94 protein-coding genes, 1 pseudogene and 2 riboswitches (2 of these 97 running past the window's edge) are annotated in these 115343 nt (G+C 71.9%); of the genes and pseudogenes, 34 read left to right on the forward strand and 61 right to left on the reverse strand.

The window, feature by feature from the left end; genetic code table 11:
• The 5 genes from urtD to O7619_RS22275 form a co-directional block, all read right to left on the reverse strand.
• Positions 1-564: the 5' portion of an urea ABC transporter ATP-binding protein UrtD gene (urtD, locus tag O7619_RS22255; protein ID WP_099160317.1), read on the reverse strand. Its footprint begins 213 nt before the window's first position; only the first 564 of its 777 coding nucleotides appear in the window; the start codon lies at positions 562-564; the stop codon falls past the left edge of the window.
• Positions 561-1685 (reverse strand): urea ABC transporter permease subunit UrtC, encoded by a 1125-nt coding sequence (gene urtC / locus O7619_RS22260; protein ID WP_282283210.1) that lies wholly within the window; start codon positions 1683-1685, stop codon positions 561-563. The genes urtD and urtC overlap by 4 nt, the downstream gene beginning before the upstream one ends.
• Positions 1682-2569 (reverse strand): urea ABC transporter permease subunit UrtB, encoded by an 888-nt coding sequence (urtB, locus tag O7619_RS22265; protein ID WP_282283211.1) that lies wholly within the window; start codon positions 2567-2569, stop codon positions 1682-1684. The genes urtC and urtB overlap by 4 nt, the downstream gene beginning before the upstream one ends.
• A gap of 73 nt (positions 2570-2642) precedes the next feature.
• Positions 2643-3887, reverse strand: a complete 1245-nt coding sequence (urtA, locus tag O7619_RS22270; RefSeq protein WP_282283212.1) for an urea ABC transporter substrate-binding protein — start codon at positions 3885-3887, stop codon at positions 2643-2645.
• A gap of 406 nt (positions 3888-4293) precedes the next feature.
• Complete coding sequence (locus O7619_RS22275) at positions 4294-5376, reverse strand: substrate-binding domain-containing protein (protein WP_282283213.1); 1083 nt, start codon at positions 5374-5376, stop codon at positions 4294-4296.
• A 97-nt stretch (positions 5377-5473) separates the two neighbouring features.
• On the opposite strand from O7619_RS22275, the gene O7619_RS22280 reads away from it, so the two are divergent.
• The gene (locus O7619_RS22280) at positions 5474-5938 is read left to right on the forward strand and encodes a MarR family transcriptional regulator (protein WP_282283214.1); all 465 of its coding nucleotides are present in this window, start codon (positions 5474-5476) and stop codon (positions 5936-5938) included.
• Positions 5939-5946: 8 nt separating this feature from the next.
• Here O7619_RS22280 and O7619_RS22285 read toward each other — a convergent pair whose 3' ends face one another.
• The 17 genes from O7619_RS22285 to O7619_RS22365 all read right to left on the reverse strand — a co-directional run bounded on the left by O7619_RS22285 (position 5947) and on the right by O7619_RS22365 (position 22619).
• Entirely contained in the window at positions 5947-6321 is a 375-nt protein-coding gene (locus tag O7619_RS22285) for a cupin domain-containing protein (RefSeq protein WP_282283215.1), read from the reverse strand.
• Between the two features lie 37 nt (positions 6322-6358).
• Complete coding sequence (locus O7619_RS22290) at positions 6359-7159, reverse strand: urease accessory protein UreD (RefSeq protein WP_282283216.1); 801 nt, start codon at positions 7157-7159, stop codon at positions 6359-6361.
• The gene (gene ureG / locus O7619_RS22295; RefSeq protein WP_348774329.1) at positions 7159-7917 is read right to left on the reverse strand and encodes an urease accessory protein UreG; all 759 of its coding nucleotides are present in this window, start codon (positions 7915-7917) and stop codon (positions 7159-7161) included. The genes O7619_RS22290 and ureG overlap by 1 nt, the downstream gene beginning before the upstream one ends.
• Positions 7907-8599: an urease accessory UreF family protein gene (locus tag O7619_RS22300; protein ID WP_282283218.1), complete on the reverse strand. Its 693-nt coding sequence runs from the start codon at positions 8597-8599 to the stop codon at positions 7907-7909. The genes ureG and O7619_RS22300 overlap by 11 nt, the downstream gene beginning before the upstream one ends.
• Complete coding sequence (locus O7619_RS22305) at positions 8599-10302, reverse strand: urease subunit alpha (RefSeq protein WP_282283220.1); 1704 nt, start codon at positions 10300-10302, stop codon at positions 8599-8601. Before O7619_RS22305 ends, O7619_RS22300 begins: the two co-directional genes overlap by 1 nt.
• On the reverse strand, positions 10299-10664 hold the full coding sequence (locus O7619_RS22310; RefSeq protein ID WP_282283222.1) for an urease subunit beta: 366 nt from the start codon (positions 10662-10664) through the stop codon (positions 10299-10301). The genes O7619_RS22305 and O7619_RS22310 overlap by 4 nt, the downstream gene beginning before the upstream one ends.
• Positions 10661-10963 carry an urease subunit gamma gene (locus O7619_RS22315; RefSeq protein ID WP_091573768.1) on the reverse strand — a complete coding sequence of 101 codons (303 nt, stop codon included), beginning with the start codon at positions 10961-10963 and terminating at the stop codon, positions 10661-10663. Before O7619_RS22315 ends, O7619_RS22310 begins: the two co-directional genes overlap by 4 nt.
• Positions 10964-11228: 265 nt before the next feature.
• Positions 11229-12455 carry an MFS transporter gene (locus O7619_RS22320; protein WP_282283223.1) on the reverse strand — a complete coding sequence of 409 codons (1227 nt, stop codon included), beginning with the start codon at positions 12453-12455 and terminating at the stop codon, positions 11229-11231.
• On the reverse strand, positions 12452-14215 hold the full coding sequence (locus O7619_RS22325) for a carbamoyltransferase C-terminal domain-containing protein (protein ID WP_282283224.1): 1764 nt from the start codon (positions 14213-14215) through the stop codon (positions 12452-12454). The genes O7619_RS22320 and O7619_RS22325 overlap by 4 nt, the downstream gene beginning before the upstream one ends.
• A gap of 37 nt (positions 14216-14252) precedes the next feature.
• Positions 14253-15611 (reverse strand): hypothetical protein, encoded by a 1359-nt coding sequence (locus O7619_RS22330; protein WP_282283225.1) that lies wholly within the window; start codon positions 15609-15611, stop codon positions 14253-14255.
• A 3-nt stretch (positions 15612-15614) separates the two neighbouring features.
• Positions 15615-15839 carry a hypothetical protein gene (locus tag O7619_RS22335; protein ID WP_282283226.1) on the reverse strand — a complete coding sequence of 75 codons (225 nt, stop codon included), beginning with the start codon at positions 15837-15839 and terminating at the stop codon, positions 15615-15617.
• 17 nt (positions 15840-15856) lie between these two features.
• Complete coding sequence (locus O7619_RS22340) at positions 15857-16783, reverse strand: ornithine carbamoyltransferase (protein WP_282283227.1); 927 nt, start codon at positions 16781-16783, stop codon at positions 15857-15859.
• The gene (locus tag O7619_RS22345) at positions 16780-17838 is read right to left on the reverse strand and encodes an ornithine cyclodeaminase (RefSeq protein ID WP_282283228.1); all 1059 of its coding nucleotides are present in this window, start codon (positions 17836-17838) and stop codon (positions 16780-16782) included. Before O7619_RS22345 ends, O7619_RS22340 begins: the two co-directional genes overlap by 4 nt.
• A complete protein-coding gene (locus O7619_RS22350; RefSeq protein ID WP_282283229.1) occupies positions 17835-18755 on the reverse strand; it encodes a diiron oxygenase in 921 nt (306 codons plus the stop codon). Before O7619_RS22350 ends, O7619_RS22345 begins: the two co-directional genes overlap by 4 nt.
• Entirely contained in the window at positions 18752-19762 is a 1011-nt protein-coding gene (locus O7619_RS22355) for a pyridoxal-phosphate dependent enzyme (protein ID WP_282283230.1), read from the reverse strand. The genes O7619_RS22350 and O7619_RS22355 overlap by 4 nt, the downstream gene beginning before the upstream one ends.
• A 4-nt stretch (positions 19763-19766) precedes the next feature.
• Complete coding sequence (locus O7619_RS22360) at positions 19767-21170, reverse strand: amino acid permease (RefSeq protein ID WP_282283231.1); 1404 nt, start codon at positions 21168-21170, stop codon at positions 19767-19769.
• A gap of 3 nt (positions 21171-21173) precedes the next feature.
• Entirely contained in the window at positions 21174-22619 is a 1446-nt protein-coding gene (locus O7619_RS22365) for a coproporphyrinogen-III oxidase family protein (protein ID WP_282283232.1), read from the reverse strand.
• A 481-nt stretch (positions 22620-23100) separates the two neighbouring features.
• Here O7619_RS22365 and O7619_RS22370 point away from each other — a divergent pair, with 481 nt between their 5' ends.
• Positions 23101-23592, forward strand: coding sequence for a YbaK/EbsC family protein (locus O7619_RS22370; RefSeq protein ID WP_282283234.1), 492 nt, complete (start codon positions 23101-23103; stop codon positions 23590-23592).
• 2 nt (positions 23593-23594) lie between these two features.
• On the opposite strand, the gene O7619_RS22375 is transcribed toward O7619_RS22370, so the two are convergent.
• Positions 23595-24803 carry an MFS transporter gene (locus O7619_RS22375; RefSeq protein WP_282283236.1) on the reverse strand — a complete coding sequence of 403 codons (1209 nt, stop codon included), beginning with the start codon at positions 24801-24803 and terminating at the stop codon, positions 23595-23597.
• Entirely contained in the window at positions 24800-25654 is an 855-nt protein-coding gene (locus O7619_RS22380) for a GNAT family N-acetyltransferase (protein WP_282283237.1), read from the reverse strand. The genes O7619_RS22375 and O7619_RS22380 overlap by 4 nt, the downstream gene beginning before the upstream one ends.
• 49 nt (positions 25655-25703) lie before the next feature.
• Here O7619_RS22380 and O7619_RS22385 point away from each other — a divergent pair, with 49 nt between their 5' ends.
• The 8 genes from O7619_RS22385 (at position 25704) to O7619_RS22420 (ending at position 35494) form a co-directional block, all read left to right on the forward strand.
• Positions 25704-26033 (forward strand): hypothetical protein, encoded by a 330-nt coding sequence (locus O7619_RS22385; protein WP_282283238.1) that lies wholly within the window; start codon positions 25704-25706, stop codon positions 26031-26033.
• A 228-nt stretch (positions 26034-26261) separates the two neighbouring features.
• Positions 26262-27278, forward strand: coding sequence for a hypothetical protein (locus O7619_RS22390; RefSeq protein ID WP_282283239.1), 1017 nt, complete (start codon positions 26262-26264; stop codon positions 27276-27278).
• The gene (locus O7619_RS22395; RefSeq protein WP_282283240.1) at positions 27275-27883 is read left to right on the forward strand and encodes an aminodeoxychorismate/anthranilate synthase component II; all 609 of its coding nucleotides are present in this window, start codon (positions 27275-27277) and stop codon (positions 27881-27883) included. The genes O7619_RS22390 and O7619_RS22395 overlap by 4 nt, the downstream gene beginning before the upstream one ends.
• Positions 27876-29282: a coproporphyrinogen-III oxidase family protein gene (locus tag O7619_RS22400; protein ID WP_282283241.1), complete on the forward strand. Its 1407-nt coding sequence runs from the start codon at positions 27876-27878 to the stop codon at positions 29280-29282. Before O7619_RS22395 ends, O7619_RS22400 begins: the two co-directional genes overlap by 8 nt.
• Before the next feature lie 7 nt (positions 29283-29289).
• The gene (locus O7619_RS22405; protein ID WP_282283243.1) at positions 29290-30612 is read left to right on the forward strand and encodes a chorismate-binding protein; all 1323 of its coding nucleotides are present in this window, start codon (positions 29290-29292) and stop codon (positions 30610-30612) included.
• A 13-nt stretch (positions 30613-30625) separates the two neighbouring features.
• Complete coding sequence (locus tag O7619_RS22410) at positions 30626-32422, forward strand: carbamoyltransferase C-terminal domain-containing protein (RefSeq protein WP_282283245.1); 1797 nt, start codon at positions 30626-30628, stop codon at positions 32420-32422.
• Positions 32412-34211: an anthranilate synthase family protein gene (locus tag O7619_RS22415; protein ID WP_282283247.1), complete on the forward strand. Its 1800-nt coding sequence runs from the start codon at positions 32412-32414 to the stop codon at positions 34209-34211. The genes O7619_RS22410 and O7619_RS22415 overlap by 11 nt, the downstream gene beginning before the upstream one ends.
• Positions 34208-35494, forward strand: coding sequence for a hypothetical protein (locus O7619_RS22420; RefSeq protein ID WP_282283249.1), 1287 nt, complete (start codon positions 34208-34210; stop codon positions 35492-35494). Before O7619_RS22415 ends, O7619_RS22420 begins: the two co-directional genes overlap by 4 nt.
• On the opposite strand, the gene O7619_RS22425 is transcribed toward O7619_RS22420, so the two are convergent.
• The 4 genes from O7619_RS22425 to O7619_RS22440 are packed head-to-tail and all read right to left on the reverse strand — an operon-like array spanning position 35495 to position 44173.
• Positions 35495-37006 carry an amino acid adenylation domain-containing protein gene (locus O7619_RS22425; protein WP_282283251.1) on the reverse strand — a complete coding sequence of 504 codons (1512 nt, stop codon included), beginning with the start codon at positions 37004-37006 and terminating at the stop codon, positions 35495-35497. It lies immediately after the preceding gene.
• Complete coding sequence (locus O7619_RS22430) at positions 37003-37758, reverse strand: hypothetical protein (protein WP_282283253.1); 756 nt, start codon at positions 37756-37758, stop codon at positions 37003-37005. The genes O7619_RS22425 and O7619_RS22430 overlap by 4 nt, the downstream gene beginning before the upstream one ends.
• Positions 37759-37775: 17 nt before the next feature.
• On the reverse strand, positions 37776-40712 hold the full coding sequence (locus O7619_RS22435) for a beta-ketoacyl synthase N-terminal-like domain-containing protein (RefSeq protein ID WP_282283254.1): 2937 nt from the start codon (positions 40710-40712) through the stop codon (positions 37776-37778).
• Positions 40709-44173 (reverse strand): amino acid adenylation domain-containing protein, encoded by a 3465-nt coding sequence (locus O7619_RS22440; protein ID WP_282283256.1) that lies wholly within the window; start codon positions 44171-44173, stop codon positions 40709-40711. The genes O7619_RS22435 and O7619_RS22440 overlap by 4 nt, the downstream gene beginning before the upstream one ends.
• Before the next feature lie 268 nt (positions 44174-44441).
• Here O7619_RS22440 and O7619_RS22445 point away from each other — a divergent pair, with 268 nt between their 5' ends.
• From O7619_RS22445 to O7619_RS22455, 3 genes are all read left to right on the forward strand, one after another.
• Complete coding sequence (locus tag O7619_RS22445; protein ID WP_282283258.1) at positions 44442-45638, forward strand: MFS transporter; 1197 nt, start codon at positions 44442-44444, stop codon at positions 45636-45638.
• 25 nt (positions 45639-45663) lie between these two features.
• Positions 45664-46722 (forward strand): alpha/beta fold hydrolase, encoded by a 1059-nt coding sequence (locus O7619_RS22450; protein ID WP_282283260.1) that lies wholly within the window; start codon positions 45664-45666, stop codon positions 46720-46722.
• A 483-nt stretch (positions 46723-47205) separates the two neighbouring features.
• The gene (locus O7619_RS22455) at positions 47206-49653 is read left to right on the forward strand and encodes an alpha/beta hydrolase-fold protein (protein WP_282283262.1); all 2448 of its coding nucleotides are present in this window, start codon (positions 47206-47208) and stop codon (positions 49651-49653) included.
• A gap of 49 nt (positions 49654-49702) precedes the next feature.
• Here O7619_RS22455 and O7619_RS22460 read toward each other — a convergent pair whose 3' ends face one another.
• Genes O7619_RS22460 through O7619_RS22480 form a run of 5 tightly spaced genes read right to left on the reverse strand, consistent with a single transcriptional unit; the run spans position 49703 to position 54832 of the window.
• Positions 49703-51247 carry a long-chain fatty acid--CoA ligase gene (locus tag O7619_RS22460; RefSeq protein WP_282283264.1) on the reverse strand — a complete coding sequence of 515 codons (1545 nt, stop codon included), beginning with the start codon at positions 51245-51247 and terminating at the stop codon, positions 49703-49705.
• Entirely contained in the window at positions 51244-51708 is a 465-nt protein-coding gene (locus tag O7619_RS22465) for a MaoC family dehydratase (RefSeq protein ID WP_282283266.1), read from the reverse strand. The genes O7619_RS22460 and O7619_RS22465 overlap by 4 nt, the downstream gene beginning before the upstream one ends.
• Positions 51705-52877 (reverse strand): acyl-CoA dehydrogenase family protein, encoded by a 1173-nt coding sequence (locus O7619_RS22470; RefSeq protein ID WP_282283268.1) that lies wholly within the window; start codon positions 52875-52877, stop codon positions 51705-51707. Before O7619_RS22470 ends, O7619_RS22465 begins: the two co-directional genes overlap by 4 nt.
• 32 nt (positions 52878-52909) lie before the next feature.
• Positions 52910-53668: a 3-oxoacyl-ACP reductase FabG gene (gene fabG, locus O7619_RS22475; protein WP_282283270.1), complete on the reverse strand. Its 759-nt coding sequence runs from the start codon at positions 53666-53668 to the stop codon at positions 52910-52912.
• A 15-nt stretch (positions 53669-53683) separates the two neighbouring features.
• A complete protein-coding gene (locus tag O7619_RS22480) occupies positions 53684-54832 on the reverse strand; it encodes an acyl-CoA dehydrogenase family protein (protein WP_282283271.1) in 1149 nt (382 codons plus the stop codon).
• A 90-nt stretch (positions 54833-54922) separates the two neighbouring features.
• On the opposite strand from O7619_RS22480, the gene O7619_RS22485 reads away from it, so the two are divergent.
• Genes O7619_RS22485 through O7619_RS22495 form a run of 3 tightly spaced genes read left to right on the forward strand, consistent with a single transcriptional unit; the run spans position 54923 to position 58122 of the window.
• Positions 54923-55588 carry a TetR/AcrR family transcriptional regulator gene (locus tag O7619_RS22485; RefSeq protein ID WP_282283272.1) on the forward strand — a complete coding sequence of 222 codons (666 nt, stop codon included), beginning with the start codon at positions 54923-54925 and terminating at the stop codon, positions 55586-55588.
• A 45-nt stretch (positions 55589-55633) separates the two neighbouring features.
• A complete protein-coding gene (locus tag O7619_RS22490) occupies positions 55634-57052 on the forward strand; it encodes an aldehyde dehydrogenase family protein (protein WP_282283273.1) in 1419 nt (472 codons plus the stop codon).
• A complete protein-coding gene (locus tag O7619_RS22495; protein ID WP_282283274.1) occupies positions 57049-58122 on the forward strand; it encodes an alcohol dehydrogenase catalytic domain-containing protein in 1074 nt (357 codons plus the stop codon). Before O7619_RS22490 ends, O7619_RS22495 begins: the two co-directional genes overlap by 4 nt.
• A 17-nt stretch (positions 58123-58139) precedes the next feature.
• On the opposite strand, the gene O7619_RS22500 is transcribed toward O7619_RS22495, so the two are convergent.
• The 3 genes from O7619_RS22500 to O7619_RS22510 all read right to left on the reverse strand — a co-directional run bounded on the left by O7619_RS22500 (position 58140) and on the right by O7619_RS22510 (position 61816).
• Entirely contained in the window at positions 58140-60887 is a 2748-nt protein-coding gene (locus O7619_RS22500; RefSeq protein WP_282283275.1) for a LuxR family transcriptional regulator, read from the reverse strand.
• A gap of 48 nt (positions 60888-60935) precedes the next feature.
• Positions 60936-61547 carry a TetR/AcrR family transcriptional regulator gene (locus O7619_RS22505; protein ID WP_282283276.1) on the reverse strand — a complete coding sequence of 204 codons (612 nt, stop codon included), beginning with the start codon at positions 61545-61547 and terminating at the stop codon, positions 60936-60938.
• Positions 61548-61633: 86 nt separating this feature from the next.
• The gene (locus tag O7619_RS22510) at positions 61634-61816 is read right to left on the reverse strand and encodes an SDR family oxidoreductase (protein ID WP_348774330.1); all 183 of its coding nucleotides are present in this window, start codon (positions 61814-61816) and stop codon (positions 61634-61636) included.
• Between the two features lie 147 nt (positions 61817-61963).
• Between O7619_RS22510 and O7619_RS22515 the strand changes: the two genes are divergently transcribed.
• Positions 61964-63184, forward strand: coding sequence for an acetyl-CoA C-acetyltransferase (locus O7619_RS22515; protein WP_282283277.1), 1221 nt, complete (start codon positions 61964-61966; stop codon positions 63182-63184).
• Between the two features lie 72 nt (positions 63185-63256).
• Here the strand turns inward: O7619_RS22515 and O7619_RS22520 are convergent, their stop codons facing one another.
• The 8 genes from O7619_RS22520 to O7619_RS22555 form a co-directional block, all read right to left on the reverse strand.
• Positions 63257-64546, reverse strand: a complete 1290-nt coding sequence (locus O7619_RS22520; RefSeq protein WP_282283278.1) for an ABC transporter substrate-binding protein — start codon at positions 64544-64546, stop codon at positions 63257-63259.
• A gap of 83 nt (positions 64547-64629) precedes the next feature.
• Positions 64630-65733: a branched-chain amino acid ABC transporter permease gene (locus O7619_RS22525; RefSeq protein WP_282283279.1), complete on the reverse strand. Its 1104-nt coding sequence runs from the start codon at positions 65731-65733 to the stop codon at positions 64630-64632.
• Positions 65730-66608: a branched-chain amino acid ABC transporter permease gene (locus O7619_RS22530; RefSeq protein ID WP_282283280.1), complete on the reverse strand. Its 879-nt coding sequence runs from the start codon at positions 66606-66608 to the stop codon at positions 65730-65732. Before O7619_RS22530 ends, O7619_RS22525 begins: the two co-directional genes overlap by 4 nt.
• A 27-nt stretch (positions 66609-66635) precedes the next feature.
• Complete coding sequence (locus O7619_RS22535) at positions 66636-67409, reverse strand: ABC transporter ATP-binding protein (protein ID WP_282283281.1); 774 nt, start codon at positions 67407-67409, stop codon at positions 66636-66638.
• Positions 67406-68191, reverse strand: coding sequence for an ABC transporter ATP-binding protein (locus tag O7619_RS22540; RefSeq protein WP_282283283.1), 786 nt, complete (start codon positions 68189-68191; stop codon positions 67406-67408). The genes O7619_RS22535 and O7619_RS22540 overlap by 4 nt, the downstream gene beginning before the upstream one ends.
• Before the next feature lie 189 nt (positions 68192-68380).
• Positions 68381-69229 (reverse strand): alpha/beta hydrolase, encoded by an 849-nt coding sequence (locus O7619_RS22545; RefSeq protein ID WP_282288902.1) that lies wholly within the window; start codon positions 69227-69229, stop codon positions 68381-68383.
• A 358-nt stretch (positions 69230-69587) separates the two neighbouring features.
• Positions 69588-69890: a hypothetical protein gene (locus tag O7619_RS22550; protein WP_282283285.1), complete on the reverse strand. Its 303-nt coding sequence runs from the start codon at positions 69888-69890 to the stop codon at positions 69588-69590.
• Between the two features lie 160 nt (positions 69891-70050).
• Positions 70051-70395 (reverse strand): hypothetical protein, encoded by a 345-nt coding sequence (locus O7619_RS22555; RefSeq protein ID WP_282283286.1) that lies wholly within the window; start codon positions 70393-70395, stop codon positions 70051-70053.
• Positions 70396-70775: 380 nt separating this feature from the next.
• Between O7619_RS22555 and O7619_RS22560 the strand changes: the two genes are divergently transcribed.
• On the forward strand, positions 70776-72233 hold the full coding sequence (locus O7619_RS22560; protein WP_282283287.1) for an SDR family oxidoreductase: 1458 nt from the start codon (positions 70776-70778) through the stop codon (positions 72231-72233).
• Between the two features lie 104 nt (positions 72234-72337).
• Here the strand turns inward: O7619_RS22560 and O7619_RS22565 are convergent, their stop codons facing one another.
• Genes O7619_RS22565 through O7619_RS22610 form a run of 10 tightly spaced genes read right to left on the reverse strand, consistent with a single transcriptional unit; the run spans position 72338 to position 83600 of the window.
• Positions 72338-73525, reverse strand: a complete 1188-nt coding sequence (locus tag O7619_RS22565) for an MFS transporter (protein WP_282283288.1) — start codon at positions 73523-73525, stop codon at positions 72338-72340.
• Positions 73522-74352 (reverse strand): phosphosulfolactate synthase, encoded by an 831-nt coding sequence (locus O7619_RS22570; protein ID WP_282283289.1) that lies wholly within the window; start codon positions 74350-74352, stop codon positions 73522-73524. Before O7619_RS22570 ends, O7619_RS22565 begins: the two co-directional genes overlap by 4 nt.
• 17 nt (positions 74353-74369) lie before the next feature.
• Entirely contained in the window at positions 74370-75386 is a 1017-nt protein-coding gene (locus tag O7619_RS22575; protein WP_282283291.1) for an aldo/keto reductase, read from the reverse strand.
• Complete coding sequence (gene tcuA, locus O7619_RS22580) at positions 75383-76873, reverse strand: FAD-dependent tricarballylate dehydrogenase TcuA (protein ID WP_282283292.1); 1491 nt, start codon at positions 76871-76873, stop codon at positions 75383-75385. The genes O7619_RS22575 and tcuA overlap by 4 nt, the downstream gene beginning before the upstream one ends.
• 26 nt (positions 76874-76899) lie before the next feature.
• The gene (locus tag O7619_RS22585; RefSeq protein ID WP_282283294.1) at positions 76900-78075 is read right to left on the reverse strand and encodes an ABC transporter ATP-binding protein; all 1176 of its coding nucleotides are present in this window, start codon (positions 78073-78075) and stop codon (positions 76900-76902) included.
• A 29-nt stretch (positions 78076-78104) separates the two neighbouring features.
• Positions 78105-79886 carry an iron ABC transporter permease gene (locus O7619_RS22590; protein ID WP_282283296.1) on the reverse strand — a complete coding sequence of 594 codons (1782 nt, stop codon included), beginning with the start codon at positions 79884-79886 and terminating at the stop codon, positions 78105-78107.
• Positions 79887-79899: 13 nt separating this feature from the next.
• The gene (locus tag O7619_RS22595) at positions 79900-80925 is read right to left on the reverse strand and encodes an extracellular solute-binding protein (RefSeq protein ID WP_282283297.1); all 1026 of its coding nucleotides are present in this window, start codon (positions 80923-80925) and stop codon (positions 79900-79902) included.
• Positions 80906-81979: a 4-hydroxy-2-oxovalerate aldolase gene (gene dmpG / locus O7619_RS22600; RefSeq protein ID WP_282283298.1), complete on the reverse strand. Its 1074-nt coding sequence runs from the start codon at positions 81977-81979 to the stop codon at positions 80906-80908. The genes O7619_RS22595 and dmpG overlap by 20 nt, the downstream gene beginning before the upstream one ends.
• Positions 81976-82875, reverse strand: coding sequence for an acetaldehyde dehydrogenase (acetylating) (locus O7619_RS22605; RefSeq protein ID WP_282283299.1), 900 nt, complete (start codon positions 82873-82875; stop codon positions 81976-81978). The genes dmpG and O7619_RS22605 overlap by 4 nt, the downstream gene beginning before the upstream one ends.
• Positions 82872-83600, reverse strand: coding sequence for an RraA family protein (locus O7619_RS22610; RefSeq protein WP_282283300.1), 729 nt, complete (start codon positions 83598-83600; stop codon positions 82872-82874). The genes O7619_RS22605 and O7619_RS22610 overlap by 4 nt, the downstream gene beginning before the upstream one ends.
• Positions 83601-83835: 235 nt before the next feature.
• Between O7619_RS22610 and O7619_RS22615 the strand changes: the two genes are divergently transcribed.
• From O7619_RS22615 to O7619_RS22625, 3 genes and pseudogenes are all read left to right on the forward strand, one after another.
• The gene (locus O7619_RS22615; RefSeq protein ID WP_282283301.1) at positions 83836-84597 is read left to right on the forward strand and encodes an IclR family transcriptional regulator; all 762 of its coding nucleotides are present in this window, start codon (positions 83836-83838) and stop codon (positions 84595-84597) included.
• Positions 84598-85202: 605 nt separating this feature from the next.
• Positions 85203-86648, forward strand: coding sequence for an arabinofuranosidase catalytic domain-containing protein (locus O7619_RS22620; RefSeq protein WP_282283303.1), 1446 nt, complete (start codon positions 85203-85205; stop codon positions 86646-86648).
• Positions 86649-86694: 46 nt separating this feature from the next.
• Positions 86695-86854 (forward strand): annotated as a pseudogene (locus O7619_RS22625) (transposase); the annotation flags it as partial.
• Positions 86855-87058: 204 nt separating this feature from the next.
• Here the strand turns inward: O7619_RS22625 and O7619_RS22630 are convergent.
• From O7619_RS22630 to O7619_RS22640, 3 genes are all read right to left on the reverse strand, one after another.
• Positions 87059-87313, reverse strand: a complete 255-nt coding sequence (locus tag O7619_RS22630; RefSeq protein WP_282283305.1) for a hypothetical protein — start codon at positions 87311-87313, stop codon at positions 87059-87061.
• A gap of 482 nt (positions 87314-87795) precedes the next feature.
• Positions 87796-88419, reverse strand: a complete 624-nt coding sequence (locus tag O7619_RS22635) for a LysE family translocator (protein ID WP_282283306.1) — start codon at positions 88417-88419, stop codon at positions 87796-87798.
• Between the two features lie 3 nt (positions 88420-88422).
• Complete coding sequence (locus O7619_RS22640) at positions 88423-88935, reverse strand: acyl-CoA thioesterase (RefSeq protein ID WP_282288903.1); 513 nt, start codon at positions 88933-88935, stop codon at positions 88423-88425.
• A 125-nt stretch (positions 88936-89060) separates the two neighbouring features.
• A riboswitch (cobalamin riboswitch) is annotated at positions 89061-89274 on the reverse strand.
• 128 nt (positions 89275-89402) lie between these two features.
• A riboswitch (cobalamin riboswitch) is annotated at positions 89403-89616 on the forward strand.
• A gap of 114 nt (positions 89617-89730) precedes the next feature.
• Here O7619_RS22640 and metE point away from each other — a divergent pair.
• The 13 genes from metE (at position 89731) to O7619_RS22705 (ending at position 106309) form a co-directional block, all read left to right on the forward strand.
• The gene (gene metE, locus O7619_RS22645; RefSeq protein ID WP_282283308.1) at positions 89731-91968 is read left to right on the forward strand and encodes a 5-methyltetrahydropteroyltriglutamate--homocysteine S-methyltransferase; all 2238 of its coding nucleotides are present in this window, start codon (positions 89731-89733) and stop codon (positions 91966-91968) included.
• Positions 91969-92292: 324 nt separating this feature from the next.
• Entirely contained in the window at positions 92293-92859 is a 567-nt protein-coding gene (locus O7619_RS22650; protein ID WP_282283310.1) for a hypothetical protein, read from the forward strand.
• Between the two features lie 65 nt (positions 92860-92924).
• Positions 92925-93614, forward strand: a complete 690-nt coding sequence (locus O7619_RS22655; protein WP_282283311.1) for a helix-turn-helix domain-containing protein — start codon at positions 92925-92927, stop codon at positions 93612-93614.
• Positions 93615-93675: 61 nt separating this feature from the next.
• Positions 93676-98286 (forward strand): glycosyltransferase, encoded by a 4611-nt coding sequence (locus tag O7619_RS22660; RefSeq protein WP_282283312.1) that lies wholly within the window; start codon positions 93676-93678, stop codon positions 98284-98286.
• A 111-nt stretch (positions 98287-98397) separates the two neighbouring features.
• Positions 98398-98772 (forward strand): peptidase inhibitor family I36 protein, encoded by a 375-nt coding sequence (locus O7619_RS22665; RefSeq protein WP_282283313.1) that lies wholly within the window; start codon positions 98398-98400, stop codon positions 98770-98772.
• Between the two features lie 29 nt (positions 98773-98801).
• Complete coding sequence (locus tag O7619_RS22670; RefSeq protein ID WP_282283314.1) at positions 98802-99644, forward strand: hypothetical protein; 843 nt, start codon at positions 98802-98804, stop codon at positions 99642-99644.
• 393 nt (positions 99645-100037) lie between these two features.
• The gene (locus tag O7619_RS22675) at positions 100038-100226 is read left to right on the forward strand and encodes an ATP-binding cassette domain-containing protein (RefSeq protein WP_282288904.1); all 189 of its coding nucleotides are present in this window, start codon (positions 100038-100040) and stop codon (positions 100224-100226) included.
• Between the two features lie 140 nt (positions 100227-100366).
• Positions 100367-100630, forward strand: coding sequence for an ATP-binding cassette domain-containing protein (locus tag O7619_RS22680; RefSeq protein ID WP_282283315.1), 264 nt, complete (start codon positions 100367-100369; stop codon positions 100628-100630).
• 423 nt (positions 100631-101053) lie between these two features.
• Complete coding sequence (locus O7619_RS22685) at positions 101054-101887, forward strand: methyltransferase domain-containing protein (protein ID WP_282283316.1); 834 nt, start codon at positions 101054-101056, stop codon at positions 101885-101887.
• Positions 101880-103187 carry a cation:proton antiporter gene (locus tag O7619_RS22690; RefSeq protein WP_282283317.1) on the forward strand — a complete coding sequence of 436 codons (1308 nt, stop codon included), beginning with the start codon at positions 101880-101882 and terminating at the stop codon, positions 103185-103187. Before O7619_RS22685 ends, O7619_RS22690 begins: the two co-directional genes overlap by 8 nt.
• A gap of 16 nt (positions 103188-103203) precedes the next feature.
• Positions 103204-104343: an acyl-CoA dehydrogenase family protein gene (locus tag O7619_RS22695; protein WP_282283318.1), complete on the forward strand. Its 1140-nt coding sequence runs from the start codon at positions 103204-103206 to the stop codon at positions 104341-104343.
• Positions 104344-104372: 29 nt separating this feature from the next.
• The gene (locus tag O7619_RS22700; protein WP_282288905.1) at positions 104373-105803 is read left to right on the forward strand and encodes an amino acid adenylation domain-containing protein; all 1431 of its coding nucleotides are present in this window, start codon (positions 104373-104375) and stop codon (positions 105801-105803) included.
• Positions 105800-106309 (forward strand): flavin reductase family protein, encoded by a 510-nt coding sequence (locus O7619_RS22705; protein ID WP_282283319.1) that lies wholly within the window; start codon positions 105800-105802, stop codon positions 106307-106309. Before O7619_RS22700 ends, O7619_RS22705 begins: the two co-directional genes overlap by 4 nt.
• Before the next feature lie 51 nt (positions 106310-106360).
• Here O7619_RS22705 and O7619_RS22710 read toward each other — a convergent pair whose 3' ends face one another.
• The 4 genes in view from O7619_RS22710 to O7619_RS22725 are tightly spaced (at most 54 nt apart) and all read right to left on the reverse strand, a layout consistent with a single transcriptional unit that may run on beyond the window.
• On the reverse strand, positions 106361-107980 hold the full coding sequence (locus tag O7619_RS22710; protein ID WP_282283320.1) for a hypothetical protein: 1620 nt from the start codon (positions 107978-107980) through the stop codon (positions 106361-106363).
• Between the two features lie 32 nt (positions 107981-108012).
• On the reverse strand, positions 108013-109680 hold the full coding sequence (locus O7619_RS22715; RefSeq protein ID WP_282283321.1) for an NAD(P)/FAD-dependent oxidoreductase: 1668 nt from the start codon (positions 109678-109680) through the stop codon (positions 108013-108015).
• Between the two features lie 54 nt (positions 109681-109734).
• Positions 109735-111363 (reverse strand): tryptophan 7-halogenase, encoded by a 1629-nt coding sequence (locus O7619_RS22720; RefSeq protein ID WP_282283322.1) that lies wholly within the window; start codon positions 111361-111363, stop codon positions 109735-109737.
• Positions 111364-111400: 37 nt separating this feature from the next.
• Positions 111401-115343: the 3' portion of a type I polyketide synthase gene (locus O7619_RS22725; protein ID WP_282283323.1), read on the reverse strand. Its footprint extends 1163 nt past the window's final position; only the last 3943 of its 5106 coding nucleotides appear in the window; its start codon lies off the right edge, out of view; the stop codon is at positions 111401-111403.

A 115343-nucleotide genomic window follows, 5' to 3' on the forward strand; every position in this document is an offset into this window, starting at 1 on the left:
CAGGGCGCCGGTGGCGTCGCGCTCCTCGTGGCTCATCCCGGCGACCGGCTCGTCGAGCAGCAGCAGCCGCGCGTCCTGCACCAGCAGCATGCCGATCTCCAACCACTGCTTCTGGCCGTGCGCGAGCGTGCCGGCGAGCTGGTCGGCCCGGCCGGTCAGCCCGATGGTCTCCAGCGCGGCGGCCACCTCGTCGGGGATCCCCCGCCGGCGTCGGGCCAGGGTGGCCCAGCTCCGGCGGGCGCCCGCCGCGATGTCGAGGTTCTGCACGACCGACAGCTCCTCGAAGACCGTCGACGTCTGGAACGTCCGGCCGATGCCGAGCCGGCTGATCCGGTGCACCGGGCGACCCAGCAGCTCCTGGTCGCCGAAGCACACCGAGCCGGTGGCCCGCACCAGACCGGTGATCGCGTCGACCAGGGTGGTCTTGCCGGCGCCGTTCGGCCCGATCAGGAACCGGATGTCACCGGCGGGCACCTCCAGCGAGACGCCGTCGACGGCGGTGAAGCCGTCGAAACTGACCCGCACGTCGCGGACGGACAGCCCGTCCAGTCGATCGTCGCTCATGAAGGGACCTCCGCCCGTTCGGCGCGTCGGCGGGCCAGCGCCCACAGCGAGGCCAGGCCGCCGGGAAGGAACGCCACCACCACCACGAAGAGCAGACCCTGCAGGTACGTCCAGGTGCCCGGGAAACGTTCGGAGAGGGCGGTACGCGCCCAGGCGACCGCCACCGCGCCGAGCACCGGCCCGAGCAGCGTGGCCCGACCGCCCACCGCCACCCCGATGACGAACTCGATCGACGGGACGATGCCGATGAGGGCGGGCGAGATGATGCCCACCGCCGGCACGAACAGCGCGCCGGCGAGGCCCGCCATACCCGCCGCCACCACGTAGGCGACGAGCTTGACCGAGGCCGGGTCGTAGCCGAGGAAACGGACCCGCTCCTCGCTGTCCCGCACCGCCACCAGCAGTTCCCCGTAGCGGCTGTGGATGAGCTGGCGGGTCAGCGCGAGCAGCGCGAGCAGGACGCCGGCGATGATGAAGTAGACCATCCGCTGGTTGACCGGGTCATCCAGGTCGTAACCGAAGAAGCCCTGGATGTCGGTGAGCCCGTTGGTGCCGCCCGTGGTGCCCTGCTGGCCGATCAACAGGATCACCATGGCGGCGGCGAGAGCCTGGCTCAGGATGGCGAAGTACGCGCCCCGCACCCGGCGGCGGAACACGAGCGAGCCGAGCCCGAAGGCGACGGCCATCGGCAGCAGCACCGTGGCCGGCAGCGCGAACCACGGGCTGGCGAACGGCCGCCACCAGACGGGGAGTTCGTCGAGCTGCCCGTACAACTGCATGAAGTCGGGCATCCCACCGGGACCCGCGTCGGCAAGCTTGAGATGCATGGCCATCGCGTAGCCGCCCAGGCCGAAGAAGACGCCCTGGCCGAGGGTGAGCATGCCGCCGCGCCCCCAGGCGATGCCGATGCCGACGGCCACCATGGCGACGCAGAGATACTTGGCGAGCAGGGCCAGCCGGAAGTCCGACAGCGCCAGCGGCGCGACGGCGAACAGCAGCGCCGCGCCGAACGCGAACCCGGCCGCCGCGCGCAGCCGGGACCGACCACCGGAGCGGCTCGGCGGCGCGGTGTCGGCCGGGGCACCGGCGGTGCCCGGTGGCGCGGGTGTCACGGCGGTCATGCGAGGCTCCTGGTCCGCAGGGTGAACAGGCCCTGTGGCCGCCACTGGAGGAACGCGACGATCGCCACGAAGACGATCACCTTGGCGACGCTGAGGGTGGTGAGGTACTCCCCGGTGGCCTGGAGGACCCCGAGGGCGAAGGCGACGATCACGCTGCCCTTGAGTTGACCGATCCCGCCGACCACGACGACCAGGAAGGCGTCGATGATCAGGTTGGTGCCCATGGTCGGGCCGATCGGGCCGAGCAGGGTGAGCGCCACCCCGGCGAGCCCGGCCAGGCCCGAGCCGAGAAAGAAGGTCGTCCGGTCGACCCGGGCGGTGGGGATGCCGGACACCGCGGCGAGGTCGCGGTTCTGCACGACCGCGCGGATCCGCCGCCCCAACGGGGTGAGCCGCAACGCCAGGGTGAGGGCGGCGACGGCGGCCAGGGCCAGGGCCAGGATGAACAGCCGGTTGTTGGCGACCGTCAGCCCGCCGGGCAGGGCCACGTTGCCGGTGAGCAGGTCCGGCGCGCGGGTCTGCACGTTCGGGCTGCCGAAGACGTCCCGGGCGAGCTGTTGCAGCATCAGGGACACGCCCCAGGTGACCAGCAGGGTGTCCAGGGGACGGGCGTAGAGCCGGCGGATCAGCAGGATCTCCAGCAGCACCCCCATGGCGCCGGCGACCACGAACGCCACCGGCAGCGCGACGAGCAGCGACAGGCCGGCGCCGGTGATGCTCTGTTGCAGCACGTACGTGGTGTATGCGCCGGCCATGATGAACTCGCCGTGCGCCATGTTGATGACGTTCATCTGGCCGAAGGTCAGCGCCAGCCCGAGCGCGATGAGCAGCAGCACCGCGCCGATGCTGATGCCGGTGAAGAGTTGACCGAAGAGGACTGTCACGGTGGGTACTCCCGTACTGCTGGTCGGGGCCCGGGCGGGCGCGTCGTCGCGGCGCCCGCCCGGGCCGGCGTCGTCAGCTCAGGCCGCTCGCCCACGGATAGGTCTTGAGGTACGGGTCCGGCGCGACCGGCTTGCCGGAGTTCCACACCTCGGTGATCAGGCCGTCCGCGCCGATCTTGCCGATGCGGGCGGTCTTGGCGATGTGCTGGGTCTTGCCGTCGACCGTGACCAGGCCCTCCGGCGCGTCGAAGGTGATGCCGTCGGAGGCGCCGCGGACCTTCTCGACGTCGAACGCGCCGGCCTTCTCGACCATCGCCTTCCACAGGTAGACGCTGACGTAGGCGGCCTCCATCGGGTCGCTCGTCGGCTTGTCCGCGCCGTACTTCGCCTTGTACGCGGCCACGAACTTGCTGTTCGCCGCGCCGGGCGTGGTCTGGTAGTAGTTCCAGGCGGTGAGCTGACCCTCCAGGTACTGGGTGCCGATGCCCTTGACCTCCTCCTCGGCGATGGACACCGACACCACGGGCATCGCGGCGGCGGTCAGCCCGGCCGACTTGTACTCCTTGAAGAACGCCACATTGCTGTCGCCGTTCAGGGTGTTGAAGACCGCCTTCGCGCCGGACGACTTGACCTTGTTGACGATGGTGCCGAATTCGGTGGACCCGAGCGGCGCGTAATCCTCACCGACCACGGTCATCCCGTTCGCCGCCGCGTACGCCTTGATGATTTTGTTGGCCGTCCGGGGGAAGACGTAGTCGCTGCCGACCAGGTAGACCGATTTCGTTCCCTGGGCCTTGAGGTAGTCGAGCCCGGGCACGATCTGCTGGTTGGTCGTCGCGCCCGTGTAGAAGATGTAGGGCGACTGTTCCAGGCCCTCGTACTGCACCGGGTAGAACAGCAGCGCCTTGTTCTTCTCGAACACCGGCTTGACCGCCTTGCGGCTGGCCGACGTCCAGCAGCCGAAAACGGCGGCCACCCGGTCCTCGGAGATGAGCTTCTCGGCCTTCTCCGCGAAGGTGGGCCAGTCCGAGGCGCCGTCCTCCCCGATCGGCTGGATCTTCTTGCCGAGGACGCCGCCGGCCGCGTTGATCTCCTCGACGGCGAGCATGATGGAGTCGCGGACGGTGACCTCGCTGATCGCCATGGTGCCGGAGAGCGAGTTGAGCAGGCCCACCTTGACGGTGTCGCCGGAGACGTCGGCGGTGACGCCGGCCGCGCCGCCCTCGTCACTGGTCTTGCTGCCGCACGCGGTCATGGCCGCCGCGGCGACGAGGGTCATGGCACCCGCCAGGATGCGGCGGCTCCAAAGAAGTGTCATCCAAATCTCCCTGCGGTGCACTCAAGTAGCGAAAGGACGGTCGGTGCGGTCCGGTGGAGCTGATGTTGGCGGCGCCGAGGTCGACGGGTGGACGTCGCCTGTGGTCACCGCATCGGCTACGGGCACGCAAAGCGTCGACCGGCATGATTGCGCGGACGTTTCCCAGTCCTTAATTGACTGTTTCCCACGCCCATGGAGAGAGCGCATGCCACAACGGCTGGAACCGTCTCGCGTGTGACGGTTCCAGCCGTGACAAATGAGGTGATGAATTGCCACCACAATGGTCGGCGGACAGATTCCGCCGACGGTGGACAGGCATTCGCGGTATCCGCCCCGGGGGGAGATACTTCACGCAGGAAGTATCTTAGGGCCGGGTCGGGTGGCCCTGTCAAGGGTCGCCGGGCGCTCAGAGCTGGGCGAGCACGGTGAAGTCGAGACCGTCGGCCTCGGCGAGGTAGATCCGCTGGCGCACGTGCCGACGACGCAGCCGCAGCCGACCGCGCGGCCCGTGGTACGCCACCGTGTCGGCAGCCGTCTCGATCGCCCGTACGTCGAGGGTGCGGGCCTGCCCGATCAGGGCGGCGAGCAGCATCACGCCCTCGTAGCAGGACTCCCCCAGGCTGCCCAGCGGCGGCGCCTCCACCCCGAACCGGCGGGCGAACTCGCCGTGGAAGTCGAGGTTCTCCTGGGTCACCAGACCGGCGAAGAAGCCCGCCGTGCTGTAGAGCCGCCGCGTCGCGCCCGGCCCGCTCGCCAGCAGCATGTTCTCGTCCATCAGGGTGCTCAGCCGCAGGCACCGCTGGTCCATCCCGGCACGCCCGAACGCCCGGTTGAACCGCACCGCGTCCGCGCCGACGAGCAGCATCACCACCGCGTCGGCCTCGCTGCGCTCGATCCGGCGCAACACGTCGTCGAAGTCGTACGTCTCCAGCGGCAGGAACGCCTGCCCCACCACCCGACCGCCGCCGCGCAGCGCGTACCGCTGGGCCGCCCGCGCGGTCCGCCGGGGCCACACGTAGTCGTTGCCGACCACGAACCAGCGGCGCACGCCCTGCTCCCCCGCGAGCAGCCGCATCGCCGGCCACAACTGGGCATCCGGCGTCTCGCTCGTCAGATAGACCCCCTCGGTACGCTCACCGCCCTCGTACAGGGCGGTGTAGACGTACGGCACGCGGTGCGCGACCCGGGGCGCCAGCGCCTGCCGCACCGAGGAGATGTGCCAACCGGTCACGCCCTGCACGGCGCCCACCGACACCAGCGCCTCCACCTGGGCGGCCACCTCGGCCGGCGGGGCGCCACCGTCGACCGGCACCAGCCGCACCTCGCGGCCCAGCACCCCGCCACCGGCGTTGATCTCCTCGACCGCGAGCTGGGCGCAGAGTTCGCAGGTCGGGCCGAACATTCCCGCCGGCCCGCGCATCGGGTACACGAGCGCGATGCTGACCACGGCCCGATCGACGGTGAGCCACGGCGGTGCCGGCGCGGACATAGGCCCATGATTGCCCGGCCGACGTGGGAAAACCATAGCTCTCCACGGAGCGGGACGAGTCGCTACGATGACAGGGCCCACCGGCCCAGGGAGTTCCATGTCAGAGTTGCCCGGGACGCCAGCCGACCTGCTGCGCTCGCTCACCCGCGCCGAACGGCTGCTCTCCCGCCGGTTGGCCGCCGTGCTGGCCGACGACGACCTGACCACCGAGGCGTGGCGGGTGCTCTGCCTGCTCGCCGACGGTCAGGGCCACCCGATGAGCGAGGTGTCCGCCGAGGCGTCGTTGCCGCCGGGGACCCTCACCAAGCTGGTCGACCAGCTCGTCGACCGCAACCTGGTGTTCCGGCGGATCGACCCGCTGGACCGCCGGCGGATCCGGGCCTACCTGACCGCCCGGGGCCGCCGCGAGCACGCCCGCCTCGACGAGCGGGTCCGGACCAGCCTCGCCGAGGCGGGCGTTCCGGCCGACACCGCGCTGCTCGACCACCTCGCCGACCTGATCGCCCGACTCGACCCGGCGGGTCGCCGCGACCACGCCGAGGCGGCCGTCCTTCACCGCTGACCCCCGCCTCACCCCACCTTGGTGAGCAGCGGCTTGCCCTTCTCGACGACGTACGTGGCCAGCTCGACGGCCACCCCGTCGCCGACGTTGCGGGCCTGTTGGTGGACGCCGTACGGCACAGTCAGGGCGTCACCGACGTGGCACACCACCGGCGGCTGACCTTCGAGGGTGTACTCCAGCGACCCCTGAAGCACGCAGATGATCTCCTCGCCGGGGTGGAAGTGCATGAACGGTGGCGAGTCCGGCTCGAACTCGACCCGACTCTGGATGACCTCACGGCCCTCGATGCTGAGATCGTGCCGCTGGAGGTCGACTCGCCACAGCCCGGGAGCGCCCGGCACGGCTGTCGGACTGATGCCCTCGGGTCGAGCCCTGCCACTCATCACGGCCTCCTGTGGGCCATCCGGCGATCGCACGTCCTCACAGGATAGGACCGTCCCGACCGGCGGGGGCCGAGATGCCGCACAACGGCGTACCGGATCCGGCGCCCACCTCGGCGAGGGCCGCGTCGCCGAGGTGGGCGCGCAGCGTGTGCGCGTCGGGCGCGGTGGCGGTCCACAGTGTCGCCGGGCCACCGGCCAGGGGCAGCCGGGCGAGGGTGCCCTCGACCGTCGCGCGCCCCTGGGGCAGCGACGGGTCCACCACCAGCAGCGACCCGGTGGCCGGCGCGCCGCCCAGCACCGCGGGGCCGGCCCAGCCGGGCGCGCCCGGCCCGACGGCCAGCGACTGGCGCAGCAGCGGCCGGCCGTCGTAGTCGACCCGGGTGTGCACGACCGCGCCGCCCGGCGCCTCGCCGTACCGGCCGCAGATCACCTCGTCGCGCCAGGTCAGCCTCGCCCCGGCGGCCAGCTCGACCCGGGACTCGGCGAGGTGGGCGCAGCCGGCCGCCGCGACCAGTTGCTCCGGCAGCCAGTGCAGCGCCCCCTCGTCGTGCACCACGGCGTGGACCGCCATCCGCGACACCGCGTCCGGCCGGCCGGGCAGGGCGACCGAGGCGGCGACGGTGTGCACCCGCACCGCCGCCCCCGGCCCCACGTCGATCTCCAGCCGCAGGTCGTCGCCGGCGAGCGGACCGGCCGCCCCGCCGACGACGTACACGGTCGCGACCCGGCCGCTGCCGGGCGTCTGTCGCAGCAGCAGCGGCGTCTCACCGCGCAGCTCGGCCAGGACCGTGCCGCCCCGGCCGTCGGCCCGGGCCACCAGCCGGGCGTACGCGCGCATCAGGCCGGGCCGACCCGCGCGGCGCTCGGGTGCCGGTCCGCGTGGTGGGCCAGTTCGTGGCGGATCCAGTCGGCGACCCGCCCCGCCGTCGGGTCGCCGACGATCGACAGGAACACGGTCGGCAGGTCGCCGCGTCGGGCCCGCGCGTCCCGGTCCATGACGGACAGGTCCGCGCCCACCATCGGGGCCAGGTCGGTCTTGTTGATCACGAGGAGGTCGGCGGACGTCACCCCGGGTCCGCCCTTGCGCGGCACCTTGTCCCCGCCGGCCACGTCGACCACGAATATCTGCCGGTCCACCAGGCCCCGGCTGAACGTGGCGGTCAGGTTGTCCCCGCCGCTCTCGACGAGCACCAGGTCCAGCGGGCCGACCGCCTCGGCCAACTCGTCCACGGCGTCGAGGTTGGGCCCGATGTCGTCCCGGATCGCGGTGTGCGGGCAGCAGCCGGTCTCCACGGCGCGGATCCGGCTCGGGTCCAGCACGCCGGCCCGCTTGAGGAAGTCGGCGTCCTCCGTCGTGTAGATGTCGTTGGTGACCACGCCGAGTCGCAGCTCGCCGGCGAACGCCCGGCACAGGGCCGCCACCAGTGCGGTCTTGCCGGACCCGACCGGCCCGCCGATGCCGACGCGCAGCGCCCGGCCGGCTCGGGCCAGCGGCGGATGCGGGTCCACCCCCGGTTCGGGGTGGGTGTGCGGAACGGTCTCGTCGTGCGGGGCAGGATTCCGGTCGGCCTCGGGCGCAACGGTGTCAGGACGCAAAGAGACGCACCTCCCAGGTGGCATGAGCTTCGGCATGGATGTCGGCAAGGGGAGCGGCTGCCGCGGGCAGCCGCTCGGGTGGGTCGTCGGCGGCCCGGGCCGCCTCCGCGGCGGTGCCGTCGCACCGGCCGGCGAGACCGACCAGCAGGGCCTGGACCTGGTACGGGTCGAGGCCGAGCAGGCGTACGCCGGCACTCGCCGCACCGGTCACCGTCCCGTGGGCGGCGACCGTGGCGGTTTCGGCGCGGCTCAGGCCGGCGGCGGCGCAGAGCAGCCCGAGCACCAGTGGCTGGTGCGCGCCGCCGGCAGTGGCGGGCAGATCGTCGAAGGACGCCGCCGGCCAGATGGCCCGGCCCGCGCGCAGCAGGGCCCGGCCCTGGCGACGGGACACCGTGCGCAGCGCCGGTGCCGCCGTCCGGGCGTCCAGCTCCGCGTCGAGCAACGCCAGCGTGGACCCGCGGACGGCGGCGCCGGCCGAGGTCACCGCCCGGTGCGCCGCCGCCGCGAACGCCGCGCCGACCAGCCCGGCGGTGGCCAGCCGACCGGCCAGGAACGCCTCCAACGAGGCCAGGTCGGTGACCCGGCCGGCGGCGACGGCCGCCTCCAGGCCGCCGGAGTGGGCGTGCGCGCCGGCCGGGAAGCGGCCGTCGGCAAGCAGCAGGAGCAGGCTCGACGTCGCCATCAGAACAGGAAGTACCGCTGGGCCATCGGCAGGCGGGGCACCGGGTCCGGCTCCACCACCTCACCGTCGATCCGGACGGTGAACGTGTCCGGGTCCACCTCGATCCGGGGCATCGCGTCGTTCTCCGGCAGGTCGGCCTTGCCCCGCGAGCGCACGTCCGCGACGGGCACCACCCGTCGCCGCACGTCCAGGCGCAGCCCGGCGTCGAGGGCGGCCGGCGCGACGAACGCCAGGCTGGTGGCCGACGCCGCGGCGCCGTACGCCCCGAACATCGGGCGCGGCAGCATCGGCTGCGGCGTCGGGATGGAGGCGTTCGCGTCACCCATCTGGGCGTACGCGATCATGCCGCCCTTGAGCACCAGGTGCGGTCGTACGCCGAAGAACGCCGGATCCCACAGCACCAGGTCGGCCAGCTTGCCCGGCTCGACCGAGCCGATCTCGGCGTCCAGCCCGTTCGCCATCGCCGCGCAGATGGTGTACTTCGCCACGTACCGGCGGGCCCGGTGGTTGTCGGCCGCGCCGTCGCCGGGCAGCGCGCCGACCCGCTCCTTCATGACGTGCGCGCTCTGCCAGGTCCGCAGGATCACCTCGCCCACCCGGCCCATCGCCTGGGCGTCGGAGCCGATGATGGAGATCGCGCCGAGGTCGTGCAGCAGGTCCTCGGCGGCCATGGTGGAGGGTCGGATGCGGCTCTCGGCGAAGGCCAGGTCCTCCGGCACGGACGGGTGGAGATGGTGGCAGACCATCAGCATGTCCAGGTGCTCGGCGAGGGTGTTGGCGGTGTACGGCCGGGTCGGGTTGGTCGACGACGGCAGCACGTTGGGCTCGCCGGCCACCGTGATGATGTCCGGCGCGTGCCCGCCTCCCGCGCCCTCGGTGTGGTACGAGTGGATGGCCCGGCCGGCGATCGCCCGCAGCGTGTCGGCCACGAAACCGGCCTCGTTGAGGGTGTCGGTGTGGATGGACACCTGCACCCCGGAGGCGTCCGCCACCCGCAGGCAGGCGTCGATCGCCGCCGGGGTGGTGCCCCAGTCCTCGTGCAGCTTGAAACCGCCCGCGCCGGCGCGCAACTGCTCCCACAGCGCCTCCGGCGAGACGGTGTTGCCCTTGCCGAGCAGCAGCACGTTGACCGGCAGCGTGTCCAGCGCCTCGTGCATGCGGGCCAGATGCCAGGCGTTCGGGGTGACCGTGGTGGCCCGGGTGCCCTCGGCGGGGCCGGTGCCGCCGCCGACCAGTGTGGTGATGCCGCTGGCGAGCGCCTCGGTGACGATCTGCGGGCAGATGAAGTGCACGTGGGTGTCGACGGCGCCGGCGGTGAGGATCCGGCCGTTGCCGGCGATGACCTCGGTGGCCGGGCCGATGACCAGCTCGGGGTGGACGCCGGGCATGGTGTCCGGGTTGCCGGCCCGGCCCAGCGCGACGATCCGCCCGTCGCGCAGACCCACGTCGGCCTTGACCACGCCCCAGTGGTCGAGCACCACGGCGCCGGTGATGACGGTGTCGAGGGCGCCCTCGGCGCGGGTCGCCCGCGACTGGCCCATCGACTCGCGGATCACCTTCCCACCGCCGAAGACCGCCTCGTCGCCGCCCGCGCAGTGGTCGGTCTCCACCTCGATCAGCAGGCTCGTGTCGGCCAGCCGGATGCGGTCGCCGGTGGTCGGCCCGTACAGGTCGATGTAGCGGTCCCGCCGCACGGCGCTCACCGCGCCGGCCCGTCGCTCGTCGGTGCGGCTGTTCCGGGCGCGGTCGGTGCGGCGTCGTCGAGCGGTCCGGCGCACTCGCCGCGCAGGCCGGGCACGACGCGCGCGCCGCCGAGCGGGACCAGCTCGACGGTGCGGCTCACGCCCGGCTCGAACCGGACCGAGGTGCCCGCCGGAACGGCGAGACGCTGCCCCCAGGCGACGGCCCGGTCGAACATCAGGGCCGGGTTGGCCTCGGCGAAGTGGTAGTGCGAGCCGACCTGCACCGGCCGGTCGGCGGTGTTGACCACGACCAGGGTGGTCACCGGCCGACCCACGTTGATCTCGACCGGGCCGGCTGCCGGCAGGATCTCCCCGGGGATCACGGGATCGGGTGGTGCACCGTCACGAGCTTGGTGCCGTCCGGGAACGTCGCCTCCACCTGCACCTCCCTCAGCAGCTCGGGGATGCCGTCCTGGACGTCCTCGCGGCCGAGCACCGTCCGGCCGGCCGACATGAGGTCGACCACCGACCGTCCGTCACGGGCCCCTTCGAGCAGGAAGGCGGTGATGATCGCGACGGCTTCGGGATAGTTGAGTCGCAGGCCGCGCTCGCGGCGGCGGCGAGCGACGTCGGCCGCGACGTGGACGAGCAGGCGGTCCTGCTCGTGCGGGCTGAGGAACACGGGATTCTCCGGTGGGGATCGGCGTGGCCCGCTCGCCGTCGGCTCCGCGCGGAACCGCGCCGGGCAGCACCACCCGGAGGACGAGCTGGAGTCACACGACCGCCGCGACGACCGCCGACGGGGTGGCCCGGGACTCCACCATCCCGGCCCGCGTGACGGGCGCCCGGCGGTGTCGGTCGGATGCGGACCGCACCGCCCACCGCTTCAGCAGACCGTAGAGGATCGCCACCGGCGGGGGCAACAGCCGGCCCGGGATGAGGGACCCTCAACGGCGAGACCCGTGGCGGGACTGGACCAGATACAGCACGCCGGCCAGCAGGGACAGGACACCGGACAGGACGATGGCGGCCGGGTAGTGCCCGGCCGCCATCAGGGTGCCGTAGGCGAGGGAGGCCACGGCGCTTCCGGTGAAGATGCCCATCCGCTGGACACCGTTGACGAAGGCGCGGGTGCCGTGCGCGGCCCGGCTGTTGGCGAAACTGTCAAGGACCGGCATCTGGGCGTAATGGGCCCCCTGGCGCAGCAGATACCAGAGGACGAAGAGGCTGGCCGTGCCGGCGGTGGCGCTCAGGAACTGCAGGAACAGCGCCGCGATCATGGCAAGTCCGGCCACGCGGAGGGCCCCGCCGCGCTTCATCAGGGGAAACAGGACGAAGATGCCCAGGACGCTGGCCAGGCGGTCCGCGACCAGGAGCCAGCCCAGCGACTCGGTGGCCAGGTGCAGGTAGTTGACCGCCACCAGGTTGATGAAGCGGATGGCGAGGACGCCGGCGCCGCCGACGAGGACGGCCAGCGCGAACAGGCCGGCGAGGTGGGCGGCGTCGGCGCGCAGCGCCGGCAGCACCCGCGGGCGGGGCTCGCCCGGGGCGAGGGCCGGCCGGGCGCCGCGGTTCCACATGGCGATGCGGGAGATCCCGATCAGCAGGGCCAGCACGGCTGAGCACAGCAGGTCGAAGCGGTACCAGCCGGCGCTCTCGTCGCCGAAGCGGGCGAGCAACACGCCGACCACGTTGCCGACCGCGGAAGCGGTGAGGAAGGCGACGAAGCCGGTGCGGAACACCGCGAAGCGCGCCTGCTCGTCGTCGATGGCCGAGGCGAGCACCGCGTTGACGCTCACCAGCATCAGAGCGGAGCAGACGCTGTTGAGTCCGAACAGCACCAGGTGCGCGGAGAGGCTGTCGACGAACGGGATCGCCAGCATCGTGCCGGCGAAGCCGAAGCTGCTGAGCAGCATCATCGGTTCGAGGCCGAGCCGGTCGGTGAACGCGCTCAGCGGCAGCACGATCACCGCCATGACGGTGAAACCGACCGAGAAGACCTGCCCCGCGCCGGCCGGCGAAATGCCCACCTGCCCGAGGAACAGCGCGTAGTACATGTCGAACAGGCTTGTCGCCAGGCCGAAGAAGACCTGGCTGAGCACGAAGCCGGTGCGGACCCGCCGCAGGTGGTGCTCGCGGCGGGTCGCGGAACCGAGGTCCGGAAGCAGAGTCACCGGGCGTTGTCTCCGGTCAGCGGCGTGCGCGCGGGATGGGACGCGCTGAGTTCCCGCCCGGACTTGGTCACCAGGAGCCCGTCGAGGTAGAGGTGGTCGAGTTCGGTGCGGACGAACGTGCAGAGGGCGTGCAGCGGTGTCTCGACGATCGGCTCGCCGGCGTCGTTGTACGACGTGTTCAACACGATCGGCACCCCGGTCAGCTCGTGGAAGGCGGAGATCACCGCGTGGTAGGCCGGGTTGTCGGCCGCCGAGACCGTCTGCAGGCGGGCGGTGCCGTCGACATGGGTGATGCTCGGGACGCTCTCCCGGCGGGCCGCGTTCACCTGCGGGACGAGCAGCATGAACGGGCTCTCGCCGGTGAGGTCGAACCAGCCGCCCGCGTGCTCGACGAGCGCGGACGGAGCGTACGGGCGGAACGGCTCCCGGTGCTTGACCACGGTGTTCAGGTAGTCGCGCATCGCGGGGTGCCGCGGGTCCGCCAGCATGCTGCGGTTACCAAGCGCCCGCGGGCCGATCTCGGAACCGCCGCTGAACCAGCCGACGACCCGGTGCGCGGCGAGCAACTCGGCGACGTCACGGGGGCCGGCCTCCCGCCAGGTCAGCTCGACTCCGGTGTGCTCGCCGACCGTGCGCAGCGCGTCCAGCACCTCGTCCCGCGTGTACGACCGCCCGAAGGACGCCGTCCGCATCACCGCGGGACGCCGGGCGCCGAGCAGCTCGACGCTGCCGTAGAGGGCCGCGCCGATCGCGACACCCGAGTCGCCGGCCGCCGGCGGGATGAAGACCTCGCGGAACGGTGACTCCGCACGCACCCGTTCGTTGGCGACCGAGTTGAGCATGACGCCGCCGGCCATGCAGAGGCGGTCCGACCCGGTCAGCTCGTGCGCCACCCCGGCGAGGTGCAGCATCGCCCGCTCCAGCTCGGCCTGCACGTGGTAGGCGACGTCCTCCGCGAACGGCGACTGCCAGCGCAGCGGATCCGCCGGGTCGTAGTCGGCGCCCTCCTCGGCGAGCAGCCGTTGCCAGATGCCCTCCAGGTCCTTCTGCGAGGAGCGGATGTCGAAACCGTCGAACGTGAGCCAGTCACCCCAGTCGGGACGCGGCCGGCCGTAGGGTGCAAGCCCCATGGTCTTGCCCGCCTCCGGATAGCCGCCGCAGCCGAACACGCCGAAGTCGGGGGTGCCGTACCTGGTGACGAAGCCCAACCTGGTGGTGAAGAAGTCGTAGAACAGGCCGAGGCTCAGGTCGGAGTAGTCGGCCGGGTAGCGGCAGGCGGCCACCGGTTCCAACCGGTCGCCGGTCCCCCGGAACAGCGTGTGCTTCTCGATGGTGCTGTCCGGGAACCGGGCGCCGGCCTGGTCCACGACGAGGACGGCCGCCTCGTCGTACCCGGAGGGGTAGTAGGCGACGGCGGCGTGTGCGCGGTGGTGGCCGGGCAGCGGCAGCGCGCGGACCTTGCTCTTGTCCCTGATGGGCAGCTCACGCAGGATGCGGCGGACGGACCCGTCGCCCAGCGGGCGGTTGCCGACCACCAGGTCCACGTCGTCGATGCCGGCGCCGACCGCGTCGAGGCAGTAGGTCACCGCCTTCATCGGCAGGGTCTTGGTGATGCGCTCGAAGTGTCCCTGCACGAGGAACCCTTCGGAGTGCTTGATGCGGTCCAGGCGCTCCTCTTCGACGGCAACGGCGATCTCGCCGTCACGCACCAGGCAGGCAGAGCGGTCGTGGCTGAGGTTCAGGCCGAGCACGAGAGACATCGGACTCCATTTCCTTCGTCGGAGCGGTACGGGCGGGTCAGGGCGTCCTCCGGGCCCGGTCCATCGCCTCGGCGAGGCCGTCGAGGATCCGGAGCGCGTCGTCGCGCAGCGTCAGCGGGTCGGTGGTCCGCAGGAAGAGCAGGCCGGCGTAGCCGAGCACGCCGGTGTTCGGGTGGTAGCGGGGCATCGGCGTGCCCGGCTCCTGGGACTGGCCGCGCACCAGCTCGACCGTGGTGGCGGGCGACACCAGGGACGACCAGTCGACCCGGTCGGGGTCGAAGGGAGGCAGCACGGGCCAGGGCTTACCCGACGAGTCGGACGCGATGACCGAGAGGGACGCGGCGGCGCAGGTGGCGTCCGAGGGCAGCAGCAGCCGACCCGGCACGTCGGGCGCCTCGCCGAGCGCGGCGGCGTGCTGGAGGGCGATGAGGTCGACGCCGTAGACCTCCAGCAGTTCGCGGGTGACGGCCGCACCACCGGCGCGGGCCGCCGACTCCAGCAGCCGCACCGAGCCGTCGGCCATCAGCTTGAACTCGGTGTGCGTGGCGCAGGTGTCCAGATCGAGCGCGTCGACGGCGCGGCGGGCGACGTCGGCGATGCGCTGTTGCAGCGCCGGCGCCAGCACACACGGCGCCTGGTTGCTCAGCTCCACGTACACCGGGATCGTGGGCAGCCGGGCGGTGATCGCCAACGGGTGGTAGGTGCCACCCGCCACCAGCCCTTCCACGCTGAGGTAGTCGCCGAAGCCGGGCTCGGTGTACCAGCCCTCCGTGCTCGCGTCGATGACCTCCTCGGCCACGAAGCGGGGTCCGTCGGCGCTGCCGTGCTCGGACATGCCCGACTCCCGCGCGGCGTCGACGGCCGCCGCGAGGTCCCGCCACACCGGCTCGGGATCGTCGCCGGGCTGGATCGTGGCCTGCCCGATCGAACCGGCGCCCAGGACCGACTTGACGATCACGGGGCCGTCCAGCTCGGCGCAGGCCGCGGCCAGGTCGTCGAGCGAGTCGACCGGACGGAACGCCGGATTCGGCACCCCCGCCGCCTCCCAGGCGCGCCGCATGAGCAGCTTGTTGCGGGAGGTCGCCGCGCCCGGGCCGGGCCCGGGCAGGCCGAGCCGCAGGCAGGCCGCCGCGGTGGGCACCACGCAGAACTCGGAGAAGGTGAGCACGGCGTCGGCGCGTACGGCTCTGGCGTGTTCGACGATCTCGTCGGCCAGTGGGGCGTCGGGCCGGGCGTGGCGCAGTTGTCGGCACAGGCGGAACAGGAGTTCGCGCTGCCAGGGCAAGGGCTCGCCGACCAGCAGGACGTCGACGACGGCCCGGCTGGTGAGTCTCGGCAGCAGGTATTCCAGCGCGGGACCGCCCTTGCCGTACACCAGCAGGGTCACCGGTTGCATGCGTCATCGCTCCTGTTCGCGGAGGGCCGGCCGGGGTCTGCCGGCCGGGGTCTGCCAGAGGTAGGTACGCAGGGACATGCGCATGGCGCGCAGTTGCCCGTCGATGGCGTCGAGGTCGTCGCGGGTGGGACGCCGCGGCGCCGGCCCGAGCAGGGGCAGCAGTGTCTCCACCGCTTCCAGCAGGCACAGCACCGCGTCCCGCTCGGCCGTGGCCGGCCCGGCGTGCACCGCGACGGTCAGGTGGCTCAGGTGCCCCAGAAGGTCTGCAGGATCGCCGTCGCGCTGTCCAGTTTCATCCGCGCCTGCTGCCACACCAGGCTCCGCGGCGAGTCGAGGACGGCCGCGGAAACCTCCTCCCCTCGGTGCGCCGGCAGATCGTGCAGGAACACCGCTTGCGGCCAGCGACTCAGGAAGTCCTCGTCGATGTGGAAGGGCCGGAAGGTCTGTCGCCACAGCGGGTCCTCCTTGACGGTTCCGGTGGTCTGCCACCGCGTGGTGTAAACGCAGTCGGCGGCGTCCGGGAGCGCGTCCCGTTCGTGGGTCTGTCGCACGCGGGCGCCGGGCACGGCGTCCTTCTCCGCCGCGGCCAGGCTGGCGGCGTCGAGGCCGTAGCCCGGCGGGGTGTAGAGGGTCAGCTCGGCACCCGGGATCCGGGCCAGCGCATACGCCAGCGCGGAGGCGGTGTTGTTGCCCTCACCGACGTAGAGCACCCGGATGCCGTCCAGGGCGCCGAGATGCCGTCGCAACGTGGCCAGGTCGCACACCGCCTGCGTGGGGTGCTCCTCCCGGGCCATCGCGTTGATCAGCGGCAGGTTCCCGGCGTCCCGCATCCGGCCCAGCTCGGCGACGGTGCGGGTGCTGCGGATCACCACCCCGTCGAGCATCAGGCCGAGGATCCGCGCGGTGTCCTCGGCGGATTCGCCGGTGTTCGTCTGCAGGCTCGCCGGCCCGTAGTCGAGCACCTGGGCGCCGAGTCGGAGCGCCGCCACGCCGAACGCGGTGCGGGTCCGGGTCGACGTGCGTTCGAAGAGTGTCGCCACCACCGCGCCGGTCAGGCTCGGCGGCACCGCGCCCGGGTCGTCGGCGACCCGGACGGCGGCCTCGACCAGGCCGGTGAGCTGGGCGGCGGTGAGATCACGCAGGGAGATCAGGCTGCGCCGGGTCCCGGTCATCCGAGGTCCACCGCCGTCCCGAGGCCCGCGGCGGCGGCGTGGCGGCGTACCTCCTCGATCAGGGCGACGTCGAGCACGCCCATGCCGAACGGATTCACCACGGTGTAGGAGCGTGTCGGCACGCGCCGGTGCCGGCCGGTGACCAGGCCGCCGATCGTGCCGTCGATCGCCCGGCCGGTGGCCGACCCGGGGCGGGTCACCCGGCCGTGTGCCATGAGTTCGCCGAGCGGGCGTCTGGGGTTCTCCGCGACCAGGTCGACGTCGTCGACGTAGAGGGCGCCGGCGGCGAGCAGCGCCTCGGCGGTCAGGTCGGCCAGCGACACGTTGACGACCAGGGCGCCGGCGGGAATCCACTCCGGCGGCAGGTAGCCCTCGTCCGCCGTGGTCGTGGCGATGATGACCTGCCCGGCCGCGACGGCCGGGGCCGCCTCGGCGGCGACGCGTACGTCCAGCCCGGGGCGGAGCCGGCGCAGGCGTTCCGCGAGGCCGCGGGCGGCGGCGTCCACGCGGTCGTGGAGCGTGACCCGGGACAGGCACGGCAGGGTCTCGAGGAACAGGGCCGCATGGGTGCCGCCCTGCGCTCCGCAGCCGAGCACGGTCAGGCTCTCCGCGTCCGTGTGCCCGGTGAGGTCGACGGCGACGGCGGAGACGGCGGCGGTGCGGACGGCGCTGATGATCCCGACCTCCACGACGGCCGTGATCCGGGCGGTCTCCGGGTCGAAGCAGAGCCCCACCCCGCCGGCGCGCTCCAGCCCGGCCGCCGGGTTCGAGACGCTGGCGTTGATGATCTTCATCCCGTAGGCGCCCGGCACCGCCCCCGGCATCCCGATGGACCGGGTGTACGCGCCCCGGCCGTTGTCCCAGCGCAGGTATGCCTCGCCGGGCAGCACGCAGCGTCCCGCGTCGTGGTCGGCGAGGGTGCGCCGGACCAGCGCCACCACGTCGAGCGCGTCGAGGCAGCGCAGGACGTCCGCGCGGGACAGCACCGCGACGCTGCCCGGGCCGCGCAGCCCGGGCAGCCCGGCCGTGAACCATCGGCCGACTGAGGTGGTCACAGGAGTCCCTCCTCGTGAAAGGCGTCGAGCCCCTCGGGCAGGTCGAGCACACCGCAGGAGCGGAACAGTTTGACGGATTGGACGGCCTGCTCGCGCGCGCCCCGCCGGACGGAATCCGGGTGGTAGACGTCACTCACCACCTCTTCGACCTGTGCGGGGGTGAGTCCCGCGGCGGCGAGGTTGGCCCGTGCGGGCCGCAGGTCCGGCCGCAGGCTGTGGCCGATCAACCGGGGCAGGCACCGGGCGGTCTCCCGGCGTGCGCCCGGGTCGAGCCCCGCCCACAACTCGCGGAACAGGTGGGCGAAGAAGACGTGGTGCCTACCCTCGTCCCGGGCGTGGTCGCGGACCGTCTCGCGAACGACCCCGACCAGGTCGGGGTCGTTCGGCAGCTCGGCAAGCAGGGTGGTCACCAGCGTCTCGAAGACGACGACCTGCAACAGTTGCGGCAGCGTCCCGCGGTGCGGCATCGCGCCGGACGCGATGCCGTCGAGGCGGTTCAGGAACGGGGTGAAGTCGTACGGCAGCGCCGCGACCCGGCTCGCCGCCTCCAACTGCCGCACCACGTCGAACGAGTAGAGCGCGTGGTACGCCTCGTCACAGTAGATCTTGTAGGCGTCGAACCGGACGTCCCGGCGCAACGGCACGTCCACCCGGCCGTTCGCGAGCATCTCCGTGGCCCGGTTGACGACCCTCGTCTCGAAGTGGGCCGTGAACGCGAAGTAGTGGTAGGTGTGCCGGGCGACAAGTGCCGCCCGGGCCCCGTCGTCCAAGCCGTCCAGCAGTCGGTGGCCGAGGTAGGGGATCAGCCGGGCCGGGAAGAGCACCTTTCCGCCGCCCAGCTCGTCGGTGAGCACCCGGCGCGGATCAACGCGCACGCCCGCGCGGTCGAACCAGTCCCGCATCGGTTCCGCGTTCACGCGCTGCTCCATTCCACCGGACCGCAGACGGCGGCCGGCGGGTCCGCGCGGAGCCCCTGCGCCGACCGCCAGGCCGGCGAGTAGACCGTGTCCAGGTAGTTGCCGGCGCCGTCGGCGCAGACGCAGACGACGTCGGTCAGCCGGTCCCGCTCGATCAGCCGCAGGGCCGCCGCCACCAGCGCGCCCGAGCTGGCGCCCACCCCGATGCCGGTCTGCTCCAACAGCCAGACGCAGGCGGCGACCGCGTCGGCGGGACGGACCCGCTCGATCGGCCCGTCGCCCGCCGAGACGAAACCGGAGTGCTTGCTGGAGCCGATGCCGGACAGCAGCCGCGGACCCTCGGTGTGCCCGACCGCGTACGAGCCCGGCACGTCGACACCGACGACCGTCCACTTCGTCGCGCGGGCGGCGTAGCTGCGCATGCCGGCCAGGGTGCCGCCGGTGGAGACGGCGACCAGGACGACGGTGTCGGCGGGCACCTGCCGGGCCAGTTCCGGCGCGGTCCCGCCCTCGTGGGCAGCCGGGTTGGCGGGATTCTCGTACTGGTTGGTCCAGCGCAGGGCGGGCCGCTCGGCGAGCATCCGTTTGACCGACTCGAGCCGGCTGAGCAGGTAACCACCCCGGCCGTCCTTGTCGGTGGCCACCACCACCGAGGCGCCGAGGCGGCGCAGTTGGCGGACCGCGTAGGCCGGGGTGCGCGGGTCGACGACCGCGGTGAACGGCACGTTCGCGGCCGACGACAGCGCGGCCAGGGCCACGCCGAGATTGCCCGACGTGGACTCGACGATGCCGTTGAGCGGGTCGAGCTGGTCGGCGACGGAGTCGAACAGGGCGACGGCGGTGCGGTCCTTGATCGAACCGCACGGGTTGAACGACTCGAGTTTGAGCCGCAGCATCCCCGCGCGGCCCCCGGCCGTCACCGGCACGGAGGCCACGGGGGTGTCGCCCACCAGCAGCGGGACCAGCGCGGTGCGCGGTGTCGGGGTGGCGAGTCCGGGACCGGTCATTCGGTCACCGCGCCCCGACCGGCTCGGCGGCGTCCGGCTCCGGCACCCCGGCCGACCGGCGGTGCCGGGCGTGGACCGCGTACGCCACCAGGACCGCCAGCAGCAGCGGCGCCCCGCTGAGCACCGGCACGCTGAAGGCGTCGCTGACCGCCATGGTCACCAGCACCGCGGCCAGGACGACGATGGCCAGCACCACCGCCCCGGCCAGCACACGGTCCGCCGGGCGTTCCGCACGCCGGTAGGCGAGGTAGGTGGCCAGGATGAGGATCCAGGTCAGCACCGCACCGGACAGTGAGAGCCCGACCAGCGCGAGGAAGGCCCGCTCCGGAACGACCGCCGCGAGCAGGGCGGCCAGCAGCAGCCCGGCGCCGGAGACCAGCAGCGCGGGAAGCGGAACGCCGCGCCTGTTGACCCGGCCGAACACCCGCGGGGCCTGGCCGCTGCCGGCCAGGCCGTACAGCGTGCGGCTGGCGACGTAGACGTTCGTGTTCATCGCGGACAGCGCGGCGGTCAGCACCACGAGGTTCATGACGTGCACCGCGGCCGGGAGACCGGCGATGTCGAACAGCCGGACGAACGGGCTGGCGTCGACCGAACCGCCCGCCGCCGCCTCGGTCCACGGCACGATCGAGACGACGACCGCGGTGCCGAGGACGTAGAACAGCAGCAGCCGCAGCACCACGCCGCGGGTGGCGGAGACGACGTCCCGGCCGGCCGTGCGCGCCTCGCCCGCGGCCACGGCGAGCGCCTCGGTGCCCATGTAGCTGAAGGTCACCAGCACCATGCCGAGCCAGATGCCGCTCACGCCGTGCGGCGCGAAGCCGCCGTGGTCGGTCCAGGCCGACAACCCGGTCGCCGGCCGACCGCCGAGGCCGACGAAGACGGCGACGGCGCCCAGGCCGACGAAGACGACGATCGCGATCACCTTGATCATCGCGAACCAGTACTCGAACTCGCCGAACACCCCGACGGTGAACGAGTTGACCACCAGCACCAGCGTCGCGAACAGCACCGCGGGCACCCACAGGGGCAGCCCCGGCCACCACAGCTTCAGGTAGATGCCGACCGCGAGCGCCTCACCGCCGATGTTGACGACCTGGGCGATCCAGTACCACCAGCGCTGGGTGAAGGCGGGACCACGGCCCAGGTACCGCTCGGCCAGCCCACCGAACCCGCCCACCTCCGGATGCGCGGCGATCATGCGGGCGAGCGCGTAGGCGAGGGTCACGGCGACGGCGCCGCCGATGACGTAGGCGATGGTGACCGCCGGGCCGGCGGTCGAGATCGCCTGTCCGGATCCGAGAAAGAGGCCGGTGCCGATCGCGCCGCCGAGGCCGAGCATTCTCAACTGGCGTCCGGAGAGGTCCCGGCGCAGCGACGCGCCACCGGGTCGGGATGGGGTGTCCATGCTCTAGCGCTCGACCGTCAGCGGCAGTGGGCGGCGGCCGGCGGTGGACACTCCGGCGCCGACGGGATCGCGTTCCAGCGGTGAGAAGTCGTACCGGTCGAGCGGGTCCCGCTTGAGGTCGACGATCCGGGAGTTGGCGTCCTGGACCCGGGCCAGGACCTGCGGGCTCACCATCCGCAGGGCGATGCTGTCGGCCACCGGTACGCCGTTGTCGGTCAGCCGGATGGCGTCGTCGTCGATCCGGATCAGGCCGTGCTCCCGGTAGGGCGCCAGCTCCGCGGCGAAGTGCTCGGCGGGGTCGACGCCGTAGCGGCGGCGGAAGTCCTCCCGCCCGACGCCGCGCGAGCGCAGGTTGAACATGACCGCGCGGCGCATCCGCTCGTCGGCCGACAGGTGCACGCCGTGCCAGACCGAGGGTTGGCCCGCCTCCACCCGCCGCATGTAGCCGTCCATGGTGCAGTCGTTGTAGTACTGCGTGTTCCCGACGTAGCCGAATCCGGAGACGCCGAACGGCAGCAGGTTGGTGTCCTCGATGGAGTCGTACTTGTTCTCCTGCTGGCGCGAGTGGGTGGACGCCTTCGAGTAGTAGAAGAGGGGGCCCCGCCGGAAGCCGAGCCTGCGGGTCAGCGCCTCGGTCATGAAGTGCATGAGCAGCCGACGCCGCAGGTCGGGGAAGATCCCGGGCTCGTTGCGGTAGTGCGCCGAGATCGGATCGGCCTGCTTGAACATCAGCGGGAAGATGTTGAACTTCTCGACGCCGTACTCGATCAGGCTGGTCAGCGTCGTGTACCAGTTCTCCTCGGTCTGGTACGGCAGACCGAAGATCAGGTCGACCGAGTGGTTGTCCAGGCCCCGCTCGTGCAGCAGGTCGAGCAGCCGGTAGACGTGGGACGACTCGTGGCCGCGGTTGAGCTTGCGCAGCACCCGGTCGTCCATGGACTGCACTCCGAAGACCCACCGGTTCACCCCGGAGTCGCGCAGCGCGTCGAGCCGGTCGGTGTAGTCGGGGGCGTCGATGACCGACGGGTGCAGCTCGAAGGTGACCTCGGCGGTGTCCGGCAGGTCGATGTGCCGCCGGAGCTGGGCGAAGAGTGCCGTGATCTGCGGGGCGGACAGGTAGGACGGGGTGCCGCCGCCGAAGTACACGGTTTCCGCGGTGACCGGGTGCGGGAGCATGCCGGTCACGAGCGCGATCTCGCGGTGCAGCGCGGCGAGGTAGCGGGTCACCCGCGGGGAGTCCGGCCGGATCTCCTTGGCGAAGTGGCAGAACGTGCAGCGCTGTTCGCAGAACGGCAGGTGCAGGTAGACATTCGCGTTCCGGGTCAGGCCGGCGAAGGTCTCGGCCGGCGTGATCTCGGCCATCGCCTTCAGGGGCGGGTACGTCCCGACCAGGTAGTAGTTCTCCACCGGCTGCAGAATGCCGATCTCGGCGAGCTCGGTGATCGGCATCGCGTCCAGGCTCTTCTGGGCCTCGGCGAGAATTTCCCCAAAGGGCGGAAAGGATTGAGCCATGAGTCAGCCTCCAGTGGTCCCGGGGCGGGCGAACGGCAGGTGTCGCGGCTGCGGGCGTGCGGATGCCACCACCGCGGTGTGGTGGCCGCGCGCACGGAGCAGCAGGAACAGGACCTGGCCACGACGTGGCGCAGGGTGATGTCAGCAGGTCAACGGATAGATCAGGTCCGCCGATGGGCGTGGCTCATGCGCGATTAACTCCCCGTGTCAGCGCTGCGTCGAGTTACCGCGAGGGTTCAGCGGATCACTCTTTGTGGCCGGAAGACAGTTAACTCACGCCCGAGGGGTGATGTCAATGGAACTTTCGTGATCATCTTTGTCGGCGGTGGTCGGCGCCCCGCGGCGCGACGTGCCCCACCACGCCATCCACGTCGGACGTTGTCCTGATTGCCGGCCCCGGACCGGTAGTGTCGGCGGAATGACACGGTCCAGCGAGGCGGTGCCCACCCCGATGCGGATTCTCGACCAGGCCGGGGCGGCCTACGCGGTGACCGAGCACCGGGCCATCCGCACCGCGGACGACGTGGCGACGTGGCTCGAGCTGCCGGTGGAGCGGTCCGTGAAGACCCTGGCCTTCGAGGGCGCGCGGGACGGGCTGGTGCTGGCGGTGCTGCCCGGGCCCGCCCGGCTCGACTACCGGGGCCTCGCGGAGGCGGTCGGCACCTCCCGCTCGCGGCTGCGCCCCGCGGACCCGGCCGTGCTCGACGCGCTCGACATGGAGCCGGGCGGAGCCAGCCCGCTCAGCGACGCCGAGGGCGTCATCACCGTCTTCGATGTCGCGGTCGCGGGCATGGGCCCCGTCTACTGCGGCAGCGGACGCAACGACCGCACCCTGCGGGTCGACGGTCGCGACCTGCTCAGGCTCGCCCGCAACCCCCGCGAGGCGCGCATCGCCCGCCCGGCGGGCTGACCTCACCCGAGCCGGGCGGAAGCCGTCCGCCGGACCACCGCGCCCCGCAGGGCGACGGCCGCGGCAGCCGCCGCGACGCCGGCCGCGGCACAGGTCACCCAGAGCGCCGTCGGCCCCGCCGCGTCCAGCACCGCGGCGCCGACGAGCGGCCCGACCAGGCTGGAGGCGCCGTACGCCATGCCGAACAGGCCGCTGTAGCGCCCCTCGGACCCCGGCCTCGCGATCTCGGTCACCAGGGTCGGCCCGACCGTCGCCACGCCGATCTCCCCCACCGTCCAGACCAGGACCGCGAGCACGTAGACGGGCACGTCCCGCGCGGCGGCGAGCAGCCCGAAGCCCACCCCCGTGACAGCCAGGCTGCCGGCGTAGACGGGCATCCGCGGCCAACTGGCCAGCCGCCCGACGAGCAGCGGCTGCACCACCAGGATCACGATCGGGTTCACCGCGATGACCAGCCCGTACGCCGTGGCGGGCAGCCCCTGGTCGAGCATGATCAGGGGCATCGTCACATACGCCTGCACGAGCAGCACCGCGAAGACGAGGAACGTGCCGGTCACCGCCCACAACAGGGCGTCGGAGACCGGGCCCGCGCCGCCCCGGCCGCCGTCGCGGGCCCCCGCCCGCCGGTCGGGCGGCAGAAGCCGCACCGCGACCAGCGCGAAGATCACGCAACTCGCCGCGTCGGCCGCGAACAGCAGCACGAAGCCGCGCTCCGCCATGACGCCACCGGCCAGTCCCGCGACCGCGCTGCCCAGGTTGACCGCCCAGAAGATCAGGCCGAAGGCCCGCGCCCGGTGCTCGCCGGGGACCGTGGCGACGACGAGAGCGGCCAGGGCGGGCCGGTAGAGGTCGACGGTGAGGCCGTAGAGCACCACCGCGCCGACCAGGGTGGGCAGGGTGCCGGCCCAGGGAATGGTCATCGCCGTCGCCGCGGTGGCCAGCAGCCCGGCGACGAGCGTGCGCCGCCCGCCCCACCGGTCCGCCAGCCAGCCGCCGAGCGGCTGCGACACCACGGCCCCGGCGCCGAAGCTGGCCAGGACCAGACCGACGGTGCCGGGTGACAGGTGCCATCGACCCGACAGGAACAGCGCGAGGAACGGTTGGATCAGGTAGCCGAGCCGATTCAGCAGGCTGCCGGTCCACAGCGCCCAGAAGGCGCGCGGCATCCGCTGCCGCCCGGTGGCGGAACTCTCCTGGACCAGGTCCGTCATCGCCGCACGGTCACCCGGTGGCCGCCGGTGGACTCCAGCTCGCCGATCACCCGGTCGAAGAAGTCGCGCAGTGCGGCGCGCATCGGCGCGAACACGGCGGGGTCGGCTCCGGACACGCCGCCGATGTGGTTGGCCAGCAGGTGGTAGGTGTTCGCCCCGACGTCGAGCTTCTTGACCTCGTTGCCGCGTCCGAGGCTGAAGACACCCACGCCGTGGCCCTCGCCCCAGCGGTAGATCTCGTAGAACGCGGCGCGGTAGACGTTCTGACCGGGCGACACCAGGGCGGCGTCGATGCCCTGGGCGAGGATGGTCAGCTCGGTCCCGGTCGGGTCGAGGAAGCAGAGCACGACCTGCACGGTCGCGCCGTCGGCACGCGACTGCCGCAGGAAGAGCCGCATGCGGTCGCGCAGCGGCGAGTCCAGGACCAGTTCGAGGGCGGTGGCCGACAGGTGGTTGTAGCGGTGTCCGTACTTGGCCAGGTTGAGCGCGTGCAACCGGTCGAAGTCCTTGAGCGCCGCGGGGTCGGCCGCCGCCTCGGCGCCGTCGAGGACGCGGTAGTCGTACTCGCCGGCCGCGCGGCGCACCAACCGGCGCAGGTCGCGGTAGCGGGAGTTGCCCAGGTGGGCCCGCAGGTCGTCGTCGACGCCGGCGCGCACCCGGTACTGCGCCTCGATGAACCAGGGCAGGTCGAGGAAGCCGTCCGCGGCGAGCGCGGCGGTGTCGACGGTGGTGCGGATCTGCGGGTAGAGCAACCAGTCCGCGCCGGCCCGCCGGGCGCGCTCGCGGTCGGCCCGGCGCCGCTCGTCGGCGGGCGCCGGGATGTGCATCTCGTAGAAATGTCCGGCCGGCACGAAAGCCGTGCCGCGATTGCAGTCGTCATCCTGCATTCCGACGTCGGCGGTGACGGCTCGCCAGTGGATTATCTTACTGAGCGGCACCGCCGGCTCGGCGACCTCGTACATCCTGCAGAACATTTCCTGGAACGTCGCCTCGGCCGTTTTCCACATGGTCGAACTTCCCTTTCCCGCACGCTTTTCCGTGACGCCCCCGTCACGTGTCCCGCGCCCCATGATGTCAAACCGCACGACGACGCGTGCACCCGAGAACGACGACCATATCGGCTTTTATGGTTGTTTCACGCTCACCGGGCGGGGTGATCCGATCACTCAGGCGAGAGCAAACCGGCGTTGGCCGGGCCGCCCTGAGCTGCGCACATCACTTCTGCATTGATCAACGACTAACTGGTCCACGACTATCAGGGTGGACGGCGATGCCCGTGCGTGTCAGGATGGGCGAGCCTTCGCGGCGTCAGACCGGCGTGGGACACAAGGACGTTCCCCCCGGTTCCGCGGAGCCAGATTCCTCGTTCCGGCGGCCAGCCCTGTCGCCGAGCGCGGCAGTCACCACGGGGAGGGCGTCATCGTCATTCGACGTGTCCGCGGAATCCGGTACGACGAGGTGCAGGCCTGCTGGCCGGCGACCGGAGATGTCATCACGCAAGCCGACGTCGACGCCGTCGTCGAACAGGTCACGAGCGAGCCGGGCGCCGAGTGCCTGCGCGTCGTGGTCTTCGGTGACGTCGATCTGGCACCCGACGGGGACCGGCCGCTGCGCCCGCTGACCGCCGGGCGCCAGTACGCGGCCACCGGACGGCCCGGCGTCGAGGTCACCGCGATCGTCCCGCTGCCCGGCGCCGAGGTGGAGGTCGTGGCGCTCGGCCCCGGCACCCGCCTGGTCCGCACCCACGAGGACGGCGTCGAGGTCCGGCGGCTGGCGCACGTCGCCGCGCCCAGCCGCGAGGGGTCCACGTTCGAGCAGTCGATGGCGGCCCTGCACGGGCTGGAGGCGGCGCTCACCCAGGCCGGCATGGAGCCCCGCCACCTCGACCGCACCTGGTATTTCCTCGCCGACATCGAGGAGACCTACGCCGAGCTGAACAAGGCGCGCGACGCCACCTTCGACAGGTGGAAGCTGACCACCTACCCGGCCAGCACCGGCATCGGCGCCGGACTGCCGCCCGGCCAGGCGGTGGCCGTGATGGCCGAGGCGGTCGCGCGGGACGGTGAGCCGGCGGCGACCCCGTTCGGCACCGAGCTGCAGTGCGCGCCCTACGACTACGGCCCCCGCTTCGTGCGCGCCAACCGGTCGCACCGCAACGGCTGCGAGGTGGTGCACGTCTCCGGCATCTCCAGCATCGACCAGCGCGGCGTGTCCCTGCCGCAGGATGACGTGCGGGCCGCCGTGGACTACGCGATGGCCAGCTTCACCGACCTGCTCGCCGGCGCGGACCTCACCCCGGAGGACGTGGTGAGCTGCTACGTCTACTGCAAGGACGCGGAGGCGAGAAGCGCCTTCGAGGCACACTGTTCGGACGCCGGCTTCACCGTGCCGTACCTGCTGAACACCGTGGACGTCTGCCGTCCGGAACTGCGCTTCGAGATCGAGGGCCGGGCCGTGCGGAGGCAGCCGACATGAGCCGTCGCGTCGTCGTGCTGGACAACTTCGACTCGTTCACCTACAACCTGGTGCAATATCTGGCCGTCGCCGGCGCGCGACCGACGGTCCTGCGCAACACCGCGGCGCTCGACGAGATCGCCGCACAGCACCCCACCCACCTGGTGCTGTCGCCCGGACCGGGCTCCGTCGACAATCCCGGTTCCTACGGCGTCTGCCTGGCCGCCCTCGCCCACTACGCCGGCCGGGTCCCGGTGCTGGGCGTCTGTCTCGGGCACCAGGCCATCGGCCGGTTCTACGGGGCGCGCACGGCGCGCCTCGCGAGCGTGCGGCACGGCCACGTGTCGACGATCCGGCTGCGCCGCAGCAGCCGGATCTTCGCCGGGGTGCCCAGCGGCTTCCCCGCCATGCGTTACCACAGCCTGGCGGTCACCGCGGCCACCCTCCCGGCCGACCTGCGGCTCGTGGCGAGCGCCGACGACGACGAGTGCGTGATGGCCGTCGAGCACGCCCGGCAGCCGGTGTACGGAGTCCAGTTCCATCCGGAGTCGATCGGCACGCCGGCCGGGCAGCTGATCATCGACAACTTCCTGTCCGTGACAGGTTCGAGGAGCGACAGTGGCTGAGGAATTCATCTTCGATCTGGCAGACGCCGGCCGGTCGGACGTCGTCGACCAGCTCATCGAGGCCGACGACCACATACCGGGGCTGGTGTTCACCTATCCGCCGATCTCCCTGTGGGAGCCGCGGGACGCCACCGCCTCCGACCCCGACACCCTCTGGGCCGGCAGCGACACCTTCTCCTACAACCTCTACATCCACATCCCGTTCTGCCGCCAGAAGTGCAGCTTCTGCTACTACAGCGTGGCCGTCGTCCAGGACGACACCCAGGTGATCTGGGACTACCTGCACTGCCTCGAGAAGGAGGCGTTGCAATACCTGCCGATGATGCGGAGCAAGAAGATCGAGACCGTGTTCATCGGTGGGGGTACACCCAGCCGGCTCAACCCCGCGCAGATCGAATTCCTCTTCGAGCGGGTCATCCGACGGTTCGACCTGTCCGAATGCCGCGAGATCACCTACGAGTGCTCGCCGGACTCGGCCACCGAGGACCGCATCGCGGTCATGGCGGCCAACGGGACCAACCGCCTGTCCATGGGAGTGCAGTCGCTCGACCCGGAGATCCTGCGCAAGTCGCGCCGCTCCGACACCCCGTCCAGCGTGGTGCGCACCTATTACCACATGGCCGACAGCGGCGTGCCGAACGTCAACATCGACCTCATCGCGGGCATCGAGCGCGAGGCCTTCGACAACATGCAGCGGACCATGGACGCGGTCACCGCGCTGGACCCGATGCCCACCCAGATCACCCTCTTCACGCTCTCCGTGCGCAAGGGCGCGATCAACAACACCACGTTGCGCGAGGAGGACCACGCCAAGCTCTTCCGGCGCAGCCTCGCGTTGTTCCGGTACGCCAAGCGCCGGATGCGGGAGAACGGCTACTGGCAGTACTCCCGCAACCTCTTCCCGCGCGAGAACTGGATCTTCCACTACCAGGACAACCACTGGGGCAACAACGGCTACGTCCTCGGGCTCGGCGCCAGCTCCTACAGCCATTCGCACGGCTACACGTACAGCAACGCCTTCACCTTCCGCGAGTACATGCGCCGGATCCAGGCCGGCGGGTCGGCGGTGGAGAAGGCCTTCCCACTCTCGGCGGACGAGTCGCTGCGCCGGCACCTCGTGCTCGCCATGAAGCACCGCGAGCTGGACGTCGCGCGGTTCAACTCCTTCTACCCGGCGGGCTCCGAGCCGCTGCGGCAGTTCCAGTCGGTCTTCGACGCGCTCGCCGCGATGGGCATCGTCACCGTCCAGGACGGGCGGATCGCGTACACGGAGGACTATGCCGACGTCAGCGACCGCTACACCCGGCTGTTCTACTCCGACGGGGTCAGCGACGCGGTCAGGCGCGGCGTCGGGCAGCTCACCGGGGCCGGCAGCAACGCCTTCAACTTCACCCTCTAGGGCGCCGATGTCGGCGCCCGCACCCGCTGCCACCACCGCCCGCGTACCCTTCGCCGGCGACCCGCACGACCTCGTCGAGCCGCTCGCGGAGCTGTTCGGACCGCTGTTCTGCTACCGCCTGCCCGGGCGGGAGCGGCGCACCCTCCTCGCGTCGCTCGCCGACGTGTGGCGGATCACGACCGACGGGATCGAGCGGGGCGGCGAACGCTTCGACGGCGACGTCGCCGCCCTGCTCGACCACCTGCTAGCCGAGGCCCGGCGCGGTCCGGGCGCCGACGTCGCCTTCGCCCTCTCCTACGACCTGTCCCTGCGGCTGCGGGCGGAGGCCGGCATCCCGGGCGGGCCGCCGCCGACCACGGCCCCCGGACGGCTGCTCGGCTTCGCCGGGCCGCTGCGACGCGCGGTGGTCCACGACCCCGCCACCGGCACCCTGAGCTGCGCCGGGGAGGACCGGGCCGACGTCATGTCGGCCTGCGCCCGCACCGCTGCCCGGACCGCGCCGCCGCCGACGGCCCCGCTGACCGAGGTCGTGACCGACATCGACCCGCACCGGTACGCCGACCAGCTCGCCCGAGCGCGCGAGCACCTGCTGGCCGGCGACATCTACCAGGTCGTCCTCTCGGTGCCGGTGCGGGTACGCCCGCGCACGTCGCTGCCGCGCTACTACGCCGACGTCGCCGACCGGTACGCCACGGCCGACTACTCCTACTGGTTCAGCCTCGACGGGGCCACGGTGTTCGGCAACTGCTCCCTGCCGCACGTGCTGGCGCGCGACGGGCGGGTGCGCAGCCGCGTCTTCGCCGGCACCCAGCCGGCCGCGCGGGACGAGCGGGAACGGCAGGAGCGGGGCGCGTCGCTGCGCGACGACCCGAAGTACTTCGCCGAGCACATCATGCTTGTCGACCTGGAGCGCAACGACCTCGGCTCGTACTGCGAGCCCGGCACGGTGGTGGTCGACCGGTTGTGCGAGCCGCTGGTGATCGGTCCCACGACGTATCTCGCCAGCGACGTCTCGGGCGCGTACGACACGGCGCGGGGGCTCGGCGGTGTCGTGCTGGCGAGTTTCCCGCGCGGGGTGGTGGTCGGCGCGCCGAAGCTGCGCGCCCAGGAGGTGCTGGCCGACCTCGAGGGCGAGCCGCGCGGGTTCTTCGCGGGCGCGGTGGGGATCTACGACGCGGCCCGCGACGCGCTGACCTCCAACACGATCGTCACGTGTGCCGAGCGGGACGGGCCGGACGTGCTGCTGCGCTGCGGCGGCGGCGTGGTCGCGGGCTCGGACGTCACGCAGGAGCTGGCGGAGTTGGACCTCAAACTGCGGTATCTGCGATAGCGGGGTGATGGGCATGATCGTTGTCGGCTTCAACGGTTTCACGCGGTCCGCGGAGCTGTTCGGCCGCCTGTTCCGGCGTTCGGGCCTCGACCGGCACCGGGTGCTGGGGCACGACGCGGCCGTCGCCGTGGTGGTCGACGGCGAGCTGGTCGCCGCCGTGGAGGAGGAGCGGCTCAGCCGGGTCAAGAAGACGTCCGACCTGCCGGTCAACGCGCTTCGCTGGGCGCTGGGAGAGGCGGGCGTCGGGCTGGCCGACGTCGACTGCTTCGCCTTCCCCTGGAGTTTCACCCCCGAGGTCTGGGCGGCGGAGCGGGCCGGGATCGCCCGGTCGGCGGTGCCGGAGCCGGAGCGGGCCGACCGCCTGGCCCGGCTGGAGGAGCTGCGCACGACGCTGCTCACGCCGGAGGCGATCCGGGCGGACTTCGCCGCGCGCACCGGTTTCACCATCCCGGCCGACCGGCTCCGGCTCGTCCCGCACCACCTGGCCCACCTGTCGTGCGGCTACCACACGGCCGGCTGGCGGGACGCGGCGTTCCTGGTCAGCGACGGCCGCGCGGAGCGCTACTCGTCGATCATGGGAGAGATCCGCGACGGCGAGGTGACGATCCTTCCGGACGCCACCGTCGACATCACCAACAGTCTCGCGCTGCTCTACAGCAAGGTCACCCGCTACCTCGGCTTCGTGCCGAACAACGACGAGTACAAGGTGATGGGGCTCAGCGGCTTCCATCCGCCGCTCGGCGCGGACAATCCGCTCCTGCGCGAGGTGATCACGCTGGAGGAGGCCGGCGGCTATCGGCTGCGGGTCGGCAACCCGCTGCTGGACACCCAGGCGTACTACTCCTACTTCGATGAGATCTTCGGGCGCACCGGCGACCGCACCGACTGGGACTTCCGGTGCCGGGTGGCCCGGGCGGTCCAGGACGCGGTCGAGGTGGTCACCCGGCACCAGGTGTCGGTGCTGGAGCGGCGCACCTCCGCGCGTAACCTGATCATCGAGGGTGGCCTGGCGCTGAACTGCGTGAACAACACCAAGCTGCTGGAGGGCTCCCGGTTCGAGGACGCGTCGGTCAGCTTCGGCGCGAGCGACCCGGGCGTGACGATCGGCGCGGCGGTGTACGCGTCACGCGAGCTGGGCCGCCCGGTGCGCCCGTCGCCCGGCCCGTACCTGGGACCGAGTTACACCGACGACGACGTCCGCGCGGCCCTCGCCGCGGTGGGTGACCGGGTCGAGTGGCGCGAGTTGGCCGAGGACGAGTTGCTCACCGAGGTGGCCAAGCTGCTCGTCGACCCGGTGGTGATCGGCTGGTTCCAGGGCGCCGTCGAGTACGGCCCGCGCGCTCTCGGCAATCGCAGCATCCTGGCCAACCCCGCGTTTCCCGATATTCAGGACGTCATCAACATCCGCGTCAAGCGGCGGGAGCCGTTCCGGCCTTTCGCGCCGGTGCTGCCCGCAGCGTCGGCGCAGGTGGTCCTCGAAATGGGCAAGAAGAGGTCGTCGCCCTACATGACATTCGTCTTCCCGGTACGATCCGAATACCAGAAGCTCGTTCCGGGCGCCGTCCACGTCGACGGCACCGCCCGGGCCCAGACGGTCGACGAGGCGGACAATCCCCTGCTGGCGGGGCTGCTTCGAGCCTTCGAGCAGGTCACCGGCGTGCCCTGCCTGATCAACACTTCCTTCAACGTCGCGGGGCAGCCAATCGTCGGGTCACCCGCCGATGGGCTAAGCTGCTTCCTCGATACGGAAATCGATTACCTGGTGCTACACCACTTTCTGATCAGCAAGGTGGCCTCCGGTGAGTCTTGACTTCGCTAGCCCCTATTGCCTCGTCCATTCCGAGGGTCGGGTCAACTACGCTCGCGGCGAGACCGTGCGGTCCTGGTCGCTCGCCGAGGTGCCCCGCCCGGCCGCCCACCCGGTGCTGACCATGGTGCCCTACGCGCAGTTGCGTGAGCGCGGCTACGTCTGCCACGACGACGACGAGCCCCTCATCTCGTTGGTGCCCAGCGAGTTCCGCGAGGTCGAGTTGGAGTCGTTCGCCGACGTGCGCGCCGACGTCCGGGTGGTCTCCGAGCCCGTGCACACTCCGGACGACGAGGAGTTCGCCGCCCGCATCGACCGGGTGATCAAGGAGGAGATCCAGCGCGGTGAGGGCTCCAACTTCCTCATCTCGCGGCGGTGCGACGTCACCATCGGTGACTTCGGGCCCGAGGTCGCGCACACGATCTTCGCCCGGCTCGCCCGCAACGAGATCGGGGCGTACCTCACCTTCTGCTTCTTCGACGGGGAGCGCTACTTCATCGGGTCCTCGCCCGAACGGCACCTGACCTACCGCCGCGGCACGGTCACGATGAACCCGATCTGCGGCACGCTGCCGCGCGCGGCGTTGCAGAAGCGGGCCGACCTCATCGAGTTCCTCTCCGACCGCAAGGAGGTGAACGAGCTCTTCCAGGTGGTCGACGAGGAGCTCAAGATGATGTCGCGGATCTGCGGCGAGGGCGGCGTCGTGCGCGGACCCTACCTCAAGGAGATGAGCGCGCTCGTCCACACCGAGTACGTGCTCGAGGGCAGCGCCACCATGAGCCCGCTCGACGCGTTCCGGGAGTCGATGTTCGCCGCGACCATGGTCGGCAGCCCGCTGGAGAACGCCGCCCGGGTCATCCACCGCCACGAGTCCGAGTCCCGCGGCTACTACTCGTCCGCCCTGATGATCCGCGGCCTGGAGGACGACGGGCAGGAGTGGCTGGACAGCGCCATCACGATCCGGACGATGGCGGTGGACGTCGAGGGGCACGCCGTGATCCGCAGCGGCGCCAGCGTCGTCCGCGACTCGGTGCCCGCCAAGGAGTGCCGTGAGGTGCGCACCAAGGCCGAGGGGCTGCTGAAGGCGATCACCACCGCCGAACCGCCCGGCCCCTTCCTCGACCGGTTCGTGGACGACAAGGTCGTCGAGGTGCTGAACGGGCGCAACCGCTACCTGTCCCGGTTCTGGATCAACAGGCAGGTCGACGACAGGTACGCCGCGCCCGAACTCATCGGCCGCTCGGTGCTGATCGTCGACAACGAGGACCAGTTCACCGAGATGCTCAAGCACATCCTCGAACACCTCGGGTTCAAGGTCACCATGCGCGACTACCGGGAGTCCGGCATCGGCCTGACCGGTTACGACCTGGTGCTCGTCGGGCCCGGTCCCGGCGACCCGAACGAGATGAACGACCCGAAGATCGCCCAACTGCACCGCATCGTGGGCGAGCTGATGAAGGCCGGCACGCCGTTCCTCGCCGTCTGCCTCGGCCACCAGATCCTCTGCCGTCTGCTCGGCATGACCGTGCACCCGGTGGACCCCCCGTTGCAGGGCGTGCAGGAGACCGTCGACCTGTTCGGCCGGGCCGAGCCGGTCGGCTTCTACAACACCTTCTTCGCCGACGCCCCGGCCGAGGCCCCCGCCGGGGTGACCGTGGCCGTGGAGCCCGACGGCCGGGTGGTGGCGCTGCGTTCCGAACGGTTCACCAGCTTCCAGTTCCATGTCGAGTCCGTCCTCACCACCAACTGCATCACCATCCTCCGGGAGGCGCTGTTGTGGCTGTTGAAATGAGCCTGCCGACGTCGGCGGGGTACGGCGACCTGACGCTCCTGGTCTGCGGGTTGTCCGCGGACGGCACCCACGAGCGATACCTCTTCCTCGACGTGGGCGCCCGGACCGTGCGGGAGACCACCATCGACATCGGTGACCTGCGGGCCCGGCAGTTGGCGGTGCTGCGGGAGCGGCTCAGCGACGGCCCGGTGCCCTACGGGCTGGGCCGGCTTGAGGACCTGCTCCCCTACTTCCTGCACCCGCACAGCTTCGTGCAGACCGGGGACGGCGAGGTCGTCGTCTCCTTCAAGCAGGCGCCCTACCTGCGTCGCCTCGGCCGCGACGGCGGCTCGCACCTGTGGCCGCCGGCGGCCGAGCTGGACTTCGCCGCGATGCAGAGTTCCACCAAGTGCGAGGTCGAACCCGGCGTGATCGCCTTCGCGATGACCGACACCGACGACCGCCTGCGCCGCTACCACGACCCGGACCAGCCGTTGCGCAGCAGCGCCTGGCGCTACGACCTGCGCACCGGCGCGGCGACCCGGCTGGGCGACCTGCCCGCGTTCGCCTGCGACACCATCCACGAGTTGGAGGCGTCGCCGAACGGGTTCATGGTCGGTGTCGACATGGACCTGTCGGTGCGTCCCGGCGTCGACGGCCGGGTGCGGGGCACCGACGGGGGCGTCCTCGACGTCGCGCGGTACGCGGCCAACGAGTTCCCCACCGGCCGGTTCGTCGTGGCGGACGAGAAGCTGACCCGCGCCTCGGTGCACACCACCGGCGCGAGCTGCTCCGCGCACGTCGACTTCGACCTGGACGACCCGGACGTCTTCTACGTCTCATGCAACAACATCTCCAAGTGGCAGAACAACGTCGTCGTGCACGGGCCGGGTGTGCTCGAACGGTGGCGCTACCGGGGCGGTCACGCGGTCCGGGAGGCCACCCACACCGGGCCGACCTTCCTGCGCATCACCTCGCAGCAGTTGTTCCACCGCGACGGCCGGCAGCTCATCGCGGTCACCGGCTTCCCGAACCGGCTGTTCGTCCTCGACCCGGCCGACATGTCCACGGTGTTCGACCTGGAGCTGTTCGCGCACGAGCCGGTCCGGCCGCCCTTCACCTGCGCCAAGAACAGCCAGTCGCCGCTCTACCTGGCGGTCGAGCCCACCGGCCGGTACGTCTTCATGACCGGCGCCTCGACCCTGTTCGTCGTGGACCTCGACGAGGGCCGCGTCGTCGAGCGGGTGCCGTTCTGCGAGCCCGGCTCGCTGATGGCCACCGCCCACATCGGTTTCGTGCGCTGACTAGCGCCTGCGTCGCGGGGGCTCCGGCAGCGCCGTGCGATCCAGCTTGCCGTTCGCGGTGAGGGGGAAGGCCGCCAGGCGCACCAGCCGGGCCGGCACCATCGGCGCGGGCAGCCGGTCGGCCAGGTAGGCCCGCAGTTCCCGCTCACCGGGGCCGTCGGGCGGCCCCACCACATAACCGACCAGGCGGTCGGCGCGTCCCTCGTCGCGGCGCAGCACGACGACGGCGCCGGTCACGCCCGGATGCCGGCGCAGCGTCTCCTCGATCTCGCCCGGCTCGATCCGCTGCCCGCGCAGCTTGATCTGGTGATCGAGGCGGCCGAGGAACTCCAGCACCCCGCCGGGCAGCCACCGGACCAGGTCGCCGGTCCGGTACAACCGGGCGCCGGTGGCGAAGGGGTCCGGGACGAACCGCTCCGCGGTGAGACCGGGCCGGCCGAGATACCCCCGCGCCAGCGCGTGGTCGCCACCGAGGTGAAGCTCCCCCGGCACGCCCTCGCGCACCGGGTTCCCGTCCGCGTCGAGCACCCGCACCACCACGTTCGCGATCGGCCTGCCGATCGGCACCGAGTCGCCGTCCTCCACCGGACGGCAGGGCCACCAGGTGACGTCGATCGAGGCCTCGGTCGGCCCGTACAGGTTGTCGATCCGCGCCCGGCTCCGCTCCCGGAACCGACGCACCGCGGCCGGTGGGAGCGCCTCGCCGCTGCAGACCACGAGCCGCAGCGCGTCGCACCCGTCCCAACCGGGCTCGTCGAGGACGGACTCCAGCATGGACGGCACGAAGTGGACCACGGTGATCCGCTCCCGCCGCATGACGGCCATCAGGTATTCCGGGTCGCGCTGCCCGCCGGGCCGGGCCAGCACCAGGCGGGCGCCCTGCGCGAGCGGCCAGAACAGCTCCCACACCGACACGTCGAACGTGGCGGGCGTCTTCTGGAGGACGGCGTCGGCGCTGGTCAGGGCGTACTCGTCCTGCATCCAGCGCAGCCGGTTGACGATGCCGCGGTGCCCCACGCCGACGGCCTTGGGACGCCCGGTGGAGCCCGAGGTGAACAGGACGTAGGCCAACCCCAGGTCCGAGGCGGGCGGCACCGGCGCGGCCGGGACGCCCGCGCGCAGCTCACCGGCGGCGACGGCGAGCACCTGACGGCTCCCGGCGACGGCCTCGGCGGCGGCCTTCAGCTCCGGCTCGGTCAGGACGAGGACCGCGCCGGCGTCGTCGAGCATGCCGGCGAGGCGGGGCACGGGGTCGCCCGGTTCCAGGGGGAGGTACGCCGCCCCGCTCAGCAGCACTCCGAGCAGCAGCACCGGGAAGCGGGCCGACCGTTCGGCGTAGACCGCCACCACGGCGTCCCGCTCCACCCCCGCCGCGACGAGCAGTCCGGCCACCACGCCGGCCTGCCGGACCAGTTCCGCGTACGTCAGCGACTCCCGCTCGTCCACGACGGCGCACGCCCCGGGCGTCCGGGCCGCCTGCGCCAGCACCAGTTCGGGCAGGTACGCCGTCACCGGAGTGCCGCCGTCGGGTCGACAAGCGCGATCAGGGCGGCCCGGGTCACCGGCGCGGTCGGCATCTCACCGGCGGGCAGGTCGAGCCGGAGCGTCTCGACGCCCGGGTGCTCGGCCGCGTAGTCGCGGCTGGCCAGCACCACGTCGGCGGGCCGGGGCGGCACCGGGTCGGCGGACGCCGAGAGCAGCACGTGCAGCCAGGCGACGTACCTGTCGACGAGCTGCTCGCGGGTGTCCTGCCGTTCGTCGTCGGGCAGATCGTTCGCGCGGGCGAACACGTCGAGGTCGCCGTCCAGGGTCCGCGCCATCGCGGACAGGGCCCGTGCCGGGTCGGCGTCGAGGGGCACCGTCGCCGGCTCGTCCTCGCGCAGGGCGGCGCGGAAGCCGCGGAAGTCGTGGTCCGCGGCGGCCCGGTCGGGCCAGGTCGGCTCGACCAGGGCGAGCGGCACTCCGGCCAGCTCGGCGGTGCGGATGGCCACCGGCGCCGCGCTGCAGTAGCCCACGATCAGGGCCGGGCGCACGCGGTGTACGGCCGCGGCGTACTCCTCGGCGAGGTCGGTGGCGCTGCGGAACCGGTCGGCGCGCAGAAGCGTCTCGACCGGGTCGGCGCGGTAGACGGGCCGGTCGGCGGGCGCCGAGGCCAGCAGCTCGCCGAGCCCGGCGCCGGCGGAGATGCGGATGAAGTCGATGATCACGAGCGGTACGCCCGGGCCGTCCGCGAGGACTTCCAGGGCCGGCGCCGATGCGGACACGGTCTCTCCCTGCGTCGCTAGTTGACGGGGGCCGGCAGGCGGTCGAGGGCCGCCCGCGTCAGCCCGCGCACGGTGGGGTCCTGCGCCAGGATCCGCAGGGGTACGCGGACGCCGCACCGCTGTCGCAGCCGGCTGAGCATCCGCACGGCGACCAACGACTCCCCGCCCAGCGCGAAGAAGTCGGATTCGGGCACCACGTCGGTCGCCCCGAGCAGGTCCCGCCACGCCGCGATGATCTCCCGTTCCAGGGCGGCGGCGGGAGTCTCGGGCTCGGCGGGCTCGGCCGGGACCTCCGCCTTCGCCTCCTCCGCCTTCGCCTCCTCCTCCGCCGCCGCCCCGGGCGGGGTGAGGTCGACCCAGTGCCGGGCGCGTTCGAAGGGGTACGCCGGCAGCGGCACCCGCCGGGCGGCCGGGTCGAGCCGGAACGCGGCCCAGTCCGGTTCGACGCCCGCGCTCCACGCCGTCGCGACAGCCCGCAGCAGCACCGGCAGCGCGTCGGGGCCCGCCGCGGCCGGCATCGTGGGCGCCACCGGGACACGCCCGCCGCCCGCCGCGCGGACCAGCGCGGTCAGTGCCCGGCCCGGTCCGACCTCCAGGACGACCGGGTGACGCACGGTCAGCAGCTCGGCGGCGGCCTCCCGGAACCGTACCGGCTCGCACATCTGCCGCACCCAGTGCTCGGCGGGGCGGGTCGTGCCCTCGACCACCGGTTGCCCGGTCAGACCACAGAGGACGGTGGTGGTGACCGGGTGGTGCGGCACCGAGGTCACGGCCGTGCGGAAGTCGTCGCGGATGCTGTCGAGCAGGCTGGAGTGGAAGCCGTGCGCGGCGGGCACGGGGCGCATCCGGATGCCGGCGGTGGCGCACCGGTCGGACAGCTCCCGCACCCCGGCCGGCGGGCCGGAGACCACGGTGACGCCGGGAGCGTTGTCGGCGGCCACCTGCACGCCGGGCGGCAGCAGCGCGGCCACCCGGTCCCGGTCGGCCAGCACGGCGGCCATCCGGCCGGGCGGGGTGCGCTCCACCAACCGCCCGCGTTCGGTGAGCAGGGCCAGGGCGTCGGCCGGGCGCAGGCCACCGGCCAGGCAGAACGCGGCGTACTCGCCGACGCTGTGCCCGATCAGCCGCTGCGGTCGCAGGCCCCAGTCGAGGAGTTGGCCGCCGAGCGCGTACTCCAGCAGGAAGAGGGCGGGCTGGGCGATCGACGGGCGGGCCGCCTGCGCCGCGGCGGACGGGTCGAGGAGCACGGCGCGCACCGGATCGGCGCTGCCCGCCGGCAGCGCGTCCAGGCCCGCGTCGATCCGCTCGCGGACGCCGGGCAGCCGCGCGTGCAGGCCGGCGGCCATGCCGGGAAACTGGCTGCCCTGCCCCGGGAAGGCGAACGCGAGCGTCGCCCGGCGGGGCACGGCGACCGGCTCCGCCTCGGTGCCGAGCTGCCGCAGCAGGTCGGCGCGGTCGGTGGCGACGATCGCCCGCCGGACCGGCCAGGCGGTACGGCCGGCGCGGCTGGTGTGCGCGACGTCGGCGAGTTCCCACCGGGGCGTGTTCGCGAGGTGGTCGGCGAGCCGCCGCGCCGCCGCCCGTACCGCCTGTGGGGTGCGTCCGCTCAGCACGACGAGATCGGCGTCCGCCGCCCTCGGTGTGGCCGGGGTCGGGGGCGCCTCCTGGAGGACGACGTGGGCGTTGGTGCCGCCGATGCCGAACGAGCTGACGCAGCCCCGGCGCGGGCCGCCGCGCGCCGGCCAGGGCTCGGCCGTCGTGTTGACGCGCAGGCCGGCCTCGGCGAACGGGATGCCGGGGTGGGGCCGGTCGTGGTTCACGGTGGGCGGCACGATCCCGTGGCGCAGGGCGAGCAGCATCTTGATCATCCCGGTGATGCCCGCGGCGGCGTCGAGGTGGCCGAGGTTCGGCTTCACCGACCCCAGCAGGCGTACGCCCGCCGGCCCGCCCCGCCCCAGCGCCTCACCGAGGCCGGCGACCTCGATGGCATCGCCGACCTCGGTGCCCGTGCCGTGTGCCTCCACCACGTCGACGCTCGCCGGGTCGACGCCGGCCCGGGCCCAGGCCATGCCGATCACCTCGGCCTGACCGGCGACCCCGGGCGCGGTGTAACCCACCTTCGCGGCCCCGTCGTTGTTGACCGCGGAGCCGAGCACCAGGCCGAGGACCGGATCGCCGTCGGCCACCGCGTCGCACAGGCGCCGCAGCACGACGATCCCGGCGCCGTTGCCGGCCACCGTCCCGGCGGCGTCGGCGGCGAAGGCCCGGCAGTGCCCGTCCGGCGCGCCGATGCCGTTCGGCTCGTGGCGGTAGCCGCGCTGCTGGGGCGTGCTGACCGTCGCGCCGCCCGCGAGGGCGATGTCGGTGTCCCCGCTGTGCAGGCTCTCGCAGGCCAGGTGCACCGCGACGAGCGAGGTCGAGCAGGCCGTCTGCACGCCGATCGCGGCGCCGCGCAGGCCGAGACGGTAGGCGATCCGGGTCGCCGCGTGGTCCTTCTCGTTGCCGATGAGGATCGGGAGCGGGCCGAGCTCGGCGAGCAGGTCCGGCCGCCCGAGCAGGTGGTTCGCCAGGTAGGTGTTGACGCCGGTGCCCACGAAGACGCCGATCCGGCCCGGTTCCCGACTCGGCGGGTGGCCCGCGTACTCGAGAGCCTCCCACGCGCACTCCAGCAGCAGCCGGTGCTGCGGATCGGTGATCATGGCCTCCCGGGGGGAGAGGCCGAAGAAGGCGGCGTCGAAGTCCTCGATGCCGTCGAGCGTGCCCCGCACGGGCACGTAGTCCACGTCGTCGCGCTCCCGCTCGGTGACACCGGCGGCGGCGAGCTGCTCCGGCGTGAACCGGGTGAGCAGCTCCCGGCCCTCGACCAGCGCGTCCCACAGCTCGTCGAGCCCCGCGACCCCGGGAAAGCGGCCGGCGACGCCCACCACGGCGATCGGTTCGCGTCCGGCCGTCACCGGGTCACCCCGGCGGCCGTCCGATCCGCACCGCGCAGCCACGCGGCGAGCGAATCCACGGTGGGGTGCCGGTAGAGGTCCAGCAGCACGAGGGTCCGGCCGGGCAACCTGTCCCGCAGCAGTCGGTGCACCTTGGCCAACTGCAACGAGTCGCCGCCCACCTCGAAGAACGGCTCGTCGAAGCCGAAGTCGTCGTCGCCGAGCACGGCGGTCCACGCCTCGGCGATCAGTGACTCCAGATCCGCTGTCGACGGGCCGGGCGGCGTCGGGGCCGGGGGCGCGGCGTGCCCCTCCTCGCTCAGACGCAGGATCGCCCGGGCGTCGACCTTGCCGTTGGCGGTGAGGGGAAGGGCGTCGAGCACCACCCAGCGTTTCGGCACCGCGTACGCCGGCAGGCTCCGCGCGGCGAGCGCGCGCACCTCACCGACCAGACCGGCCTCCGGCGGGGCGACAAGCGCCGCCACCAGGAACCGGCCGCTCTCCGCGTCGCCGGCGACCACCACCGCCGCGTCGCTGACCCGTGGGTGCTCCAGCAGCCGGTGGGTGACCTCGTCCCGCTCGACCCGGTGCCCGTCCAGCTTGACCTGCTGGTCGCGGCGGCCCAGGAAGCGCAGTCGTCCGTGTTCGTCCCAGCGCACCAGATCGCCGGTCCGGTAGTAGCGGGTGCCGTCGCCGAGCCGCCGGAACGCCTCGGCGGTGCGCTCGGGATCGTCCAGGTAGTCGCGTGCCAACCCGGTGCCGGCGGCGCACAGCTCCCCCACCGCGCCGGGCGGCAGCAGCTCGCCGCGCTCGTCGAGGACCAGCAGGCGGGTGCCGCACACGGGCCGGCCGATCGGGACGTCGGCGTCCAGCTCGCACGGGTCGTCGACGTGGTGCACGGTGGTGAAGACGGTGTTCTCGGTGGGGCCGTAACCGTTGGTGACCCGCAGACCCGGGCAGTGCCGCAGCACGGCGGCGACCTGGCGGGCCGGGACCACGTCGCCACCGGTGAGCAACTGCCGGAGCCCCCGGAACGCCGCCGGGTCGTAGTCGGCGAGCACCCGGAACAGACCGGCGGTGAGCCAGGCGACGGTGACCTCGCGCTCGGCCAGGAACCGGGCCAGCTCGCCGGGGTGCGGCACCGGGCCGGGGAAGATCTCGACCCGCCCGCCGGTGAGCAGCGGGACGAACAGCTCCATCGTGGAGGCGTCGAAGGCCAGCGGCGCGAGCCGCAGGAAACCGGCGTCCGGCCCGTGCCGGAACACGTCGGGGTCGTGCACGAGGCGCCGCACCGCGGCGTGGGTGATCCGGGCGGCCTTGGGCTCACCCGTCGACCCGGAGGTGAACGCCAGGCAGGCGACCCGCTGCGGATCGGCCGGCGCGGCGGCGGGCGGGGTGTCGCCGGTGCGCGCCGGCCGGGGCTGCCCGGTGCGGACCGCGCAGACCCCCGGGGCGAGCCGGGCGACCCGCGGGTCACCCACGACGGCGGCCGGGCGGCACCGGGCGAGCTGCGTCGCCACCCGCTCGTCCGGGGCGTCGGCGTCAATGCCGACGTACGCCGCCCCCAGCCGCAGCGTCGCCAGCACGGCCACCACCTCGGTGGTGGTGCCCGGAGCGGCCACGACCACCGTCGAGCCGGTCGTCACCCCGGCGTCGGCCAGCTCGGCGGAGAGCCGCTCGGCGAGGTCGTGCAGCTCGGCGTACGTGGTGCTGCCCTCGGGGCCGCGCACGGCGACCGCTCCGGGCCGGAGGCACACCTGCTCCGCGAACGCCTGCCACAGCCCGGCGCCCGGGCCGGCGTCCGGCCCCCGGCCCCATTCGCCGAGCCGGGCGCGCTGCCGCTCGGACATGCCCCGAACGGTTCTCAGCGGCAGGTCGCGGGCGTGTGCGAGCGCCACGAGGGTCGCCTCGAACGCCTCGGCCAGCTCCGCCGCGCCGGCCGGGGAGAGCGCGGCCAGCCGGTGCTCCAGCGCGAACCGGGGCCGCTCCCCCCACGCCTGGAGATAGAGCATCGCGTCGAAGACCGCGCCGCCGTCGTGGCCCTCGTGGACGGTCGCCGTCCCGGCGGGGCCGGACAGCTCGGCGGGGATCAGCTCGTCGTGGGCGGCGAACCCGATCTGGACCAGCGGGTTGCGGTCGATCGCCCCGGCGGCGCCCAGCTCCGTCACGAGCGCCTCGAACGGCAGGTCGGCGGCGGCCACCGCGTCGGCGAGGGCGTCGGCCACGGCGGGGGCCAGCGTGCCCGCGGGCGCGTCGTCGTCCCATCGGCAGCGCACCGGCACGACGCGGGTCGCGAGCCCGACCATCTCGCTCAGCTCGGCGGTCGGGCGCCCGGCGGCCGGCACCCCGACGAGCAGGTCGTCGACCCCGCACCGGCGGGCCGCGACAAGCGCCCACGCGGCCAGCAGCACCGCGGTGCGACTCACGGCGGCGCCGCGCGCCAGGTCGCCACACGCCTCGGCGGCCTCGGGTCCGAGCGTGAAGGTCAGCCGCGAGCCCGGACGCCCCGGCCGGTCGGTGGCGGCGGGCCGGCCGGGCAGCTCCACCACCTGCGGCGCCCCGGCCAACTGGGCGGCGCGACGTCTCCGCAGGTGGTCGTCGGGGCGGGCGGAGCGGAGCAGGACGTCGGGGGGTACGCCCGGCTCGGCCGGCGGCACGGTGCCGCCGAGGTACGCCGCGGCCAGCTCCCGCAGCACCAGCCCGACCGCCCAGCCGTCGAGCAGAGCGTGGTGGGCCAGCAGCGAGACGACGTGGCTCTCGTCCCCGGGCAGCTCGGTCAGCAGCCACTCGGCGGCCGGCCGGCGGAACGGGTCCAGGCCGGGCGCCAGGTCGGCGAGGTGCGCGTGGGCGACGTCGACCGGGTCGCCGCCGGGGGTGACCCGCCCCTGCTCCCGCAGCACCGGGCGCCACCGGCGCAGGACGCGGCGTCCCGGTTGGTCGCCGTCGGCGTCGAACACGGTACGCAGGGTCTCGTGCCGGGCGGTCAGCGCGTCCAGGCAGTCGCGGAGGTGCCGGGCGCGGGCGGGCCCCGGACAGCGGAGGCTGAACAGCAGGCGGTAACCGGTGCCCGGCCACTGCTGCTCGTGCACCAGCATGGCGTGCTGCGCGGGCAGCAGGGGACGTCGGTCCGACGCCGGGCGGTCCCGGTGCTCGGCCCGGTCCAGCGGGCCGCCGCGGCGCAGCGCCGCGGTGAGCGGCCCGGGACGCAACAGGTCGGCGAGGTCGATCCGGAGACCGAGTTCGCGCTCGGCCCGGGCGACCAGCCGCATCGCCCGCAGCGAGGTGCCGCCCAGGGCGGCAAAGGATTCCTGCGAATCTACCCGGAACTGCTTCTCGGAAATGTCGAGAACATCGCGGGAAAGCTGAACAAGAGCAGGGGAAATCGCATTTTCCAAGACGTCAAAACCCCCGTTAAGACGACGCCCGCGCGGGCACGCGGCTCTCAGTGAGAGACGGCATCGCACCCTAGCACGGGGCGACATTCCTGGCAATCCACAAAGATCATTCCCCGTGACACCCTGTACCAGCGCTGTTAGAATCGCTCGCGTCAATGCGGCCGTCGGGCGTCCCGGGCCGGAAGCACAAAGATCAACCACTCGGGAAACGCCGGCTCACACGCCGCACGCGCAGGTCAAACGGGGGAACGGCATGGCGCCACCGCAGTCCACCATGTCCGGACGCGGAAGCGGAACCGCAGACGGCACGGGGGCGCACGGGCGGCTGACGTCCGTGCTCGACACGCTCGTACCGGTGACCGGCCCCGCCCGCCGACTCGCCGCCGCGCAGCTCGCCGGCAGCGTCGGCGCCGGTCTCTACCTGGCCGGCGCGCCGGTCTACTTCCTCCGGACCGGTGACCTGACCGTCGCCCAGGTGGGCGCCGGGCTCTCCGCCGCCGCGTTCGCCGGCATCCTGGCGAGCGTCCCCGCCGGCCGGCTGGCGGATCGCTACGGCGCCCGCCGGATGTCCATCGTGTTCGTGCTGCTCCAGGCGCTCTTCGTGCTCCTGCTGCTGGCGGCCGGCCGGTTCTGGGCCTTCGTGCCGCTCGTCGCGCTCGTCGCCGTCGCCGAGCAGTCCTGGGACGTCAGCCGCGACGGCATGATCGCCGCCGCGGTCGCCGGGAGCGACCGGGTGCGCGTCTCGGCGTACCTGCGGAGCGTGTTCAACGCCGGCTTCGCGGTCGGGACCCTGGCCGCCGGCCTGGTGCTCGCCGTCGACTCGCGGGGGGCGTACGTCGGAATGCTCGCGGCCGTGGCCGCGTGCTGGGTCGCGGTCGCCGGCCTCTACCTGCTGCTGCCGGCCTGGCCGAGGCCGGCCCCGCCGGAGGGCGCGCGGCAGCGCGTGCGACCCCTCGCCGACCTGCCCTACCTGCTCGTGGCGCAGGTGAGCTGCCTCACCCGGATCGGCGAGACGATCCTGCTGGTCGGGCTGCCCCTCTGGATCGTCTCCGCCACCGACGTGCCCCGCCCGCTCGCGGCGTGGCTGACCGGCATCAACACCCTGCTGGTCGTGCTGCTCCAGGTCCGGGTGTCGCGGGCCGGCGACACCATTCCGGCCGCCGCGCGCCTCCAGCGGCTGGCGTTCCTGCTGCTCGCCGTCGCCTGCCCGGTGGCCGCGCTCACCGGCTGGCTGCCGGCGGTGCCCGCGATCGCGGTGCTGGTGCTGGTCGCGGTCCTGCTGACCTTCGCCGAACTCGGCGGTGAGACGGCGCGGTGGACCATGCAGTTCGGTCTCGCCCCGGAGCACGCGCAGGCCCGCTACGCCGGGGTCTTCCGACTCGGCCAGGCGGTCCCGGCGGTGGCGGGCCCCGCCCTGGTGACCGGCCTGACCGGCGGCCTGGGCGCCGCCGGCTGGCTCGTCCTCGCCGTGATCCCGCTGGTCGGCGCGGCCGTCAACGGCCCCGCCGTCGCCTGGGCGCGCCGCACCCGCCCGGAGCCTGCCCCCGCCTGACCCCGACCGTCACGAGGGAACCGGAATGACAGATACGACCGAGGCCGTCCGGGACGGCCGACCACGCGACGCCATCGAACTGGTGCTGCTGCACATCTGGCGCGACCACCTCCGCAACCCCGCCCTCGGCGTCGACGACGACTACTTCGCCCAGGGTGGCACCTCCCTCCAGGCCGTGCGCACCCTGTCGGAGATCCGCCGGCGCACCGGGGTGTCCCTGCCGCTGCCGGCGATGGCGCGGGCCGGCAGCGTCACCGCGATGGCCCGGCTGCTGCGCGACGGGTACGCGGACACGCCCACCCCCCTCGTGCCGATCCGCCCCGGGAGCCCCGGCGGCCCGGTGGTCGCCTGCGTGCACCCGCTCGGCGGCAGCGTCCTGTGGTACCGACACCTCGCCGACGCGCTGCCGCGCGGTCACACCTGCGTCGGGCTGCAGGCGCGGGCGCTCGACCCGCGGCTGTCACCGGACCACACCATCGGCGAGATGGCCGCCGCCTACCGGGCGGAACTGGCGTGCGCCTACCGACCCGAACAACTCGTCCTGGTCGGCTACTCGTTCGGCGGGCTGGTCGCGTACGAGATGGCGAGCCGGATGGCGGACGACGGCGAGCGGCCCGCCGCGGTGGTGCTCCTCGACACCGCCGTCACCCGCCGCGAACAACCGCCGGCCTCCCGTGCCCGCCTGCTCTGGTCCCTGGTCAACCACAACTTCGGCCTCGACCTGTCGGCGGACGAGCTGGCCGCCCTCTCCCCCGACGCGATCTGCGCGCGCATCCTCGACGAAGCGATCACCCGTGGTGTCCTGCCCCCCGGCTTCGGCCCCGACCGGCTGCGTCGCCTCGTCGAGATCTACCCGATCAACGCCGAGGCGGAGCGTCTCTACCGCCTGCCGACCTATCCCTGGCCACTGGACCTGGTCCGCCCTCGGGAGCCGCGCGTGGACGCCGAGAGCCTGGAGATCTGGTCGGAACAATGCCCGGCCGGTGTGCGCGTCCACCGCGTCCCCGGCTCCCATCTGGACCTGCTCGCCCCGTCCCACGCGCCGGCGGTCGCCGAGGTGATCGCCGGGCTGCCGTCGGAGTAGGCCACCACGCGCTCGCCTCGCACCCGTTCCTGCTCCGCGAATTGGCATCGACTGTCCTCAATGGATAACCCACTGACCTGCGGAATTGCCGTTCCCGCATTTCCGCGGGCCGGCGTGAATCGTATTCACGCCGCACCCCGAGGACGGGCGCGGGCGCGCCAACCGCGTCGAACGGCAAGAAAGTGCAGCTCAACAGGCAAGAATTGGCGTGAAGCGGCGGCCCGTCATGGCGGCTGCCACGGACATCATCGGGGCACGACGAGTTCTCTTGCCATTCGCTCCACATCGGTGTAGGAAATGTAGTGCGTTGGCGTGAATGTGGCCTGTCGCGGCTGTCGGGAAGGTTTCGGTGGCCGATCTCGATAGTGAGACGCGTGCCTTCGATATGGGAGGCCTTGACGCTCTGAGAGGAGCAGCGACGCGATGTCACACACCAGTGGCCCCCGAATGACCAGCCTCGTCACAGCCGCGGCTTTGGTGGTGGTGTCAGTCATCGCGACCGCCCCGACGGCTGCCGCGACCGACACGTGGCATTCGCACGACGACGTCTATCACTACTTCACGGTGCCGCAGTCGCAGGTCAGCGGCATCGTCGGCGGCACGCCGGCAACGCTCGAACTGGAGGCGAACATCGGCCCGAGCGGCACCTGGTCGGCGCTCGCGCTCGACCCGAGCGGTTCGAACTACGCCGCGAACGTCGGTCCGCTCGATCCCGGGCTGTACTACTACCAGTACACCGCGACCATGCAGGACAGGTCGAAGGTGTCCTTCCGCCAGCCGGACAGTCCGGTGGCGGTGACGTCGAAGCCGAACTGGAACACGTTCTTCGTGCCGGGTGAGTCGGTCGCGTGGATGGACGACATCGCCGCGGGCGGGGCGGTGGAGGAGCTGTCCTACCCGAGCGCGGCGGCGGCGGAGGACCGCACCGCCCTGGTGTGGACGCCGCCCGGCTACGACTCCGCCCGGGCCGAGGCGTACCCGGTCCTGTACCTGCTGAGCAGCGAGGGTCAGACCGCTCGTGAGTGGCTGGAACTGGGCCGGGCGAAGCAGATCCTCGACAACCTGGTCGCGGGCGGGGACGCCAAGCCGATGGTGGTCGTCATGGCTGACGTCAATTCCGCCGACCCCCGCGCCGAGCTGCTCGACGCCATCGTCCCGGCGGCACGGGCCGCCTACCACATCTCGTCCCGGCCAAGGAGTCAGGCGCTGGCCGGTGTCGCCACGGGTGCCGAGCAGGCGATGAGCATCCTCCGCAGCGATCCCGGCGCGTTCGCCTACGTCGGCTCCTTCTCCGGCTCTGTCGACGGCCCGATCACCAGGGCGGAGGCCAAGGCGATCAACAGGGGCACCACACTGTTGCGGGTATACGTCGGCAACACGCTCGATCCGTCCTACAACGACAACTACGACCTGCTGGTAAACCTGAAGAAGTCCGGAGCGAAGTTCGAGTTCGACGGCGTCAACCCCGACGACGGCGCCACCTGGGACGCGTGGCGGGAAAACCTGCGAGACTTCGCCGCTCGGCTCTTCGGACAGAAGGTCGTCCGCCACGGCGCCAGCACGGGACACCGCGCGCTGACCCGGCCGTATGACCCCCCTCGCGCCGGGTCGATCACGACCCCGCACATCGACCCGCACGGCATCGTCACGTTCGAGACCGGCACCCAGTGGGCTGACGCCAGGGACGTCACGATCTGGGGCAACTGGGCGCCGAACGGCCAATGGTTCCGGATCCCGATGAACAAGCAGCCCGACGGCCGCTGGCGAACGACGATCGGACCGCTCGACGGCTACTACTACTACCGGTACGTGGTCGACGGCGTCGACATGAAGGACCCGGCCGACACCGTCAACACCCACGTGATGGAGTCGCAGCTTTTCGTGCCGGGCAGGTCCGACGCGATGCTGGCCGATGTCCCCGAAGGCCGGGGCGGCACGGTCTCGCTGATGACCTACGACGGAGGCCAGGGCGCGGAGCGCTACGCGTACGTCTGGACGCCGCCTGGCTACGATGCCGACCGCGAAGCTGCCTACCCCGTGCTGTACCTGTACCACGGCGGGGGCCAGAACTACGGCAGCTGGCTCGAAACCGGGCGTGCGAAGCAGATTCTCGACAACAGCTACCGCAACGGGACGATGGCGCCGATGGTGGTGGTCATGCCCGATCAGAACGGCGTCGACTTCTGGACCGACCTCAGCCAGCACGTGATGCCGACCGCGGCGGAGAAGTACCACATCTCGACCGATCCGAACGAACAGGCGCTCGCCGGTCTGTCGTGGGGAGCCATGAACACCCTGGGCACCTGGCTCGGCCACCCCGGCGAGTTCGCCTACATCGGCGCCTTCTCGGGAGGTCTGCTCTCCTACCCCACCGTCGACGTCCAGGCGGTCAACGACAGCACCAGGCTGGTGCGGCTCTACTCCGGTGACGTCGACTTCACGTACACCTTCACCCAGGACTCGATGCGGTGGCTGACCTCCCAGGGCATCGAATACGAGTACGCCGGCACCTGGGTCGGACCGCACGGCTTCGACACCTGGATGGCGGATCTGATCGACTTCGTGCCGCGGATCTTCGCGCCCGGGTACCGGGTCGGCGAGGTGCGGCCACCGCTGACCGGCGACGGCTCCGACATCGTCACAGCCGGACACCCCGTGCCGGTCACGTTCACCGTGACCGACGCGGACGACGAGCCGGTCACCGACGCCCGGCCGCGCCTCTATCTCGTGCGGAAGACCGACGGTGTGGCCGGCAACCGCGTTCCGGCCACACCTGTCCGGAAGAAGGCCGACAACACCGCACGCTACAGCCCCGCAAGAAACCGGTACGTCTTCCACTGGGACACCACCGGGCTCACCCCGGGTGCCTACGACCTGCAGATCGACCCGGTCCGCGGCTCCGTTCACACCATCGCCCTGACCATCGACTGACCCCGCGTCACGCGGCCGGCGCGGGTGGGCAGCGGACGGGGAGCGGTGGTCAGTCGGGCGGGGCCATCCGGCGACGCAGTTCCCGCTTGAGCACCTTGTGGCTCGGCCCGAGCGGCAGGTCGTCGACATACCGGACCTGCCGCGGGTACTTGTGCCGGCCCAGATGCTCCCGCGACCAGTCGATCATCTCCTGCTCGTCGGGCAGGCCCGGGCCGGCCGGGTCCGCCACCACCACCGCGCAGACCTCCTCGCCGTGGCGCGGGTCGGGCACCCCGATCACCGCCACCTGGCCGACCGCCGGGTGCCGGGCAAGGACCTCCTCCACCTCGCGTGGGTAGACGTTGAAGCCACCCCGGATGATCATGTCTTTCTTCCGGTCGACGATGGTGATGAACCCGTCGGCGTCCTTGCGTCCCAGGTCACCGCTACGGAACCAGCCGTCCACCACCGCCTCCGCGGTCGCCTCGGGCCGCCCCAGGTAACCGGCGAAGACGTTGTGCCCCCGGATGACGATCTCGCCGAGCTCCCCGGTCGGCAGCAGCTCGACCCGCTCGTCCACCTCCGCGCGGGCGATCTCCACCTCCACGCCCCAGACCGGGTGCCCGATGGTCCCGGCTCGGGTGCCGAAGTGCGGCTGGTTGGTGGTGGCGGTGGGTGAGGTCTCGGAGAGCCCGTACCCTTCGAAGACCGTCGTCCGGAAGGCGGCGTGGAACCGTTCCAGCACGGCCACCGGCAGCGACGCCCCGCCGGAGACGCAGAGCCGCAGCCGGGGCAGGTCGTCCCGGTCCCGGGCGGCGTCGAGCAGCGCCACGTACATGGTGGGCACGCCGTGGAAGACGTCCACCCCCTCGCGCAGCATCAGGTCGATGGCGGCTGGCCCGGTGAACCGGCTCAGCAGCACCAGCGTCGCGCCGATCCGGAAGGTGCCGTTCATCGCCACCGTCTGGCCGAAGCTGTGGAACAGCGGCAGGCAACCGAGCACGATGTCCGTGCTGCGCGTGTCGTTGGCGTCGAAGACGTTCACGGTGGCGTTCATGACCAGGTTGAGGTGGGTGAGCACGGCGCCCTTGGGCACCCCGGTGGTGCCGCTGGTGTAGAGCACCACCGCCGGGTCCTCCGCCGACCGGGTGACGTACGACGGCAGCGGTGGCAGCGGGTGGCTCAGGTCCTCCAGGCGGGGCGCGACCGCGCCGGAGGCCGCCGGCCCGACGGTCACCAGCGGCACGCCGGCCGCCGCCGCGGCGGCGGCGCCCAGGGCGAGCTGGGAGCTGTGGCACACCAGCAGCTTCGTGCCGCTGTCGGTCAGCACGTGCGCCGCCTCGTCCACGGTCAGCAGCAGGTGCACCGGGACGAGCACCGCGCCGGCGGCGAGGCCCCCGTAGTAGACCCGGGGGAAGTCCACCACGTTCGGGGCCAGCAGGGCCACCTTGTCGCCGGGGCCGACCCCCAGCTCCCGCAGCCCGGCGGCGTAGCTGCGCGCCTCCAGCCACAGCTCGGCGTACGTCACCCGGATGTCACCGTCGACCACGGCGACCGTGTCGGCGTGCCGGCGGGCGGACTCGGCCAGCACCATGGCCAGCGACAGCGCGGTCATCGGGCCGCGCCCCGCACCAGGCGGCTGACCGTCTCGGCGACGCAGACCGGCTTGCCGCCGGCGTCGCTCTCCACGGTGACCGCGGTGACCACCTGCACGCCGCCGTCCACAGGCGACACCTCGGCCGGGGTCGCGGTGGCGCGGACCGCGCTGCCGACCCGGAGCGGGGCCGGGAAGCGCACCCGGTTGAGGCCGTAGTTGACCCCCATGGCCACCCCCTCGACCCGGTACAGGCCACCGGCCAGCGCCGGCAGCAGGGACAGCGTGAGGTAGCCGTGCGCGATGGTGCCGCCGAACGGGCCGGACGCGGCCCGTCGCGGGTCGATGTGGATCCACTGGCGGTCGTCGGTGGCGTCGGCGAACCGGTCGACCCGGTGCTGGTCGATCCGGAACCAGGGGCCGGGGCCCAGGGTCTCGCCGGTCGCCTCGGCGAACTCCTCGATGGACGCGAAGACCCTCATGCCAGGTGCCCTCCCAGCTTCGTGTAGCCGCGCAGCAGGTCGCGGGAGATGATCAGTCGCTGCATCTCGTCGGTGCCCTCGAAGATCCGGTACAGCCGGACCTGCCGGTACCAGCGCTCGATCGGCAGCTCGCGGGTGTAGCCCATGCCGCCGTGGATCTGTAGGACGCGGTCGACCACCCGGTTGACCATGCCCGCCCCGTAGAGCTTCGCCATCGAGGAGGCGTGCCGGGGGTCCATGCCCTGGTCGACGGTCCAGGCGGCACGCAGGATGAGCCAGCGGGCCGCCTCCAGCTCGGTCTCCGAGTCGGCGATCATCCACTGGACGGCCTGGTTGGTGCCGATCTTCGCGCCGAAGGTCTCCCGGGTGTTGGCGTAGTCGACGGCCATCGACAACGCCCGCTCGGCGATGCCGACGGCGTGCGACGGGATGATGTAGCGGCCCTTGCCGATCCACTCCATGCCGAGGCTGAAGCCCTGCCCGGGCTCGCCGAGGATGTTGCGCCCGGGCACCCGGACGTCGTCGAAGACCAGCGAGGCGGGGCCACCCTCGCCCATCGTCTGGATGAACTCCGAGCGCCAGCCCATCGACCGGTCCACCAGGAAAGCGGTGGCGCCGCCGTGGCGGGCGCCCTTCTCCCGGTCGGTCACCGCGATCACGATGGCGAAGTCGGCGTCGTGACCGCCGGTGATGAAGGTCTTCTCGCCGTTGAGGATCCAGTCGTCGCCGTCGCGGCGGGCGCTGAGCTTGATGTTGGCCGCGTCGGAGCCGGCGCCGGGCTCGGTGATCGCGAAGCAGCTTCGCCGCTCCCCCTCGATGGTCGGGACCAGGTACTCGCGCTTCTGCTCGTCGTTGGCGTGGAACAGGATGTTGTCGGCCTCACCGCCGAACCGGAACGGCACGAACGAGCGGCCGAGTTCGGTCCAGATCAGGGACTGGGTGACGGCCGGCAGGTCCATGCCGCCGTACTCCTCCGGGGTGGCCAGCCCCCAGAACCCGAACTTGCGCGCCTTGAGTTGCAGCTCGCGCAGCTCGCTGTGCTCCAGTCCGGGCCGGTGCGCCCGCTCCCGCCGCAGCAGTTCCTGCTCCAGCGGCATGACCTCCCTGGCGATGAAGTCGCGGGCGGTGTCGCGGATCGCCCGCTCGGTGTCGGAAAGCGCGAAGTCCATGTTTCCTCCGGGTGCTGGTCCGCCGGCGCGCCTCAGCGCGCGCCGCCATTGACGTACAGGGTCTGCCCGCTGACGTACGACGCGTCGTCGCTGGACAGGAAGGCGATCACCGAAGCGATCTCGGTCGGCTGGGCGACCCGGCGCAGCGGGGTGTGCTCGGCGACCATCCGCTGATGCTCCTCCGGGCTGCTGCCGACCCGCTGCGCGGTGGCGGCGGTCATCGCGGTGGCCACGTAGCCCGGTGCGACGGCGTTGACCGTGATGTTGTACGGGCCGAGCTCGATGGCGAGGGTGGCGGTCAGGCCCTGCACCCCCGCCTTGGCCGCCGCGTAGTTGACCTGCCCCCGGTTGCCGAGGGCGGAGCGGCTGCTCAGGTTGACGATCCGGCCGTAGCGGGCCGCGACCATGTGCTGTTGGGCGGCCTGGCTGCAGAGGAACATGCTGGTCAGGTTGGTGGTCAGCACCGCCTCCCAGTGTGGCAGGGGCATCTTGAACAGCAGCTCGTCACGGGTGATGCCGGCGTTGTTCACCAGCACGTGCAAGCCGCCGTACGCCTGCGCCACCCGGTCGGTCATCGCGGCCACCGCCGCGGGGTCGGTCACGTCGCAGCCGATGCCGACGGCCCGGCCGCCGGCCGCGGTGATCTCGCCGGCGACCGCCCGGCTGCGCTCCTCGTCGAGGTCGACCACGGCGACGGCGGCGCCCTCGGCGGCCAGCCGGTGCGCGGTCGCCGCGCCGATGCCCTGCCCGGCGCCGGTGACGACGGCCACCCGGTCGGCGAATCTGGTCACGGGTTCTCCCCTTGGCTAGAAGGCGTTGACGCCGGTGAGCGCGCGCCCGATGAGCAGTTGCTGGATCTGGCTGGTGCCCTCGTAGAGGGTGGCGACCCGGGCGTCGCGCAGGTACTTGCCGACCGGGTACTCGTCGATGTAGCCGTACCCGCCGAAGACCTGGACGGCGTTGTTGGCCGCCCGGACCGCGGCCTCGCTGGCGAAGAGCTTGGCCATCGAGGCCTCGGTGGCGAACGGCTCGCCCCGGTCCACGAGGTCGGCCACCCGCCACACCAGCAGCCGGGCGGCGGCGGTGTCCACGGCGATGGCGGCGAGCAACTGCTGCACCAGTTGGTGCCCGGCGATCGGCTTGCCGAACTGGCTGCGCTGCCCGGCGTAGCCGACCGCCGCGTCGAGGCAGCCCTGGGCGATGCCGACGCAGCCGGCGGCCACCGACATCCGGCCCTTGGCCAGGGTGGCCAGCGCCAGCCGGAACCCGCCGCCGGCCGGGCCGAGCCGCGCCGAGTCGGGCACCCGGACGGCGTCGAAGCGCAGCTCACCCGTGGCCTGCCCGCGCAGCCCGAGCTTGCCGTGGATCTCTTTGCGGGTGAGCCCGGCGACGGTGGTGGGCACCAGGAACGCGGTGATGCCCCGGTGGCCGGGCCCGCCGGTGCGGGCGAAGAGCAGGACCACGTCGGCCACGGTGCCGTTGGTGATGAACGTCTTCGCGCCGGTGATCAGCCAGTCGCCGCCGTCGCGGGTCGCCCGGGTGGTCAGCGCCGCCGCGTCCGAGCCGCTGTCCGGTTCGGTCAGGGCGAAGCAGCCGAGCGCGGTGCCGGCGCAGAGCCGGGGCAGCCACTCGGCCCGCTGCGCGGCGGACCCGTGCGCGGCGATGGCCTTGGCGACCAGCCCGAGCGACACCGAGACGATGCCCCGCACGGCGGAGTCGCCCCGGCCGAGTTCCTCCAGCACCAGGCAGTAGGAGAGGTGGTCGCCGCCGGACCCGCCGTCCTCCTCGGGGATGGTCAGCCCGAGGAAGCCCAGCCGGCCGAGCTTGTCCACGATCTCCGGGTCGACCGACTCGCGCCGGTCCCAGGCCGCGGCGTGCGGGACCACCTCACGGCCGACGAACTCGGCGGCGAGCTGACGAACCGCCGCCTGCTCCGCGGAGAGCTGAAGGTCCATACGGCATAAACTAGCGCTGCAAGTTTAAGTACGTCCAGACCCGGTTGTGGCAGAGTTGCCGCGACCGACGAGTGAGCGAGGGAGGCGTAGATGCCCCGGCCGAGGCAGGCGCTGCTCAGCCGGCAGCGGATCGTCGATGCCGCCGCCGCGCTGATCGACGCGGACGGGCTGGAGGCGTTCTCCACCCGGCGGCTCGCCGCCGAACTCGGCGTACGCGGGCCCTCGCTCTACAACCACTTCGCCACCAAGGACGAGATTCTCGACGCGGTGGCCGACAGCGTCACCGCCCAGGTGGACGTCTCCTTCTTCGGCCGCCTCGACTGGCGCGAGGCGCTACGCCGGTGGGGGCACTCCTACCGGGCGGCACTGGCCGCGCACCCGAACATCGTGCCGTACCTGGCCCGCGGGCCGGGCCGGCGGCCGGCGGCGCTGGCCATGGCCGACGCGGTCTACGGCGGACTCGCCGCCGCCGGCTGGCCGCCCGCGCGCGCGACGCACATCGGCGCGCTGATGCGCTATCTCGTGGCGGGCTCCGCGCTCGGATCGTTCGCCCGTGGCTTCGTCGAGGACCCGGGCCTGTACGGCGAGCGGTATCCGCACCTGACCCAGGCGCACCGGCTCGCCGAGCATCAGCAACGGGTGGACGAGGGCGCCTTCGCGCTCGGCCTCGACGCGCTCATCCACGGGCTCTCCCGCACCTACGAGGAGCACATCGGGCCGCTCCCACCCCTCCCGCCGGCCGATCCGGGGCACTAGAGTCAAAACTTGCAGCGCTAGTTTTCGACCACGGTAAGGGGCGCGATGGATCTCGCACGAACCGACATCTATCTCGACGGAGCCTGGGTCGCCCCCTCGTCCGGGCACACCATCCCGGTGCACAACCCGGCGACCGAGGAGCTCCTGGCCCGGGTGCCGGCCGGCACGGCCGCCGACGTCGACCGGGCCGTCGCGGCGGCCCGCGCCGCCTTCCCCGGCTGGGCCGCCACCACCCCGGCGCAGCGGGCCGCCGCCCTGGACCGCCTGCACGCGGCGCTGGCCGGCCGGGCCGCGATCGCCGCGGAGACGGTCGCGCTGGAGCTGGGCACCCCACTCAGGGTCGCCACCCGGGTGCAGGTCGGCCTGCCGCTGACGGTACTGCGCAGCTACGTCGACCTGGCCGCCCGGCCGCCCGCCGAGGAGACCGTCGGCAACTCGCTCGTGGTCCGCGAACCGGTCGGCGTGGTCGGGGCGATCACCCCGTGGAACTACCCGCTGCACCAGGTGATGGCGAAGGTGGCGCCCGCGCTGGCCGCCGGGTGCACGGTGGTGCTCAAGCCCAGCGAGCTGACCCCGCTGACCGCGTACCTGCTCGTCGACGCGATCCACGAGGCCGGCTTCCCGCCGGGGGTGGTCAACCTGGTGCCCGGCACCGGCGCCGAGGTGGGCGAGGCCATCGCCGCCCACCCGGACGTCGACATGGTCTCCTTCACCGGCTCGACCGCCACCGGCCGGCGGATCTCGCACCTGGCCGCGGACCGGATCGCCCGGGTGGCGCTGGAGCTCGGCGGCAAGTCCGCCAACGTGATCCTCGACGACGCCGACCTGGCCACCGCGGTGAAGGTCGGCGTGGGCAACGCCTTCCTCAACTCCGGCCAGACCTGCACCGCCTGGACCCGGATGCTGGTGCACCGGGACCGCTACGACGAGGCGTTGAACCTGGTCGCCAAGGCCGCCGACGGCTACCGGACCGGCGACCCGTTCGCGCCGGACACCCGGCTCGGCCCGCTGGTCTCCGCGGCGCAGCGGGACCGGGTGACCGGCCACGTGACCAGGGCGCTCACCGACGGCGGCCGGCTGATCGCCGGCGGCCCGGACGCGGTGCTGCCCGAGCGGGGCTGGTTCGTCGCCCCGACCGTGCTCGCCGACGTCGACCCGGGCAGCGCGCTGGCCCAGGAGGAGGTCTTCGGACCGGTGCTCGCCGTCATCCCGGTCGACGACGAGGAGGCGGCGGTGGCCGTCGCGAACGACTCCCGGTACGGCCTGGCCGGCGCCGTCTGGTCCGCCGACGAGGAGCGGGCCGTGCGGATCGCCCGGCGGATCCGCACCGGAGCCGTCGACATCAACGGCGCGCCGTTCAACCCGCTCGCCCCGTTCGGCGGCTACAAACAGTCCGGCCTCGGCCGGGAACTGGGTCGCTACGGGCTCGACGAGTTCCTCCAGACCAAGGCGATCCAGCGGTGAGGGCGCTGATCGCCCGAGGCGTGAACCAGCCGCTGACGGTGGAGGAGGTGGAGCTGGCGGACCCCGGGCCGGGTGAGGTACGGGTGCGGGTACGGGCCGCCGGGGTCTGCCACTCGGACCTGTCCATGGTCAACGGCACGGTCACGCCGCCGTACCCGCTGGTGCTCGGGCACGAGGCGGCGGGCGAGGTGGTCGAGGTCGGCCCCGGCGTCGACCGGGTCCGGCCCGGCGCGCACGTGGTGCTGAACTGGGCGCCGCCCTGCCGCAGGTGCTGGTACTGCGGTCGCGGCGAGCCGTGGTTCTGCGAGCGGACGGGCTCCCCCGCGACCGCCCGGGGCCGGACCTCGTCCGGCGCGCCGCTGCACGTCGCCCTCGGCCTCGGCGCGCTGGCCGAGGAGGTGGTGGTGCCGCAGGAGGCGGTGATCGACGTTCCGGCGCAGCTACCGTTCGCCACCGCGGCCCTGCTGGGGTGCGCCGTGCTCACCGGGGTCGGCGCGGTACGCCGGACCGCCCGGGTGGCGCCCGGCGAGTCGGTGGCGGTGATCGGTCTCGGCGGGGTGGGCCTGTCGGTGGTCTCCGCCGCCCGGGCCGCCGGCGCCGACCCGATCCTCGCCGTCGACGTGTCACCCGCCAAGGCCGAACTGGCCGCTGCCGCCGGGGCCACCGACTTCCTCGCCGCCGACGACGCGCTGAGCCGGGCGGTCCGGGAGCGCACCCACGGGCGTGGCGTCGACCACGCCCTGGAGTGCGTCGGCCGCGGCGTGACCATCCGCGCCGCCTGGCGGGCCGCCCGGCGCGGCGGCCACGTCACCGTCGTGGGAATGGGCGCGCGGGACGACCTGGTCAGCCTGAGCGCGCTGGACATCTTCCACTCCGGGCGGACGCTGCGTTCCTCGGTGTACGGCTCGTCCGACCCGGACCGGGACGTGCCCGAGCTGGCCCGCGCCGTGCTCGACGGCACCCTGGACCCGGCCGCCCTGATCACCGACCGGACCGGTCTCGACGGCGCCGCGGCGGCGTTCGACCGGATGGCCCGCGGCGAGGGCGCCCGTACCGTCGTGCTGCCCTGACCGCCGTCGCGCCGGGTTCAGTGCAGCGCGCGGGCGAGTTCGGTGCGGGACCGGATGCCGAGCCGGTGGAAGATGTTACGCAGGTGGTGGTCGACGGTCCGGGTGGAGAGGAACATCCGGGTGGCGATCTCCCGGTTGGTGGCGCCCTCGGCGACCAACTGCGCGATCCGTAGCTGCTGCCCGGTGAGCAGCCGGGCGGCCGGCAGCTCCGGGGTGCCAACCGACTCGCCGGCCGCCCGCAGCTCGGTGGTGGCCTGCTCGGCCCAGACGGTCAGCCCGAGCAGGCCGAAGGTTTCCCGGGCGTCGTGCAGGTGCTCCCGGGCGTCCCGGGGGCGGCGGCTGCGGCGCAGTTCCCGGCCGAGGAGCAGCTCGGTGCGGGCCCGTTCGAACGCCCCCGCGTCCGCCGGGTGCAGCCGCAGCGCGGCGCGGAAGCCGCGTTCGGCGTCGGCGCTGCCGCGCGCGGCCAGCAGCGCGTGGCAGCGCGCGGAGAGCGCCCGCCGGGACGGGCTGGCGGTGCTGCTGGCCCACCTGTCGAAGACGGCGAGCGCGGCGGTGGCGGCCGGTCGCCGGTCCGCGCCGGCGGCGGCCTCGACCAGGTACGGGGTGGCCATCACCTGGATCAGCACCTGTCCTCGGCCGGTGCCGGGGCGGGCCAGCGCGGCCAGTCGGGCGGCAGCCGCCTCGTGCCGCCCGTCGACCAGGTCGAGCACCGCGAGCGCCCACTGGGCGAGCGCGCGCGGGCGGCTGTGCGGGGCGGGCGCCTCGCCGATCTCGCGGATCCGGCACAGGCTGGTCTCCCGGTCGGCCCGCACCGCCGCCAGCACCGCCAGCATGCCCAGGTGCACCCCGGCGGAGTTGACCTGTCCGGTGTCCCGGGCGACCCGCAACCCCTCGCGGGAGGTATCCGCCGCCGCCTCGTGCCGGCCCAGCCAGTACTCCGCGATCGCGCGCAGTTCCAGCGCCCGGGGCAGCGCGGACACCTCGCCGCGGGCACGCGCCAGCTCGACGGCCCGCTCGGCGAGCCGGTGGGCGGCGCTGTCGACCGCGACCAGCAGGCCCGCGACCGCCGCGCCGGTCAGCGCGGCGGGGGTGAGCGCCGGCCCGGTCAGCCGGTTGCCGAGCACGACCGCCCGGCGCAGGGCCGGGCCGCCCCGCTCGTGGTCACCGCGCAGCGTCGCCGCCACCCCGGCGGCCAGCGCAGTCAGCAACTCCGCGTCGGGCGGGTCCTCGGGCCGGCCCAGGACCGCCGCTCGGCGCGCCACCTCGGCGTAGCGGAACTGGTCGCCGGTGTAGCAGGCCGCCTCACCGGCCCGGACCAGCGCGCCGAGGGCGGCGACGCGGTCGACCCCGGACACCGCCCGGGCGGCGGCGAGCAGGGTGGTCGAGGCCGTCGACGGCGAGCCGCAGCGCAGTTCCATCTCGCCGCGGAGCAGCTCGGCCCGGCCGGCCGCGACCGGGTCGAGCGGTCCGGCCGCGGCGGCCTCGGCGAGCAGCCGCCCGGCACGCCGCGGCTGCCCCGCCGCCCAGGCGCGACCGGCGGCGGCGACCAGCCGGGCGCTGGCCTGCCGCGGCTCGCCGCTGAGTGCGGCGGCCCGGTGCAGGGCGGCCACCCCGTCGTCCCCGCCGGCCCCGTCCGCTACGGCCTCCAGTTCCGCCGCCAGCGCCGGGTCCGGCCCCTCCGCCGCGGCGGCGCGGTGCAGCGTCCGGCGCAGGTGCTGTCCGGGGCCGTCGAGCACGCCGGCGAGCAGCAGGTGGGCGGCGCGCCGCTCGGCCAGCGGCGCGTCCGCCACGACGACGGCCCGGGCCAGCGGTTGCGCCAGAGCCACCCGCTCCGGGCCGACCCGGACCAGCCCGGCTGCCTCGGCCGGGGCGAGCGCCTCGATCGCCGTGCCGTCGGCGCGGGCGGCCCGGACCAGGGTGGCCGGATCGCCGTCGGAGTCGAGCGCGGCGAGCAGCAGCACGCGCCGGGTGTCGGCGGGCAGCCGGGCCAGCCGGCTCCGGTACCCGCGACCCAGCGCGCCGTCGAGGGGCGGCCCGTCGGGCAGTGCCTCCTCACCGCGGCACTGGCCCGGGGTCAGCACCTCGGCGAGGTCGGCCAGGGCCTGCGGGTTGCCGCCGGCGACCGCGGTCAACTCCCGGGCCACCCGGGGGGCCAGCCCGGGCAGCCGGTCGGTGAGCAACGCGGCGCCGGCCCGGTCGTCGAGGGGTCGCAGCCGGTGCCGGGGCACGCCGGCGGCGACCGCGTCGGTGCCGGCGGTGAGCAGCATGGCGACCGGCAGGTGACGCAGCCGGCGGGCCACGAAGCCGAGCACCTCCGCGGTCGGCGGGTCGCCGCGGTCGACGTCGTCGACCGTGCAGAGCAGCGGGCGGTCCCGGGCGGCGGCGGCGAGCAGCCCCAGCACCGCCATCGACAGGGCGAGCCGGTGGTCGGCCGGGCAGCCCGCGCCGGCCAGCGTCCGCCGCAGCACCCCGCGCTGCGGCTCGGGCAGGGCGTCGGCCCGGTCGAGCAGCGGGTCGAGCAGGCGTTGCAGGCCCGCGTACGGCAGCGCGGCCTCGTCGGCCAGGCCAGCGCCGGCCAGCCGGTGACAGCGGGTGGCGTACCGGTGGGCGTAGCCGAGGAGGACGCTGCGGCCGGCGCCCGGTTCGCCCCACACCAGCAGCGCTCCCCCGGCGTCCGGCAGTCCGTCGGCCAGCCGCCGGACGGCCGCGCACTCGGTGTCCCGACCCGGCAGCCCAGTTATTTGCACTGACGATGCAGCAACCATGCATCGAGTGTTACCTATCGGAAACCGGATGGAAAGAGTTCGGACCGGTCAGCGGGGGGGGGCGCCGGCCAGCAGGGCGGCCACCGTCCGGGCCATCACCGCCCGCGCCTGGTCCACGCCCAGCCCCAGCCCGTCGCGCAGCATCGACCAGGCCGGCCACATGCTCGCCGCGACCACCCCGTGCAGCACCTGCTCCCGACCGGACCCGGCCTGTGTCAGCTCGGCCGCGAAGAGCTGCTCGACCTCCTCGCGGACCCGCGAGATGTGCACCAGCCGGTTGCGGTGCAGTTGGTCGGAGACCGGCTCCCGCATCTGCGCCGCCCGCGCGGAGGGCGCGATGAGCTGCAACAGCCGCGCCCGCTGCCGGCAGTACGCATCGACCCGCTTGGCCAACGGCAGCGTCGGCGAGATCGGCCGGTGCGCGGCGTCCTGCTGGCGGAGCACCTCCGCCCCGCTGGCCTCGAAGAGCGTCTCCATGTCCTTGAAGTTCGTCCAGAGCGTGCGCAGCGAGATACCGGCCCGCTCCGCGATGCGCTCGCCGGTCGGCCGCAGGTCCCCCTCGGAGATGAGCGCGAGGTGGGCCTCGACGATCGCCGCCCGGGTCCGCGCGGCCCGGGCCGTCCGCCCGTCCACCCGGCCGGGCGCCTGCACCCCACCCATCCGCGCTGCCCCCCTCGACGCTGTCACGCCTCACTGCCCGCCGAGTCTAGACGCGCGCCGTCGGCGCAGCGCCGAACGTGTGCCGGTCACTCGGCGGCCCGGCCGGCCAGGGTGACCCCACCGTCGAGGACGAGGGTCCGCCCGGTGATCCAGGCCGCGTCGGGGCCGGCGAGGAAGGCGACCGCGCCGGCGACGTCCTCGGGTACGCCGAGGCGCCCCAGCGGGTACGCCCCGGGCGGCCTGCTCGATGTCCACTCGGCCGAGAGCAATCTGCATTCACGATGCAAACAGTATGAGGGTGTTCGGCGAACGTCAACGACGGATCTCGCTCAACATCTCACATTCCGTTGACACGGGCCCAACCTTAATCGCACCGTCAGTGCAAATAAAATGTGCACCCCGGAGAGGACACCGTCATGCCGGAAGCCGTCATCGTCGCCGCCGCGCGATCCCCGATCGGCCGCGCCAACAAGGGCTCCCTGCGCGATCTACGCGCGGACGACCTGGCCGCCACCATCGTCCGGGCCGCCCTCGACCAGGTGCCGCAGCTCGACCCCCGGGAACTCGACGACCTGATGCTCGGCTGCGGCCAGCCCGCCGGCGAGCAGGGCCACAACCTCGCCCGGGTGGTGGCGGTCCTGCTCGGACTGGACCACCTGCCCGGCACCACGGTGAACCGGTACTGCTCGTCGTCGCTGCAGACCACCCGGATGGCGCTGCACGCCATCCGGGCCGGCGAGGGCCACGCCTTCGTCTCCGCCGGGGTCGAGTGCGTCTCCCGGTACGACCGGGGCCGCAGCGACGGGCACCCGGGCAGCGCCAACCCGCGGTTCGCCGACGCGGTGGCCCGGACCGCCGACCGGGCCGCCGGCGGGGCGCCCCACTGGCACGACCCCCGCGACGACGGCCACCTGCCCGACGTCTACGTCGCCATGGGACAGACCGCGGAGAACGTGGCCCGGCTGCGCGGCGTCTCCCGCGACAGTCAGGACGAATTCGCCGTACGGTCGCAGAACCTCGCCGAGAAGGCCGTCGCCGACGGCTTCTGGGCCCGGGAGATCACCCCGGTCACCCTGCCCGGCGGCGGGGTGGTCACCGCCGACGACGGGCCACGTCCCGGGGTGACCCTGGCGGCGGTGAGCGCGCTGGCACCGGTGTTCCGGCCGGACGGCACGGTGACCGCGGGCAACTGCTGCCCGCTCAACGACGGGGCCGCCGCGCTGGTGGTGATGTCCGACGTCCGGGCCCGGGAACTCGGGGTCACCCCGCTGGCCCGGATCGTGGCCACCGGGCTGAGCGCGCTCTCCCCCGAGGTGATGGGGCTCGGCCCGGTCGAGGCGTCCCGGCAGGCGCTGCGCCGCGCCGGGATGTCCGTCGCCGACGTCGACCTGGTCGAGATCAACGAGGCGTTCGCCGCGCAGGTGGTGCCCAGCGCGCACGAGCTGGGCGTCGACTGGGACCGGCTCAACGTCAACGGCGGCGCGATCGCGATCGGCCACCCGTTCGGGATGACCGGCGCCCGGATCACCACCACGTTGCTCAACTCGCTGCGCTGGCACGACCGGCAGGTCGGGCTGGCCACCATGTGCGTCGGCGGCGGCCAGGGGATGGCGATGATCGTCGAGCGGCTGAGCTGACCGGACCGCCCGGCCGAGGCGGCCACGGCACCGGCCGGGCGGGGCCGTGGGAAACCCCGCCCGGCCGGTGGCTCAGGACGCGGTCGGGATCCCGTTGGCCGGCGGGGTCACCGGCTCGGCGGTGTACTCACGCACCGGCCCGTCGCCCTCGTCCGTCTCGTACGTCGGCCCGAAGTAGGCCTGCACGCCCCCGCTGACCCGGGTCAACCGCTCCCCGCCATAGCCGGAGTGGTCGCTGTCGGAGTAGCGCAGCGGTGCCAGCCCGGGACCCTGGAAGCCGCCCTTGGCCACCGCCTTGAGCAGGGACTCCCGGGTGAGGTCCTGGCCGGCGGCCTGGAGCGCCTGCACGAAGAGGTAGCCGACCGACATCCCGTAGACGGTGTTGCCGTCGAACGGCGCGTCCCCGTTGTGTTCCTTGTTCACCTTGGTGAAGAGCTGGATCCACGGGTTGGCCGCGTCGTTCTGCATCGGCAGGTAGTTGGCGCCGACCATGCCCTCCAGCAGGCCGGACGCCGCGCCGAGCTGTTTGGCCAGCGTGGGGTGGTCGGCGCCCACGTTGGAGACCAGCCACTGCGGTTTGAAGCCGAGCCGGGCGGCGGTGCCGATCGACAGCGCGGTGAAGCCGGGCACGGTGGCCAGGACGACCACCTGGCAGTTGGCCGCCTTGAACGCGCCGATCTGCGGCGCCACGTTCGTGTTGCTGGTGACGTACGTCTGCTTGACCGCCACCGCGTCCGCGCCGAGCACCTGTTCCACCCCGGCGAGGCTGTCCCGGCCGAAGTCGTCGTCCTGGCCGAGGAAGCACACCTTCCGGCCGGGCAGCGCGGTCTTCACGTGGTTGGCCAGGATCTTGCCCTCCACCGTGTAGTCGGGGTTGAAGCCGAACGAGCCCGGATACTTGTCCGGCTGGTCCCAGCTACGGCTGCCGGAGGCGATGAAGAGGTCCGGGACACGGTTGCTCTTGAGAAAGTCGAGCACGCCGGTGTGGGTCGGCGTGCCGAGCCCGTTGAGCACGGCGAAAACCTTGTCCTGCAACACCAGTTGGCGGACCACCTGCTGGGTGTTCGCCGGGTTGTAGCCGTCGTCCATGATCTTGTAGGTGATCTTCCGGCCGTGCACCCCGCCGTTGGCGTTGACATAGTCGAAGTACGCCTTGGTGGCCGGGGCGATCTTCGAGTAGCCGGCCGAGGCCGGCCCGGTCAGCGGCATGTGGGTGCCGACCACGATCTCGGTGTCGGTGACGCCGGGCGCCGCCCCGCGCCCGGCGCCGCCCGGGCCCTCGTCGTCACCGCACCCCGCGGCGGCGACGAGCAGGGCGATGGTGCTGACGACCGCGAGACCACGTCGTGTCGTACGGTGCATGTGGAACACCGACCTTTCTTCGGTCCGGTTCTCCTGAATCGGGTGGTGGGTGGGGTGCCGGCGGGCCGCGCCGCCGGCGCTTGCTAGGACCGCCGCCCCGGCCACCGGGCCAGTAGCTCCCGGCCGAGCCGGGACAGCAGTCCCTGCACGCCGCCGGGCGCGGCGATCATGACGACGACCAGGGTGATCCCGAAGATCGCCAACGGCAGGTTGCCCTCCAGCCGCTGCGCCACCGCCGGTGAGACGGTGAACAGGTCGGTCACGGAGTGCGTCAGGTCGGGCAGGGCGACCAGCAGGACCGCTCCCCAGAGCGCCCCGGCGAGGCGGCCGAGACCGCCGATCACCACGGCCATGAGCAGGAAGAGCGACAGGGTCAGCGAGAACGCCCCGGGCGAGACGCTCTGCGCGAGCACCGCGAGCAGCGCGCCGCCGAGCCCGGCGCCGGCCGCGCTGACCACGAAGGCGAGCACCTGGGTACGGGCCACGTGGATGCCGGCGAGGCGGGCCGCCACCTCGTCGTCCCGGACCGCCCGGAAGGTGCGGCCGTACCGGCTGCGGACCAGGTTGGCCAGCAGCACCAGGGCGACCAGGGTCGCCGCCGTGGCGATCCAGAGCTGCCACCGCTCGTACGGGAAGTAGGCCCCGAGCGCCAGCGGCGGTGGCTCGACCGGCACGGAGAGCCCCTGGTCGCCGTTGAAGACGTCGTCGAAGGTGACCGTGAGGGCGGGCACCACGACCGCGACGGCCAGCGTCACGCCGGCGAGGTACGGACCGCGCAGGCGGGCGGCGGCCGTCCCGACCACGGCACCGACGCCCACCGTGACCAGGACCGCCGCGACCAGCGACAGCGGGAGCAGCCAGCCGCCGGTCATCCCCTGGTCGGCGAACGCGCCCTGGCAGAGCGCCACCGTGTAGGCGCCGACCGCCATCAGCGCGCCGTGCCCGAGCGAGAGCTGACCGTTGAGTCCGGTCAGGACGGTCAGCCCGGCGGTCGCGCAGAGGTAGGCGGCCACCGTGGCGAGCTGGAAGTTGCGGAACGGCGCCAGGCCGTAGCTCGCCGCCAGCACCAGCAGCGCCACGACGGCCGCCACCGCCAGGTGCCGCAGCAGGGTGGATCCGCGACGGTCGTCGGCGCGCGGGCCGGTGGCCGCCCGCTGCGGCGGCGCAGCCGCCCGGGTGGCGCTCACACCCGCCTCGCGGCGACCGAGGCGAACAGCCCGCCGGGCCGGACCAGCAGCACGGCCAGCAGCAGGACCAGCACCGCGAGCGGGGTGAGGTCGCTGCCGGCGTATCCGCTGACGTAGGAGAGCAGCAGCCCCACCACCAGTCCGCCGACCACCGCCCCCGGCGGGCTGTCCAGTCCGCCGACCACCGCCGCGGTGAACGCCGAGACGAAGACCAGGTCCATGGCGTTCGGGTGCAGGCCCAGTTCGGTGGGGATCACCAGCATGGCGGCCAGGGCCCCCACCCCCGAGGCGAGGGCCCAGCCGAGGGCGAGCATGCCGCCCACGTTGACCCCGAGCAGGCGGGAGACCTCCGGGGCGAAGGCCGCCGCGCGCATCCGCAGGCCGACCGGGGTACGCGCGAAGATCCAGGCGAGCGCCACCATGACCACCCCCACCGTGACGAAGACGAACAGGTCGTACGGTGAGCCGACGGCGAACCCGCCGACGGTGAGCGCGGCGCGGCTGAACGGCGTCCCGGCGGGGCGGAACTCGTTACCGTAGATCATGCCGAGGACGGCCTGGATCAGCAGGACCAGCCCGAGCGCGACGATCACCGGGTTGAGCGGTGAGGCGTGGTCGACGAAGCGCATCACCGCCCGGTCCACGACCGCGCCGAGCAGCAGCCCGGCGGCGAGCGCGGCCAGGAAGCCCAACCAGTAGGAGCCGGTCGACGCGGACACGCTGTAGGCGACGTACGCGGTGGCGACGGCCATCGCGCCCTGGGCGAAGTTGACGATCCGCGCGGCCCGCCAGATGAGCACCAGCGCCAGCGCGAACGCCGCGTAGACGGCGCCCCGGGAGAGGCCGTCGAAGGTGAGGAAGACGAAGCGCTCCACAGTCCTCCTTCCGGAGCAGACGAGGGTTCAGAATCCGAGGTACGCGTGCCGCAGGTCGACGTCGTCGCGCAGCCGCTGCGCCGGGGCGGCGCGGACCACCCGGCCGAGGGACATCACGATCCCCTGGTCGGCGACGGAGAGCGCGCTGCGGACGTTCTGCTCGACCAGCAGCACGGTCAGCCCGGTGCCGTCGCGCAGGTGGCGCAGCAGGGCCATGATCTGGGCGACCACCCGCGGCGCCAGGCCGAGCGACGGCTCGTCGAGCAGCAGCAGGCGGGGCCGGCCGACCAGGGCCCGACCGAGGGCGAGCATCTGCCGTTCGCCGCCGGAGAGCTGGTGGCCGAGGTGGCCACGGCGGCGGGCCAGCGGCTCGAAGAGCTGGTACACCTCGTCCCGGGCGCGCGCGGCGTCGGCCTTGTCGCGGCGCCACAGCCCGCCCAGCCGCAGGTTCTCGTCCACGGTCAGCTCGCCGATCACCCCGCGTCCCTCGGGGACGTGCGCCATCCCCCGGCGCACCAGTTGCTCCACCGGAGTGCCGCGCAGGTCCTCCCCGGCGAGCACGACCTGGCCGGCCAGCGGGCGCAGCATGCCGGACAGGGCGCGCAGCAGGGTGGTCTTGCCGGCGCCGTTCGCCCCGACCACCGCCGCGATGGTGCCGGCGGGGACGGCGAGGTCGACCTCGTGCAGCACCGGCGCGGCGCCGTAGCCGGCCACCAGCCCCCGCACGGTGAGCAGGTCGCCGCCGCTCGCGCCACCGCCGTGCGGGGCCGGCGCGTCGAGCCGGCCGATTCGCCCGCTCATGCGGCGGCCTCGTCCACGGCCGCGCCCAGGTAGGCGTCGGCGACCGCCGGGTCGTCGCGCACCTCGTCCGGCGTGCCGGCGGCGATCACCCGCCCGAAGTCGAGCACCACGATGTCGTCGCAGACGGACATCACCAGATCCATGTGATGCTCGACGAGCAGCACCGCGCAGGGGTCCGGGTCACGACCGGGCAGCTCGCGGATCAGCTCCGCGAGCTCGGCGATGTCCTCGGCGCCGAGGCCCCCGGCGGGCTCGTCGAGCAGGAGCAGGCGGGGCCGGGCCACCAGGGCGCGGGCCAGGGCGGCCCGCTGCCGTACGGCGAAGGGCAGCGTGCCCGGCGCGGCGGCGGCGTACCCGGCGATGCCCAGCCGGTCGAGCACGTCGAGGGCGTCCCGGCGCAGCCGGTGCTCGTCGCGGTCGCTGGCGGGCAGGCCGAGCAGCGCCGGCAGGAAACCGGCACGGGCGGTGTGGGTGGCGCCGGCCATCACGTTCTCCAGCACGGTGAGCCCGGCGAAGAGCCCGGTGCCCTGCAGCGTCCGGGCGATGCCCAGCCGGGTCAGCCGGTGCGGCCGGGGCCGCAGTGGGCGGCCGTCGAGGGTGAGGGCGCCCGCGTCCGGGGCGACGAAGCCGCAGATGACGTTGAACAGGGTGGTCTTCCCCGCGCCGTTGGGGCCGATCACGCCGACCACCCGGCCGGCGGGCACCCGCAGCGAGACGTCGTCGAGGGCGGTGAGACCACCGAAGCGCACCCCGATGTGGTGCAGCGCGAGCCCTTGCTCCATTGGCCCATCCCTCGGTCCGGCGGGACGCGATATTTACACTGGGAGTGTACGTTTCTCGCCTCCGGCGTCAATACCTCCGCCCAGCGCCCGCGCCGGCGACGCTCTCGGACCCGCCCTGGCACGGCGCACCGGGGAGCGGACGGCAGCCGGCCCGCCGTCGCCCGGGGCGACGGGGGCCGGCCGACGGGGTCAGGCACTCGGGCAGGTGTTGCGGTACTCCTCGATCGCCAGGCCGGTCGGTCCCGGGCAGAGGAACTGCTCGTACCGGGTGTCGTTGTCGACGAACCGCTTCAGCCAGGCCACCATCTGCCGGGCGGTGGGCGTGTTCACCGTCTGCGGGAAGAAGTGGCTGGCCCCGTTCAACTCCAGGTACGCCTTCTCGGCCGAGCTCGGGATGCTGTTGTAGAAGGGCTCGGAGTGCGTCGCGACCGGGGCGATGATGTCCGCCTCGCCACCGACGATCAGGGTCGGCACCCGCAGCCCGGACCAGGTCTTGTCCAGGTTCCACGGTGCCAGCGGCACGGCGGCCTGCAGCGACGGGCGCGACGCGGCGGCCTCCAGCGTCCCGCCGCCGCCCATCGAGTGGCCGGCGACCGCGAGCCGGGTGGCGTCGATCCGGCCCCGCACCGAGCTGCGCTGGGTCAGGTAGTCCAGCGCCGCCAGCAACTGCCGCCCCCGGCTGTCCGGCTGGTCCAGACGGGTGATCGTCTCGATGCCGATCACCACGAAGCCGTGTGAGGCGATCCGGGGCCCGAGCCAGTCGATGCTGGACCAGGCGGCGGTGTAGCCGGGCGAGATGGCGATGGCGCCGAACGTGCCCTCGCTCGTGCTGGTCGGGTAGTAGATGACTCCCCCGCCGAAGCCGGTGACCCTCAGCGAGGAGACGTATTCCGTGGCGACGGAGAACGGGCCTCGGCTGGCTTCCAGGATCGCCACGGTGGGGTCGGGGCCACGCTCATACGGGTTGTCCGCGGCCTGCGCGGCGCCGGACGACGCGCCGAGCACGCCGCCGGCGGCCAGGACGGCGGCCAGCGCCATCCCGACGGCACGAGCAGCGAAGGAACGGGGATGGGTGGTGGTTGGTGATGACACGCCGGGCACTCCCTACGGGTGGGGTTACATCGACAGATGTCATCCTTTTCCCTGCCCGCCCCCGTCCGCATCGGCAAAATCGCCGGTACCGACGCACCACGCACACCGTGCGACCCCGGCTGCCGGCGACGCTGGCGGCCGGCTGGTCACCGTGCTGAACGAGCCGACCCGGAAGCCGTCACCCCGGCGCCAGGCGCGGGCCGCGCCGCCGTACCGAGCCGGGCCGTGTGCTCACCACGGCCGGCTACGCCTGGCAGCAGCCCTGGCACGATCGACACTTCGGCCCGGTCACCCGGCGAAGCTTTCACGCGGCGCAGATGATCTGGGCCTGCGCCGAGAAGAAGTTGGGCATCGGCTGAGTCACCCAGGACGCCCCGTTGACACACTGGATGAACGGCTCCGGATAGCCCGCGGCATAGGCCAGGTTACGGGCCTGGTTCTGGGCGTTCATCAACGCGAACTGCGGGATCGAGCTGATGCCGTAGCCGGTGAAGATCTGCACTCCCGGCGGCGGGGCAGCCGAAGCCGGCGAGGCCGCGGTGAGGCTCGATGCCAGCATCGCCGTGGCGAGCGCCGCAGCGGCGGTGAGTCGTCGGACCGTGGACATGACGTCAGCTCCTCGGATAGGTGGCGGTCGGTTGCCAAAGGGTCTCCGGCGGTCCCGGAACACGGTGGGGTCGAGCGATCGCTGCGTGACGACCTGGGGGTTGAGGTAGGTCGATCGAATGACTACGCGCGGGTGACCCCGTACGCCGGCGCGGGACGCTCTACTGCCAGGGCCCGCTGCGGCAGATGAACTGGGTGGTGCCGCTGTACTGGGTCGTGCTGCCGTCGAAGTAGCTGTAGCTGGCCCGCACGGGGTGACCGAGGTTGCTGGCCGGGCAGGCGGCGAAGAGGGTCGGCCCGGCGGTCGTGAAGGTGCCGACGCTGCCGGAGTACCAGGTGATGCTCCAGGTCGTCGTGCCGGTGCTGCTGCCGTCGCAGTAGAACTGCGAGGCGCCGGACTCGCAGAAGGGCGCCGGGGCGGCGGCGAGGGCCGGGGTGGCGCCGGCGGCGACGAGGCCCAGAGCGGCAAGCGCGGACGTGGCAAGGGCCTTGACGGTGGTACGCATGGAACTCTCCCAACGTAGCCAAGCGATGACTCGGTGCAATGCCAGCCTAGCCATCGCATAGACGAATCTGGATTAGCCGTTCGGTCGATCAATCACCCGTGCGACCCGCAGCCGGGCAACCGCAACGACACCATCGCTACCGCACCTCGGGCATCGCCGAGAAGCTGGACGGGAGACCGGTGACGGCCGACGGCGGCTACCGAGCTACGTGCGGCCGGATGTGCACAGTTCCCGCGCACCGGACGAGGTTGGCCTCCACGATCTTTGTGCTGTTGGACAGACCCGGATGCGTCCGAGGCGGTGCGGTGCGTACAGTTCCGGGTCGGACGTGGGGTGGGCCGGTAGATTCGGCGCAGGAAAACGGGACGAGACAGCGACGCATGACGGCGGACAACATTACCGAAACCGGTCACGACGGCATTGACCGCGGACGGCTGGAGACCTGTCTCAGCGTCTTCGAGGCGTTGGAGAAACTGCCTCCCGATCATCCCGACGTGGTGCGGGTGCAACGGGCCACCGCGAAGCTCTACAAGGTGATCAAGCAGCGGCGACGCGAGGAACGGCGGGATGCCATCGCGGCGGCCGACCGCGCGGTAACGGCGGCCACCGCCACCGGCGCCCCGGGCCGGATCGACGACGAGACCCAGGGCATCCCGCTCGCCTCCCCCACCGTCGGTACCACGGCCGGCTTCCTGCACAATCCGCGCGGCTGCTACGTCTGCAAGCAGCGCTACCACGAGGTGGACGCCTTCTACCATCAGCTCTGCCCGCCCTGCGCCGCGCTCAACCGGGAGCGCCGGAACGCCCGCACCGACCTGACTGGCCGGCGCGCGCTGCTCACCGGCGGCCGAGCCAAGATCGGCATGTACATCGCGCTGCGGTTGCTGCGCGACGGCGCGCACACCACGGTGACCACGCGGTTTCCCCACGACGCGGTCCGCCGATTCGCCGCGATGCCGGACAGCGGGGACTGGCTGCACCGCCTGCGGATCGTCGGGATCGACCTGCGCGACCCCGCCCAGGTCATCGCCCTCGCTGACTCGGTCAGCGCCCAGGGACCACTCGACATCCTGATCAACAATGCGGCGCAGACGGTCCGCCGCACGCCGGGGGCGTACGCGCAGCTCGTCGCCGCGGAGGCGGCGGCCCTGCCGGACGGTCCCCTGCCGGAGCTGATCACGTTCGCCAAATCTTCCGGCCAGGACCACCCGGCGGGCCGTATCGCCCCGCCGCAGCCGGCCACGGTCACCCCGCAGGCGCTCACCGCGTTGGCGCTGACCGGCGGCTCCGCCTCGCCGGAACGGATCGCGGCGGCCACGGCCATCGACGCCGGCGGTCTGGTGCCGGACCTCGACCCGGTCAACAGTTGGGTGCAACGGGTGCACGAGGTGGACCCGGTCGAGCTGCTCGAAGTGCAACTGTGCAACGTGACCGCGCCGTTCGTGCTGGTCAGCCGACTGCGACCGGCGATGGCCGCAGCGACCGCCCGGCGGAAGTACGTGGTGAACGTGTCGGCGATGGAGGGCCAGTTCGCCCGCGGCTACAAGGGGCCGGGGCACCCGCACACCAACATGGCCAAGGCCGCGCTGAACATGCTCACCCGGACCAGCGCCCAGGAGATGCTGGCCGACGGCATCCTCATGACAAGCGTCGACACCGGCTGGATCACCGACGAGCGACCCCACCCGACGAAGATGCGGCTGGCGGACGCCGGCTTCCACGCCCCGCTGGACCTGGTCGACGGTGCGGCCCGGGTCTACGACCCGATCGTCCGCGGCGAACAGGGCGAAGACCTCTACGGCTGCTTCCTGAAGGACTACGCGCCCTGCGCCTGGTGATCAGCGCGCCGGATCATGTTCTTCGAGGGCGCGGGTTCCAGGTCGCAGCGTGCTCAGGTGTCCCGTTGCTCACCACCGAAAGTGAGACAGGGCGGTTGTTGTCTCTACAGTCCCTTCGCCGGTGGAGCGGGCGGCCGGGGTCGGTCCGGAGGCATCCGGAGCAGGGCGCCCGCCGAGAGGGCGAGCAGCGCGCCGACCGCCCAGAACACGCCGGCCGCGCCGGCGGAGAAGGCGCCCACCGCGACCGGCAGCGCGGTCTGGGCGAGGCGGTTCGCGGTCAGCCGCAGGCCCATCGCGGCGCCCCGGGTGCCGGGGCGGGCGGCGTCGGCCACCCAGGACATCGCCAGCGGTTGCGCCACGCCCAGCCCGATCCCGAGGAACAGCATGATCACGGCGGCGCCGGGGAGCTGGACCAGCGGCAGCACCAGCAGGCCGAGCCCGGCGACGGCGATCGAGACCACCATGGTCAGCCGGCGGCCGGCGCGGGCCACCACCCGGTCGACGACCAGCCGGGCGAGCAGGGTGACCGCGGCCCGCAGCGCGAGCAGCCCGCCCACCGCCGCGACCGGGACGCCGCGTTCGTCGGCCCAGGCCGGCAGGAAGACAGAGAGCAGGTCGAGCGCTGCCAGCACCACGCCGCCGGCGACCAGAGTCGCGGTCATCCCGGGTACGCCGACCATGCCGGCCGCCACCCGCCAGGACGACCGGGGGGCCGGGGCGCGGGACCGGGGCGCGGCCCGCAGCAATGGTCTCAGGCAAAGCGCCGAGGCGGCGCAGATCGCCGTGCCGACGGCCAGCCCGACGGCCCCCGGTGACGGGCCGACGCCCGGGACGCTCGCCGCCCCGGCAGCCAGCAGCGGGCCGACCGCCTGCCCGACGGCCCCGGCCGCGGTGAGCAGGCCGAAACCACGGTCGAGGTTCGCCGTGGCGCTCACCGCCACGGTGGCCTGCTGGCCGACGACGCTGACGAGTTGGCCGAGACCGAGCAGCGCGCTGGCCACCAGCAGCACCGGCAGGCTGCCGGCCAGCATGGCGAGCACTCCCGCCCCGGTGAACAGCACGACGCCGACCACCATCAGCCGGGCCGGGCCGAACCGGTCGGCCTGCCGGCCCACCGGGTACGCGAGCAGCAAAGGCAGTACCGAGAAGCTGGCCGCGAGCAGCCCGATGCCGGTGTTGCCGGCCTGCAACTCGATGGCCCGGTACCCGGTCATCGGGCGGACGGCCGCGTACCCGCCCAGCACCAGGCCGGCCTGGACGAGCAGCGGCCACCCGACGGCCCGGCGGGTCACCCCTTGTAGCTGACGACCCGGCCCCAGAGGCCCTTGGTGCCCCAGATACCGGAGCGGAGGCATTCGAGCTGGTAGACCTGGCTGTGGTCGATGAAGACGTTGACCTCGGGGCCGTAGTTCTTCACGTACCACTCGAAGACCGGCGGGTCGGCGGCCTCGAACATCACCGACTCCAGGCCGAACTCGGCGATGAACAGCGCCGGCACGTCGGTGCGCCAGGCGCGGACCTGCTCGGTGATCCCCTCGGACTCCAGCATGACCAGGTTCGCGCCGGCGTCGAACGCGCGGCGGGCGCGTTGCACCGCGTAGCTCGGGTCGCCGGTGCCCTCGGCGGCGAGCTCCTCCACCGACGAGGTGCCGCCGGCCCCGAACTGGATGCCGACCTCGGCCTTCACCTTGAGTCCGGCTTTGCGTCCGCGTTCGATCAGCCGCAGGTAGTCGGAGGCGGCGATGGCCAGCATGCCGACGGAGATCTCCACGATGTCGAACTCGTACCGGGCGATGGCCTGGAAGTACTGTTCCACCGCGTCGGGGCCCCGGGTCAGCACGAACTCGATGAGCCCGCCGGTGGAGACCTCGACGTTGTGGTCGTGGCAGACGTCGATGAACTTCTTCAGGGTCGCCTCAGACATCAGCGGCATCGAGGCGCCGGGGAACTTGAACGAGTCCACGTGCGGGCCGACGGACTCCAGCAGGTCACGCAGGTGGTCCGGGCCGAACGAGGTGTAGTAGGGACCGCGGATCTCGGTAAGCCCGACGGTGCGCGGCTTGCCCGGCCGCTCGTTGAGGCGCAGGAACGGGAAGGACCGCTCGGGGGTGGTGCTCATCAGGATGGATCTCCTCGTCAGCTCGACTCGAACTCGATGTCTTCGACCTGGTGGCGGTGTCCGGCGGTGAGCCGGTCCACCTCGGTCCACACGTCGTCGGGCAGCTCCAGCTCCAGCGCGTCGGTGACCGCGTCGAGCTGGTCGACCCGGCTCACCCCGACGATCGGCGCGGTCACGTCCGGGTGGCGCAGCCCCCAGGCGGTGGCCAGCACGGCGAGCGTGCTCCCGGCCCGCGCGGCCACCGCCGACAGGGCGTCGACGGTGGCGAACGTGGTGTCGTTCCAGTACCGCTCGGTGTAGCGGCGGCCGGCCGCGCCCACCGCGAACCGGCTGCCCGCCGGTGGTGGCCGGTCGCGGTCGTACCGGCCGGTCAGAATGCCGCCGGCGAGCAGGTTGAACGCGAGCACGGCGACCCGCTGCTCCCGGCACAGCCGGAACGCCTCGATCTCCGCGCCGCGCCGCACCAGGCTGTACCGCAGTTGCGCGGTGCGCAGCCGGGGCAGCCCGGCCAGCTCGCCGAGGGTGAGCGCCTGGGCGAGCTGGTACGCCAGGAAGTTGCAGCAGCCCACGTACCGGACCTTGCCGGCGCGGACCAGCGTGTCCAACGCGGCCAGGGTCTCCTCGATCGGCGTCGATCGGTCGTACCGGTGCAGTTGCAGCAGGTCGATGTGATCGGTGCCGAGTCGGGCCAGCGACCCGTCGACGGCGGCCAGCAGGTGTTTGCGGGACAGGCCGAGCTGCCAGGGGGCGGGCCCGGTCCGGTTGTAGACCTTGGTGGCCAGGAAGACCTGGTCGCGCCGGCCGGGCAGCCACCGGCCGAGCAGCTCCTCGGTGCCGCCGACGGCGTCCGCGCCGCTGCCCAGCGGATAGCTGGTCGCGGTGTCCAGCCAGGACATGCCCCGCTCCAGCGCCCGGTCCAGGATGTCCCGGGAGGTCGCCTCGTCGCACTGCGCGCCGAAGGTGGCGGTGCCCAGGACGACCCGGGGCGCCCGTACCCCGGTGTCGCCGAGCAGGACGGTGGCCGGTCCGGTCATCCCCGGTCCCGGCTGTGCCGGGCGGCGGTCCGGCCGGCCCGGCGGCCGAAGACCGCGCCGGACATCAGCCCGCTGCCGCCGGGATAGTTGTCGTAGAAGAGGCCCCCGACCACCTCGCCGGCCGCGTGCAGGCCGGGGATCGGCTGGTCGGCCTGGTTGAGCACCCGGGCGTCCTCGTCGACGCGGACTCCACCGTACGTAAAGGTGATCGCGCAGCCGACCGGGAACGCGACGTACGGGGGCCGGTCGATCGGTTGGGCCCAGTTGCTCTTGGGTGGTTCGAGGCCGCTGGTGGCCAGCCCGTCCAGCACCGTCGGGTCGAACGGTCGGTCACCGACCGACTCGTTGTACCCGGTGATCGTCCGCTCCAGCCGGCCCGGGTTCAGGTCGAGCTTCTCGGCCAGCTCGCGGATCGAGTCGGCGACGACCTGGCTGGCCCCCTCGTGGCCGTAGTCGGTGCGAAGCAGGCCGACGCCGCGCTGGTCGAAGATCTGGTACGCGAGGCCGCCGGTCTGCCGCAGGATCGCCGACCCGATCTTGGCGTACGTGTAGTTGCGGAAGTCCGCCCCCTCGTCGACGAACCGGTCGCCCTCCACGTTGACGGTGATCCCGAACGGGTACGAGTGCCGTTGCAGCTTGTTGGTGAGCACCCGGTTGCCGTACGGGCCGGCGTTGATGTCCCAGGCCACCGCGTGCGCGCCGGACCAGTTGCCGTACGCCTGCGCGCCGATGCCGAGCGCGCTCATCAGGCCCTCGCCGGTGTTGTGCCGGCTGCCGCGCACCTTGGCGGTGTCCCAGCCGGGGCCGAGGTGCACCGCTCGCAGCCGGGCGTCGGCCTCGAAGCCGCCGGAGGCGAGCACCACCGCGCGGGCCCGGATCTGCCGTTCGCCCTGTGGGGTGCGGCACACCACGCCTTCCACGGCCCCGGTCGGGCCGACCAGGAAGCCGGTCATCTGGTGTTCGGCGCGCACGTCGATGCCGGTGGCCTTGGCGGCGGCGAGGTGCTGCTCGATGAGCCCGATGCCGCCGCCGACGGTGGCGATGGTGCCGCCGCCCCAGAACTTCTTCCGGCCGTTGACCTCGAAGACCTGGTTGTCGGACTGGAGCTTGAACTTGACCCCGTGCCCGTGCAGCCACCGGAGGGTGGGGAAGGAGTCCTCGACGAGGATCCGCATCAGGGTCGGGTCGGTCCGGCCCCGGGTGAGCCGGAGCATGTCGGCGGCGAAGCTCTCCACCGGGTACGGGTCCAGGTCGTACCGGTCGGCCTCGCGCTCGTCGAGCTCGCTGAGGATCGGGCGCAGGTCGTCGAGGCCGTGGTAGGTGGCCCGGAAGGATCCGAGCGTGAAGTAGGAGTTTCCGCCGAGTTCCGCCATGGTCGCCTTCTCCAGCATGCCGACCCGGGAAACCTGCTCCCGGGCGGCGTGCGCGGCGGAGAAGGCGGCGTTGCCGGCCCCGACGACGAGGACGTCGTAGTCGTAGTCGCTCATGGTTCTCCCTGGTTCGTGGGCGGGGTTCACGGCTGGAGGATGCGGACGTCGGCCGCGTCGACGGTGACCTCGACGGTGGCGCCCTCCGGCAGCTCGGTGCGGATGTTGCTCCAGACCCGCAGCACGTGCTCACCGCAGGCCACGGTGTACTCGGTGTGCGGGCCGAGGAACAGCGCCGCCTTGAGCGTCCCGGTGAAGGTGGCCGCGCCGTCGTTCCCGGCGGAAGCGCCGGTGGCGGGGGCGATGTGGGCCCGTTCGGGACGGAACAGCGCGATCGCCTGGTCGCCGTCGCGGAGCTGGTCGGAGGCCAACCGGCCGCGTACCGGGCCAAGGGCGGTGCGGACGGCGGCCAGCCCGGCGCCGTCCGGCCCGGTGACGGGGCCCGGCAGCTCGTTGCTGGTGCCGACGAAGTTGGCCACGTACCGGGACGTCGCGTCGTGGTAGATGTCGCGGGGGCCGCCGAGCTGGGCGAACCGTCCCTCCCCCATCACCGCGATGCGGTGCGCCAGCCCCATCGCCTCGTGCTGGTCGTGGGTGACGTAGACGGCCGCGAAGCCCAGCTCCCGTTGCATGGAGACGAGTTCGGTGCGCAACTGCTCCCGGACCTTGGCGTCGACGTTGGACAGCGGCTCGTCGAAGAGAATGAGGTCGTTGCCGGCTACCAGAGCCCGGGCCAGCGCCACCCGCTGCTGCTGGCCGCCGCTCATCTGGCCGGGGTACTGCCGGCCCAGCTCGCCGATGTGCACCTGGTCGAGGCTGACCTGGACCCGGGCGGCGATCTCCGGGCGCGTCAGTTTCCGCGCCCGGTTCTCCAGCGGATACGCGACGTTCTGCGCCACCGTCATGTGTGGCCACAGCGCGTACGACTGGAAGATCATGCTGATCCGCCGTTTCTCCGGCGGGACGACCAGACGTCGGCTGTGGTCGTACACCGGTTGGCCGTCGATCTCGACGGTGCCGGCGTCCGGCGTCTCCAGTCCGGCGATCATGCGCAGCAGGGTGGTCTTGCCGCAGCCGCTCGGGCCGAGCAGGACCAGGAACTCGCCGCGCGCCACATCGAACGAGACGTCGTCGACGGCTTTCGTCTCGGCGCCGTCGGCGCGGCGGAACCGCTTGGACAGGTCCCGCACCCGCACGATGGGGCCCGCCGGTGGGGTAACCGTGCTGGCGGTGGTGCTCTCGACCTGGGCGGGTGCGACCATGCCCCTGTCACCTCCGGTGTCGTGGGTTGTCATCGGTTGCCCTTGGTCCGCCCGCCGGTGCCCTGCCAACGGCCCTGCCAGCGGGAGTAGGCGAGGCAGAGACCGACGACCAGCGCGGTGACGGCGGTCAGGACGACGGACAGCGAGGCGAGTTCCGCGTAGGAGCCGTTCTCGAAGATCTGCAGGATGCGGAAACCGACCACCATGTTCGTGGTGCCGGCGAGCACCGCCGTGGCGGTGAGGTCGCCGACCATCCGGGCGAACAGGAAGGCCCAGCCGGCGACCAGGCCGGGCACCATCAGCGGCAGGTACACCCGGCGGAAGGTCTTTCCGCCGCCGGCACCGCTGATCTGGGAGGCTTCCGCCAGGTCACCGCCGACCTGGCTGGCCGCCGAGTCGGCGGCGACCGAGCCCTGCGGCAGGTAGATGCTGATGTACGCGAGCAGCAGGATCATCGTGGTGCCGCCGAGGTAGAACGGCGGGCCGCCGAACGCGAGGATCATCCCGACCGCGATCACCAGGTGCGAGAAGACCGAGGGCAGTTTGATCGCGCCGTCCAGCGCCCGTACCGCCCGCCGCTTGGACCGGACCACGAGCAGGGCGACCAGCGCGGCGGCGACCATGCCGATGGTCGCTCCGGCGATGCCGAGCCAGAGGCTGTTCTGCACGGCGGTCAGCGTCTGTCCGTCCTCGAAGACCGACTCGCGGACCGAGTCGAGGCTCAGCCCGGTCCAGTTGATCTTCGGGGTCCAGAAGCCGTTCAGCGAGACCAGCAGCAGTCCGATCGCCGGCAGCACCACGGCGAGCGCGCCGTAGCCGAGGATGAGCAGTCGGGCCGGCCACTTCCAGCCGCCCAGCTCCTGCCGGGTGAAACGCTGCCCCTTGCCGCCGACGGTGGCGTGCCGGCCGCTGCGCAGCATCCGCGACTGGAGGTACCACATCACGCCGACGAACAGCAGCACGATGAAGCTCAGCCCGACGGCGGTCGCGGTCTCCGGCGGGTACGTGAACGACAGCAGGTCCACGATCCGTACCGAGATCACGTCGATGCCCGCGCCCGAGCCGATAATCACCGGCACCGAGTAGAGCGAGAAGCCCTGCCAGCACATCAGCAGGATCGCCCCGCCGATGCTGGGCCGGATCGCGGGAAGGGTGACCCTCCACAGCGTCTTCAGCCGACCGGCCCCGCTGATCCGGGACTGCTCGTCGAGACTCGCGTCGGCGTTGCGCAGCCCGCTGGTGACCAGCATGAACACGTACGGGACCTGGTAGAGCGTGTAGACGAAGATCAGGCCGGGCCAGGAGAAGATGTCGAAGGGGCCCTCGGTCAGCCGGATGCCGACCCCGCCGAGCACCCAGCGGATGAACGCGTTGAGCAGACCCGCGTTGGTGGAGAGCAGCAGCACCCAGCCGACCGCGCCGGCGATCGGCGGCAGCAGGAACGGGATCATCGGCATCGAGTCGGTCAGCCCGGCCACCCGGGCGTCGGTCCGCTCGTTGAGCCAGGCCAGGATCGACCCGACGACCAGCGCGACCACGCCGCTCACCACGACCGCGACCAGGGTGTTGACGATCAGCGTCACCAGATCGGGGATGGCCAGGACGTCCCGGATCGGCTCCACGGTGAGCCGACCGTCGACGTAGACCAGCCCGACCGCGACCCGCAGGATCGGATAGGTGGCGAGGACCGCGAGCACCGTCGCCACCGTGACCGCGATCGTGGTGAACGGGGTGATCCGGCGGCGGGCCGCCCGGGCCGGCGCGGAGCTCTCCGGCTCGGCGTCCGGCCCGGGCGGAGCGAGCATCACCATCGGCGCGCTCCCATCAGCTCAGCCCGAGGTCGGCGATGACCTGCGCCTGCTTGGTCTTGGCGCCGGCCAGGTCGGGCGAGACGTATTCGGTCGGCAGGTTGGTGGTGTCGTACGGGGAGACCGCGCCGGCCGCGTCGGCGAGGACCTTGCTGCCCTCGGCGGAGAGCGCGTACTGGATGAGCAGCCGGGCCGCGTTCGGGTGTCTGCTGTTGGCCGCCACCCCCGGGACGACCTCCGCGCCGCTGGTCAGCGGCGGGGCGAGGAACTCGATCGGCGCGCCCTTGGCCTTCGGGTCCACGATGTGCGAGGCGAGACCCATCACGCAGAACGCCGCCTCGCCGGCGGCCACCGCCGCCGCGGCCGGCACCCCGCTGGCGTACTTCTTGAGGTCCTGGGCGGCGAAGCGCTGGAGGAAGTCGGGTCCGCTGGCCTCCGCCACCACCAGCCACTCCCCGATGTACGACGCGGACGACGCCGGGTCGGGAATGGCGATCCGGCCCTTCCACTTCGGGTCGAGCAGGTCCTCCCAGGTCTTCGGGGCCTCGGCGGCCGGCACCAGGTCGGTGTTGTAGGCGATCCCGGCCGGTTGGATGATCGAGATGGCGGTGCCCTCGTCGGGCAGCACGAACCGCTTGTCCAGCTTGCCGGGGAAGTCGGGCAGCCCCGCGTCAGCCAGCGGCACCAGCCAGCCGCTCTCGATCGCGTCGGCGGTGAAGCCGGTACGCGAGATCAGCAGCGCGTCGGCGGCCGGTGCCCCGGCCTGCGCCTCGGCGGCGAACCGCTGGGCGAGCTGGGCGCTGGTCAGCCGGACGACCTGCACCTCGACGTCGTACCTGTCGGTGAAGGACTTGGCGAACGCGGCGGTGGCGTCCTCCTCCACGGAGCTGTAGAGGGTGACGGTGCCCTCTTCCTTGGCGGCGCTCTCCAGTCCGTCGGGGGCGGCGACCTCAGCGGCCTCACCACCGCGGTCGCCGCAGCCGGTGATCGCGAGCAGGACGACGGCGGCAGCCGCCAGATATCTACGACGAGGGTGTGGCATCAGCGTGGACCTCTCTATCGGTGGTGGCGGTGGGTGACGGGGAGCGGGCGGCGGCGAGCGCCACGGCGACGTCGATCAGGAGGTCCTCCTGACCACCCACGTACCGGCGTCGACCGGCCTCGCGGAGGATCTCGTGGCTGGGCACGCCGTACCGCCGGGCGGCCCGTTCGGCGTGCAGCAGGAAACTGGAGTAGACGCCGGCGTAGCCCATGACGATCGAGGCCCGGTCCATCACCGGCTCCCGGTCGACGTACGGCAGGACCACGTCCTCGGCGGCGTCCAGGATCGCGCCCAGGTCGACCCCGGTGACGATGCCCAGCCGGTCGAAGACGGCGGTGAGCACCTCGGTCGGTGAGTTGCCGGCGCCCGCGCCGAGAGCCCGGGTCGCGCCGTCGATCTGCCGGGCGCCGGCCCGGACGGCGGCCACCGAGTTGGCCACCCCCATGGCCAGGTTGTTGTGCCCGTGGAAGCCGACCTGGGCGTGGTCGCCCAGCTCGGCGTGCAGGGCGGCGACCCGGGCGGCGGCGTCGTCGGGGAGCAGCGCGCCGGCGGAGTCGACGACGTAGACGCACTGCGCGCCGGCGTCCGCCATGATCCGGGCCTGCCGGGCGAGCTGCTCCGGCCCGATCATGTGCGACATCATCAGGAAGCCGACCGTCTCGGCCCCCAGCGAGCGGGCCAGCCCGAGATGCTGGGCGGCGATGTCCGCCTCGGTGCAGTGGGTGGCCACCCGGACCAGGTCGACCCCGTGGTCGACGGCGGCGCGCAGCTCGTCGGCGGTGCCCACCCCGGGCAGCAGCAGCGCGGCGATCGTGGCCGGGCCGGCCTCGGCGACGGCGACGTCGATCAGGTCGAGTTCCGGGGTGGCGGAGAAGCCGTAGTTGAACGAGGACCCGGCCAGGCCGTCGCCGTGGGTGACCTCGATGACCGGCACGTGCGCCGCGCGCAGCGCCCGGACCGTCGCCCGGACGTGTGCGGGCCGGAACTGGTGGCGCATGGCGTGGCTGCCGTCGCGCAGCGTGGTGTCGGTGATCCGGATCCGGGTGCCGCTCACGACGCCACCTCCGCCCGCGCGGCGGCGATCCGCTCACCGACCCGGGTGGCGGCGGCGGTCATGATGTCGAGGTTTCCCGCGTACGGCGGCAGGTGGTCGCCGCGTCCCTCGACCTCCAGCAGGACGGTCACCCGCGCCTGCCCCTGCCAGTCGGGGCGCGGGTCGTCGAACTGCGGCTCGGCGACCAGGCGGTAGCCCGGCACGTAGCCGGCGACCCGGTCCACCATCGACCGGATCGACCCGGTCACCCGGTCCCGGTCGGCGTCCGGGTCGATCGCGCAGAACACCGTGTCCCGCATGATCATCGGCGGGCTCACCGGGTTGAGGACGATGATCGCCTTACCGGCGGCGGCCCCGCCGATGGTCTCGACGCCCCGGGCGGTGGTGGCCGTGAACTCGTCGATGTTGGCCCGGGTGCCGGGTCCGGCCGAGCGGGACGCGATGGACGCGACGATCTCCGCGTAACTGACCGGGGTGACCGCCGAGACGGCGGCGACGATCGGAATGGTGGCCTGCCCGCCGCAGGTGATCATGTTGACGTTCGGGGCGCTCAGATGCTGGTCGAGGTTGACCGAGGGGACGACGAACGGGCCCACCGCCGCCGGGGTGAGGTCCACCGCCGGGATGCCCGCCTCGGCGTACCGGGCGTGGTGGGCCAGGTGCGCCGCCGCCGACGTCGCCTCGAAGACCAGGTCCGGCAGCGGATAACGGCGCAGCAGCCAGTCCACCCCCTCGGCGGAGGCGGGCACGCCCGCCCGGCGGGCCCGGGCCAGCCCCTCGGAGGCCGGGTCCACGCCGACCATGGCGACCAGCTCCAGCCCGGCGGACCGCTGGATCTTGACCATGAGGTCGGTGCCGATGTTCCCCGACCCGACGATGGCGACGGCGAGGCTCATGAGGCCAGGCCCCCGTTACCGGCCACGGCCTCGTTCCCGCCGTCGGTCGCGGCCCGGTTCCCGTCGTCGAGGTTGCCGGGGATCTGGAAGGGCTCCGCCATGGCCGGGCGCATCCGCTCGTCGACCCAGGTCCGGCCATAGAGGATCTCCAGCGGCAGATCCTCGTCCTGGACGTCCTGCTTCTGCTGCTCCTCCATCCGCAGGCGGGCCTCGGCCGCCTCCGCCACCTGCTCGGCGACGCCGCGCGGGACCACCACCACGCCGTCCTCGTCGCCGACGATCACGTCGCCCGGGCTGACCACGACACCGCCGCAGGTCACCGGCACGTTGACCGAGCCGACCGAGTGCTTCACCGCCGACCGGGGCACGATGCCGACGCAGAACACCGGGAACGGGATCGCCATGATCCCGGACCGGTCCCGGACGCTGCCGTCGATCACCGCGCCGACGAACCCGACCCGGTGCGCGAAGAGCGACATGTTCCGGCCCAGCACGGTGGCGTCGTAGGTCCCGCCGGTGTCCACCACCAGCACGTCACCGGGCTCGCCGAGCTGCAGCGCCTTGTGCACCATCAGGTTGTCGCCCTCCGGGCAGTGCGCCGTGACGGCGGTGCCGACGAGCTTGCTGTCGAGGTCGAGCGGTCGCATCCGGTGTGACATCGCTCCGTGACGACCCATCGCGTCGGAGAGCGTGGCCGTGTCGATCCGCCCGAGTCGGTCGCGCACGCTGGGTGACACTCGTTCCGGTACGCGGTTGATGCTCTTGAACATTCAATCCCCCTCAGGGCCTGCTTCCGGCCGCGGCGCCTGACCGGGACTATGGCCCTGAACTGGGCTCGACGTACACGACGATGTATCGGATTACGAGATGCCTGTAGTAAATTCCGCGTTACCCGCGTCACCTCCTTCCCCCAGCCAATCACCCTCCGTAGTCGGCTCCCCCTGAAGGAAGAGGTACGAGATGAGCACCGATCCGTCACTGACCGTGCTGAAGGCGTTCCGTGTCCTCGACCTGTTCCGGACCCACCGTCAGGTCGGAGTCAGCCAGTGCGCGGAGCTGCTCGGCCTGACCAGGGCGAACGCGCACCGACTCCTGGTCAGCCTCACCGCCGCCGGAGCGGTCGAACGGACCGACAGCGGGCAGTACCGGCTCTCGATCTGGATGTTCGAGGTGGGCGCCCAGGTGCCACTACTGCGCGCGCTCACCGAGCAGGCACAGGTGCCGATGGAACGGCTCGTAGCGGAGACCGGCTTCCAAGCCCATCTCGCAGTGCGTGACGGCACCGAGCTGATCTACCTGTTGAAGATCAGTCACGTTGACGGGCGGGTCCGGACCCGCCCCGGCACCCGCAACCCGCTCTACGCCACCAGCCTCGGCAAGATCCTCCTGGCCGGTGCGCCCGAGTCGTTGATCGAAGAGGTCATCGCGCAGGGGCTGAAGCCGCTGACCAGGTACACCCGTACCTCACCGGCGCTGCTGCGCGCCGAGCTTGCCGACGTGCGCCGCACCGGCTTCGCGTACGACCGGGAGGAACGGCAGATCGGGGTCTCCTGCGTCGCCACCGGCCTGCACGACCACACCGGACGGGTGATCGCGGCGATCTCCGTCCCGTCCAACTCGGAACACCGCGACCTCGACCAGGGGCGGTTGCAGGCGCCGCTGCGCAAGGCGGCGCAGACCATCGAGGCCCGACTCGACCGCCGCGCCGCCAACCTCCCCTGACCGGGCGACCCCGCCCGGCCCACAGGCGTGTCCCCGGCTAGCTGCGCGGTGTGGTCGGTGAGGGTGGGCAGTCCGAGCAGATGGATGCTCCACAAGACGTCGACGCTACCGTTGCCAGGCAACCGCGCACGGGCACGGACTTCCAAGGTCGAGGCCACAACCCGAGGGCTTCGACGACGCCGTCGCGGCGGCGACAACTGCGTAGCCACGAGATCGGCCCCGCGCTACGAGGGCATCTGGAACAGCAGGGCGGCAAATGCGGCTCCCTCGAACCGATTCGACGAATCAGTTCGGACGACAGGTCCCTTCGGGCGCACTGATTGAGCAAGTCACCGGCACGCTCTCGCTGGCAGGCGAAACCCCGGTTTACCGCCCGCGACTTCATTGACAATCTTAACTCCCCGGTCCTACGATCCGTTCGAATCGATTCGCCGGTACAACCCTCCGCGAGCGTCCCCCGCGCCGCATGCGGTGTAGATCAGCCTGACATCCGTCCCGATCCCGGCAGAGGCGGCACCACCAGCCTCGATCCGCCACCGCCCCATCCCACCGCCGCCGCACCAGGAGTGGATTCGATGAGTGTGAAGAGAAGGCTGAGTCGCGTCATGGCAGCGGCGGGCGTCACGTTGGTCCTCGCCGTCGGTGCCGGGGCCTATGTGGTCTCGGCCGCGCCGGGCGTCGCCCACGCCGCCGGCACCGGCCCGTGTGACATCTACGCCTCCGGCGGCACGCCGTGCGTGGCCGCGCACAGCACCACCCGCGCCCTGTACGGGACGTACAGCGGTCCGCTCTACCAGGTCCGACGCTCGTCGGACAACACCACCCGCGACGTCGGCGTTCTGAGCGCGGGTGGTGTGGTCAACGCCGCCACCCAGGACACGTTCTGCGCCAACACCACATGCGTCATCACGATCATCTACGACCAGTCCGGCCGCAACAACCGCCTCACCCAGGCGCCTCCCGGCTACTGGCCCGGTCCCGCGCCGGGCGGATGGGACAACCTCGCCGACGCGAAGGCGGCCCCGATCACCATCGGCGGCCAGAAGGCGTACGGCGTGTACATCGCCCCCGGCACCGGCTACCGCAACAACAACACCAACGGCGTCGCGACCGGCGACCAGCCGGAGGGCATCTACGCGGTCGTCGACGGCACGCACTACAACCAGTGGTGCTGCTTCGACTACGGCAATGCGCAGACCGACGGCCAGGCCGACGCGCCCGCCATCATGGAGACCGTCTACTTCGGTGCCGACAAGCAGTGGGGCTACGGTGCGGGGGCCGGCCCGTGGATCATGGCCGACCTGGAGTGGGGGCTGTTCTCCGGGGTGAACGCGGGCTACAACAACATCGCGCCGATCAACCACCGCTTCGTGACCGCCATGGTCAAGGGTGAGTCGAACCACTGGGCGATCCGTGGCGGGAACGGCCAGTCAGGTGCTCTGACGACCTACTTCGACGGGCGACGTCCGAACGGGTACCACCCGATGAAGAAGGAGGGTGCGATCCTGCTCGGCATCGGCGGCGACAACAGCGTCTCCGGCCGGGGGACCTTCTACGAGGGTGTGCTGACCTCCGGCTACCCGACCGCGGCCACCGAGAACGCCGTACAGGCCAACATCGCCGCCGCCGGCTACGCCACCGCCGCAGGAGGCAACCCGCAACAGAACGTCCAGATCGTCGGCGGGCAGTCCGGCCGCTGCATCGACGTACCCAACGCCACCACCACCAACGGCACCCAGGTCCAACTCTGGGACTGCCTCGGCAACACCGCACAACGCTGGACCTACACCGCCAACAAGCAACTCCAGATACTCGGCAACAAATGCCTCGACGCCAGCGGCGCAGGCACGACCAACGGCACCCAAGCCATCATCTGGGACTGCAACGGCCAAACCAACCAACAATGGAACCTCAACGCCAACGGCACCATCACCGGCGTCCAATCCGGACTCTGCCTCGACGCCAGCGCCTACGGCACCGCCAACGGCACCAAGATCCACCTCTGGGCCTGCCACGGCGGCACCAACCAACAGTGGTCCACCCGCACCTGACCACACCCGCACACCACACACCGGCCATGCCGCCCCCGCTGAGAGCGGCCTCGAACGTGAGCGCGGCGCCGTAAACGCCGCGCTCACGTTCCCCTACAGCAACGGCCCCACCGAAGGCGTCAACACCAAGACCAAACGAATCGCACGTCAAATGCACGGACGAGCCGGCTTCACCCCTGCTCCGCCACCGCATCCTCCTCGGATAGCAGCACCCTCCGTCACCATGGCGCGGCCCGGGGACGGTGAGCAGTCCCACGCGCTCACTGCCACCGTTTATCAGGAACACCACGTCCTTCTCGCGCGAATCCTCGGTGCTCACCGGCTCTGAACCCGCATGGCCCGGCATCCCGGGTCGGCAATGATCGTGCCGCCTCGCTGCCTCTTGCAGGGCAGCTCAGATGGAGCCACGCCTACCCGCCAGATGGCGCCGCCACAAGGTCAGCACCGGGCCCGCCGCAGCAGCCGATGTGAGCCACCCCGTCAGCGTCATTCGTGGAGCTGCCACTTTCGATCTCGTCAACGGGGACGTGCTCCTTGCGGACGCAGCGCAGCTCGTCGCTGGCATCAAAGATCCCGTCGAGGTTCTCCACCGTCGAGTCGTGATGGTGGTCAGGCACCTCAGCGTTCAACGCCTCCAAGCTCCACCACGCGGCGTTCGTTTCCATGCTGGCACAGAGTACGGGCAGCAACGAGACGGGTCTCGCGAGGCGGCAACCACATTGCAGGGTGATGGTTCTGCTCGGCACAACGTCTACAGCGTCCTAGGACAGGAGGGTCAGTTGATGATTTCCCTGTGCGACCCCAATCTTGTTCAAGCCGGAGGTCTAGCTGCCGCTGGCAGGGCCCTCGTCGTCGATGGGTGCGGGCGTCGAGGACCCTGCTCTCAGCGTCGGGGTGGCGCGGCAACGTTCGGGGTGGCCGACCTGCCGCACCATCACGCGGTGTGCCAGAGCTGCGACGGCATGCGGCAGTTGACGGCCTCAGCGGTAGCGGGCACGGTCCACGGCGGCCCGGGCGGTCGACATCGAGGTGGATCCGGACGGGGGTAACGGCGGGGTGGTCGTGTACGGGCGGTGCGCGCCGTGCCGCGGCAGGACCACCTGACCGCAGCGGCCGGTCAACGGCCGCCCCACCAGGTGACGGCATGTCAGCCAACGGCCAACCGGACGCCGAGTGCGATGAACGCGACCGCACAGAGCCGGTTGATCCGCCGCGACCACCGCCGGTCGGCCAGCCGGCGGGCGAGCCGGCCGGCGCCCGCGCCGAGGGTGACGTCCACGGCGAGTTGCACGGTGACGAACAGGGCGCCGAGCAGGACGAGCTGCGCCGTGGCGTTGCCGGTTCGGGGGTCGACGAACTGGGGCAGGAACGCCACGCTGAACAGGATCATCTTGGGGTTGAGCAGGTTCGTCACCAGACCCCGCAGGAAGGCCCGACCGGGCGACGCGCCACGGTCCGGACCGGTGACGGCCACCGGATCGCGGTGGCGCGCGGCCCGGACACCCAACACGATCAGGTACGCGGCGCCGGCCCATCGGATGGCGGTGAACAGGACCGGTGAGGCGCTGATCAGCGTGGCCAGTCCCCCGACCACCGCCGCCACGTGCACGGCCTCCCCCGCGGCGACGCCCAGCGCGGCGACGACGCCCGACCGGGTGCCGTAGCGGGTGGCGTTGGCCAGCACGAACATCATGTCCGGGCCGGGGGTGACCATGAGGACGACGATCGCGACGAGGTAGCCGGCGAGGGCCGCCACGGACAGTCCGAGCATCGTTCAGCCCTCCCCGGCGCCGTCGAGCAGGGCTCGGCGCAGCGCCAGCCGGTGTTCTCGCCGGATCTGCGCCTCCCGGTAGCGTCGCCGGTCACCGTCGGTCTGCGGCAGCAGCGGCGGGACGGCGCGGGGGTCGCCGTGGTCGTCGACGGCCACCATCACCAGGTGTGCCGTCGCCACGTCGACCGGCGGCACCGCCCGGTCCCACCGGTCCGCGCTGACCTTTACCGCCACCTCCATCGAGCTGCGGCCGGCCCAGGTGATCCGGGCGTCGACGTGGACCACGTCGCCCACCCGGACCGCGCGCAGGAAGGCGGTCTCGTCGATGGCGGCGGTGACCGCCGGGCCGTCGGAGTGGCGCGCGGCGACCACCCCGGCGACCGAGTCGATCAGGTTGAGGATCCGGCCGCCGTGCACCGTACCCATCAGGTTGGTGTGGTGCTGGTCCATGATCTGCGACAGGGTCAGGTGCGACGCCGACGGTGGTCGTCCGGCGAGCGTGGTGGTGTCGGGCACTGTGCGGGTCCGTCCTCGATGCAGCGGACCGCCGACCGGAGGGCGCGCGTCGAGGGCACGCCGACGGATCGCGTACGACGTGTCACCCGCCCGGCCCACCCGCGAGGTCGACGGCAGCGCGCACCGGTGGTGCGCGCGGCGCGGGCAGGTCTTCGGACTCGCGGGCATGACCGGTCCCGGTCACCTACTTGCCGTCGCTTCCCAGGCCGGTGGCCCAGTGCTTCGTTGACGGCGGTCGTTCCCACTCACCGCTGCGGGGCAGTCCCGGACTTCCACCGGGTTCCCTCTTACGACACCCGGCCGTCGCCGACCGGATGAACCAACGCTACCGCCATCGTAGCCAGTCGTCCGAACGCGACCGGTGTGGCAGGTCGGGGCGGGTGACGCCGGTCTCGTCGCGTCCTGATCGGTGCCGTCGAGGTGTCCCGCGACTCGGACACGCCGCTCACCCGCCGCACCGTCGGCGTACGATCGTGCGCGGTGCTGGTTCGCCTTCCCGCTTTGGCGGGTGGGCGTCGTAAGAGGGAACCCGGTGCGAGACCGGGACTGCCCCGCAGCGGTGAGTGGGAACGACCGCCGTCATCGAAGCACTGGACCGCAGGGTCCGGGAAGCGACGGCCAGTAGGCGACCTCGTGTCATGCCCGCGAGTCCGAAGACCTGCCAGCGCTGCGTGCACCGTCCGGTGCGCGCCGTCGGCGGCCTCTCGGGAGGGCCAGGGCGGAAAGCCGGTACGCCCGTCGTATCCGCTTCTCCCTCCCGAGAGGTCGCCAGGCACCTCGAGGGAAGGACCACCCGTGACAACCTCATTCGGCCAGAGCACCGTGCCCGGCTACCCGCGCATCGGCGCGCGCCGCGAGCTGAAGAAGGCGGTCGAGGCCTACTGGGCCGGCACGCTCGACGCCGCCGGCCTGCACGAGACCGCCGCCGAGCTACGGGCGCAGGTGTGGCGGACACTGCGCGACGCCCGCCTGGACGCGATCCCGTCGAACACCTTCTCCTACTACGACCAGATGCTCGACACCGCCGTCGCCCTCGGCGCCGTCCCCCACCGGTTCGCCCGCCTCGGTCTCGACGAACTCGACACCTACTTCGCGATGGCCCGCGGCGTCGACACCGAACCGGCGCTGGAGCTGACCAAGTGGTTCGACACCAACTACCACTACCTGGTGCCGGAAATCGACCCCGACACCTCCTTCACCGCCCGACCGGCCAAGGCGCTGAGCGAGTACGCCGAGGCCCGCACCCTCGGCATCACCACCCGCCCGGTGCTGATCGGTCCGGCCACGTTCCTGCTGCTGGCCAAGGGCGTCGACCCGTTCGCCCGCCTCGACGACCTGGTCGACACCTACGCCGACCTCCTCGCCGCGCTCGCCGGGGCGGGTGTGCCGTGGGTGCAGCTCGACGAGCCCGCCTACGTCGCCGACCGCGCCGCGGCCGAGATCGACGGTCTCCACCGCGCCTACCGGCGCCTCGGTGACCTGCCGAACCGGCCGCGGATCTTCGTCGCCACCTACTTCGGTGAGCTCGCCGACGCCCTCCCGGCGCTGCTCGACACCCCGGTCGACGCCATCGGGGTCGACCTCGTCGCCGGTCCGGGAAACCTCGAACGACTGGCCGGCGTCGGCCCGCTGGGCGGGAAGACGATCGTCGCCGGGCTCGTCGACGGCCGCAACATCTGGCGTACCGATCTGCGGACCGCCGTCGCCGCCGGGGCCACCGTCGCCGCGCTGGCCGACCACGTCGCGGTGTCCACGTCCTGCTCCCTGCTGCACGTCCCGGTCGACCTGGCCGCGGAAACCCACCTGGACCCCCGGCTGTCCGCACGGCTCGCGTTCGCCCGGCAGAAGCTCGACGAGGTCGTCCTGCTCGGCCGCGCGCTGCGCGACGGCACCACCGTCCTGCCGGCGCCGCTGCCGGCCGCACCGGCGTCGTGGCGCCACGACGAGATCCGCGGCCGTCTCGCCGCGCTGCGCCCCGACGACCGCAGCCGCGGCACCTACCCCGACCGGGCCGCCCGCCAGCAGCACCGCCTCGCCCTGCCCGCGCTGCCCACCACCACGATCGGCTCCTTCCCCCAGACCCCCGAGCTACGCGCGGCACGCGCCGCCCACCGGGCCGGCACCCTCGACGACGCCGGCTACACCGCGCGGATGCGCGCCGAGGTCGCCCACGTCATCCAACTACAGGAGAACCTGGGCCTGGACGTCCTCGTGCACGGCGAGCCGGAACGCAACGACATGGTCCAGTACTTCGCCGAGCAGCTCGACGGGTTCGCCGCCACCGACCACGGCTGGGTGCAGTCCTACGGCACCCGCTGCGTACGCCCACCCGTCATCCACGGCGACGTCGCCCGCCGGGCGCCGATGACCGTCGCCTGGTCCACCTACGCCCAATCCCTGACCAGCAAACCGGTCAAGGGCATGCTCACCGGCCCGGTCACCATCCTCGCCTGGTCCTTCGTCCGCGACGACCAGCCGCTCGCCGCCACCGCCGACCAGGTCGCCCTCGCCCTGCGCGACGAGTGCCGCGACCTGGAGGCCGCCGGCATCCGCGTCATCCAGGTCGACGAACCCGCGCTGCGGGAAACCCTGCCGCTGCGCCGCGCCCACCAGCAGACCTACCTGGACTGGGCGGTCGGCGCGTTCCGGCTGGCCACCAGCGGCGTCGCCGACGACACCCAGATCCACACCCACCTGTGCTACTCCGAGTTCGGGGAGGTCATCGCCGCCATCGACGCCCTCGACGCCGACGTCACCAGCATCGAGGCGTCCCGCTCCAAGATGGAGATCCTCGACGACCTCGCCACCATCGGCTACCACCGCGGCGTCGGACCCGGCGTCTGGGACATCCACTCCCCCCGCGTACCGCCGCACGACGAGGTCGCCGACGCGCTGCGCCGCGCCGTCGCCGCGGTGCCCGCCCACCGGCTCTGGGTAAACCCCGACTGCGGCCTGAAGACCCGCGCCTACCCCGAGGTCGAGGCGTCCCTACGGCGCCTCGTCGCGGCGGCGGCCGAGGTACGGCAGGGCTGACGTCGTCGCCGGGTGGCCACGCGCGTCAGCGGTCACCCGGCCCGGCCGTTGGGCGACGTCCGGGCTCACCGCGATCCCCGTGCCGCGTCGCCGACAGCAGCACAGCCCACCGCCCGCGCGGTCGACGGACAGCCGAGAACAAACCGACACGACGCCGGGCAGCAGTCACCACAGGTCCCCTGTTGATCACCTGATGAAGTCGCCGAACTGTAGGGACCCGGATCAACAGAGGTAAAGATCCCTCACAAACTGTGGGGACGAATCGGGCAACAGGCTGCGGGACCCGGCAGGCGTCTCACTCATCGTGAGCAGAATGCAGCATCGGTGGACAGGGATTACCGCCGCATCAGCGGGTCGTGCATACTGCGCGCCGACAGCCGTACCGAACGTCCGCTGGAGTCCGCCTTGCCGACCATCGTGCCCGTCGCCGCTCTCCGCCAGCCCGGCGGCGCGCCGTCCGCCTGCGTCAGACACGCCGCCCCCGCCACCCGGCGAAAGTCGGTGCTGTTCCGCTCCACTCCCCCGACCTGGTCGTTCCTACTCATCCTGCTCGGCGTGCTGCCCTTCGCGATCGTCGCCACGATCACGCAAAAGCGCGTCACTATGCCGAATTGGCCGTTCTGCCACGCCTGCACACGACTGCGCCTTCGTCGGCTACTCGGCGGAATCGGCGTGGCCCTGCTCGGCTTCATCGCCGTCATCGGCTTCTCCGCGACCATGCCACCATCGAGCAACCTGACCGCCGTTGTCGTCACCCTCAGCTTCGCCGGGCTTCTCACCGGCGTAGCCTTCGCCAGCACCAGCGGATGGGCCACCATCGCCGCGGCGAAACTCACCTCCGACGGCACCAGCCTGCGCCTACCCACGGCGCGGTCTCTTCGGCGGTCTTGACGACCGGCGCACATTGGGACGGCATCGGTGGACGGGCTCCCAGTCCTTTCCATAGATATGGATGGGTGACCGCTGATCCGTACGGCCACGAGCCGATGGGGCCAGCGCTGCGACGGCTACGACAAGCCGCAGAGCTGTCGCTGGCCGCGCTGGCGCGTCAGGTGCATTACAGCAAGGGGTATCTCAGCAAGGTCGAGACTGGCCAGGCGCGCGGCACGTTGCAGCTGGCCGTGCTCTGTGACGTCGTCCTCGACACTGGCGGGGAGCTTGCCGCCTGCATGGAAGGGGACGACCGGACGGCCGAGGGGCGGGGACTGCGGGCAAGCGCCGACCCGTCCAGCCTCATGATCCAGTGCGGGATCGACCTGCTGATCGCGATGGACCTGGCGCACAACAGGCTTCGGCACCTCGCTCGCGCCGATGCCGACGCCGAGCGCCGGGGCGTGGAATCGCTGCGGAGCATGCAGGACTCAGGGCTCTACAGCGCACGTGAGCGTCTGCTCGTATCCGGGTCTGCGGCGCTAGTCACGGCCGGTGAGTTCGTGTTCCGCAGACTCGTCGACATCCGCAACGAGGTGCGCAACGGCGCCGATCTGGATTCGACCGAGTACCACCGCGCCTATCACGCTTTCGCTGCCGCCTTGTGGGCTTATCGGATGACGATACGGGTCGAACTGGGCCAGCCAGCAATCACCCCGGCGCAGCTCGATCTCATCGACTGGTCGGACCGAGACACCTGTCCGGCGTGCCGTTGAGCCGTCATGGCGGACGGTTCGAACGACCGAGGCCGCCGCGCCGCCAGTAGCATCGGATGCCGTGAACAACGCTGGCATCGCGCCGCGCCAGCTGTCCGTGCTGGCCTTGGATACCGACTGGTTTTCGGCGCACGGCGGGATCACCACGATCAACCGCCATCTGTGCGTCGCGCTTGCCGCAGCCGGCGCGCGGGTCTTTTGCGCTGTGCCTGGCATGACTGTCGAGGAGGCAAAGGCGGCCGCGGCGGTCGGCGTCGAGTTGGTGGCGGTACCACCGACACCCGGCGTCGAGGGTCATAATCAGATGTTGCGCCGGCCCAGACTGCCCGATGACATCAAGCCCGACCTCATCATTGGGCACGGGCGGATTACCGGGCCGGCAGCACGTGCTCTCGTCGAGGATCACTACCCGGCCGCCGCCCGCCTGCATGTCATTCACACCTCCCCGGACGAGACCGAGTGGGCACGGATCGAACAGATTCCAGATGCCGGTGAGCGCGCGCAGCCAAGGTATGAGGCCGAGATGGCACTGGCAACGACGGCGACCCGCGTGGCCGCGGTCGGACCACGGCTGCACGAGGAAGCGATCCGCAACCTCTCTACCTATCACGGCGTGCCAACGCCGCTGCGACTCGATCCCGGCTTCGACGGGACCGACGCACGGCCACGGCAGCCACCACCGGGCCGACCCGCGCAGATCCTCATCCTCGGTCGGCTTGAAGATGCCGGCATCAAGGGCTTGAAGATCGCCGCCGCCGCAATCGGACACGCCGTCGAAAATGGCTGCATCCGTGTCGACGAAATCGAGGTGCTATTACGGGGTGCCCTATCAGCCACGCAATCGCAGGTGCGGGATGACTTTCGCAGCGCCGCCGGCCAGTTGGCCTTGCGGGTCACGCCGCGCCGGTACACCACCAACAGTGACGATCTCGGCCACGACATGCGCCGCGCAAGCGTGATGCTCATGCCATCGCGGGCCGAAGCGTTCGGGCTCGTCGGCGCCGAGGCCATCATGGCCGGCACGCCAGTCCTGGTGAGCGGACGCAGCGGACTTGGCATGCTCCTGACAGAGGTGCTGGAACCAGGCGACGCGGCCAAGCTGGTCGTGCCCGTCACCGACGAGCCGGAGCTCGACGCACAGCGGTGGGGGGAAGCCCTAGCCGGGGTGCTCAACGACCTCAACACCGCTTTCGCACGTGCCGACCGGGTTCGCCGTCTGCTTGCCACCCGGATCAGCTGGGCGAAAGCCGCCGCTGACGTCCTATCGGTCTGCACCGCGTCGCACAGCGACGCCGCCATCAGCGACCGCCACTGGATTGATAGCGTCCAGGTTACGCTCCCGAACGGCACGGTTGGCCGGCTGTTCAGCGGTCGAACCGCAGTGCTTGGGGCCATCTCGGAGTGGCTCGCGGACACGACCGGGACCACGGGCGCGATCGTCACCGGCGATCCCGGATCCGGCAAGTCCGCGGTCCTCGCCTGGTTCGCGTTATCCGACGACCGGGAGACTCGGTCCTGGCTGCATGACAGGTCGACGGTGCCGGTACCGACCGGCGTTCGGTGGATCCCCGTACACGCGCGTGGCCGCGAGCTCGCCGAGATCGTCGCGGCGATCGCCGAGCAGGCCGGCGTGCCCGCCACCGGTGCGCTAGCGCTCGTCGAGCGGCTGACGGAGCTACCCGGCCAAACCTGCGTCGTGATCGACGCCGCCGACGAGGCGAGCGAAGTCGAGGCGCTGATCGGCGACCTCATCCAACCGCTGTGTCGCCGGCGGGGCGGGGCCCGGGTCCTGATCGGCGGGCGCCGCCACGTCGCCAACCGGCTCGACCAGATGGCTAAAACCTTCGACCTCGACAGCGACGCCTACGCCGACCAGGACGGTATCGCGGAGTACGCCTATGGCCTACTGACGCAGCGGCTCAGCCTGGAACGGTCATTCCAGGCATCCTCCGAGCGGATCCGGCGGGTGGCCCGGACCGTGGCGCAGGCGGCCCGCCGCTCATTCCTCGTGGCGCAGCTCGCCTCCGTGGCCATCGTCGCCCGTGGCGAACTACCGTCCCGCGAGCACCGGTTCCCGCACGAAGTCGGACAGGCGATGGCCGACTACCTCGATGCCGTGACCGACGACCGCGCACGTGCCGAAGAGTTGCTGCGACCACTCGCATTCGCCTGCGGGCAGGGCCTCCCGGCCGGTCTATGGGCCCGGCTAGCCGGCGCACTCGCCGGTACACCAGGCGAATACAAGGACACGGACCTGGCCGCACTGTTCCGGACACCGCTGGCGTCGCTGCTGTCGGTCTCCCGCCGACCGGGCAGCACCGGCAAAGCGATCGGCCGGTCGTCGTACCGACTCTTTCACGACGCGCTGGCCGAGCACCTGGCAAGCGTTGCCGCGCCTTTCCCTGAAGCACCTCAGGACGCTGCGGAAACCCGGGACAAGATCGTGGAGACGCTGCTGCTGACGGTACCCACCAGCGGTGATGGCATCCGCAACTGGGAGCAGGCCGATCCGTATCTCCTCGATTACGTCCTCGAACACGCCCTGAGTACGGCCGCGCTGCCCGAGCTCCTGCACGATCCGGTACTGCTGGCGACGGCCGGAGGACGGGCGGTCCGACGGGTGCTGACCCGGATACCGGAGCCGATGCAGGTCGTGGTCCGAGCGTACGAGTCGGTGTCACAGCAGCAGGCGGCTTCCACTCCACCACCCCTTCGGGCCGCCTACCTCGCGCTTGCGGCCCTTCGCGCGGCAGACCCCGAGCTCGTCAAATTCTGGTGCCGCAGGAACGGGTACGCCGCAGGCGCCGGTTGGTGGCCTCGGACGGCATGGTGGCGCTCACCGACGTCGCATCGAGTGGTACGTGAACACGCCCGCACCGTCAACCAAATCGCCATCGCCACTACGATCAACGAGACGGTGGCGATCAGCGGCAGCGACGACCAGACGATCGGCTTGACGTCGATCGGCGCTCCCACCGTCGCCGGGGTCGACCTGGCACCTGTCGACGTCAGTGTCCGGTTGCCGGCGCCCGTGCTTGCCCTCACGGTCGTTCACCTTGACAGCATGCCGCTCGTCGTCGTGGGCACCGATGACGGCAGCCTGAACCTCGTTGACCTACCGGGCGGGCGCCTCAGCGAGCGGACACTGCCGTCGGACTCACCAGTCATGGCCCTGGCCACGGTGCCGGATCCGGAGGTGCCAAAGGTGCTGGCCGGGCATGAGGACGGCGTCGTGCGCACGTGGAGTGTGCTGCCGACGGAGCTGCTCGCTGATGAGCAAATCACTGACACCGAGATCTTCGCCATCGCAGCCGCAGCCTCAGGCGCATACTTCGCCGCCACCGGCGGCGGCGAACTTTGGTACCGGGATATGCGACGCGGAACCCGAGCGATGCACGACGGTTGTCCCGCCGTGTCGGCCCTCGCCCCCGCCACAGGTCTCAGAGCCGACGCGGAAGTGATCACCGGGCACACCGATGGAACCATCAGACTTTGGACCGCCGACCCGGACCACGCTCCGCATGTGACACAACTGCCCGACGCGGATACCGTCACCGCCATCGTCGCCACCAGAATCGGCGAGCTGGACCTAGTCATCGCTGCTACCGAGACCGCCGACGAGGTGCATGTCGTAGACGTTGCCCGCGGCATCGTGCTGCCGGCCGGACTCACCGGCCACCACGACCCGCTGTGGAGCCTTACGGTCGGCCACGTCGACGGGCGGCCGGTCGTGCTCGGCGCCGGCGGCGACGACCAAGTACACCTGTGGTCACTTGGCGGGCTCACAGACGGGCGGCCCAGCGCAGCGACGCCGCACTGGCACCCGTCGCGGCTCACCTACGCCGGGTCCCGGCTGCTCACCGTCGCGATCAACGAAGCGCGCGACCTGGCGGTCCTGAACGCCGCGACCGGCGACGTGGTCCACGGACCGCACGGCGTGCCTGGTGGCAGGGACATCTGCACCACCGCGATCGACACCGACGGTGCGCAAGTCTGTTACGCGGCGGCGACCCACGAAGAGCTCATCGGGCTGGCCTGCGGCGATGCCCCACCGACCTGGGTATCCACCGGCGTTCCCGGCTGGGTGCAGGGAATGGCATACACCACGATCGCCGGCTCGCTGACCCTGGTATGTGTGACCACCGAAGGTAAAGTCCTGCTGCTCGATCCCGCCACTCTCGCCGCGCCGCGACTACTCACGCTACCCGAGCCCTTCGGACCAGTAACAGCGATGACCGTCACGACCGGGGCTTCCGGCGGTGCGCTGCTGGTACTGGGTGACCGGAACGGCAGAGCGGGCGTGTGGCAACTACCCGATCTTCTCCCAGCAATTCCGGTGCAAGCACTCGCCGGGGAGCCGCTTACGAGCGTGGCGCTCATCTCCCATCGAGTGATTGCCGGGACACTCTCTGGCGCCGTGCGCCTCGGCACGGGCGCAGCACAGCCAACTGTTGCGGCCCACCAACAGCCCGTGCGCCGGCTCCTTCACATCCACGGCCAGACGGTCAGCGGCGGCGACGACGGGAAAGTCTTCGTCTGGGCTGGCGGCAGCGTTCCCGCGGCCGCCATCGACATCGGCGCACCAGTGACCGATCTGGCGATCCTCGCCGACGGCCGGCTCGCCATCAGCACGCTGCACGGCGTCGCTACCTTCGAGCTTAGGGAAGCGTGACGTTTCCTCCTCATACAGGCAACAGGAAACACCTTCAGGACACCCATGCGAACAACCATGCTGGGACTGCGATCGATCGTTGTCATGATGACCGACGGAAAGAGCAGACCCATGAACATTCAGCTCAAACGGCTCGTCGCCGTCGCCGGCGCCCTCGCCGCGACGACCGCCGTGAGCCTCACCGCCACCGCGGCACCGGCCAGCGCCGACGCTTGCCCGTCGACCAAACTCTGCGCATACCTGTCGACCAACTACGGCGGAGTGCCGGGCACTGTCGCCGGCAACAACACCAACCTGTTGCAATACTCCAAGTTCGACAATGCCGCCTCGGTCTTCAACAACGGCGCGTCATGCGGTGTGACGATCTGGAACGGCACCGGCTACAGCGGCACCAGCGTATACCTGCCGCGCGGCACCGGATACTCGAACCTTGCCTCTCAGAACCCGCCGTTCTACCTGAACGTCGCCTCCAACATCTGGTGCTAAGCATGTTCCGGCGAGGAACGCTCACATCCTTGCTGGGGCTGCTGCTGGTGGGGGGATGCGTTGCGTCTCCCCACCCCACGCCCCCTCCCATCGGGTACCCGTTCGGCGGTGCGGGACATGTCCCCGCCGACGAGCAGGCACTCCTGGCAAGCGCCGAGGACCGGCTCGTGGCGGACTGCATGGCGGGCCGCGGGCTGGCGTACCTGAGCCGGTTGGTGGTCATCGGCCCGGTCCCGAATAACCCCTACGGCCTGCTCACGGTTACCGACGCTCGCGCAGTCGGATACGGAATCGCCGACGTCGCGGCGCGCCGCAAGGACCATGACCCGAATGCCGACTCCGTGAACCGAATGCCACCGAGCGAACGCGACCGCTGGTATCAGGCGCTGCTCGGCACCGACCGCAACCGGCTCGACATCGTGCTGGATGACGGCGGTGTCTTCACCTACCGATCCGATGCCTGCACTTACCAGGCACACGTACAGGTGGTCGGTAGCAGCTGGGACCGGACGTATATGCAGGTCAACGCAGATAGCACAGCGCTGGTTCGGACGGTGCAGGGCGATCCGGGCGTCGGCGCGGCCCAGAGTAGATGGTCAGAATGCATGCGCGACCGCGGTCACCCAGCCGTCCAGCTCACCGACGCCCGCGCGACAGCCGTGGGTCTGCCAGCCCCGCAGGAGCGGGAGATCGCCACGACCGACGCCGAATGCCAGCAGGTTGCCGGGCTGGGGCCGGCTATCGCGAGAGCGGCCAGTGCCGTGCAGGCAGCCGCCGCAGCACCAGTGCAGGAACGCGCGCTGCAACTCCGCGAACTCCGCGCGGCCGCCGTTATCAAAGCCAGGGCCGTCCTCAGTCGCGGCTCCGGCTAGAGACGGGGAGAACCCGTTGTGCGTAGACGAGCACGACTGGTTCGGCGAGCGACCTGGAGAACGGGACCAGCGGCAACGCCAGCACCGCCCTCCTCATGGTCATCTCGGAGATATTCGCTTCCTCGGCCGGCCTCGGCTAACGGATCGCCTACTTCCAGCGCAACTACCTCATCGCCGAGATGTGGAGCGGCATCCTCCTGCTCGGCCTCATCGGCGTTTTCCTCGCCGTGGTCTTCGGCGTCGTCGAACGCCGTGTCCTGCGCTGGTACCACGGAATGAGGGAGGTCACCCGTGCCTGACGCAAGTCCGCTGCTGCGGGTCGAGTACCTGCGGAAGGTCTATGCGGCCGGCCGGGGCGAGGTCGAGACGATCGGGGATCTCAGTTTCACCATGATGCCCGGCGAACTGCTGTGCGTCGTCGGCCCGTCGGGCTGCGGAAAGACCACCCTCCTGAAATGCCTCGCCGGGCTGCTCCGGCCCACCAGCGGCCTCGTCGAGATGGAGGGATCTCCGGTGACGGGCCCGAGCCCGGCGATGGCGGTGGTTTCCAGGAGTACGGCCGCAGCCTCTATCCCTGGCTGACGGTCCGGGGCAATGTGGATCTCCCCCTTCGACACAAGAAGCTCTCCCGCGCCGAACGCGACCGGAGGCTCGCCGACGCCCTCGACGCGGTCGGGCTGCCGTAGTCGGCACGCAGCCATCCGTGGCAGCTCTCCGGCGGGATGCAGCAACGGGTGGCCCTCGCGCGCGCCATAGCGCGCCGGCCCGAAATGCTGATCATGGATGAGCCGTTCGCGGCGGTGGACGCGCAACCACGCGCGGACCTGGAGGACCTCGTACGCGACCCGCACCGCAACCGCGGCATCTCCACCGTCTTCGTGACGCACGACATCGACGAGTCCGTGTACCTGGGCCGGCACATCGGGTGGTCGTGGTGGTGTCCTTCCGCAGCCATCGGGCGATGGCGCGGTAGTCGGCGTCGGTGAGGCCGTGACCCGCTCCACCTGGTGCGCCAGGCGGTAGGCCGTCGCCACCCGCGCCCGGTCCGCGTGCGTGATCTCGTCGTCCACCCAGACGAAGCGGTGTCCTGCGGCCGATTCGACGAGGCGGCGCGTCTTCCGGTGCAGCCGATCGACGTCGTCGTCCGGCCAGTCGACGATGGGAAGCTGACGCAGGCCGAGCCGGGCTGTGAGTATCTCGTTCGTTTCACCCATCCAGGTCGTCGCCCGTTCCATTGCGGGATGGTGAGGTCGGCGTGCGTCACGGCGCAAGGATTGCGGAGGTGCCGGCCGCGCGGATCCGACCGTTGCGGGGCTGCATTCTCCACCAGCAATAGACCGGCACTCCAGCACCCGCTGCCTACGCTGGGTCGCCGCATTCGACCACGGCCCGTTCGTGAGGTGATGAGCATGTCGACCGCCCGAGCTGTACAGCGTTTCTACGACACGATCAGCGACCCGTACGCAGACGCCTGGGACCACAATTTCCACCTCGGATACTGCGACGACCCGCAGAGGCCGGGCGCCATCGGCGATTCCACCGAACGCCTCACCGACGAGGTCCTCCGCCGGCTCCCGACCCGGGCCGGAGACAAGGTCCTCGATGTCGGCTGCGGGATAGGAAAGCCGGCCCTTCGACTCGCCGGCTCCCGCGAGGTGAGCGTCACCGGGATCTCGATCAGTGACGAGCAGATCGGCATCGCCACCGGCGCGGCCCAGGCTCAGGGCGTCACGAACCGGGTCGGCTTCGCCCTCGCCGACATGACGTCGATCCCCTATCCGGACGGCTCGTTCGACGCCGCGATGGCACTTGAGTGCCTGCACCACGTGGCGGAGCGGGACCGCGCCCTGCGCCAGATCCGTCGGGTGCTGCGGCCGGGTGGTTCGTTCGTGCTCGCTGACTACGCGCTGCGGCACGAGCCGGCTGAGGCCGACCGACCGGTGGTCGACGAGTTCCGCAGTGCGTGCTACCTGGCCACGTTGACCACCATCGACGACTACGTGAGATCAGTGACCGGCGCCGGTTTCACGGTCACGGAGTCCGTCGACGTCAGCGAGAACGTGCGGCCGACGCTGCACCAGCATGCCGCCGCCATGCGTGCCTCCCGGGAGGAGTTGATCCGGTTCCTGCCCGCGGCGAAGCTCGACGCGATGATCGAGGCCAGCGAGCGGTACGGAGTGCTCTCCGTCGCCGGTTACGTCATCATCGTCGCGCGCGCCGAAGGCAACGCTGGTAATGGGTGACGCGAACCCGGCGGAGTGGCGTGTCACGGTGGCCATCGGTGGCATCGGGCTCCTGCTCGTCGTCGTGACGTTGTTCGTCACGCTCGGCCGCCGTCTTCGCCAACCCGCCGTCGTCGGCGAGATGACCGCGGGCATCGTGCTCGGCCCGAGCGTGCTCGGCCTGGTCAGCGGTGATCTGCCGGAGACGCTGTTTCCCCTTTCGGTACGCCCCTACCTGCACGTGGTCTCCCAGATCGGTGTCCTGCTGTTCATGTTCGTCATCGGGTGGGAATTCGACCGAGCGCTGTTCGCCACCCACCGGAGACGAGCGGCGCTGGTCTGGGTGATCTCGCTGCTGGTTCCCATGTCCCTGGGGGTGATCCTGGCCCTCCTGCTGTACCGGCACAGCGCTCTGGCGGCGCCGGACGGTACCCCCCTCCTCGGGTTCGTGGTCTTTATAGGCGTTGCCATGTCGATCACCGCCTTTCCCGTCCTCGCGCGCATCATCGTCGACCGGGGACTTCAGGGACACACCATCGGCCCGCTGGCCCTGGCCCTGGCCGCGGCCGACGACGTCCTGGCCTGGTGCGCGCTCGCTGTCTCGGTGGCCCTGGTGACCTTCAGCGGAATCGCCGGCTACCTCTCCGTCGTCGGCTGGACCCTGCTCTATCTCGCGGTGCTGGTGACGGTGGTCCGGCCACTGGCGAAGTGGGCGGCCCGTCGCCTGCCCAGCACGGCGGCGCCGTATGTCGGGGCAGTGCTGGCCGGCGCCGTCTTCCTGTCGGCGTTCGCTACCTCCGCCATCGGCATCCACGCCATCTTCGGCGCGTTCTGCCTGGGGCTCATGATGCCGAGGGAGTCCGACGCCGGTGTGCTTCGGCAGGCCATCGTGCCGTTGCGGCAGATCGGCCTGGTGCTGATGCCCGTCTTCTTCATCGTCACCGGGCTCTCGGTCGACCTCACCACGCTCAGCGGACCCGCCCTGTTGCTGACCGTTGTCATCGTCGTCGTTGCCTGTGTGGGCAAGCTGGGCGGCGTCGGCCTGTCCGCGCGCCTGTCCGGAATGAGCGCACGGGAGTCGATCGCTCTCGGCCTACTCATGAACACCCGTGGGCTCACCGAGCTGGTGGTCCTCAACGTGGGCTTCTCACTGGGGCTGCTGACGGTACAGCTCTTCAGCGCGATGGTGGTCATGGCGTTGTTCACCACGGCCATGACGACCCCGCTGATCGGTGCGGTCCTGCGGGGCGGCGCCGTCGCACGCGCGTTGCCGTCGGTCGGGAAGGACCGCGTCGAACGGCCCACGTCCGCACTCAAGTAGGCGATCCGGAGGCGACATGGACTTCCGTTGGAGCAAGGACCAGATCGAACGGTACGACACCGTACTGCGCCAGGCACGCGAGCGGTTGGCGTCGACGTCGGGCATCGGTACCGGGGAACACCAGATGAAGGGCTGGCGGTTGCTGGCCGACCTCGGCACCCACGGCTGGTGTGTGCCGGCCGAGTACGGCGGATCCGGTCTTGGCGCGCTCGACACGGCCCGGTTGGTGGAGGCCCTCGGTCGGGGCTGTCCGGACACCGGGTTGGTCTTCGGTGCCAGCGCGCAGAGTTTCTCCTGCACGATGCCCCTCGTACGTTTCGGGCGGGCTGCCCTTCGTGATCGGTTGCTGCCCGGGATCTGCGCCGGGGACGTCGTCCTGGGCCACGCCATGACGGAGGCCGACTCCGGGTCGGACGTCTCCCGGCTAGCGGTCACCGCGCGCCGGGTGCCCGAGGGCTGGGTCCTTGACGGTGAGAAGACGTTCGTCAGCAACGGACCGGTCGCCGACATGTTCATCGTCTACGCCACCACCGATCCGGCGGCGGGGCATCTCGGGATCTCGGCCTTCGTCGTCGATCGCGGAACCGCCGGTGTCACGCCCGGTCCGGCGCACCGCAAGATGGGGCTGGAGGGCTGCCTGGCCGGCGGACTCCGTCTCGACGGCTGCTTCGTGCCCGACGAACAGGTGCTCGGCGTGCCGGGCCAGGGAACATCGATCTTCAAGTACGGCATGGCCTGGGAACGGACCTGCTTGTTCGCCGGATATCTCGGGCTGGGCGACCGCGTGTTGCAGCGTGCCATCGAGCACGCCCGCGACCGACGCCAGTTCGGAAGGCCGCTGTCGGGTTTCCAGGCGGTCACCCACCGCATCGCCGACATGGCGGTCCACCTGGAGAGCGCACGGCTGCTGCTCTACCGGGCCTGCTGGTGCCTCGACGAGGGACAGCCCGCGACGATCGAGGTGGCGATGGCCAAGCTGGCGGTTTCCGAGAACGTTCTGGCCACCACGCTGAGCGCGGTACGGCTCTTCGGCGCACGGGGCTACACGCGCGACGACGGCATCGAGGCCGCCCTGCGCGACACCGTGCCGGGCACCATCTTCTCCGGGACCTCGGACATCCAGCGCGAGATCATCACCAAGGAGTTGGGGCTGTGAGACTTCACGACCTGATCCGGTCCGCAGCGATGCGGCGCCCTGGTTCGACCGCGGTCGTCGATGCCGGCGGAGCGACGACGTACCGGGATCTCGACCGCCGAGCCGCGCGCTACGCCGCCGCGCTGGTCGCCCGGGGTGTGGCCCCGGGGGACCGGGTCGTCCTCTGGGGCGAGAAGTCAGCGGACGTCGTCGCGCTGATGCAGGCGGTCCTGCGCGTCGGGGGCGTGTACGTCCCGGTCGGGCCGAGCAACCCGTTGTCGCGGGTGGCGGTGATCGCCGAGGACTGCGACGCCGCCTTGATCATCGCCGGGCGGGTCGTGGACGGTGACAGCAACCGCACGGTGCGGACCACCGTGACCAGTGCGACCGAGCTGACGTCCGCCCTGCCCGCCGCCCCGATCCACCACCCGACCGGGTCCGACGACCCCGCCTACATCCTCTACACCTCCGGCTCGACCGGGCGGCCGAAGGGCGTCTGCATCAGCCATGGCAACGCTCTGGCCTTCGTAGAATGGGCGGTACGCACCGTCGGAGTCGGCCCGGATGACCGGCTCTCCAATCATGCGCCGTTCAACTTCGACCTGTCGGTCTTCGACCTCTACGCGGCGTTCTGGGCGCAGGCGTCGGTGCACATCGTCCCAGCCGAATATGCCTACGTTCCGGAGCGGATGACCAGGTTCCTGCACGAGCAGGGCATCACCGTGTGGTATTCGGTTCCCTCGGCGCTGATCCTCATGATGCGCCAAGGCGGCCTCCTGAACTCCTCTCCTCCCCCAGGGCTGCGAGCGTTGATCTTCGCCGGTGAGGTGTTCCCCCCGCGGTACCTCGGCCGGTTGCGACGCGCGTGGCCCGCCATCCGGTTCTGGAACTGGTTCGGCCCGACGGAGACGAACGTGTGCACCTCCTACGAGGTCGTCGACGGGAACGCAGCCGACCTGACCCCACCCCCGATCGGCACGGCGAGTTGCGGGAACACCGTCCTGCTCGACGAACTCGACGATGACGGCACCGGTGAGATCGTCGTCTCCGGGCCGACCGTCATGCTCGGATACTGGGGCAGGGCGCCCCAGTCGGGGCCCTACCGGACCGGTGATCTCGGCCGGCACGACACCGACGGCACGTTGCGCTACCTCGGGCGGCGCGACGACCAGGTGAAGATCAGAGGTCATCGCGTCGAGCTCGGCGAGGTGGAGGCCGTCATCGCCTCGCATCCTGACGTCGCCGAGGTCGCCGTGCTGGCCCTGGGTGACGGCCTCGACCAGTCGCTGCACGCATTCGTCATCCCCGCGGCGGACCGGCGTCCAGACATGCTGGGCATTCGGCGGCGGTGCGCGGAGCGACTGCCCACGTACATGATCGTCGACCACCTGCACGCGCTCGACATGCTGCCGCGCACGTCCAACGGGAAGGTGGATCGGCAGGCCCTGAGCACTCGAGCTCTCGCCGGAGGCGGAAAATGAGCGATCTCGTCATGGTTTCTCCCCCTTCCGTGGACCTATCCACCTTCCGATCCATCATGGCCTCGTTCGCCAGCGGCATCTGCGTGGTGACGACGATCGACGTGGACGCACGGCCGCGTGGCTTCACCTGCTCTGCGTTCTGCAGCGTCTCCGCTGATCCGCCGCTGCTGCTGGTCAGCGTCAGCAACCTGAGCGCCACCCTGACGGCTGTGGCCGCCACCAGGCACTTCGCCGTCAATATGCTGGGACGGGAAGGTCGTGAGGTGTCCCAGCTGTTCGCATCGCCGCTGAAGGACAAGTTCGACCGCGCTCGGTGGCAGCGGGGGCCGGCGGCCGGCATGCCGCTGCTGGCCGACACGGTGGCTCACGCGGAGTGCGAGCTTCACGCGGCCGTGCCCGTCGGGGACCACACGCTGCTCGTGGGCCGCGTGATCGGTGGCGGGGCGCGGGCGGACCACTATCCGTTGGCGTACTGGCGCGGCGGATACGCCGAGGTGCTTCGCTGACGAAACGCGGCTCAGGGCGGAAGCCCTGAGCCGCGTTCCCGTGTGCGGGTCTCAGTGGACCGGGGCGGGTGGAACGTTCGTCAGATTCTCCGTGGAGATCGCCCGCCGCAGTTCCGGCGGGGCGGACGTGCGCGCCCACATCAGCATCCGCAGCCGGTTGGCGAAGCGGAAGTGGTAGTACCGTGCCTTCGGATCGGCGAACCGGTAGACCGGCGGCACGAAGTCCGCCCGACGTAGCGCACCGAAGATGCGATCGGCCGCGGTCACCGACGCCAACGAACCCGCCCGCACCTCGTCGAGAAGGTCGAACATCATGTTCAGCAGCTCAGGCAGACCGCGGGGCACATCGAACCACCACGGACCACCCGCCTGCGGAGCGAGGCGGTCCCACGAACCGGCGGCCAGCGAGTCGTTGCGGGCAGCCTTGAGCGAGAGCGCGGAAAGCATCGACCACAGCAGCCACACTCTCGAGTAGGCGTTCCACAGGCGAAAGTCGGACGCCGCGACCCGGGCCGAGGCGAGCAGCCGGTCGTGGAACCCGATGAGCTGGTTCTGAAAGGACGCCACGGGGCTCAGTCGCGACTGCGACCAGTCGTCGAGCTCGGCCGCCCGCAGCAGCACCGGGGCGAGCACGTTGATCATCTCAGCGCTCATCGTCAGGTCGCGGGAGAGAAAGAGGTCGTTACGGCTGGCCGATCGATCGAACAGGAGCCATCGGTCGCCGGCCGTCTGCCGAACCGTACGCTGAAAGCGCCGGTCGGTGTGCCAGCGTCCACTGACCGCGGCGCCTCGGAAGGAACGCTCGATCGAGGGGAACCGCCCGACCAGGGCACGAAACGCACGCTCCGGGTCGGCCGGGAGGTCCGCGAACCGCTCGGCGTCGAAACTGGCCACCACGCTCGTCAGCGGATTCAACGACGATCCGGTGGCGAAGTGCGCGACCTGGAGCCAGCCTCCCTCGAACAGGTGGCTGAGCGTGCCCGCCGACCAGGGCGTGGCGCTGTCGTACCGGTCGAGCGGGGTGTGCTCCTCGAACGGTGTGACGCCGAGCATGTGCGAGGCGAGCACACGCGAGCGGGACACCAGGCGCGGCTCGGCGTCCAGCAGTCCCAGGCGGCGCACCAGCGGGGAGTCCGTCCCGCTGCCGTCGATGACACAACGTGCCCGGTAGAGGGAGCCGTCGTCGGCCAGGATCGTCACATCCTCGGCCGACACCTGCACATCGGTCACACACGGACGGCCGTCGGGCAGGACGGCGCCGTATCGGCGCGCGACGTCGACCACGTACTGGTCGACGAACGGCCGGTACGGATGCCACTCGGCATGCTCGCCCGGGACGTTGAACTGCACCGACCGGCGCGGATCGTGCTCCGCGCCGGCCGTGTGGTGCAGGAACCCGAGGCTCCGCTTGACGCCGCTGGTCAACCGGACCGGGTCGGGAAGCCCGCTGGTCAGTCCGAAGCCCGCAATCTCCGGGACGCCGAACCGGCGGGCCAGAGTGAAGAACGCCTCTGCCGTGTACGGCACGGTGGTCTCACCGCCGAGTTCCTCGCCCTGGTCGCTGTCGAACAGGACCACCCGCAGGTGGTGCCGGGCCAGCACGGCAGCGAGCAGGCCGCAGGACAGATGGGTACCGAGTATCGCCACGTCGAACTTCACCGCGCGATGCACGTCTGGGAACCTCCGTTTCGCCGATGTGGTGCTTAGAACAGCTTTCGGCCCTTGAGCACGCGCGACTTGATGGCCTCACGGCCGGTTTCGAGCATGAGCCGGCCGAGCTCAGGATCGGCTTCGGTGCGCGCCCAGCGAGCCATGCGGAGGAACGTCTTCGGGTTCGGGCTGATGAACCGGATGTCGCGCTCGGCGAACCCGAAGCCCTTCGGCCAGAAGTCCGCCGCCTCGATCTGCCCGTAGAGGTCGTCGGCGACGTCGGCCGCGTCCGCCCGCCCGGCCTCGACGGCGTCGACCTGCTCGACCATGCTGTCGTACGCCTTGGCGAAGCCGTCGTTGAAGCCCCAGTAGTGGCCGAGATGCGGCACGTCCTCCAACTCTTTGAAGTGCCGGTCGTCCCCGTCCTGCGCGAATCGGGTCAGGGCCCGTTGGATCTGGTAACAGCCGGCATTGGCCCCCCAGGCCCAGAACCGGAAGACCGCGGTCCACAGGTCGTAGTCGCACCAGGATATGAACGCCGCGTTGACCAGCGAGTCGTTGTAGTCGAAAAGGCGCTGTTGCAGCCGGTCCACGAACTCGAAGCGGTCGAGGGAGAAGTCATCGTCGCGCACCGCCGCCAGCAGCCGCCACGCGAGGGCGTTGACGGACTCCGCGGTGTTCGACAGACCTCGGGAGAACAGCGGATCGATGAACCCCGCCGCGTGGGAGAGGAGGAACCACCGCTCCCCCGAACAGTGGGTTGACGAGTACTGCAGACGCGAGGTGGACACCCATTCCCGGACGGGCTTGCCGGTCTCGAACTGCCGGGCGATGTCGGGATACGGCGCCGCCAAGCGGTAGAAGTCCTCCTCGGGGGTCAGATCCTCCGGCTTCGGGTACCGCCGCGGGTCGACAGTGATGCCGACACTGCACAACGGATTGGTCGACCACTTGTTGTTGTCGAAGGCGATCACCCACGCCCAGCCCCGCTCGAACATGTGGTGGACCGTTCCCTCGTACCACGGGAACGGGGGTCGGTTCGCGGGAGAATGCTGGAACAGCTCGTCGGTCGGAGTGACCTCCAGCATGTGGTTCCAGATCGACCGGGAGTGGTGCTTGAGCCGGGTCGGGTTCTCCCGCAACTGCAGCTTCTCAGCCAACGGAGAACGGAAACCGCTGGCGTCGACGACGTACCGGGCCCGGTACTGGGCGTCGCGGCCGGTCAGAGTGACTCCCGAGCCGTCGAAGTCGACGTCGCTGACCGGGAAGTTCTGCCGGAACTTGCACCCGTACTTGACCGCGACGTGGAAGAGATACGAGTCCGTGTCCTGCCGGAACAGGTGGGCCGCCTCGTTCAACAGGTTCTTCGGCGTATTGAACTCGTTGGTCTCGCGGGGGTTCTGCGGCTGGCCCTCGTGGTGCAGCAGGAAGCCGAAGTGACGTTTCACCCCGAATCGTTCACCAAGTGTCTTGCGGGTCTGTGTGAAGGTGGCCAGCGACTTGATCTCCGGCACGTCGTACCGGTCGGCCAGCGTCCGCAGGTACAGCAACGTGTACGGGATGGTCGACTCACCGATCGCGAAGCGGGGATGCGACGCCGCATCGAGCAGCAGGACCTTCGCCCCGTGTCGGGCCAGGATGGCACCGAGCAGAGAGCCCGCCACCCCTGAGCCAAGGATCGCTACGTCGTAGGTCTCTTTTTCCAACTGACTCTGTCGCACGAGATCCTCTCCAGCACGAATCGGGAAATGCCAACGGACGTACGGCGGTGGTCGTCAGTGCGGGCGGAGACGCGAACGCGCGAAACCGCCGATGGCGCCGCGAATGGTCCGCCCGACCTCCGGCGGCGCCTGGGACCGGCTCCACAGCACCGCGCCGAGCATCTTGGGCGGCGTGGCGTGGAACCAGTGGTTCGCCGGATCGGCGAGGTTGAAGACCGGCGGGATGAAGTCGGCGTCACGCAGCTGGTTGAACAGGCGGTCGGCCGCCGCCTCCGGCGTGACGGCCCCCTCCTCGACGGACATGCAGATGTCGCGGGTGAACGGGCCGAGCTGGTTGAACTGCTCGCTCACCGGAAAGGGTGAACCCGGATGGCGGGTCTGCTCCAGCTCGCGAAAGATCCCGTCGTCTCCACTTCGCAGATACGAGAAGTACGCGTTCTCCAGCACCATCGTGCCGAGCACGGCGCCGATCTTCCAGGTCCGATACGTCGCATTCCAGAGCCGGTAGTCGCGGAATGCCACGAACGAGCTGTAGGCGAGATCGTCGTGCACGTCGAACAGCCCTTGCTGCAGCGATTCGAGGTAGTCGTACCGCTCGGTGGACCAGACGCCGTCGCGTGCGGACATGATCAGCCGCCAGGCGAGCGCGTTGACGACGTCGAGCGAGTTCGTCAGCCCTCGGGAGTAGAGAGCGTCGATGAACCCCGCCGCGTGCGAGGTGAGACAGAACCGGTCACCGACCACCTGCTTCACCGAGTACTGCAGGCGGTTGGTGGACACCCACGGCCGCACGGCGACGGCGTCGCGGAACTGCCAGGCGATCTCCGGGAACCGTTGCAGGAAGTCGTCGAAGTCCTGCTGCGGCGTGCGGTCGTCCTTGGGGAACCGGCGCGGGTCCAAGGTCAGGCCGACGCTGCACAGCGGGTTGGTCGACTCCCGGTGGTTGTCGAACGGGATCACCCAGATCCAGCCCCCGTCGAACACGTGGTGCAGCGTGCCGTTGTGCCACGGGCTCGGCTGACGGTGCAGCCGGGCGGTGGGTGACCGGTCGAACGGCCGGACTCCGACCATGTGCGTGAACAGACTGCGCGAGTGGTGCCGAGCGCGAGGTGGCGTCTCCCTCAGGCCGTACTGATCGGCGATGGGTGACTGGTGGCCGCTGGCATCGACGACGTAACTGGCCCGTACCTGCTGGCCGTCGTCGGTGTGAAGCGTGACGCCCCGCTCGGGGTCGATGTCGATCTCACGCACCCGGGTGCCCGGCATGGGCCGGGCCCCGTACCTGACGGCGACCGCGTGCAGGTACGCGTCGACGTCCTGGCGGAACAGGTGCGACTCGGTGCGTAGCGCGGCCGGGATGACCAACTGGTTGATCTCCTCCGGGTTCTGCAGTTGTCCCTCACGGTGGTAGACGAACCCGAAGTTCTGCTTGATTCCGGAGTTGTGGGAGATCCGCTTCTGGATGCCCGCGAAGGACGCCAACGGCTTGATCTCGGGGACGTCGTACCGATCGGCGATGATCCGCGTCATCGCCGACGTGTAGGGGATGGTCGACTCGCCGACCGCGAACCTCGGATGGGCCCCCGCGTCGATCAGCACCACCTTCACACCGTTGCGCGCGAGCACCGCCGCCAGGATCGAGCCCGCCATCCCACTGCCGAGGATGGCCACGTCGAATGTCATTGCCTCCACCTCCTGAAGATCGAGTTGCACCTGTGTCTCAGTCGTCGAGGTCCGCGTCGGGGCTGGACGCCGAGATGGCGTCGAGGATGAATTCGTCCCATGACCCCGCGTCCGTGGCGAAGAAGTCCCGACTGGTGAAGTCGACTCCCACGTCCTGCCGGATGCGGCTGATGAGCTCCATCACCATCAGCGAGTCGATGCCCATCTCGAGGAGGTTGAACGGGCCGTCCAACGTCTGTCGATCCAGGCGCATGATCTGCGCCAACTCGTCACGGAGGTACGCAGCCACCAGATCCCGCCGCCGCGACGGCTCGGCTGCGACAACCCGGTCCCGCAACGGGGTGCCGCCGTCGCCACCGGAGGTCACCCGCGCGCCGTCGTCCACCAGGGCTAGCATCGGCCGTACCGCCCTCGACTCGAGGACCGCCTTGTACTTCGTCCAGTCCGCCGCACAGACGACCCGCTGCACGTCGTCGCCGGCGAGCAGCGCGCCGAGCAGACGCAGGCACTGGCCCGGCGCGAGAGGCTGGAGCCCGGTGCCGGCCAGAAAGTCGCGGACATCGGATCCGTACAGATTCGAGCCGAGATCCCACTGTCCCCAGTCGATGCTCAGCCCCGCGTGGCCGAGGCTGCGGCGGTGGTGGGCCAGCCCGTCCAGGAACGCGTTTCCCGCCGCGTAGCTCGCCAGGAAGCGAGAACCCCAGACGCCCGCGATCGAGGAGAACCCGAGCATGAAGTCGAGAGGGTGATCGACCGTCGCGCGGTGCAGGGCGAAGGCGCCGAGCACCTTCGGACGCCACGCCGCGTCGTACCCGTCGCGGTTCACCTCGCGCAGCAACTGCGGACGCGACACACCGGCGGCATGGATGACACCCCGCAGGCGGCGAGGTCCACCGGCCAGCCGGCGTACGAGACGGCCGACCGCGTCGACATCCGAGACGTCGAGCGCCACGGCCTCCACCTCGACGCCCCGGGCCCGCAACTCACTCACGAGCTTCGTGCGCGAGCGGTCCCCCGGGACGTCCGAGATCGGCGTCCGGCTCGCCAGGACGATTCCACCTGCGCCCTGCTCGGCCAGCCAGGTCGCGATCGTCGAACCGATGCCGCCGAACCCGCCGGTGATCAGGTACGTCGCATCCGCCCGGACGTCAGCCCCGCGGTCACGCCCGGACGGCGCGAGGTCGCGGCGCACGAGACGGGCCCCGAGGGTACGTCCACCGCGGATGGCCAACTGGTCCTCCGCCGGCTGCCCGCCGAGCGCCGAGGCGAGCAGCGCGACGTCGATCGGCGCGTCCGGATCCAGGTCGACGGCGCCACCCCACAACTCCGGGTGCTCCAGCGCGACAACCCGCCCCAGACCCCACAGCGGGGACGCCGCGGCGGCGTGCAGCCGCTGCTCGGGCACGGCGGCCACCGCTCCCCGGGTGACCAGATGCACCCGCGTGGGGACAGCACGGGGCCGCTCACACAGCGCTTGCACCAGCCGGACCGCGCCGAGTTCCGCCCGGTCCCGGAACTCCACGAGTTCGGCGACCTCCGCCGTGCTCAGGTCGGGAGCGTTCACTCCGGTGAGCAGCACGACATGAGCGGAGTCCCCCAGGCGGTCGAGGGCAGCCTCGACGGAGTGCTCGACGAGGCACGGCGCGCCGGAGCCGCGCAGCACGGCGGCCACGTCCTCGGCCAGCCCGTCGCCGTCCGACACCAGCAGCCATCCGCCGCCCGCGTCGGCGGCGCTGCCCGGCGGCTCGACGGGATGCCACCGCAGGTCGAAGAGGATCTCCCCCGGGTCCCGCCAGGGCGCGGCCGGTTCCCGCTCGACCGGCGAACCGACGTGCACCTCGCGCAGGGCCCCCACCACCGTGCCGTCCTCCGCCCGGAAGACCAGAGCACCCGCGTCGTCCGACTCGATGGTCGCGGCCGCCCGGCGTGGGGTCCACGTCAGGCCCGCGAGCCGACGTACCGGCTCGTCGTTGCCCGCGACGAGCGAGACGGCCTCGCGGACCAGGCCGCCGGGGCCCGCGCCGGGACGCACGTCGCGCCGTTTGCCCGCCTCCGGCGCCTCGTCGGGCAGCGGCGCGGCCCGGCGCAGCACTCCACGGGCGGCCACCGTCCACGGCGCGCCGGCGACCTCCTCCACCGGCGTACGCCCCCGGCACACGAACTCGGCGCGGTCGTCCTCCACCCTCTCCAGGCTCAGGTACCAGTCGCGTCGCTGATCGCCGGCGGCGAAGGCCTCGGCCTCCTCGACTGCCGTCCACCCGAAGCCGGTGACCTCCTCCATCGCGCGCGCCGACAGCTCCACAAGGTCCGCCAGGTGCGGGAGTTCGCGCAGCCGGTAGACGGGGACCGGCCCTGGCAGCCGGGTCGCGGGAGCATCGACGGCGGGCATCGCCCGCTCGTCGGGCTGTCCCTGGTCGAACCAGTGGCGCTCTCCCTCCCACGGGTAGGTGGGCAGGGGCACCCGGCGCGGAGCGTCCGGCCCGTCGTAGGCACGCCAGTCCACGGACATGCCCCGCAGGTGCAGCGCGCCGGCCGCGCTGACCATCTGCGCGGTGGCGTCCCGCCCGCGCCGCAGGGACGGAATCCACAGGCAGCGGGGGTCGTCGACCGTACGCGCCGCCAGGCCGAGCAGGACGGGCGCGGGACCGACCTCGAGGAACGTTTCGACGCCGCTCTCGTGCAGGTTACGGATACCGTCGGCGAACCGGACCGGCGCGGCGGCGTGCTCCACCCAGTACCGGGGAGTGCCCTGCCGCTCCGACCAGTCCTCGCCGGTGACGTTGGAGATCAGACGCAATTCCGGCACGTGGTGCGTCAGGCCCTCGGCCACCGCGGCGAGGCCGGGCAGGACGGGGTGCAGCAGCGGCGAGTGGAACGCGTGCGAGACCCGCAGGTAGCGCGCCTTGATGCCCTCCCCCAGCAGTTCGGCGACGATATCTGCCACGGCCGGGGCCGCTCCGGCGATGACCGTGTCGGCGGGACCGTTCACCGCGGCGACGGCCACCTCGCCGGTACGGTCGCCGATCGCCCGCCTAGCGCGGGCCTCGTCGCAGACCACCGTCGCCATCACTCCGCCGGGCGGCAGTGACTGCATGAGGCGGCCTCGTTCGACGACCAGCCGGACGGCGTCGGGCAGGGTGAGGACGCCGGCCACGCACGCCGCCGTGATCTCGCCAACGCTGTGCCCGAGGACGGCGTCCGGGCGGATCCCCCACGACTGCCAGAGCCGAGCCAGGGCGTACTCCACCGCGAAGATCGACGGCTGCGTGTTACGTGTCTGGTCCAGTGGTGAGTCGGGGCCCTCGGGCAACTCCAGGATGTCGAGCAGGGGACGGTCCAGCAGGGGGTCCGCCAGCGTGGCCACCTCGTCGAGCGCCTCCCGGTACGCCGGCTCGCCTCGCAGGTCCTGTCCCATCCGGCTGTACTGTGCTCCCTGCCCGGTGAAGAGCCAGGCCAGCTTCCGGCGGCGGTGCGGGACCGCCTCCACGGCAGTGACCATGTCGCTCCGGCGGCCGCTGACGTAGCTGTCGAGCGCGTCGGCCAGATCCCGCGCCGTACCTCCCTCGACGGCGAGCCCGAAGCTCATGCGCGCGCGGCCGGTCCGGGACGTGCCGCAGAGATCCCGGATCGGGCCCGACGGTTGCCGACGGAGCTGATCGCGGTACGCCGCCGCCAGCGCATTCAGCGCGGGCTGACTGCGGGCGGAGATGGTCAACACGTCGGCCGACCGCCGTGCGGCACCGGTCCCCGTGTCGTTCGGCGCTGGTGGCGCATCCGTCACGATCACGTGTGCGTTCGTTCCGCTCGCCCCGAAGCTGCTGATTCCACCGGCCCGGATCGCCCCACGGGCGGGCCACGGAAGGAGCTCGTCGGCGACCGTGATCCGCAGCCGGTCCCAGTCGACGTTCGGGTTCGGCTCCTGGAAGTGCAGTTGCGGCGGCACCGATCGGCGTTGCAGGGCCAACACGAGCTTGAGAAGA

Source organism: Micromonospora sp. WMMD998 (assembly GCF_029581235.1).
Classification (GTDB): Bacteria; Actinomycetota; Actinomycetes; order Mycobacteriales; family Micromonosporaceae; genus Micromonospora.

Bases quoted from the DNA above. Each gene is read 5' to 3' on its own strand.
- O7619_RS22605 (WP_282283299.1), bottom strand. From the start codon at position 82,875: ATGAGCCTCGCCGTCGCCATCGTCGGGTCGGGGAACATCGGCACCGAC.
- tcuA (WP_282283292.1), bottom strand. From the start codon at position 76,873: ATGAGCGACTACGACTACGACGTCCTCGTCGTCGGGGCCGGCAACGCC.
- O7619_RS22615 (WP_282283301.1), top strand. From the start codon at position 83,836: ATGAGCACCGATCCGTCACTGACCGTGCTGAAGGCGTTCCGTGTCCTC.
- O7619_RS22515 (WP_282283277.1), top strand. From the start codon at position 61,964: ATGCCGGAAGCCGTCATCGTCGCCGCCGCGCGATCCCCGATCGGCCGC.
- O7619_RS22540 (WP_282283283.1), bottom strand. From the start codon at position 68,191: ATGGAGCAAGGGCTCGCGCTGCACCACATCGGGGTGCGCTTCGGTGGT.
- O7619_RS22465 (WP_282283266.1), bottom strand. From the start codon at position 51,708: ATGAGGGTCTTCGCGTCCATCGAGGAGTTCGCCGAGGCGACCGGCGAG.
- O7619_RS22460 (WP_282283264.1), bottom strand. From the start codon at position 51,247: ATGACCGCGCTGTCGCTGGCCATGGTGCTGGCCGAGTCCGCCCGCCGG.
- O7619_RS22575 (WP_282283291.1), bottom strand. From the start codon at position 75,386: ATGACCGGACCGGCCACCGTCCTGCTCGGCGACACCGGGGTACGGGCG.
- O7619_RS22420 (WP_282283249.1), top strand. From the start codon at position 34,208: ATGAGCCTGCCGACGTCGGCGGGGTACGGCGACCTGACGCTCCTGGTC.
- O7619_RS22480 (WP_282283271.1), bottom strand. From the start codon at position 54,832: ATGGACCTTCAGCTCTCCGCGGAGCAGGCGGCGGTTCGTCAGCTCGCC.
- O7619_RS22340 (WP_282283227.1), bottom strand. From the start codon at position 16,783: ATGACCGGGACCCGGCGCAGCCTGATCTCCCTGCGTGATCTCACCGCC.
- O7619_RS22570 (WP_282283289.1), bottom strand. From the start codon at position 74,352: ATGAGCACCACCCCCGAGCGGTCCTTCCCGTTCCTGCGCCTCAACGAG.
- O7619_RS22535 (WP_282283281.1), bottom strand. From the start codon at position 67,409: ATGAGCGGGCGAATCGGCCGGCTCGACGCGCCGGCCCCGCACGGCGGT.
- O7619_RS22500 (WP_282283275.1), bottom strand. From the start codon at position 60,887: ATGGTTGCTGCATCGTCAGTGCAAATAACTGGGCTGCCGGGTCGGGAC.
- O7619_RS22705 (WP_282283319.1), top strand. From the start codon at position 105,800: ATGAGCGATCTCGTCATGGTTTCTCCCCCTTCCGTGGACCTATCCACC.
- urtC (WP_282283210.1), bottom strand. From the start codon at position 1,685: ATGACCGCCGTGACACCCGCGCCACCGGGCACCGCCGGTGCCCCGGCC.
- O7619_RS22665 (WP_282283313.1), top strand. From the start codon at position 98,398: ATGAACATTCAGCTCAAACGGCTCGTCGCCGTCGCCGGCGCCCTCGCC.
- O7619_RS22325 (WP_282283224.1), bottom strand. From the start codon at position 14,215: ATGTCTCTCGTGCTCGGCCTGAACCTCAGCCACGACCGCTCTGCCTGC.
- O7619_RS22485 (WP_282283272.1), top strand. From the start codon at position 54,923: ATGCCCCGGCCGAGGCAGGCGCTGCTCAGCCGGCAGCGGATCGTCGAT.
- O7619_RS22405 (WP_282283243.1), top strand. From the start codon at position 29,290: ATGTCGGCGCCCGCACCCGCTGCCACCACCGCCCGCGTACCCTTCGCC.
- O7619_RS22375 (WP_282283236.1), bottom strand. From the start codon at position 24,803: ATGACGGACCTGGTCCAGGAGAGTTCCGCCACCGGGCGGCAGCGGATG.
- O7619_RS22720 (WP_282283322.1), bottom strand. From the start codon at position 111,363: ATGACATTCGACGTGGCCATCCTCGGCAGTGGGATGGCGGGCTCGATC.
- O7619_RS22620 (WP_282283303.1), top strand. From the start codon at position 85,203: ATGGCAGCGGCGGGCGTCACGTTGGTCCTCGCCGTCGGTGCCGGGGCC.
- O7619_RS22585 (WP_282283294.1), bottom strand. From the start codon at position 78,075: ATGGTCGCACCCGCCCAGGTCGAGAGCACCACCGCCAGCACGGTTACC.
- O7619_RS22370 (WP_282283234.1), top strand. From the start codon at position 23,101: ATGACACGGTCCAGCGAGGCGGTGCCCACCCCGATGCGGATTCTCGAC.
- O7619_RS22450 (WP_282283260.1), top strand. From the start codon at position 45,664: ATGACAGATACGACCGAGGCCGTCCGGGACGGCCGACCACGCGACGCC.
- O7619_RS22695 (WP_282283318.1), top strand. From the start codon at position 103,204: ATGGACTTCCGTTGGAGCAAGGACCAGATCGAACGGTACGACACCGTA.
- O7619_RS22490 (WP_282283273.1), top strand. From the start codon at position 55,634: ATGGATCTCGCACGAACCGACATCTATCTCGACGGAGCCTGGGTCGCC.
- O7619_RS22280 (WP_282283214.1), top strand. From the start codon at position 5,474: ATGTCAGAGTTGCCCGGGACGCCAGCCGACCTGCTGCGCTCGCTCACC.
- O7619_RS22590 (WP_282283296.1), bottom strand. From the start codon at position 79,886: ATGGTGATGCTCGCTCCGCCCGGGCCGGACGCCGAGCCGGAGAGCTCC.
- O7619_RS22300 (WP_282283218.1), bottom strand. From the start codon at position 8,599: ATGGCGACGTCGAGCCTGCTCCTGCTGCTTGCCGACGGCCGCTTCCCG.
- O7619_RS22365 (WP_282283232.1), bottom strand. From the start codon at position 22,619: ATGCCGATCACCGAGCTCGCCGAGATCGGCATTCTGCAGCCGGTGGAG.
- O7619_RS22555 (WP_282283286.1), bottom strand. From the start codon at position 70,395: ATGCGTACCACCGTCAAGGCCCTTGCCACGTCCGCGCTTGCCGCTCTG.
- O7619_RS22690 (WP_282283317.1), top strand. From the start codon at position 101,880: ATGGGTGACGCGAACCCGGCGGAGTGGCGTGTCACGGTGGCCATCGGT.
- O7619_RS22275 (WP_282283213.1), bottom strand. From the start codon at position 5,376: ATGTCCGCGCCGGCACCGCCGTGGCTCACCGTCGATCGGGCCGTGGTC.
- O7619_RS22550 (WP_282283285.1), bottom strand. From the start codon at position 69,890: ATGTCCACGGTCCGACGACTCACCGCCGCTGCGGCGCTCGCCACGGCG.
- urtA (WP_282283212.1), bottom strand. From the start codon at position 3,887: ATGACACTTCTTTGGAGCCGCCGCATCCTGGCGGGTGCCATGACCCTC.
- O7619_RS22595 (WP_282283297.1), bottom strand. From the start codon at position 80,925: ATGCCACACCCTCGTCGTAGATATCTGGCGGCTGCCGCCGTCGTCCTG.
- O7619_RS22330 (WP_282283225.1), bottom strand. From the start codon at position 15,611: ATGCAACCGGTGACCCTGCTGGTGTACGGCAAGGGCGGTCCCGCGCTG.
- O7619_RS22560 (WP_282283287.1), top strand. From the start codon at position 70,776: ATGACGGCGGACAACATTACCGAAACCGGTCACGACGGCATTGACCGC.
- O7619_RS22440 (WP_282283256.1), bottom strand. From the start codon at position 44,173: ATGTCGCCCCGTGCTAGGGTGCGATGCCGTCTCTCACTGAGAGCCGCG.
- O7619_RS22395 (WP_282283240.1), top strand. From the start codon at position 27,275: ATGAGCCGTCGCGTCGTCGTGCTGGACAACTTCGACTCGTTCACCTAC.
- O7619_RS22360 (WP_282283231.1), bottom strand. From the start codon at position 21,170: ATGGACACCCCATCCCGACCCGGTGGCGCGTCGCTGCGCCGGGACCTC.
- O7619_RS22520 (WP_282283278.1), bottom strand. From the start codon at position 64,546: ATGCACCGTACGACACGACGTGGTCTCGCGGTCGTCAGCACCATCGCC.
- O7619_RS22680 (WP_282283315.1), top strand. From the start codon at position 100,367: ATGCAGCAACGGGTGGCCCTCGCGCGCGCCATAGCGCGCCGGCCCGAA.
- O7619_RS22630 (WP_282283305.1), bottom strand. From the start codon at position 87,313: ATGGAAACGAACGCCGCGTGGTGGAGCTTGGAGGCGTTGAACGCTGAG.
- O7619_RS22410 (WP_282283245.1), top strand. From the start codon at position 30,626: ATGATCGTTGTCGGCTTCAACGGTTTCACGCGGTCCGCGGAGCTGTTC.
- O7619_RS22355 (WP_282283230.1), bottom strand. From the start codon at position 19,762: ATGACCGGTCCCGGACTCGCCACCCCGACACCGCGCACCGCGCTGGTC.
- O7619_RS22470 (WP_282283268.1), bottom strand. From the start codon at position 52,877: ATGGACTTCGCGCTTTCCGACACCGAGCGGGCGATCCGCGACACCGCC.
- O7619_RS22545 (WP_282288902.1), bottom strand. From the start codon at position 69,229: ATGGCGCTGGCCGCCGTCCTGGCCGCCGGCGGCGTGCTCGGCGCGTCG.
- O7619_RS22685 (WP_282283316.1), top strand. From the start codon at position 101,054: ATGTCGACCGCCCGAGCTGTACAGCGTTTCTACGACACGATCAGCGAC.
- O7619_RS22290 (WP_282283216.1), bottom strand. From the start codon at position 7,159: ATGCGCGCGTACGCCCGGCTGGTGGCCCGGGCCGACGGCCGGGGCGGC.
- O7619_RS22675 (WP_282288904.1), top strand. From the start codon at position 100,038: ATGCCCGGCGAACTGCTGTGCGTCGTCGGCCCGTCGGGCTGCGGAAAG.
- O7619_RS22505 (WP_282283276.1), bottom strand. From the start codon at position 61,547: ATGGGTGGGGTGCAGGCGCCCGGCCGGGTGGACGGGCGGACGGCCCGG.
- O7619_RS22700 (WP_282288905.1), top strand. From the start codon at position 104,373: ATGCGGCGCCCTGGTTCGACCGCGGTCGTCGATGCCGGCGGAGCGACG.
- O7619_RS22635 (WP_282283306.1), bottom strand. From the start codon at position 88,419: ATGCTCGGACTGTCCGTGGCGGCCCTCGCCGGCTACCTCGTCGCGATC.
- O7619_RS22285 (WP_282283215.1), bottom strand. From the start codon at position 6,321: ATGAGTGGCAGGGCTCGACCCGAGGGCATCAGTCCGACAGCCGTGCCG.